Here is a 111,203-nt window from a genome sequence, read left to right as displayed (position 1 = left end):
TGGACGAGCGGCTGCCGGCCGCCCTGGTCGCGGCCGAGGCCGAACTCGCGGGCCGGTTGCGGCAGGTGGTCCTGGGTCCGGTGCTGGCCCTGCCGGCGGCGGAGCGTCTGGTGCTGCTGACCACCCTGGGAACCTGGCTGGCCTGCCACGGCTCGACGACGCACGCCGCCCAGCGGCTGTACTGCCACCGCAACACCGTCTCCAACCGGCTGCGCCGCCTGGAGCACCTCACCGGCCGCACCCTCTCCGACCCCGCGCACGTGGTGGAGCTGGCGCTGGCCCACACCGCGGTCGTCCAGCAGCGGGCTAGTGCTCCGCAGCCGCCCCGGAGGCCGCCACAGGCTCCCCCGGTTCCCCGGACCGCGCCGACTCCAGCAGGTACGGCACGTCGATCACCGCGACTCCCGGGGTGAACAGCAGCCTCGCCTTCAGCCTGAACGCGTTCTGGTTGTGCAGGGGCTGCTCCCACCAGTGGCCCACCACGTACTCAGGGATGACCACCGACAGCATGTCCGTGCCTTCGGCGGCCGCCTGCTCCTGCACGTACGCGAGCACCGGCCCGACCACCTCGCGGTACGGGGAGTGCAGCACCTTCAGCGCGACCCCCGGGTCGTGCTCCGCCCAGGCCTCGCGCAGCCGCTCCGCGTCCTCCTCGTCGGCGGCGACCGAGAGGGCGGTCAGCGTGTCCGGCCGCAGGCCCTGCGCGTAGCCGAGGGCCTTGAGGGTGGGCGCGTGGACGGAGGCGACGAGGACGACGACGTGGTGGCGGGAGGGTTTGCGCGGTTTGACCCCGGGCGCGACGGCCACCTGCCGGGAGACGGCGTCATAGTGCCGGCGGACGCCCTTCATGCTGAGGAACAGCAGCGGCATCGCGATCACGACCAGCCAGGCGCCGTGCGTGAACTTGGTGATCAGGACGATGACCAGCACCACGGAGGTCATGATCGCGCCCACGGCGTTGATGGCGCGCCTGCGGTGGATGTGGATCCGCTCGGCGGCCGGGGTGTCGGGCGAGTCGAGTTCCTGCTTCCAGTGCCGGACCATGCCCGCCTGGGAGAGGGTGAAGGAGACGAAGACGCCGATGATGTAGAGCTGGATGAGGCGGGTCAGCTCCGCGTCGAAGGCGACGATGAGGGCGATGGCGGCGAGCGCCAGCAGGACGACGCCGTTGGAGTAGACGAGCCGGTCGCCGCGGTTGAAGAGCTGGCGCGGCGCGAACCGGTCCTTGGCCAGGATCGAGGCGAGCATCGGGAAGCCGTTGAAGGCGGTGTTCGCGGCGAGCACGAGCACGCTCGCGGTGACGGCCTGGAGCAGGTAGAAGAGGAAGTGCCAGCTGCCGAAGGTGGCGCGGCCGATCTGCGCGAGGGCGGTGGAGGTCGGCGTACCGGGGGCCAGGCCCAGCTCGGTCGGGCTCGCGGCCACGTGCACCTCGTAGACCATGGCGAGGATGGTGATCCCGCTGAACATGGTGACCGCCAGCACCCCCATCACGGCCAGTGTGGTCGCCGCGTTCGTGCTCTTGGGCTTCTCGAAGGCGGGTACGCCGTTGCTGATGGCCTCGACGCCGGTCAGCGCCGTACAGCCGGAGGCGAAGGCGCGCAGCGCGAGCAGCACCAGCGCGAGGCCGGTGTAGGTGCCGACCGCGGTGATCGGCAGGTCGGCGGACTCGGCGCGGATGGAGTCCCCGGTCGCCATGCGGACGGCGGCGACGGCGAACATCAGGTAGATGACGAGGACGAAGCCGTAGGTCGGGATGGCGAAGAGCCGCCCCGACTCCCGTACGCCGCGCAGGTTCACCAGGGTGAGCAGCACCACGAACCCCACCGACAGGCCGACTTCGTGGTCCGTGAGGGCGGGGATGGCGGAGGTGATGGCGGCGACGCCGGAGACCACGGAGACGGCGACGGTCATGACGTAGTCGACGAGCAGTGCGCTCGCGGCGGTCAGCGCGGCGCTCTCGCCGAGGTTCTTGGAGCTGACGATGTACGCGCCGCCGCCGCCGGGATAGGCGTGGCAGGTCTGCCGGTACGAGGCGACGACCACCACCAGCAGTAAGACGATGGCGGCGGCCGCGTACCAGGCGAGGTGCAGGAGCGCGACGCCGCCGAGGGCCAGGATCAGCAGGATCTCCTCGGTGGCGTAGGCCACGGAGGAGAGCGGGTCGCTGCAGAAGATCGGGAGCGCGAGCCGTTTGGGCAACAGGGTCTCGCCCAGCCGCGCGGTGTCGAGCGGTTCACCGACCAGCACGCGTTTCAGATTGATACGCCTCATTCAGGCATGATCGTCCATTTTGTCCCAAATCCACGGCCTATGCCGTCGGTGTCACTCCGCCGAGTTCCTCGGCCCGGTGGGGCCGGCCACAGGTCGTGGCGGGCGCGGCTCAGCCGCTTGCGGGTACCCGGCACCGAACTGCCGAGGGCGGGGGCGGCCGGGTCCGTCCGGCTTCCCCCGCGCCCAGCGCCAGGGCCGGCGGTACGGCGGCGCACGGGGGAAGTACCGGGAACCGGCCGCCGTGCCCACGCGCCGCCGCTACGCCCCCCGACCGCGGCTCACATCTTGGCGGCGGCGCTGCGGATGGCCTCACGGATGCGGAAGTAGGTCCCGCAGCGGCAGATGTTGGCGATGGCGTCGATGTCCGCGTCGGTGGGCTCGCTGGTCCGCTTGAGCAGGGCGACGGCGGCCATGATCTGGCCGGGCTGGCAGAAACCGCACTGGGAGACGTCCTGTTCGAGCCAGGCTTCCTGCACGGGGTGCAGATCGTCCCCGTTCGCCAGCCCCTCGATGGTGGTCACCGCCTTCCCGGCGCACGCGGAGACGGGCACCACGCAGGGCCGGACGTCCGTGCCGTCGAGGTGGCTGGTGCAGGCTTTGCAGACGTCCACCCCGCAGCCGTACTTGGGGCCGGTGACGCCCAGCATGTCGCGGAGCACCCACAGCAGGGGCAGGTTGTCGGGCGCGTCCACGGTGACGCTCTGCCCGTTGACGGTGAAGGTGTGCGAGGGCACGGCGTACTCCAGCGGTTAGCGCGGGTAGGGGGTGAAGTCGACGTCGAAGTCGAGGGGGAAGCTGCGCGGCTTGGAGCCGGTGGCGCGGGCCCAGGCGTTGGCGATGGCGCCCACGGCGGCGGGGAGCCCCAGTTCGCCCGCGCCGCCCGGCTCGGTGCCGGTCGCCGGGAGCACGAAGACCTTGACCTCGCGCGGGGTGTCCCGCTGCTTCGCCCAGTGGAACTGGCTGTAACTGCCCTCCAGCGGCAGCCCCTTGTCCAGGTGCAGCCCGGCCCGCAGGGTGGTGGAGATGGCGTCGGTGAGGCCGCCGATCATCTGGGCCTCCAGTCCGCGCGGGTTGACGGGCAGGCCGACGTCCACCGCGATGACCGCCTTGGTGACGCGGACGTGCTCCGGGTCGCGGGTGTCGATCTCGACCAGGCAGGCGGTGCGGGACTTGTACTCCTCGTGGAAGGCGATGCCCTGTGCGCAGCCGGCGGGCAGGGTCCGCCCCCACTCCCCCTCCGTGGCCACCTTGTCGAGCACCGCCCGCTGGGCGTCGGTCTTCAGGAAGGCCCGCCGGAAGGCGTACGGGTCCTTGCCGGTCCGCGCCGCGAGCTCGTCGACCACGATCTCCTCGGCGCCCCGGGTGTTGGCGGAGTACACGGAGCGCCAGGAGCCGGTGGGGATGCCGGTCGGCACCTCGGAGAGCAGCTGGGTGGTGAGCCCGAAGTTGTACGGGGACTTGATGGTGGTGAGGAACAGCGTCTGGGCGAGGGTGGCGTTGCCGATGCCGAGCGGCAGACTCGCCGCGGTGGCGGTGATGATCTCGCCGAGCCCGTGCCGGAAGTCGGTCTCGGCGGCGGCGACCCGGTGCTCGAAGCTCAGTACCTCGCCGAGCGCGTAGGTGGCGCGGATCTTGTGGTGGGTGGCGGGGCGCATCCGGCCGTGCCGGGTGTCGTCCACGCGGGTCCACATCAGCCGGACCGGGCGTCGGCAGGCCTTGGAGACGCGGGCGGCCTCCAGGGCGGCGTCGAAGAAGAGCCGCCGCCCGAAGGAGCCGCCGGCCTGGACCACGTGCACGGTGACCTTGTCGAGCGGCAGCCCGAGGTCGGCGGCGATGGTCTCCCGGGCCACGATCGGGGACTTGAGCCCGGACCAGATCTCGGCGCGGTCCTCGCGTACGTCGGCGACCGCCGAGTTGGTCTCCATCGGGGCGTGGCTGACGAAGGCGAAGTCGAACTCGGCGTCCACGTACGGGGTGAGCAGCGGCGGCACCAGCAGCGGCGGGGTCGCGGCGCGCAGCTTCGTACGGATCTCGGCGTCGGAGAGCCGGTCCGCGGGGCCGGGGCCCCAGGTGACCTGGAGGGCCGCCTTCGCGTCGAGGGCCTGGCCGAAGGTCTCGGCGACGACGGCGACCCCGGTCGGGATGGTGACCACGTGCAGGACGCCGGGCAGGGCGCGGACGGCGGCGAGGTTCTCGACGGAGCGGACGCTGCCGCCGAGCGAGGGCGGGCGGCGCACCACGCAGGGCTTGGCTCCGGGGACGTCGAGGTCGAGGGTGTAGCGCTGGGCGCCGGTGACCATGGCGCGGGCGTCGATCCTGCTGGTCGGCTTGCCGACGAGGGCGTGCTTCGCCGGCTGTTTGGGGGTGGCGCCGAGGACGACGAGCGCCGGGTCGGCGGCGGCCGCGGCGAGGGAGCCGTAGTCCGCGGTGCGGCCGTCGGGGGCGCGGACGGCTCCACCGGCGGTGGTCAGGGCGCCCGCCGAGAGGCCCCAGCGACGGGCGGCGGCCGCGACCAGACGGGCCCGGGCGGTGGCGGCGGTCTGCCGGACCGGCCCGTAGAGGGAGCGTATGGAGTTGGAGGAGCCGGTGAGCTGGTTGAACAGCAACTCGGGTCGGGCGTCGTCGAGTTCCACGCGTATGCGGTCGAGCGGAGCGTCCAGCTCCTCCGCGACGAGCATCGCGACGGCCGTGGTGAGGCCCTGGCCGACCTCCTCGCGGGGCAGCCGGAAGCGGATGGTGCCGTCGGCCTCGACGGCGAGCGCGAGCAGGGCGGAGGTGGGCGCGCCCGCCAGGATGAACAGGTCGCCCAGGTCCACCAGGTCGGCGATGGCGGGCAGGGTCGGGATCGCGGCGTGGGCGGGCTGGGGGGCGAGGGCGTCGGCTCCGGCCCGGGTGACGAGGGCGAGGGTCGGCGCCGCGACGAGGTAGGTGAGGAAGGAGCGGCGGCTCTGCCCGGTCATGTCTGTGTGTCCCCACCCTGCGCGGGCCCGACGGCGCGGACCTCCCCCAACCAGTTACCGACACGTAGGGTAGCGATCGGCGAGGCCTCTTGGAAGGCGGCGGCGGAGTCCTTCGATCGGGGGACTTCGGGGCCGTCGTGTTGATCCGGTTCTCACGCAAGTGGAAGGGGACACACGTCTCGTACACCTCGGCCGTACGACCGAGCGCCCGCCACCCCGGGGCTGGTTTCCGGCCGCGGGTGCGCATGGCTCGCGGGGGGCGCCAGGAGGTTTTTCACCACCCAGCGCGGCAACGGGTGTGCGGGCGTGTCGGCAGGCCTGGCCGGAAGTATTCGCACGGCCGGGGAGGGCCGGAAGGCCTTTGACATATGCCCGGAGCAAGGACGCTGCGGATGTTGCCAAACGCCTTACAGGCCCTCGCTGCCTGTGCAACAGTCGTTACCGGTCCTTCCTTCAGACTTGGCCGTGCCGCGCCTGTATCGGAGTTCTCATGCCGTCCCACCTGTTCGCGGACCGTCCCGCGCAGCCGCCCGAGCCGGGGTCGGTGGACGCGCTGATCTCTCAGACCCGCCGACTGCGGGGAGACGTGGACGCGGTCCGCCGCGACACCGTCGTGGACGACGACGACGCCCAGGGCCGCTGGCAGCGCGCACTGTGCGATCTCGCCGTCCACCACCTCGACGACCTGGGCGAGCACCTCGACCAGCTCAAGGAGGGCCTGCCGCCGGCGCCGGAGACGCTCGAACTCCCGCAGGCCGCACCCGAGACCGGCGCCGAGGCACAGCAGACGCGGGTCGGCAGCGCCGAGTGGAACCTGCTGACCGACGAGGTCAGCTGGTCCGACGAGCTCTTCCAGATCTTCGGGCGCTCCCCGGAGGCGGGCGCGCTTCCCCTCGACGAACTGGGGTCGACCCTCTTCTCCGAGGACCAGCCGCTGCTGACCGCGATGGTCACCGCGTGTCTGGTGGACGGCAAGCCGATTGACGGCGAGTTCCGCATCGTCCGGGCCGACGGCCGGGTCCGGACGCTGCACATGAGGGGCGAGCCGGTACTCGACTCCGACGGCTGCACGGCCTCCATGTGGGCCGTACTGCGGGACGTGAGTGAGCTGCGCCGGAGCCAGCGGGCGGTGCGCGAGTCCCGTGACTCGCTGCAGCGCCGGCGGGAGATCGCGCAGACCGAGCGCCGGCTTGCGGTCGAGCTGCAGGAAGCCGTGCTCCCCCCGTGGCGCGGCTCCCTGCGGTTCCCGCACGACAGCAGCGGCGCGCTGGACGTGGCCGCGCACTACCTGCCCTCCGCGACCAGCGCGCTGATCGGCGGGGACTGGTACGACGCGCTCCGCCTCCCCGACGGACAGTCGATGCTGACGGTCGGTGACCTGACGGGCCACGGGGTGACCGCCACCTCCGGGATGGCGATGATGCTCGGCGCCCTGCGCGGGATGGCGATGGCCGGCATCGAGCCCGGCCCGCTGATGGGCTGGCTCAACCAGCTGCTGGAGACCTCCGTGCAGCCGGCCCTGGGGTCGGCTGTTTGCTGTCGCTACGATCCCGCGCGCCGGATCCTGTCCTGGGCGCAGGCGGGCCATCCGGCCCCGCTCCTCTTCCGCCGCGGGACCGGCAGGTCGCTGCTGCCTCCGGAGGGGGTCCTGTTGGGGGCGACCTCCGGGGCGACGTACGGACAGGCCGAAGAACGGCTCGAGGTGGGCGACGTACTCGTGCTGCACACGGACGGACTGACCCCGCGCAGCATCGAGTTCAGCCGGGCGGACGGGACCGAGCGGCTGCTGGCGCTCGCCCCGCGGTTCTCGGCGGCGCGATCGGCACAGGAGTGCGTGCGCCTGGTGATCGGGGAGTTCGGCGAGGGAGAGCGCGAGGACGACGCCTGCGTGCTGGTGGCCCGGATCGGCGCGTAGGACCCGGCCCGCGGCTGCTACTGCCGCTGCCGCTGCCGCCGTACGGTACTTCGGGGCCGCGCCGGAAGGCGCGGCCTTGCTCGTCTCCGTGCGGTTGCCGATGCGGATCCGTACGAGCCGGCCCCTATACGGGGCGCGGCGCCGCCGGGCCGGTCGGGAGGACCACCTCGATCTCCTCGCGCAGGTCCTCGATGCGCGCGCAGCCCGCGTACTGGCCGGTGAGCCGGTACATCTCGCGCAGCCGGTCCCATGTCCGGTGCGAGGAGGTCTCGTTCATCGACACCAGGGCGAGTCGGGCGTAGCGGTCGGCCTGCTCGGGATCGTCGGCGATGAAGCAGGCGGACGCCATCGAGATGTAGTCGAAGATCTGCGAGCGCTGGTGCCCGTTCGCGCGCAGCCTCAGGGCCTCCTTCGCGTGCCGCTGGGCGATCGGCGCGGCCGAGGGGTCGTGGTCGGCGAGGGTACGGAAAGCCAGCGCCTGCATGCCGTGCAGGTCGGCCTCGTCGAAGTGCTGCATCCAGGACGGCGGCGGCACGTCCCCCTTGTCCGACACGAACAGGTCCTCGGCCTCCCCCAGGGTCCGGCGCATGGCCTGGCCCTTGCCCAGCGCGGCCTGCGCCCAGGCCTCGATGGTGTGCAGCATGGCGCGGGTCCGGGGCAGGGTCTGCTCGCCGGAGCCGGACCTCGCCAGCTTCATCAGGTCCAGGGCCTCGTGCGGCTTGCCCAGGTGGACCATCTGGCGGGCGGCCCGGGACAGCGCCTCCCCGGCGCGCGGCCGGTCGCCGCCCTCGCGGGCCGCGTGCGCCGCGATGACGAAGTACTTCTGCGCCGTCGGCTCCAGGCCGACGTCGTGGGACATCCAGCCGGCCAGTACCGCGAGGTTGGCCGCCACTCCCCACAGCCTGCGCTGAAGGTGGTCGGGGTGGTGGTACGCCAGCATGCCGCCGACCTCGTTGAGCTGCCCGACCACGGCTTTGCGCTGGAGTCCGCCGCCTCTGGAGGCGTCCCAGGCGCGGAAGACCTCAACGGAGTGTTCCAGCGCCTCGATCTCCTGGGAGCCGATCGGCGCGGCCTCGTACCGGTCGTAGGCGGCGGGGTCGGCATGGAAGGAATCGCCGAAGTGCCGGGCCTCGCCGGCGGGGGTGGGGTCGGTGTGGAGCCAGTCGTACATGGCATTGCTGAGGGCTGAGCCGGCGGTGAGCGCGGCGCCCGCGCCCATCAGACCGCGACGGTTGAGCATGAGGTCCATTCCCGTGAATTCGGTGAGGACCGCGGCTGTGCGTTCGGGCGCCCAGGGCATTCCGTCGGGGTTCTCCTTCGCCCCGTCCGTCTGCCGTTTCGAGGTGCGCCGCTGCCGTACGAACCCGAGGTCCTCGATGGTCACGACACGACCGAGCCGCTCGGTGAACAGTGCTGCCAGTACCGTGGGCACCGGTTCGCGCGGGGTCTCCCCCATGTCGATCCAGCGCCGCACCCGCGAGGTGTCGGTGGCCAGCTGGTGGTGGCCCATGGCGGCCGCCTGCCGGTTGACCATCCTCGCCAGTTCGCCCTTCGACCAGCCGGCCAGGCCGAACAAGTCGTTCAGACGGGTGTTTGGCCCTTTGCTCACGTCAAGCCCCCAGGTTCTCGGCTGAGTTGACAGTAGCCCCCCGTCAGATGCCGAGCGACTATTCGCCAGGGTTCGCCAGGGTCCGCTCGATGGTCCGCCACCCACGGCCGGGTGTCAGGTAGGAATGCGCCTCCCCGACCCGGTCACCGACGGAACTCCCCAGGGTGAAGCACGGGATCCGGCGGGGCGGCGTACGCAACTCGTCGGCGCACGAAGGGATACGTAAAGCCATGTACGCAGCAACGACCTCCGTGTCCGCCCCGGTCCGGCCGCACCGCACGCTCCAGGCGGGCGGCGGCGCCTACCTCGAACCCGGCCGACCGGCGGCAGCGGCGCCGGGCGCCGTCCGGGCGCGGCGGATGCCGGGTACCGGAACGCAGCCGCCCAGCGGAAGAATCGACCTGTCGGGGCCGCAGGGTGCGCAGTTGCGCACCGCGCTCGCCTCGGTGCAGCGGATCTGTCCGGAGTTCGCGCCCGTCCAGGTGCTGCGGCGCAGCGGCCGCTCGGTACTGCTCGTGGGAACGACCGGGCGGATGACCGCCGTCGCGAAGGTTTTACTGGACCACTCGCCCGAGTGGTGCGAGCGGTACCGGCACGAAATAGCTGCGTACCGGGCGTTCGTCCGGCACCGCCCGCCGGTCCGGGTGCCGCGGCTGATCGCCGCCGACCCCGAGAACTGCACGCTGGTGGTCGAGCGGATGGCGGGCCGGGTCGCGGCGCTGCAGCGGCACCCCGTGGAGGCCCCGCCGCGGGCCGATCTGCGGGCGGCGCTGGGCGCGGTGCGCCAGGTGAACGGCTGGCGGCCGGCCGAGGAGCTGTTCGGGCGGCCGCTGAACTACGGTCGGCGGATCGCCCGGGACTACGAGCTGGGGCTGCTGACCGACCGGGACCTCGGTGACCTGCAGAAGCTGCTGCACGGCGTGAAGCTGTCCGGCACCCCGTGGCAGTTCAACCACGGCGACGCGCTGCTGTCGAACCTGTTGCTGTCCCCGGCGGGGCCGGTGATGCTCGACTGGGAGCACGCAGGGTGGTACCTGCCGGGCTACGACCTGGCCACCCTGTGGACGGTACTGGGCGATGCCCCGGCCGCCCGTGCGCAGATCAGCCGCCTGGCCCAGGCGGCCGGGCCGGCCGCACGGGACGCCTTCCTGGTCAACCTGATGCTGGTCCTGACCCGGGAGATCCGGATGTCCGAGACGGCGGTGCAGCGCTCGATGCTGGCGACCCCCCCGGCCCAGCCGCTGCCGGCGGGCGCGCTGTCCTGCGGTGAGGAGCAGCGGCTGCTGCTGCGCCGCCTGCACGACGACGCGGGCATGGCCCGTAGGGCGGTACGCGCGGCGGTGGGCACGCGCTGACTCCGGCGGGCGAAATCCCGTGGTTCCCGCACCTGGTGCGTGGGCCACGGGATTTCTTGCGTCGGGGCCGGGGCGACGGACGCGTTCACAACCGGTGCGCATGCCTTGACTTCACATGATCCCCCGAACACCTTTTCTGACTTGGCATCAGAACACCGGCCATCCCCTCCCTCCCACTCCGCTGGAGCCTGCCCATGACCGCGAGCCCCGCCTCCACTGCCGGATCCGCCCCGCACCCCGACGGCGACGACCTCAGCGAACTCCCCTCCCGGCGGACGGTCCTCGCCGGGGCGGGGGCCGGGGTGCTGGCGGCCACCGTGCTGCCGTCCGCCGTCGCGCGCGCCGCCGACGGAGCCCCGCTCGGCGAGTACGACGTCGTCGTGGTGGGCTCCGGGGCCTCCGGGATGACCGCCGCGCTCACCGCCGCCAAGCGGGGCCTGAGCGTGCTCGTGGTCGAGAAGGCCCCGACCTTCGGCGGATCGGCCGCCCGCTCGGGCGCCGGGATCTGGCTGCCGAACAACTCGGTGATCCTGGCCGCGGGGGTGCCCGACACCCCCGCGAAGGCGGCGACGTACCTCTCGGCCGTCGTGGGCCCCGGCGTACCGGCGGACCGGCAGGCGGCCTTCCTCGCCAACGGGCCGCGGATGCTGGACTTCGTGATGGCCAGCAGCCCACTGCGGTTCCGGTTCATGGACGGGTACAGCGACTACTACCCGAACCTGCCCGGCGGGCTGCCGGGCGGCCGGTCCATCGAGCCGGACCAGATCGACGGCAACATCCTCGGCGCCGAACTCGCGCGCCTGAACCCGGCGTACATGCCGGTGCCGGCCGGGATGGTGGTGTTCAGCCAGGACTACAAGTGGCTCAACCTCGCGGCCGTCAACGCCAAGGGGCTCGCGGTGTCCACCGAATGCCTGGCCCGCGGCGCCCAGGCCGCGCTGTGCGGGCAGAAGCCGCTGACGATGGGCCAGGCCCTGGCGGCGGGGCTGCGCGCCGGGCTGATGCGGGCCGGGGTTCCGGTGTGGCTGAACAGCCCGCTCGTGGACCTGGTCCAGGAGGGCGGCGCGGTCACGGGCGTCGTGGTGGAGAAGCAGGGCGTACGGGGCGTCGTAAGGGCCCGCAAGGGCGTCGTCATCGGTTCGGGCGGCTTCGAGCACAACGCGGAGATGCGGGCCCAGTACCAGCAGCAGCCGATCGGCACCCAGTGGTCGGTGGGCGCGAAGGAGAACACGGGCGACGGCATCCGGGCGGGCCAACGCGCGGGTGCGGCACTGGCGTTGATGGAGGACGCGTGGTGGGGCCCGTCGATCCCGCTGCCCGGCGAGCCGTACTTCTGCCTGGCCGAACGGACCCTGCCGGGCGGTCTGATCGTCAACGGGGCGGGCGCGCGGTTCGTCAACGAGGCCGCCCCGTACAGCGATGTGGTGCACGTGATGTACGAGAAGGACCGGGGCTCGGCCGGCTCGCACATCCCGGCCTGGCTGATCGTGGATCAGAACTACCGCAACAAGTACCTGTTCAAGGACATCCTGCCGACGATCGTCTTCCCCGACTCGTGGTACGAGGCGGGCGCGGCGAAGAAGGCGTGGACCTGGGACGCGCTTGCGGCCCAGATCGGGGTGCCGGCGGGTGCCTTGCGGGCGACGCTGGGCCGGTTCAACGCGCAGGCGTGGAACGGCACCGACCCCGACTTCCACCGGGGCGACACGGCGTACGACCACTACTACACGGACCCCGGGGTGGCGCCGAACTCGTGCCTGGCCCCGATCTGGGCGCCGCCGTTCTACGCGTTCAAGATCGTGCCGGGTGACCTGGGCACGAAGGGCGGCATCGTGACGGACGCGCGGGCCCGGGCGCTGCGGCCCGACGGCTCGGTGATCCGCGGCCTGTGGGCGGCGGGCAACGCGAGCGCGGCGGTGATGGGCCACAGCTACGCGGGGGCCGGATCGACGATCGGCCCCGCGATGACGTTCGGCTACGTGGCGGCGAACGACATCGCGGACGCGTGACGTCCCGGGAGTGAGGCTCAGCCCTGCTGGAAGAGCTCGGCGGGCAGCGGCTTCAGCAGCGCGTACAGGTCATCGGTGATCGGCCGGTCCCAGCTGGCGATGGTGACGAGCACGTTGTCGCTGCGGTCGAACTGGACGCAGGAGATCCGGGACTCGGACAGCTTGATCTTCCGGACGATGAGGAGGTTGTCGCCCTGCATGACGGGGCAGTCCTCGCCGCCGGTGACCTCGACGTCCTCGTCGTTCTCGAGGGCGTCGAGGAGCTGGGCCACCTCGAAGGGCACCTGGCCCTCGGAGAGGTCGCGGGCCGGGGAGCCCTCGGGGAGGTTGCCGATGATCATCGCGGGGCCGCGTCCGCCGAACAGGTCGTAGCGGAGGAAGACACCCTGGCAGCTGCCGTCGGGCGCGGGCAGCAGCCCGGCCCCGAGATTGCCCGGCCAGTCCCCCGGGTCCATGGCCAGGACGTCGAAGTCCGGGCCGGCGGGTGTGGCGGCGCGGTGGCGGCGGAGGAAGGACATGCCGCCATGGTACGTGGCCCCCCGCCATTCCCGGCCCCTGACCCCTCGCAACCGGCCGGTGGGCATGCGGCTAGACGGGCGGGTCGAGGGCGAACCAGTGGGGCAGGAGGACACGTCGCCCCGGACCCTCGGGGCCGCCGGCGGGATGCGGTGCCGGAGGAAGAGGCACAGGTCCGAGGCGGTGCCCGCGGCCTTCACGGACCTCGGGGAGGCCGGACGGGGGGTCCACGCGCGCCGCGCCGGGGCCATGACCTCGAAGGTCTGTGGCGCGGCGTCGGTCGCGACCACCGGGTGGACCGTTCCGGGTCGCCGGTCACCGACTGGGCGTCCCCGCGGTGCACCGCCGCGACTGGGTGTCCCAGCGGTGCTCCGCCAGCTCGATCAGCTGCATCCGCAGCCAGAGACCGGAGGGTCCGCTCCGCACATCGGCCAGGCCGCCCTGCGCGGGGTCGGCCGGGGGCCCGTACAGGAAGTGGTCCGTCGGGCCCGGGGCCTCGGTCAGCCGCCCCCGCAGGACGTGGGACGGGTAGCGGTACGCCGCCCAGGTGCGCGCCGAGGTCGCCGACCGACCACCCCGGGCAGGACGGCACGAGCGGCGCCGGCCCGCCCGCGGCTTCGGCCACCGCCCGCTGGATCGCCTTCTCGACCGCCACCGTGCCGGTCCGGAAGCGGGCGAGCCGCGCGATGTGGTCCATACGGGTCAGCCTGCCCCGGCTCGCTGCGGTGGATCACCTTGAGCTACGGGCGAACGCCTCCAGCGCCTCGGGGAGGCCGGTGCGGTCCGTGCCGAGTTTGCGGCAGATCGAGGACAGCTCCGGGCCGGACACCGCCGGGTCGCCGTCGGCCGCCTGCCGCGCCAGGCCGGCCTCCTGCGCCGTGAGGCCGTCCTGCCAGGTGCTCCCGCACGGTACGCCGCCGCCCAGCGAGAGCAGGGTGTCCACCGCGCTGCGCTCCAGGCCGTCGGCCCCGCAGTCGCGCGCCGTCACCGCCGCCCGGGTGAGCAGTTCCGTGTCGCCCAGCTCGGTGCCCAGCGCGGCCAGGGCGACCGCGAGCTCGTACCCCGCGGGTGAGGCGGAGAGCAGGGACACCGCCTCCGTCAGCAGCGCCACCCGGTCTCGTGGGGGCGCGACCTCCGCCGCGACCCGTAGCGCCTGGCCGATGCCCGAGGGGGCGCCGAAGGCGCGCGCCCGCCGGACCGCGTCGTCGGCCAGGGCGCGCGCCCGCGCCGGGTCGTCGGCCGCCAGCGCCCGCGCCAGGTGCAGCTGCCACGGGCACCAGGACGGGTTCTGGATGCCCCGCCGGGTCAACCGGCGGTCCACCGAGTCGAGTTCGGTCATGGCGGCCCTCTTCTGTCCGCGTGCCAGGAGCAGTTCGGCGTACACGGTCTGCGAGTCGGGGAAGACGACGGCCGCCGGGAAGGGTTCCTCGTACTCGTGCTCCTCCGCCAGTTCCCACGCCTCGTCCACCCGGCCCCGCGCCAGCAGGGTGGTGACCAGGATCGCTATGGCGTACCAGTGCACCGGTGTACGCCGGCCGACGCGCTCGGCGAGCCGCAGGCCCGCCCGGGCCAGTTCCTCGGCCTCCGCCAGGCGCCCGCGCCGGTAGCGGATGTACGCGCGCAGGCTGTACGCGAAGGACAGGTGCGCCCCGCGCCAGCCCTGCCGCTCGAACTCGGCGGTGCCCGCCTCGAACAGCTCCTCGGCCCGGCCGGGCCGGTCGGCGTACATGTGCACCATCGCGGTCAGTACGGGGACTTCGAAGCCCCGGTCCTCGTACGCCCAGCTGAACTCGGCGGCGAGTGCCCGGCGGGCGTGGTGCAGGACCACGTCCACCGGCTCCCCGCGCAGGCAGGCGTCCCAGGCGCGCAGCCCGATGACGTACCGCTCGGTCAGGTCGCGCCCGGTCAGCCGGTCGGCGAGTCTGGCCAGCCGGCGCGAGCGCGCCGGGGAGTCGGGCTCGGCGGCGTTGAAGGCGTCCCACATGAACTGTTCGGACTGGAGCCGCAGTCGGGCACGTACGTCGTGGGTGTGCGGGATCTCGCGGGCGAGCGATTCCGAGGCCTCGGCGAGGCGGTCGCTGTGCGCGAGCACCTGCGCGAGGCGGATCACGATGCCCTGGCGCAGGGCGGGGTCGTCGAAGGGTTCGGCGAGCGCGGCCCGCAGGTGGTTCACGGTGTTGGCGGGCTCGGTGAGCAGGGAGGCGCAGCCGAGCTCGTACAGCAGGGCGGCGCGTTCATCGAAGTCCGGTGGTTCGCGCAGGGCGCGGGCGAGTTGGCGGCGGGCGGCCTCGGGGGCGCCGGCGCGCAGGTTCTCGGCGGCGGCCTCGCGCAGGGTCCGTACGACCCAGGGGTCGCTTTCGGGGTGGGTCTCCAGCAGGTGCCGGGCGGCCGCACAGGGGCCGAGTCCTGCGTCGATGACGGCCGCGGCGGCGTTTCCGTGCAGGGCGACCCGCAGGGCGTCGGGGATGGCCCGGTGGATGCCGGTGGCGATCAGCGGGTGTACGAACTCCAGGCCTTCCTGGGTCTGTTCACCCGATCCGGACAGGATGCGGGCGTCGCGCAGCCGTCCGGTGGCGACGACCGCCTCCTCGGTGCCGAGCCCGGCGACCCGGGCGGCGAGGTCCTGCGGGATGGCGGTGCCGAGGACGGCGCAGGCCCAGGCGAAGCGGACGGTGGAGGGGCCCAGGCTGTGCAGGCGGGCGACGAGCCCGCTGCCGCGCTGAGCGGCGGCGAGGTCGCGCAGCAGGGGGGCGCTGGCCGAGGTGGGTGCGAGCCCCTTGTCCCGTACCTTCGCGGTGAGTTCGACGGCTTCGAAGGGGTTGCCGGTGGTGACGGCCCAGGCCTCCCGGCAGAAGGCGGCGTCGGCGTGCCCGCCGACGGCCTCGCGGACCAGGGTGCAGACGGCGTCCTCGGTGAGCGGCGCCAGGGTCAGCGGGCGGTGTCCGGCGCGGCCGGGCAGCGTACGGAAGGCCTCGGCGTGCGCGGGCAGTTCGTCGGGGCGGTAGGCGACCACGAGGAGCAACGGGAGGTGTTCGGCGCGCGGGGCGAAGGCGGCGAGCCAGCCGAGGGATTCGGGGTCGGCCCAGTGGGCGTCGTCGAGGACGAGGGCGACGGGGGCGCGCTGCACGATGAGGTGGGTCAGGACCCAGTCGAGTCCGTCGCGCAAGCCCTGGGGGTCGGGCGGGGGGCCCTGTTCGGGGGCGCACAGGCCGAGGGCGGGGCCGACGATGGAGTACCAGCTGCCGAGGACGGCGCGCAGTTCCTCGTCGGGGGCGCCGGCCAGTTGGGGCTGGATGAGCTGGCGGGCGACGTGGAAGGGCTGGTTCTGCTCCTGTTCGCCGCCGCGGGCCGCGAGGACGGTGCAGGCCTTGGCGTGGGAGCGGCGGCGGACTTCGGCGAGGAGGGTGGTCTTGCCGAGTCCGGCCGGCCCGGAGAAGGCCAGCAGGGCTCCGTCGGCGTCGGGGCCGGTGAGCAGTTCCAGGGCCTCGTCGACGGTGGCGAGTTCCGTCTCGCGTTCCAACATCGCGCGCCGTATGCGGGTCCGGCGGTCCGTCATGGCTGGTACCCCCCAGGCCGGTTCGGGGGATCAGCGTACGCCCGCGCACGGCGCCCGGCAGCCCGCTGCGGGAAAGAATCCGATCTTCTTCTCCCGGGTGCCGCGGTACCGGTAGGGGCGCGCGCGGCGCGGGTACGGGGCTGCGCGCGGCGCGGGGCTTGCCCTGCCGCTGCACTGCTTCGTGGCCGGCTCGGTGGCGGCGCTCGCGGCGGCGCTGGGCGAGCCCTGGCGCTGGTGGTGGTCCTGGGTACGACGGCCGACGGCTGGGGCCCGGTGGAGCCGGTGTGGACGTTGGTCATCGCGGCGCGGTGGCCGCTGCTGGTGGAACGGCTGCGGCCGCACCCGGCAGCCCCGGCTCAGCCGTCCTCGTAGAGCCGCCGGTGCCACCAGGCGTACGGGTTGCCCCTCCAGTCCGTCCGGTGCGCGGCCGGCGGATCCGGGTCGGGAAGGGTGCGGCGGCGGAACTCCGCGTCCAGCCGGGCCAGTACGCGGCCCAGGGCGACCCGGGCCCCCGGCGGCAGGGCCCGGTAGGCGTCGGCCAGCTCGTCGCGGACCACGGCCACGTCGTCGCGCGCGCAGCCGGGGCAGGCCGGGCACTCCGAGGCTGCCGGTCGAAGCCGGTCGCCGGGGCGGTCCAGGAAGGCCCGGTACGACACCAGCAGGATCAGGAGGTCGGCCGCGTCCGGGCAGGTCAGCGCCCAGTGGGCTTCCGCGCTCGCGGCGGGCGGGAGCCGGTCCAGCGGGGGCAGCTCGCGCGCCCAGGCGGGCGCGCGGCGCCCCCCGTACGTCCCTCGTTCGGCGCGCAGGGCGCCGGGCCGGCTACGCGGCATCGCCCTTTCGGCGGATGATCGTCATGCGGGCCATTGTGACGGGGCGGCTCCCGGACCGCAACGGCTTTCCCGGTACGGCCACGGACCGCGCGGCCCCGCCGCCCCGCCACTCCGCCGCGGGATCGGCGCGGCCACGGCACTAGGTCAGGTCGAACTCCCCGCCCCGCGCGTTCAGGACGAACTTGTGCCACTCGTCCGGCGCGAAGATCAGCGAAGGGCTTTCGGGGCGCTCGCTGTTGCGCATCGCGATGAACCCCTCGACGAAGGCGATCTGGACGTCGCCCCCTCCCCGGCTGGTGGACTGCCAGTCCGCCTCGCTGAGATCGAGATCCGGCTTGCCCCAGCCGGCCAGGGCCTGCGAAGTCATGCTCTCGGCCACGTGCGTGCTCCTCCCGGTACGTCGTCCCGGGGCAAGGTTAACCATCGCAAGGGGTGCCGCACAGGCCACGGTGAGTCACTCGTGGTCGGTTCGGCACCCTTGCGCGGAGGCGGACTTCCGGTCGGGAGGCGGCTTCGCCCGCTCAGGAAGCCGGTTGCTCCGCGCCCACCAGCCACATCGAGAAGAACTGCGCACCGCCGCCGTACGCGTGTCCCATGGCCCGGCGGGCGTCCGGCACCTGGTGCTCGCCGGCCTGGCCCCGGACCTGGAGCGCCGCCTCCGCGAACCGGATCATGCCGGAGGCGCCGATCGGGTTGGTGGACAGGACTCCGCCCGACGGGTTCACCGGGAGGTCCCCGTCGAGTTCGGTGACCCCGGCCTCGGTGAGTTTCCAGCCCTCGCCCTCCTCCGCGAAGCCGAGGTTCTCCAGCCACATGGGCTCGTACCAGGAGAACGGGACGTACATCTCGACCGCGTCGATCTCGCGGCGCGGGTCGGTGATCCCCGCCTGCCGGTAGACGTCGGCCGCGCAGTCCTTGCCGGCCTGCGGGGACACGAAGTCCTTGCCCGCGAACAGCGTCGGCTCGCTGCGCATCGCCCCGCCGTGCACCCAGGCCGGCGGTTTCGGCGAACGGGCCGCGCCCGCCCGGTCGGTGAGGATCATCGCGCACGCGCCGTCGGAGGACGGGCAGGTCTCGGAGTACCTGATCGGGTCCCACAGCATCGGCGAGGCCTGGACCTTCTCCAGGGTGATGTCGTGCTCGTGCAGGTGCGCGTAGGGGTTCTTCAGCGCGTTGCGGCGGTCCTTGTAGGCCACGAGCGAGCCGACCGTGTCGGGCGCGCCGGTACGCCGCATGTACGCCCGTACGTGCGGGGCGAAGAAGCCTCCCGCGCCCGCCAGCAGCGGCTGCTGGAAGGGGACGGGAAGCGACAGGCCCCACATCGCGTTGGATTCGGACTGCTTCTCGAACGCGAGGGTGAGGACCGTACGGTGGACGCGCGCCGCCACCAGGTTGGAGGCGACGAGCGTCGTGGATCCGCCGACCGAACCGGCCGTGTGGACACGGAGCATGGGCTTGCCGACCGCGCCGAGGGCGTCCGCCAGGTACAGCTCCGGCATCATCACGCCCTCGAAGAAGTCGGGGGCCTTGCCGATGACGACCGCGTCGATGTCCGCCCAGGTCAGCTCGGCGTCCGCGAGGGCGCGCGAGGCGGCCTCGCGGACCAGTCCGGCGATGGAGACGTCGTGCCGGGCGGCGACGTGCTTGGTCTGGCCGATCCCGACGATCGCGACCGGCTCCTTGCCCGACGTGCTCATACGGGGTCCCCTTCCAGGACGGCGACCAGGTTCTGCTGGAGGCAGGGGCCGGAGGTGGCGTGCGCGACGGCCCGGTGGGACTCGCCGCGGTGGATCCGGGCGGCCGCCTCACCGATCCGGATCAGGCCCGCGGCCATGACCGGATTGGCGGCGAGGGCACCGCCCGAGGGGTTGACGGCCACGTCCTCGCCGAGCCCGAGGGCCTTGCGGAGCACGACCTCCTGGGAGGAGAACGGTGCGTGCAGTTCCGCCGTGTCCACCGGTGCTTCGAACACCCCGGCCTGCTCGGCGGCGATCCGGGTGGACGGGGAGTCGGTGAGGTCGCGCAGACCCAGGCCGTGCGCCTCGATGCGGTGGTCGATTCCGGTGATCCAGGCGGGCCGTTCGCACAGCCGCCGCGCCACGTCGCCCGCGGCGAGGATCACGGCGGCCACGCCGTCGCCGATGGGCGGGCAGTCCCCGGTGCGCAGTGGCCGGACCTGGTAGCCGCCCTGCGGGACGGCGCCGCTGAGCTGGGCGTGCGGGTTGGCCTCGGCGGCGGCCCGGCTGCGCGCGCCGATGGCGGCGAGGGCGGGCTCGTCGGTCTCCCCCGCGTCGATGAGGGCCTGCGCCTGGAGGGCGGCGAGGGCCACCGCGTCGGGCCAGAGCGGGGCGAGGTAGTACGGGTCGAGCTGCCGGGTCAGCACGTCCCGTACCGATCCGGGCGAGGACTTCCCGTACGAGTAGACGAGCGCGGTGTCGGCCTCGCCGGTCTGGATCTTGACCCAGGCCTCGTAGAGGGCCCAGGCGCCGTCCATCTCGACGTGGGACTCGGAGATCGGCGGCCAGGCGCCGACCCCGTCGAGGGCCATGGTGAAGGAGAAGGCCCGGCCGGCCAGGTAGTCGCTGGAGCCCGAGCAGGTGAAGCCGATCTCGGTGGCCTTCAGGCCGGTCCGCGCCAGCACCTGGTGCAGGACGGGCATGACCATCTCGACTTCGCTGAGCTCGTCGGTGCGGCGCAGGTGGTCGCTCTGCGCGAACGCGACGACGGCCACCTCGCGTGCGTGCCTGCTCGTCCTGGGCATCAGATGAGCTCCTTGTACGCGTCGTAGTCCGCGTCCGGTTCGCCGGTGGGGCGGTAGTGGTCGGGGTAGCGGCCGCCTTCGCTCCACACGGGCTCGACGCGCAGGCCCATGCGGACCTGGTCGTACGGGATGCCCCCGATCCGGCCGTGGAGGGCGAGGCCGGCGCCGTCGAGGGCGATGTGGGCGTAGACGTACGGCACCTCGATGTCGAGGTTGCGTGCCTTGATGTTGACGATGCAGTAGGTGGTGACGGTGCCGGCCGGGCCGACCTCGACGTGGTCGGTGGTGGCGACCCCGCAGGTGGGGCAGGCGCCGCGCGGGGGGACGTACACCTTGTGACAGGAGGGGCAGCGCTCGCCGACGGTCTTGCGCTCGGAGAGGGCGTTGATGTACGCGGTCTGGGCGCGGCCGGGGCTGTACGTGTAGTCGAGGCGGGCCTCGGCGACGATGCCGGTGACGGGGTCGGCGAAGGCGCCGTCGTGCGGGGCGGCCGCCCCGGCGGCTGGGCCCTCGTACGGCTCGAAGCAGGCGATGTCGGTGATCGCGCCGGACCGGTCCGCGGCCCAGCGGATCCGCACGCGCATGCCGGTGCGCACGGCGTCGGGGCCGGGGGCGTCGAGGGCGTGCAGGAGAGCGGTGTCGGCGCCGTCGAGCTTGACCAGCGCCCAGGCGAAGGGGGTGTCCAGGGGCTGGTTCGGGCGGGGAGCGTCGTTCCAGGCCCAGGTGGTGACGGTCCCGGTCGCTCCGACCTCGACGAGCTCGCGGATCTCCTCGGCGGTGACGGGGTCGTACTCGACGGGCGGAACCATCACCGCTCCGTCGCAGGTCCGCACCCCGAGGACGACGCGCTCGCGCAACCCGGTGAGGAAGGCGGACTGAACCGGTCCGAGCGACCGGGTGAAGGGGAACTCGACGACGAGCGGCGCACGAAGCACCTCGGGCGGCGACGCGGCGGTCATGGGCGACTCTCCGATGGTTGGGAACGGCACGTTTCAACGCGGGGCCACGTTCAGGGCATATGCAGCCCCGCCGGCGTTTGAGGCGCGGGGTCCGGGGCGGAGCCCCGGCGGCGGCGCCGGGCCGGCTACTCCCGGCGGTACACCGCGGGCCGCTTCTCCGCGAAGGCGCGCGCGCCTTCCTTGGCGTCGGCGGTGTCGAAGACCGGCCAGCCCCGCAGCAGCTCCGCCGCAAGCCCCTCCGTCTCCGTCAGCTCCGCGGCCTCGTACACCGAGGCCTTGACGGCCTCCACCGCCAACGGCCCGCACGCGTTGACCCGTTCCGCGATCTCCAGCGCCGCCTCCAGGGCGGTCCCGTCCGGCACCACCCGCCCCACGAGACCGATCCGCGCCGCCTCCTCGGCCGTGTACGGCCGCCCGGTCAGCAGCATCTCCAGCGCGTGCGTGCGCGGGACCTGCCGCGGCAGCCGCACCGTGGAGCCGCCGATGGGGAACAGGCCCCGCTTGACCTCGAAGAGACCGAAGGTCGCCCCCGCGGCCGCGACCCGGATGTCCGTGCCCTGCAGGATCTCCGTCCCGCCGGCCACGCAGTACCCCTCCACCGCCGCGATCACCGGCTTGCGCGGCCGGTGGTGGCGGAGCATCGCCTTCCAGTGCAGGTCGGGGTCGGCCTTGAGCCGGTCCCGGTACTGATCGCCCGCCATGCCCTTGCCGGCCAGCGCCTTCAGGTCCATGCCGGCGCAGAAGTCGCCGCCCGCGCCGGTCAGGACCACCGAGCGGATCTCGTCGTCGGCGTCCGCCTCCAGCCACCCGTCGTACAGCCCCACCAGCAGCGGCAGCGAGAGCGCGTTCTTCGCCTCGGGCCTGTTCATGGTGAGCACCAGCGTCGCGCCGTGGCGTTCCACGGTCAGGTGTTCCGTCCCACCCATTGCCGTCCTCCCGTCTCAAGACCTAGAACAGGTTGCAGTAGGTGCGGGTGCAGTTCAATAGTTTCCTGACACCCAGTCAGATTTATTGGACGGCGCCCTTCCCACTTGGGATCGGCGGCGCTCTAATGACCGCCGAGCAGAGCAGCCATGGGCTCAGCCATGGGAGCTTCCAGGGTCAGGAGGACCGGTGGAGTACAACCTTGCCGACCTGTTCGAGTCGGTCGTGGACGTGGTTCCGGACCGCGAGGCCCTCGTGTACGTGGACCACCCCGGGACCGGCGCCGAGCACCGCCTCACGTACGCGGAGCTGGACGCGGCGGCGAACCGCGTCGCGCACCACCTGCTCGACAGCGGACTGAAGGCCGGCGAGCACCTGGGCCTGCACCTCTACAACGGCATCGAGTACCTGCAGACGGTGCTGGCCTGCCTGAAGGCCCGCCTGGTGCCGGTGAACGTGAACTACCGGTACGTGGAGGAGGAGCTGGTCTACCTCTACAACGACGCCGACCTCGCGGCGCTGGTCTTCGAGGGCGAGTTCACGGAGCGGGTGGCGGCCGCGCTGCCGCAGACGACGGGGCTGCGGCACCTGATCCGGGTCGGCTCCGCCCCCGAGGGCGCGCCGGAGCCCTCGGTCGCACCGATCGCGTACGCCGACGCGGAGGCGGCCGGATCGCCGGAGCGGGGCTTCACGCCCCGTTCGCCCGACGACCTGTTCATCATCTACACCGGCGGTACGACCGGCATGCCCAAGGGCGTGATGTGGCGGGCCGAGGACCTGTTCTTCGCGGGCCTCTTCGGCGGCGAACCGTCGGGCGAGCCGGTCAAGCGGCCCGAGGAGCTGGCCGAGCGGGTCGCGGCGCGCGGCGCCGGGCTCACCTTCTTCCCGGCTCCCCCGCTGATGCACGGCACGTCCACGCTGACCTCGTTCATCGCCTTCAACTACGGCCAGCGGGTGGTCATCCACCGCAAGTACGCGCCGGAAGAGGTGCTGCGCACGATCGAGAAGGAGAAGGTGTCGAGCGTGTCGCTGGTCGGCGACGCGATGCTGCGCCCGCTCATCGACGCCCTGAACGGCCCGCTCAAGGGGACGGACCTGTCGTCCCTGTTCAGCGTCTCCTCGTCCGGGGCGATCATGTCGGAGACCGTACGGGCCGAGTTCCAGCGGCTCGTGCCGCATGTGATGCTCCTGAACAACTTCGGGTCCTCCGAGTCCGGATCCAACGGCCGGGCGACCAACGACTCCGGCCCGGAGAAGGGCTTCCGTCTGGAGGTCAACGACCGTACGCAGGTGGTCGACCCGGTGACGCACGAGCCGGTGCCGGTGGGCGAACCGGGACGGCTCGCGCAGCGCGGCCACGTCCCGCTCGGCTACTACAACGACCCGGCCAAGACCGCCGAGACCTTCTTCCAGAAGGGCACGGAGCGCTGGGTACTGCTCGGCGACATGGCGACCGTGGACGATCAGGGCATCGTCACGGTGCTGGGGCGCGGCTCGCAGTGCATCAACACGGGCGGCGAGAAGGTGTATCCGGAGGAGGTCGAGCAGGCACTGAAGTCCCACCCGGACGTGTACGACGCCCTGGTGGCCGGGGTCCCCGACGCGACCTGGGGCAACCACGTGGCCGCGGTGGTCCAGATCCGGGCGGGCGCGCCGGAACCGACCCTGGACGACATCCAGACCCACTGCCGCACCAAGCTGGCGGGCTACAAGATCCCGCGTCAGCTGGTCATCGCCCCCGCCATCCAACGCTCCCCGAGCGGAAAGGCGGACTACCGCTGGGCGAAGACGGTGGCTGCTGAGGCGGAGGCGGACGCGAGCCGCTGACCCCGCCGCGGGCGCGGCAGATCCAGCCTCGCCGGCGTTCGAGGCGCGGGGTCTGGGACGGAGCCCCCCCGAGGAGGATCGACCGATCACTCGTTCGAGTCATTGATTTGCCCGCCGGGGTCCGGCAATCTACCGAATGATCGGTCGGTTTCCTGAGTGGGGTGACGGCATGAGTGCGTACGCGGATGTCCAGGACGACGGCGAGCGGCTGAGCGCCGACGAGCTGGCCGCCCTCCAGTTGGCCCGGCTGCGCGCGACCCTGCGCCGCGCGTACGAGCACGTGCCCTTCTACCGGCACGCCTTCGACAAGGCCGGCCTGCACCCCGACGACTGCCGCTCCCTTGCCGATCTCGCCCTGTTCCCCTTCACGGCCAAGGCGGATCTGCGCGACCAGTACCCCTTCGGGATGTTCGCCGTGCCCCGCTCCGAGGTGCGGCGCGTCCACGCCTCCAGCGGCACCACCGGCCGGCCGACCGTCGTCGGGTACTCCGAGGCCGATCTGTCCGTGTGGGCCGATGTCGTCGCCCGGTCGATCCGCGCCGCCGGCGGCAGACCGGGCCAGATCGTGCACATCGCCTACGGGTACGGCCTGTTCACCGGCGGCTTGGGCGCGCACTACGGCGCGGAGCGCCTCGGCTGTACGGTCGTGCCCGCGTCGGGCGGGATGACCGACCGCCAGGTCCGGCTGATCCAGGACTTCCGGCCGGAAGTGATCATGGTGACCCCCTCCTACATGCTGACCCTGCTGGACGAGATGGAACGCCAGGGCATCGACCCCCGCTCCACGTCCCTGCGTACGGGGATCTTCGGCGCGGAGCCGTGGACCGAGGCGATGCGCCGGGAGATCGAGGAGCGGCTCGGCATCGACGCGGTGGACATCTACGGCCTGTCCGAGGTCATGGGCCCCGGCGTGGCGCAGGAATTCGCCGCGACCAAGGACGGGCTGCACATCTGGGAGGACCACTTCCTGCCCGAGGTGGTGGATCCGCTGACCGGCGCGGTGCTGCCGGAGGGCGAGCCCGGGGAGCTGGTGTTCACCTCGCTGACCAAGGAGGCCATGCCCGTCATCCGCTACCGCACCCGCGATCTGACCCGGCTGCTGCCCGGCACGGCCCGGCCGGCCTTCCGCCGGATGGAGAAGATCACGGGCCGCAGCGACGACATGATCATCCTGCGGGGGGTGAACCTCCATCCGACGCAGATCGAGGAAGTGCTCCTGCGGACCCCTGGGCTGGCTCCGCACTTCCAGCTGCGGCTGACCCGGGAAGGCCGGATGGACGCCCTGACCGTACGGGTGGAGGCGCGCCGGGAATGCGACGCGGACCGCCGGGAGGCCGCGGCGGCCGCCGTGGTGCGGGCGGTCAAGGAGGGGATCGGGGTGTCCGTCCGGGTGGAGGTGGTGGATCCGGAGACCTTGGAGCGCTCCGTGGGCAAGATCAAGCGGCTGGTGGACCTCCGGGCGAGCTGAAACCACCCCTTCGGGCCCACTTCGGTGCGCCTCCCGGGAGCCGGCGGGCCCGTCCGGGTAGGTGATGGGGCGTGACCTCGATCATCCGGCGCATCCACGACCGGCTCCAGGGCTCCCCCGCCGGGCTGGCCTGGAGCCGTGGCCGGGAGATGGAGCTGATGCACCGGGCGATGGGCTTCGCGGCCCTCGGCTTCCTCACCCTGGTGCCGCTGCTGGTGGTCGTGGCGGCCGCCGCGCCCGGCAGTGGTTCGGGCTTCGGCCGGTGGCTCGGGCAGGCGCTCGGGGTGACGCACTCCTCGCGGGAGCGCGTCGAGGTGCTGTTCGGCGCCGCCGATCTCGCCCTCGAACGGACCACGGCCTTCGGCCTGGCCGCCCTGGCCGTCTTCGGGCTGACCTTCGGCTCCGCCGTGCAGACCGGGTACGAGAAGGTGTGGGACCTCCCGACGGCCCGCTGGCACACCATGTGGCGGCACGTCATCTGGCTCGCCCTGCTGGTCTGCTACCTCGCGCTGCTCGTGATCATCCCCTCCCCGTCGGACGACGCGACCGGCACGGTGCTGGGCACCACCGGCGACGTCATCGGCACCTGCCTGTTCTTCTGGAGCTCCCAGCGCCTGCTCCTCGGCGGCCGGGTCCGCTGGCGCGCCCTGCTCCCGGGGGCGGCCGCCACCAGCGTCGGTCTGCTGGGCCTGCGGATCTTCTCGCAGCTGGTGTTCTCGCCCCTGATCGCCTCCAACGCCGTGACCTACGGCCCCTTCGGCACCCTCCTGGTGGTCCAGTCCTGGCTGGTCGGAGTCGGCTTCGTGGTCTACGGCGGGGCACTGGTCGGCCGGCTGGTGCACGAATCCCTCACCCTGCGGCGCCTCCACCACAGCGGACTCGTCCCCACCGACGACTCCGGTTCTCATGATCCGAGACCGGGCTGACCGAGCGGGACGGCACGCGGCAGGATGATCACGTACGGACCCGCAAGACCCGTCACGCACAGGGGGATTGATGACTTCGCAGGACACGGCGAACCGGACCGCCGACACCGGACGGGTCTGGCTGATCACCGGCGCCTCCTCCGGCTTCGGCCGGACGCTGACCGAGGCCGCGCTCGCGGCAGGTGACACCGTCGCCGCGGCGGCCCGCCGCCCCGCCTCGCTCGGCGACCTGGCCGCCGCGCACCCGGACCGGCTGCTGCCGCTCGCCGTCGACGTCACGGACACGGCCCGCGCCGAGGCCGTCATCGCCGAGGTCGTGGGCCGCTTCGGCCGGATCGACGTGCTCGTCAACAACGCCGGGCGGGGTCTGATCGGCGCCGTCGAGGAGACCTCCGACGCCGAACTCCGGGACCTGATGGAACTGCACTTCTTCGGCCCCGCCGCGCTCACCCGCGCCGCGCTGCCGTACATGCGGGCGCGCGGGACCGGCGCCGTGGTGCAGATGAGCAGCATGGGCGGGCGGCTCTCCTTCCCGGGCGTCGGGGCGTACTCGGCGACCAAGTTCGCCCTGGAAGGCCTGACCGAGGCACTCGCCGGCGAGGTCGCCGCCTTCGGCATCAAGGCCCTGATCGTCGAGCCGGGCTCGTTCCGGACGGGCTTCGCGGGCGGGGCCGCGCTCCGGCAGACCGCCACCGTCCTGCCGGCCTACGAGGACACCGTCGGCGCGGTGCGCACGGGCCTCCCGGACAGCGACGGCCGGCAGCCCGGCGACCCGGTCAAGGCGGCCGCCGCGATCCTCGCCGCGCTGGACGCCGAGCACACCCCGCTGAGGCTCGCGCTCGGCAATGACGCCCTCGACGCGATCCTCACCCACGCGAACGCCGCCCGCGCTGAGGCCCGTGCCTGGGAATGCGTCAGCCGGGGCACCGACTTCGACGCCTGAGGCCCCGGCGCGGCCGCGAAGCGGAACCCCGGGATACCGAACGGGATGTTGACAGATCCTCGGGTCGCCTGCGTGAGTGTGAGGGCACGGACGAACCACCTGCCTCGCGGGCAACCAGCCCCGTCCGCAGGCCACTTGGGAGGCATGTTGCAACTCCGCACCCGCCCGGCCCTCCGTCGCGCCGCCCTCACCGGGGCCGTGCTGCTCGCCGCCACCGCCGCGATACCGCAGGCCGAGGCCGCTGCCGCCGGGGACCACGGCCCGTCCGGCGGCGGCCTGTCCGCCGTCATCCGCTACACCGAGAACGGCATCCCGCACATCCTGGCCCAGGACTACGCCCACCTCGGCTTCGGTACCGGCTGGGCCCAGGCCGCCGACCAGGTCTGCGTGCTCGCCGACGGGTTCCTGACCGTCTCCGGCGAGCGCTCGCGCTGGTTCGGCCCCGACTCGGCGCCCGACGGCTCGCTGTCCTCCGCCACCCGCAACCTCTCCAGCGACCTGTACTTCAAGGGCGTCCGCGAGTCCGGCGCCGTCGAAAACCTCCTGGCCACCCCGGCCCCGTCCGGCCCGAGCCGGGACCTCAAGGAGCTGATGCGCGGCTGGGCGGCCGGCTACAACGCCTGGCTCGCCCAGAACAAGATCACCGATCCGGCCTGCAAGGGCGCCAAGTGGGTCCGCCCGGTCACCGCCACCGACGTGGCCGCCCGCGGGTTCGCCGTCTCGGTGCTCGGCGGCCAGGGCCGCGGCATCGACGGCATCACGGCGGCCCGGCCGCCGGGCAGCGCGGCCCTCGCCCCGGGCGGCCAGGACATCGACCCCGCCGCGGCGGCCGAAGCGGCCCGGGAGTTCTTCGACACCACCCGCTACGACATGGGCTCCAACGCGGTGGCCTTCGCCGGCTCCACGACCGCGAACGGGAGCGGTCTGCTGCTCGGGAACCCGCACTACCCCTGGCAGGGCGGCCGCCGGTTCTGGCAGTCGCAGCAGACCATACCCGGCGAACTGAACGTCTCGGGCGGCTCCCTGCTGGGCACCGCCGTGGTGAACATAGGCTTCAACGAGAAGGTCGCCTGGAGCCACACGGTCGCCACCGGCACCCCCGTCAACCTGCACCAGCTCACCCTCGACCCGGCCGACCCGACCGCCTACCTGGTGGACGGCAAGCCCGAGCGGATGACCGAGCGGAAGGTCAGCGTCCAGGTCGCGGGCGGCGCGCCCGTCGTCCGCAGCCAGTGGTGGACCCGCTACGGGCCCGTGGTCACGGGCCTCGGCCCGGGCCTGCCGCTTCCCTGGACCGCGGGCACGGCGTACGCGCTGAACGATCCCAACGCGCTGAACCTGCGCGGCTCCGACACCGCCCTCGCCATGGGCAGGGCCCGCTCGGTCGCCGGTGTCCAGGACGCGCTCAGGCGCACTCAGGGGCTGCCCTGGGTCAACACGGTCGCCGCGGACTCGGCCGGCGGCACCCTCTTCACCCAGTCCCAGGTGCTCCCCCGGATCACGGACGAACTCGCCGCCCGCTGCTCGACCCCGCTCGGCAGGGCGACGTACCCCGCCTCGGGGCTCGCCGTCCTGGACGGTTCGCGCGGCGACTGCGCGCCGGGCTCGGACCCGGACGCCGTACAGCCGGGCGTCTTCGGCCCGGGGAAGGCGCCGACCCTGCGGGACGCCCCGTACGCCGAGAACTCCAACGACAGCGCCTGGCTGGCCAACGCCGACCGGCCGCTGACCGGCTACGAGCGGATCTGGGGCAATGTCGACGCCCCGCGCTCGCTGCGCACCAGGGGCGCGGTCGAGGACGTGGCGGCGATGGCCGCCAAGGGCGGACTGACCGTGGCCGACCTGCAGGAGCAGCAGTACGCGAACCGGGTCCCGGCCGGTGACCTGGCGGCGGCCGACGCGGCCAAGGCCTGCGCGGCCCTGCCCGGCGGCACGGCGACGGCGAGCGACGGCAGCACGGTGGACGTCTCGGCGGCCTGCGGGGTACTGGCCGGCTGGGACCGTACGGCCGACAGCGCCAGCCGCGGGGCCCTGCTCTTCGACCGCTTCTGGCGCCGGCTGACCTCGACCACCGCGGCCAAGGACCTGTGGCTCGTGCCGTTCTCGGCGGCGGATCCGGTACGGACTCCCCGTACGCTCAACCAGGCGGCGCCCGGGATCGGGCGGGCGCTCGCGGACACGGCCCTGGAGTTCGCGGCGGCCGGGATCGCGCCGGACGCGCCGCTCGGCGAGCACCAGTTCGTGGTGCGCGGCGGGCAGCGGCTGCCGGTGGGCGGCGGGACGGAGGCCCTGGGGGTCTGGAACAAGATCGAGGCCCCGTGGAACGCGGCGGCCGGCGGCTACCCGGAGGTCGTGCACGGCTCCAGCCACATCCAGGCGGTCGGCTGGGACGGCGGGCGCTGCCCGGTGGCGCGCACGCTGCTGACGTACGGCCAGTCCTCGAACCCGGGCTCGCCGTACTACGCGGACCAGACCCGGCTCTTCTCGCAGGAGCGCTGGGTCACGGCGCGGTTCTGCGAACGGGACATCCTCACCTCGCCGGGGCTGAAGGTGGTCTGGCCGCGCGAGCGGCGCTGACCTGGACCCGGGCCCCCCGTCGCGAGCCGCGGCGGGGGCTCAGGGGCTCACCGCCAGGAAGAGGTACGCGGCCAGCAGGACGATGTGCACACCGCCCTGGAGCAGGGTGGCGCGGCCGGGCACGATGGTGAGGGCGCTGACCACCACGGTCAGCGCGAGCAGCACCATGTGGATCGGGCCGAGACCCAGCAGCAGCGGGCCGGAGAGCCAGATCGAGGCCAGAGCGATGGCCGGGATGGTCAGGCCGATGCTCGCGATGGCGGAGCCGTAGGCCAGGTTGAGGCTGGTCTGGACGCGGTCGCGGCGGGCCGCGCGGACGGCGGCGAGGGTTTCGGGGGCCAGGACGAGCAGGGCGATGATCACTCCGACGACGGCGTTGGGCAGGCCCGCGTTGGCGACTCCGCGCTCGATGGTCGGGGAGACGGCCTTGGCGTTGCCGACGACCGCGACCAGAGCGACCAGCAGCAGGCCGAGACTGATCAGGGCGGCCTTGGCGGTGGGCGGCGCGGCGTGGTCGTCCTCCTCGCCCGCGGCGGCGGCCGCCGCGGCTTTGGCGGCCTCCTCGCGGCGCCGCGAGGTGTCCACGGGCAGGAAGTAGTCCCGGTGGCGCACGGTCTGGACGGCGATGAACAGCCCGTAGAGGGCGATCGAGGCGCCCGCCGCGAAGGCGAGTTGGGCGGTGGAGAACTCCGGGCCGGGCTTCGTGGTGGTGAAGGTGGGCAGCACGAGGCTGAGTACGGCGAGGGTCGCGACGGTGGCGAGGGCCGCACCGGAACCCTCGGCGTTGAAGACGGCGACGCGGTTGCGCAGCGCCCCGACGAGCAGGGACAGGCCGACGATGCCGTTGCAGGTGATCATCACGGCGGCGAAGACGGTGTCCCGGGCGAGCGAGGCGGTCTTGTCGCCGCCGTCGGCCATCAGGGTGACGATGAGGGCCACTTCGATGACGGTGACGGCGACGGCGAGGACGAGGGAGCCGAAGGGTTCGCCGACCCGGTGCGCGACGACCTCGGCGTGGTGCACGGCCGCCAGGACCGCCCCCGCGAGGCAGAGGGCCACCAGGCCCACCGCGAAGGAGGGCAGGTCGCGTCCCCAGCTGAAGGCGAGCGCGACGAGCGCCACCACGGGGACCACGAGGGTCCAGTCGGTCAGGGGGGATCTGCGCGTTGCCGTACTCATATGAGCAAAGTTGCCAGAACTGTCCCGGATGTGCGGCACGCGCCGCGCATCCGGGGCTCTGACGTGGCACTTATCACTAAATTTCCGGGCGTGGCGGGCACCTCACATCGCGCGCTCGCGGCCCTCCCAGTACGGGTCGCGCAGCCTGCGCTTGTACAGCTTGCCGTTGGGGTCGCGCGGCATCGTCTCGATGAAGTCCACCGTCTTGGGCCGCTTGTAGCCGGCGAGCTGGCGCTCGCAGTGGTGGAGGATCTCCGCGGCCAGCGCGTCACCGGCCTCGAAGCCCTCCGCGGGCTCGATGACCGCCTTGACCTCCTCGCCCCAGGAGGCATGCGGGATGCCGAAGGCGGCGGCGTCCGCGACGGCCGGATGGGTGAGCAGGGCCGACTCGATCTCGGCCGGATAGATGTTGACCCCGCCCGAAATGATCATGTCGATCTTGCGGTCGCGCAGGAAGAGGTAGCCCTCCTCGTCCAGCAGCCCGAGGTCGCCGACGGTGAAGAAGTCGCCGATGCGGTTCTTCTTCGTCTTGCCCTCGTCCTTGTGGTAGCTGAAGCCGCCGGTGTTCATCTTGATGTAGACGGTGCCGAGTACGCCGGCGGGCAGCCGGTTGCCGTCGTCGTCGAAGACGGCCAGTTCGCTGATCGGCCAGGCCCTGCCGACCGTTCCCGGCTTCTTCAGCCAGTCCTCGGCCGTCGCGAAGGCCCCACCGCCCTCGCTCGCGGCGTAGTACTCCTCCACGCACCGGCCCCACCAGTCGATCATCGCCCGCTTGACGTGGTCGGGGCAGGGCGCGGCGCCGTGGATGGCGTGCCGCATGGAGGAGACGTCGTACGCGTCCTTGGTCTCCTGCGGGAGCGCGAGCAGCCGGTGGAACTGTGTCGGCACCATGTGGGTGTGCGTGCACGCGTGAGTGTCGATCAGGCGCAGCATCTCCTGCGGGGTCCACTTGTCCATCAGCACCAGCGGGTGGCCGATGTGCAGGGCGGCGCCCGCGAACTGCAGGACGGCCGTGTGGTAGAGCGGCGAGCAGACCAGGTGGACGTTGTCGTCGAAGGGGCGGATGCCGAAGATGCCGAGGAAGCCGCCGAGGTACGTCTCCTCGGGGAGCTTGCCGGGCAGCGGACGGCGGATGCCGCGCGGCCGGCCGGTGGTGCCGGAGGTGTAGTTCATGACCCAGCCGAGGGTGCGGCCCTCGGGGACGGCCGCGGGCTGCCCGTCGAGGAGTTCGCCGTACGCGCGGAAGCCCGCGACGGCTCCGACGGCGTAGCGGTGGCTCGCGGGCAGGCCCGCCTCGTCGGCCGCGGCGGCAGCGGCGTCGGCGAACCGCTCGTGGGCGATGAGGACCTTGGCACCCGAGTCGGACACGATCCAGGCGATCTCGGGGCCCACGAGGTGGTGGTTGACCGGGACGAGGTAGAAGCCGGCCTGGGCGGCGGCGAGGTAGGCGGTCAAGAACTCGACGCCGTTGGGGAGGACGACGGCGCAGACGTCGCCCTTCTCCAGACCGGCGGCGCGCAGGCCGTGGACGAGCCGGTTGACGTCGGCGTGCAGCCGCCCGGCGGACCACTCCTCACCCTCGGGGGTGACGAGGACGGTCCGTTCCGGGTCGGCGGCGGCCTGCGCCCAGAATCCATTGGTTTGCGTGTCGGACATGCTGCTCCCGCCTCTCAGGCTCGGCCGGCGATGCGGTTGATGCGGTCGATGGCGCGCTCGAAGCCGCCGGTGAGGTCGTCGAAGACGGCCTGGACGCTGCGTTCGGAGTTCATCCGGCCGACGATCTGGCCGACGGGCGTGCCGAGCAGCGGCTGGACCTCGTACTTCTGGATCCGGGAGACGGCCTCGGCGACGAGCAGCCCTTGCAGCGGCATGGGGAGCGCGCCGGGGCCCTCCGGGTCGTCCCAGGCGTCGGTCCACTCGGTGCGCAGCTGGCGGGCGGGCTTGCCGGTGAGGGCGCGGGAGCGGACGGTGTCGCCGGAGCCGGCCGCGAGGAGCTTCCCGGTGAGGGCCCGGGAGTGCAGGTCGGCCTCGGTGGTGGTGAGCCAGAGCGAGCCGAGCCAGGCGCCCTGGGCGCCGAGGGCGAGGCCCGCGGCGATCTGCTCGCCGCTGCCGATGCCGCCGGCGGCGAGGACGGGGAGCGGGGCGACGGCCTCGACGATCTCGGGGACCAGGACCATGGTGGCGATGTCGCCGGTGTGGCCGCCGGCCTCGTAGCCCTGGGCGACGACGATGTCGATGCCCGCCTCGGCATGGCGGCGGGCGTGCTTGGCGCTGCCGGCGAGGGCGGCGACGAGGACGCCGTGGTCGTGGGCGCGCGCGATGACGTCGGCGGGCGGGGAACCGAGGGCGTTCGCCAGGAGTTTGATGGGGTAGTCGAAGGCGACGTCGAGCTGGTTGCGGGCGACCTGCTCCATCCAGCCGGTGATGCGCCAGCCGGAAGCCTCGCCCTCGGCCAGCTCGGGCACGTGGTGCTTGGCGAGGGTGTCGCGGACGAAGTCGCGGTGGCCGGCCGGGATCATGGCCTCGATGTCGGCCTCGCTGATCCCGTCGACGGCCTTCTTGGCGGGCATGACGACGTCAAGGCCGTAGGGCTTGCCGTCGGTGTTGTCCTGCATCCAGTCGAGGTCGCGCTTGAGGTCGTCGGGGGCGGTGTAGCGCACCGCGCCGAGTACGCCGAAGCCGCCCGCGCGGGTGATGGCAGCGGCGACCGCCGGGAAGGGCGTGAAGCCGAAGATGGCGTGCTCGACTCCCAGTTTCTTGCTCAGCTCCGTCTCCATGGGCGGCAGGATGCCGCAGCCCGGCATCCGAGGGAAGAGATTTTCTGATGCAGTGTCAGATTCTTTACGGGCCGGTCGGTGCGGGGGTTGTCCGACGGGCGGGCAGATAGCTACTAACGTGCGGCAAATCCAGCCCCGCCGGCGATGGGGGCGCGGGGTCCGGGGCGGAGCCCCGGGAAACGGCGCCGCGGGCTGACTCGGACAGCGGACAGGAGGGCCGGACATGACAGCAGGTACGGGGGCGGACGGAACGGCGGGCAAGGCGGCGGGCAAGCTGGTGGCGAGCGAGGCGGCGGGCGAGGGACCGGCGGACGCGACCGCGCCCGGGGCAGCCGCCGGCGGCGGGCTGAGCCGGCGGCGCCTCGGCGCGCGGCTGCTCGCGCTCGGCGGGGTACTCGTCCTGCACGCCGCGCTCCCCGGCAGCGCCGGGGCCGCCGGCAATCCGGCCGAGCGGCGCGCACTCCAGGGACTGCGGCTGCGCTACGGCTCCGCACGCCAGGCCGGGCTGCTGGAGAAGCACCTGGAGGGGGTGGCGGACGAGGCGCGGCGGTTCCTCGGCCCCTCCCCCGAACACCCCTACTACGCGGGCGCCGTGGTCCTCGCCGGCCGGGGCCGGACGGTGGCCCTGCACCGTGCCATGGGCGACGCCGTCCGGTACGCGGACTACGACGGGCGCACCGACCGGGTCCGGGAGTTCCCGGCGGCCGAGCGGATCGCGATGGCCGAGGACACCGTCTTCGACCTGGCCTCGCTGACCAAGCTGTTCACCTCCCTGCTCGCCGTACAGCAGATGGAGCGGGGCCGCCTGGAGCTGGAGGCTCCGGTGTGCCGGTATCTGGCGGAGTTCGTAGGGGGCGGCAAGGAGGTCGTCACGGTCCGGCAGCTGCTCACGCACACCTCGGGGCTGCGCTCGTGGGCGCCCTTCTACCAGGAGTCCACCCGCGAGGGGCAGCTGCGGCTGCTGTGGTCGGTGAGGCCGCAGGAGACTCCCGGGACCGTGTACCGGTACTCGGACCTCAACCTCATCGCGCTCCAGCTGCTCTTGGAACGGATCACCGGCCGCACTTTGGATGCCCTGCTCCACGACGAGATCACCGCTCCACTCGGGATGCACCGCACTCGTTACAACCCACCGCTCTCCTGGCGCCGCGTCATCGCCGCCACCGAGGTGCAGCGACCGCCCTGGTCCGGCCTGGACCGCGGGCTGGTCTGGGGCGAGGTCCACGACGAGAACGCCCACGCCCTGGGCGGGGTCGCCGGCCACGCCGGCATCTTCGGCACCGCCTGGGACCTGGCCGTCCTCGCCCGCACCCTCCTCGACGGCGGCGCCTACGCCGGCAGGCGCATCCTGCGCCCCGCCTCCGTCGAGCTGCTCTTCACCGACTACAACACCGCCTTCCCCGGCGATGACCACGGCCTCGGCTTCGAGCTCTACCAGCACTGGTACATGGGCGCGATGGCCACCCCGCACTCCGCCGGCCACACCGGCTTCACCGGCACCTCCCTCGTCCTGGACCCCTCCACCGACTCCTTCCTGATCCTGCTCGGCAACTCCGTACACCCCGTGCGGACCTGGCGGGCCGGCAGCGCACCCCGCGTCGCGGTCGGCAACCGCTTCGCCCGCGCCGTCCCGGTCCGTACGAGGCACGGCGGCCCGGCCTGGTACTCGGGCATGGAGACCGGCGGCCACGGCACCCTCACCCTGCCCCCGCTGACCCCGGCCGGTGCCGCGGCCCGGCTGCGCTGCGCGGTGTGGTGGGACACCGTGCCCGGCGACGGCGCCCTCCACCTGGAGGCCTCGCCCGACGGGGAAACCTGGCAGCCGCTGCCGTTCAGCACCGTGCGCACCATCGGCGGGACCGCCGAACAGTGGCCGCTCGGCTCCGCGTCCGGCTGGTCGGGGCGCATCTGGCACCGCCTCGAAGCCCCGCTCGCCGACTGGGCCGGCCGCGAGGTCCGGCTGCGCTTGCGGCACGCCGCGAAGGGACGCTACGTGGGGCGGGGGATCTACGTGGACGTCGTCCGCGTGGCGGAGCCGTCCCGCCTCCTGTTCGCCGACGACCGCCCGGCCGACGCCGCCCGCATCGAGGCCACGGGCTGGACCCGCTCGAACGACTAGGACTCGTCCGGTCGGTCATGTGACTACTCCGCCCGTCCGGCCCGGGCTTCGCGACGCCGCATCTCCTCCTGCACTGTCGGCCGCATGCTGGGGGTGCGGACGATGGTGGAGTCGCGGATGCCGGGCCCGGAGGGCGTGCTCTTCGGGCACGACAGCACCGTTCGTCGCGCTGCGCGCGACCACAGGCCGTGAACCGGAGCCGGGGCCGGGCTGCAGGAGCCGGGGCCGGGCTGCACATAAGCAGTCTGCGCAGGCGTGATCGGCCGTAGCATCCGGCTATGACGGGAGTTGGGGCGGATGCTTATCTACTGGTCTGGATGTACGAGCGCGGTACGCAGGGAACCGGAGGTCTGGCTGGTCCGGAGGATTTCCCCGAGGAGTGGAAACGCGGTAACCGCTTCAGACTCCGTGCCGACCTGAACGACCTGGTCCGCCGAGGTCAGCTGGAACGGACCTTTGTATTCCGCAGGGGTAACCTGTATCGCCTCACGCATGCCGGCGAGCTGGAAGCACAGCGGCTCCTGCACCTGCGACGTGACCCCGAAGGGCGCCAACAGCACGCCCGCAACGGCCTGATAGCCGCGGCCTCCCGCGCTTCCTACAGTCCCACCATCGGTCTCGAAGCGTTCCTCGCGATGCCGCAATCTCACGTCTACGGCGACCCCCTGACCCTCGACGAGGTGCGCGTAGCGGCGGCCTATCTGGTGGAACGGGGCTTGGCCACCCTTCACGAAGGGAACATCCAGTATCCGCTCAAAGCTCTCCTGACGCTGACTGGAATAGGAATCCAATGCGCCGAGAGCCCACTCCTCGTGAAGGACTTCCTCATGCAGAACGGCCATCTCCCGACCTACTACACCAATATTCACGGCGGTGGCAACATCCAAGTCGGCTCGGAAAACACCCAGAACAACAACTTGGGCTTCGACCCCTCTCAGTTCGTCGCCTTCGCCCGCCAGGTCCTCGCAGCCGCACCGCGGGTAGACATCACGGATGAACTCAGGGACCGGATCGTCCGCGACGCCTCCCATCTCGAAGAGGAGAGCACCAGGCCCGCCCCTGAACCGAGCCGCGTACGCCGGGCCCTGGACGGGCTGATGGAGACCCTCGTACGGCACTCCACGGACGGCGTCGCGCAACTCCTGTACGACACCGGCCGCAACCTCCTTACGTGATCTCCCCCATCGGGTCCAGGGGGGTCTGGGAACGGGCCGGTCCGGTGCCAGGACTTGTCCGGTCGATCACGTGCGGGCACCCGCCGTAACCTCCGCGGCCTGGACCTGCTGGAGCAGGAGCTCCCAGGTCCCGTCCGCAGACCACAGCCGCTGCCGTTCATAGACGGTCTTCGAGGGCCCGGACCGTTCGGGCAGGTCACGCCGCTGCACCCCTGCCCCCAACCGGTGCAAGGCCGCCCGGACGGCATAAAAAGGTGTCCTCCGGTGTTGTCGATCGTTGTTGAGGTTCGTTTACCGTTCAACACCGAAGGCAGGTGCGGCGCTATGACCACCGACATCGACTGGGACCAACCGATCGACCCCAAGCCCGGCTGGACGCTCGACCACGTCAAGCTGTACGTCAGTTCGGGCGGGACCGAGGGGCAGTACTGGAACAACACCCAGACCCTGCTGCTCACCACCATCGGCCGCAAGTCCGGTCGGCCGGTGCGCACTCCACTCATCTACGGCGAGGACGACGGCCGCTACCTCATCGTCGCGTCCAAGGGCGGCGACCCGGCGCACCCGCTCTGGTACAAGAACCTGACCGAGCACCCCGAGGTCCGCATCCAGGTCGGCCCCGCGGTGCTCCAGGGCACCGCGCGTACCGCGACCTCCGAGGAACGGGCCGCGTTCTGGCCGCAGATGGTCAAGCACTGGCCCGCGTACGACGAGTACCAGACCAAGACCGACCGCGAGATCCCGATCGTGGTGATCGAGCCCGCCGCATGAGCCCGGTCGACGGGGTCGGCGGGATCGGCACGGCCAGCGGGGTCAGCGCCCCAGCACCGCCATCGCCGCGTTGTGCCCGGGGACCCCGCTGACGCCACCGCCGCGCACCGCACCCGCTCCGCACAGCAGGACGTTGCGGTGCGCGGTCTCCACGCCCCACCGGCCCGTACCCTGGTCCGCGTAGGGCCACGACAGGTCCCGGTGGAAGATGTGGCCGCCGGGCAGGCGCAGCTCGCGCTCCAGGTCGAGCGGGGTCTTGGCCTCGATGCAGGGGCGGCCGTCGGCGTCGAAGGCCAGGCAGTCGGTGATCGGTTCGGCCAGGTGCGCGTCGAGCTGGGCGAGGGTCGCGGTCAGCAGCACCTCCCTCGCCCCCTGGTTGTCGCGTCCGAACAGCCGGGCCGGTGTGTGCAGCCCGAAGAGCGTGAGCGTCTGGTAGCCCCGCTCCGCCAGCTCGGGGCCGAGGATCGTGGGGTCCGTCAGCGAGTGGCAGTAGATCTCCGAGGGCGGTACCGAGGGGAGTTCGCCGGTGGCGGCCTCCGCGTACGCCCGCGCGAGCTGCTCGTACCCTTCCGCGATGTGGAAGGTCCCGCCGAAGGCCTCGCGCGGGTCCACGGCCGCGTCCCGCAGCCGGGGCAGCCTGCGCAGCAGCATGTTGACCTTCAGCTGGGCCCCCTCGGCCGCGGGCTGCGACGGCTCCTCCCCGAGGAGTTCGGACAGCGCCCGCGGAGAGGCGTTGACCAGCACCGTGCGCCCGGCCACGCGCCCCTCCCCCGTCGCCGTTCGGAAGGTCACCTCGGCCGGCGCGGTGCCGTCCGTGTCGATGCGCAGCACCTCGTGCCCGGTGGCGATTTCCGCCCCGGCGGCCCGCGCGGCCGCCGCCAGGGCGTCCGTCAGCGCGCCCATGCCGCCGACGGGGACGTTCCAGTCCCCCGTCCCGCCACCGATGACGTGGTAGAGGAAGCAGCGGTTCTGTGCGAGCGAGGGGTCGTGCGCGTCCGCGAAGGTGCCGATCAGCCCGTCGGTGAGGACGACGCCCCGGACGAGGTCGTCGGCGAAGGTGCGCTCCACCGCCTGCCCCAGCGGCTCCTCGAACAGCATCCGCCAGGCCGCCTCGTCGTCGACCCGGTCCCGTAGCTCCTGCCGGGTGGGCAGCGGCTCGGTCAGCGTGGGGAAGATCCGCTGCGCCACCCGGCCGGTCGTCCCGTAGAACTCGCGCCAGTTCTCGTACTCACGGTCCGAGCCGGTCAGACGGGCGAAGGACGCGCGGGTGCGCGCGTCGTCACCGCCGACGAACAGCCCGTCGGGCCGCCCGCCGCGCTCCACGGGGGTGTACGAGGAGACCGTGCGCGCCCGTACGGCGAACTGGAGCCCGAGGTCGCGCACGATCTTCGCCGGGAGCAGCGAGACCAGGTAGGAGTAGCGCGAGAGCCGGGCGTCGACGCCCGCGAAGGGGCGGGTGGAGACCGCGGCCCCGCCGGTGTGCCCGAGCCGTTCGAGCACCAGGACCGAGCGGCCCGCCCGGGCCAGGTAGGCGGCGGCCACGAGGCCGTTGTGTCCGCCGCCCACGATCACGTCGTCGTACACGTCCTGTCCGAAGCCCCGCGAGGTCGTCATGGCTCTTGGTAACACACCTGTCCCAGCCGCTCCAGGCAGTACGCCTCGTCGGCGTGGGCCAGCGCCGTGTCGGGGTGCTCGTCGCCGAGGGCCCGCTCGCGGATGCCGGACAGCTCCCGGTAGACCGGCAGTGCTTCCTCCCAGCGGCCCAGGCGGCCGAGGCCGACGGCGAGTTCGCGGCGGCTGGCCAGCGTGTCGGGGTGTTCGGCGCCGAGCACCTTGGCGCGCGCCGCGCCGACCTGCCGGGCCTCGGCCACCGCCTCCTCCCAGCGCTCCAGCCGGCCCAGGTTGACGCCGAGCACGTGCCGGGCGCGCAGCGTCTCCGGGTCGGCGGCCCCGTAGGCCCGGGTGCGGTCGCGCACCAGGGCCCCGAACAGGTCCAGGGCCTGGGCGGCGTGCCCGGTGCGGCCCAGCGCGATGCCGACCTCGTACCGCGCGGCCAGGGTGTCGGGGTGGTCGCGGCCGAGCACCCGCGCGCGTACGGCGGCGACGTGCCGGAATCCTTCGAGGGCTTCGTCCCAGCGCTCCAGGCGGCCGAGCGCGTACGCGACCTCGTACCGGGTCAGCAGGGTGTCCGCGTGCTCCGCGCCCAGGACGGCCGCCCGGTCGGCGGCGACCTCGGCGGCGGTGCGGTGCGCCTCGGTGAACCGGCCGAGGGCGCCGAGCGCGCAGGCCACGTTGTGCCGGCAGCGCAGCGTGTCGGGGTGGCGCGGGCCCGCGGTGCGCTCCCGGGCGGCGAGCACCGCGCGGTAGGTCTCGTACGCCTCCTGGTGGCGGCCGAGCCTGGCCGTCTCGTACGCCGCCTCCTGGCGCGCGGCGAGGGTCTCGGCATGGTCCGGGCCGAGTTCCCGGGCGCGCCCCTCGGCCACGGACGCGTACACGGCCAGCGCCTCCTCGGCACGGCCGGCGCGGCTGAGGGCGAAGGCGCGGGTGTGGTCGGCGGCGAGCGCGGCCGCGCCGGTCGGGCCGGAGCCGGACGCCGTGGGGGCGGGGGCGGCGGCGCGCCGGGCCGGGACCCCGTACGCGGCGGTCAGGCGCGGGTCCTCGGCGGCGGCGGGCTGCGCGACGCGCCGCTCGCCGCTCGGCCGGACCGCGGTCCAGGAACCGGTGAGCACGGCCCACTCCCCGCTCGCGCGGCGGGCGTCGATCCCGGCCTTGCGCCCGGCGGTCATCCCGCGGGCCCACTCGGGCAGCGGTGCCTGGGCGCCGGGCAGCCCGCCGGGGCCGAGCCGGGCCTCGATGAGCCGGCGGTGCAGGTGGCGGGCGTCGCCGGGGCGGTCCTCGGGGCACTTGGCGAGGAGCTCCAGGACCATTTCGTCGAAGTAGCCGGGCAGCTCCGGGCGGTGCTCGCGCGGCGGCACGGGGGCGGTGTCGCGGTGCCCGACCAGCACGGACCAGGAATCACCGAGGTCGAAGGGCGGGGCGCCGGTGGCGATCTCGTACAGGACGCAGCCGAGGGAGTAGAGGTCGCTGCGGTGGTCGACCTCGCCGCCCGCGATCTGCTCCGGCGACATGTAGTGCGGGGTGCCCATGGCCATGCCGCCGCCGGTGAGTTTGGCGGTGAAGCCGATGTCGTGGGCGAGCCGGGCGATGCCGAAGTCGCAGATCTTCACCGTGCCGTCGGTGAGCCGCATGATGTTGGCGGGCTTCAGGTCGCGGTGGACCACGCCCTGGTCGTGGGTGTAGCCGAGGGCCGCGGCCATCTGCTCGGCGATGTCGACGACCACGTCCACGGGGAGCGGGCGGGTCTCGTTGTCCTCCAGGAGCTGGCTGAGGTTGCGGCCTTCGAGGAGCTCCATGACGAGGTAGAGGGGGCCGCCGGCGGCGCTGTCGTCGCCGAAGTCGTGGACGACGGTGACACCGCGGTGCTGGAGGGAGGCGGCGACGCGGGCCTCGCGGCGGAAGCGTTCGCGCAGCACCTGGGTGAAGTGGGCGTCCTGATCGTGCCCGCCGGGCTTGAGGCATTTGACGGCGACCTGGCGGCCGAGCGACTCGTCCCGGGCCCGCCACACCTCGCCCATGCCGCCGCGACCGATCAGATCGAGCGACCGGTACCGGCCCTGGATCAGTCTGGACTCCGCCATGTCTTGAAGCCGCCCCCGTGTGTCGTGCTAAGCCCTCCCCGGCCGGTCCAGTATGGCCGCTGATGTACGCAGTGTGTACGGCGAGGGGCGACTGCCGGGGCCCATGCGACGCATCGCTTTCAAGATGTGACCTGGAGGCAGCTGCCAGCGCAGACCTGCGGGAATGGCGCGCAGCAGGTGTCCGGTGAGGCGCAGGCGCCGGGTGATGCTGCGCGGGGCCGGTGCGGGTCGCCCGTACAGCTGGTGCGCGTAGGCCGGGAGTGAACCGTAGGCGAGGTCGGCTACGGGGCGCCACAGCAGGTTTCGGCCAGGGACGAGGAGGGCATGGGTGGGCGGGCTGCGCAGGAAGTCGTCCACGGTGGCGGCGTCGGCGCCAGCGGCGAGCAGGGGGCGGACCTCGGCGAAGTAGGCGGCGAGCTGCGCGGTGTCGGCGGGCACGTCGGCCGGGTCGAGGCCGACGAGTCGGGCGTTGGTCCGGTTCTCGTCCACGTAGCGGTCCGCCTGGGCGGGGGTGAGGGGGACCCCGGAGCGGCGCAGGACGTGCAGGAAGCTGTCGATCTGGGCGCAGTGGATCCAGAGCAGCAGGTCGGGGTCGTCGACGGGGAAGCGCTCGCCGGTGGCGGGGTCGGTCGCGGTCAGCATCCGGTGGATCTTGCGGACGCGGGCGCCGGCGCGTTCGGCGGCGTCGGTGGTGCCGTAGGTGATGGTGCCGACGAAGTCGGCGGTGCGCATGAGCCGGCCCCAGGCGTCGGTCTTGAAGTCGCTGTTCTCGATGACCCCGCGGACGGCGCGGGGGTGCAGGGCCTGGAGGTAGAGCGCGCGGACTCCGGCGATCCACATCATCGGGTCGCCGTGACACTGCCAGGTGACGGACGCGGGACCGTAGAGCCCGGGGTCGGGCGCGGCGGAGCGCCCGGGTTCGCTCTCTCGCGTCGGCTTCGTCCCGTTCATGGTCCCCCTGCTTCCCAGATGTCCGAGGCCGGTTCCGGCCAGTCCACCGCGTAGTACTTCAGGCGCTCGTCCTCTCCCACCAGTCTCATCCCGGCCGCCGCCATCACGCGCTGCGAGGCGGTGTTGCCGTGGTCCGTGTCCCCCTGGACGCGGGTGATCCCGTAGCCGCGGGCGAGGAGCAGCAGGGCGCGCAGCGCCTCCGTGGCATAGCCGCGACCCCGCACCCCCGGGACCAGGCCGTATCCGACGGTGAGCGTGCCGTCCTGGTCCGGGGGGCTGTGGAAGCCCAGGCCGCCGATGGCCCGGCCGTCGTCGCGGCGGCGGATCTCGTACGCCCCGAACGGCGCCGGGTCGCCGTGCGCGGCGCAGGTCTCGAGGTGGCGCAGGGCCCCGGCGGTGTCGGCCCGGGTGGGGTAGCCGGCGGCCCAGCCGCGGTTCGCGCCCGGCTCGCCTCGCGTCAGGGCTGCCGCTTCGCGGGCGCTCATCGGGTGGAGGACGAGCCGGGCGGTGACGAGGTCTTCCATAGGGCTGGAGTATCCCCGGATATGGGAGCCGCATACATCGGTCCGGTCTACTGCGGCTCGTGGGTCGTCGGCGGTTGCACCTGGGCCCCGCACGCGTCCCCCACCCTGTCTCCCCCCTGTCTCCCTCACCCCGTCCCTCACCCTCGAACAGGAATCAGGAACCACAACCATGGCGAACTTCAGCGTCGTTCCCGGCGCGGCGGTGTCCGAGATCCTCAGCGACTCGCACAAGGACATCCTGCGCATCGTCGCCGAGACCTACGTGGCCCACGAGCAGGGGCAGTCGGTGAACCCCGACAGCTACTTCCTGCGCTTTCCCGACAAGCCCAACGCGCGGGTGATCGCGCTGCCCTCCTACCTCGGCGGCAGCGTGGACACGATCGGCATGAAGTGGATCGCCAGCTTCCCCGACAACGTCCGGCACGGCCTGCCGCGCGCCTCGGCCACCCTGCTGCTGAACGACTACGCCACCGGCTACCCGCTGGCATGCCTGGAAGCGGCGAGCATCAGCGCCGCCCGCACGGCGGCCTCCGCGGCCGTCGCGGCCGCCGAACTGCTCGCCTCCGAGGGTCCCGTACGGGTCTCCTTCATCGGGGCCGGTGTCATCGCCCGCACCGTCCTCGACTACCTGGCCGCCCACGGCGTCCGGATCTCGGAGGTCCTGGTCCACGACCTGGACGCCACCAGCGCCGGACACCTCGGCGCGCACGCCACCGCGCGCCTCGGGGTCCCCGTCACCTCCGGAAGCCTGGACGAGGCGCTCAGCAGGGACCTGGTCGTCTTCGCCACGACGGCCGCCACGCCCTACGTGAGCGGCGACACCCCGCTGCGCGCCGGGCAGTTGCTCCTCAACGTCTCCCTGCGGGACCTGTCTCCCGAGCTGCTGCTGAAGACGAACAACGTGGTGGACGACATCGACCACTGCCTCAAGGCGCAGACCTCGCCCCACCTGGCCGAACAGCTCACCGGTGGACGGGACTTCATCAACGGGACGCTGGGCGCCCTGCTCCAGGGCGAGGTCACCCTGGACCCGGCCCGGGCGACCGTCTTCTCCCCCTTCGGCCTCGGCGTCCTCGACCTGGCCGTGGGTCACCACGTCCTGGGTGAGGCCCGCCGGCGCGGCACCGCCGTCGACATCCCCGACTTCATCGGGGAGACCACGCGCTGGTAGCCGGCGCGGGAGCGACCCCGTCCGCGACCCCGCTCGCGGCCCCGCCCACCCGACCGGACCGGGCACAGGATGTCGGGTCCGGCACAGTGGGCCCTTCCTAATGTGACTGTTCGAAAGGGAAGGAGACCGGGGTGCTGGAGCGGCTGAACCAGGCCATGGACCACATCGAGTGCCACCTCGACCAGCGGATCGAGGTGTCCGACCTGGCGCGGATCGCGGTGACGTCGGAGTACCACCTGCGGCGGCTGTTCTCGGCGCTCGCGGGTGTGCCGCTGTCGGAGTACGTCCGGCGCAGGCGGCTGACGGTCGCGGGCGCCGAGGTGCTGGCCGGGGAGCGGACGCTGCTGGAGATCGCGGTGCGGTACGGCTACTCCTCGGGGGAGGCGTTCGCGCGGGCTTTCCGCGCGGTGCACGGCGTCGGTCCCGGCGAGGTCAGGCGGGTCGGCGCGAGTCTGCAGTCCCAGCCCCGGATGTCCTTCCGCCTCATCGTCGAAGGGAGCAGCAGCATGCGGTACAGGGTCGTGGAGAAGGAGGAGTTCCGTGTGGTCGGCAGGAAAGCGCGCGTCCCCCTCGTACACGAGGGCGTGAACCCGGCCATCGCCGCCTTCATCCGGGGGATCGACAAGGACACACTGGGGCGCATCCACAGCCTGTCCGACCAGGAGCCGCAGGGCATCGTCTCGGTCAGTGACGATCTGGACGACAGCCGCGCCGAGGGGACCGAACTCGACTACTACCACGGCGTGGTGACGGGCGCCGCCGTGCCGCAGGACATGGACGCGCTCCAGGTCCCGGCCGGGACGTGGGCCGTGTTCGAGAACTCCGGCCCGTTCCCGCAGACCCTCCAGCACCTGTGGCGGGACGTGTTCACGCAGTGGTTCCCGTCCAACCCGTACAGGAGTCGTCCGGGACCCGAGATCCTGCGGATCCGGCTGTCGCAGGACGCGGCCGAGGCCGAGGCGGAGCTGTGGATCCCGGTCGAACGGACCGCGCTCTGACCTGCGCCGCAGTCAGGCATTTCCTGCCGCGATGACCTCGTGCACGAGTGCCACCAGGTGGGGGAGGGCCGGGTGCCCCGGGCCCTCCCGCCAGGCGAGGAGCACGGGTACGGTCGGCGCGTCCGCGAGCGGGCGGTAGACCAGCGACGGGTGCATGTGGTTGCTCGGGGTGGCCGATGTGGAGATCCCGACGGCGCGGCCCGCGGCGATGGCGATGAGCCACTCGTCCGTGTTGGTCACCTCGATGGTCGCGACGGGCCGGATCGCCGGCGGCCACAGGTCGAGCGTCGTGGTGCCGGAGACGGTGTTGACTGCGATCGGGTGGGGGGTCAGGTCCGCCAGGGTCACCCGTGGGAGGGCGGCCAGGGGGCTGTCCGCCGGCATGACCACCACCCGCTGCTCCGACAGCAGCGGCTCCGTGCGCAGTCCCGCCGAATTGACCGCGCCGCGCAGCACGGCCACGTCGACCTGGCCCTGCGTGAGGCCGGCCGTACGGTCGTCGATGCGGAGCAGCTCCAGCGGAATGCCGGGGTGCGTCTCGTCCCAGCGGCGCAGCAGGGGCACGGTGTGGTCGCCGAGCGCCGCCCAGGTGTGGCCCAGCCGCAGCGGCCAGCTGCGCAGTCCTGCGGGGTCGAGGGCGGTTTCGACGGCGGCGAGGGCGACGCGGGCCTTGTCGCGGAAGGTCTGCCCCTCGGCGGTCAGCTCGAGGTGGTGCGTGGAGCGGTCGACGAGCCGGGCGCCGAGGTGGTCCTCGAGTTGGCGCAGGGTGCGCGAGAGCGCGGGCTGGCTCAGGTGGAGGCGGGCCGCGGCGCGGGTGACGTTGCCCTCGTCGGCGATGGCCAGGAAGGCACGCAGGTGCCGCAGCTCGATGGTCATGTGTCTGGAGCATAACCGTGGCGGACTCGGCATTTCACGCGACGCGGCCGGGTTCCTAGCGTGGAGGGCATGACATCCACGGTGCACGAATCCCCCGCGGCGACGGCCGCGCCCGTCGTCCTGCGCCACGCCGCCGGGGGCGGCACCCTCGGCGGCGTCGGCCTGGTGCTGGCCGGGGCGGTGTCCGGCCAGTTCGGGTCGGCCTTCGCCGCACTGCTGTTCCCCCGGGCCGGGGCGCTCGGCACGGTCGCCCTGCGGGTGACCTTCGCCGCGGTGCTGCTGCTGATCGTCGCCCGGCCCCGGCTGCGCGGGTACTCGCGGGCCGACTGGGCGGTGGCCGGGGGGTTCGGCCTGGCGCTGGGCGGCATGAACATCCTCTTCTACCAGGCGATCGACCGCATCCCGCTGGGCGCGGCGGTCACCCTCGAGGTGCTGGGGCCACTGCTGCTGTCGGTCGCCGCCGCGCGCCGCGCCGCCAGCCTGCTGTGGGCGGGGCTCGCGCTGGCCGGCGTGTACCTGCTGGGCCTCGACGGCTTCGGCCGGCTCGACATCGCGGGCGCGGGCTTCGCGCTGGGCGCGGGTGCGATGTGGGCGGCGTACATCGTGCTGGGCGCCCGTGCGGGCGCCCGCTTCCCGAGGCTGGACGGTCTGGCCGTCGCCATGGCCGTCGCCGCGCTGGTCAGCCTCCCGCTGGGCATCGGGACGGCCGGCGGGGCGCTGCTGGAACCGGGGGTACTCGCGCTGGGCCTGGCGATCGCGGTGATGAGTTCGGGCGTGCCCTACGCCCTGGAGCTGCTGGCGCTGCGCCGGCTTCCCGCGGCGACGTTCGCGGTGCTGACCTGCCTGGCGCCCGCCTTCGCCGCGCTGGCGGGCTACCTGGTGCTGGACCAGGAGCTGTCCCTGGCGCAGGGCGGGGCGATCGCCCTGGTGGCCACGGCTTGCGCGGGCGCGGTGTGGACGGGCAGGCGCTGAGGTCCCCGAAAGCGACCGGCGCGGCCGCGCGGCGCCCGGGACGGTGGTGGACTCCGCCCTGTGCCGCTGAACCACGCCGGTCGGTCACCGGGCTACCGGGCTACCGGGCTACCGGGCTACCGGGCTACCGGGCTACCGGTCCATGGAGAGCCGGACGAGTTCGGCGAAGGATCCGCCGGCGGCGACCAGTTCCTCGTACGTCCCCTGCTCGGCGATCCGGCCTCCGTCCAGGACGATGATGCGGTCGGCGAGCCGGCAGTTCTCCATGCGGTGCGTGACGATCACGGTGATCCGCTCCGCCTTCATGTCCCGCAGGCCGGAGAAGACCATGTGCTCGCCCCGCGGGTCCATCGCGGAGGTCGGCTCGTCCATGACGAGCAGCGCCGGGCGGCGGTGGAAGGCCCTGCCGCAGGCGAGGCGTTGCCACTGCCCGCCGGAGGGTTCGTGTCCGCCCCAGAGGGACCGGGCCAGGAGCGTGTCCAGACCGTCCGGGAACTCCTGGACCGCCTCCTTCATGCCGACCGCGTGCAGGGCGTCCCAGACGGCTTCCTCGCCGCGCGGGTCGGGCTGGCCGAGGGTGACGTTCTCGCGGGCGGAGAAGGGCCAGTGCCCGTACGACTGGGTGACGAGACCGACGTGTGTCCAGGCGGTTCGCTGGTCGGCGTCGGAGGTCGGTACCCCGTCCCAGGTCACGGTGCCGGCCGTCGGGGTGGTGAGCGCGGTCAGGAGCCGGATGAAGGTGGACTTGCCGGCGCCGTTCTCTCCGACGAGGGCGACGACCTCGCCGCGGTTCAAAGTGAGGTCGACCGGTCCGAGCGCGGGGGTCTGCTTGCCCGGGTAGGTGTAGGCGGCCCCTTCGAGCCGGATCTTCCCGGGCGCCTCCATGGCCAGCGGGCCGCGGGCTCCGGACTGCTCGGCGGCCTGCGCGATGAAGGTGGCGTAGTCGCCGAGGTAGAGGGCGTGCTGGAACATCGCGGCGCCGAAGACGACCAGGCCGGACAGGGCTGCGGTGGAGGTCCGCATGGCGACGATGGCGGTGCCGGCGGCGCCGACGGCCATGTACCCGCCGGCCACGAGTCCGCCCAGGGACAACCACGTCAGGATGACGAACAGGCCCGAGGCACCCGCGGCGATCAGGTGGGCGATCAGGTAGCGCGGGGCCGAACCGACCATCCTGGAATCGATGCGCTCGCAGACGGCGGCGTACCAGTGGTGGGCGTACGGCCGCATGCTGTTGCCGCGGAGCTCGTCCGCGAGCTTGGGCGTGGTGAGGTGCCAGCGCATCATGTGGCGGATGTTGCGGGACGCGATGGTCTCGTTGTGGAGCGTGTAGTCGAGACGGGCGGCGTACACGGAGCCCAGGCCGCGCGGAATCACCGACAGCAGCAGGAGCGGCAGCAGGACCGGGTGGACCACCGACAGCACGGAGGCGACGGCGATCATGTCGATGAGTCCGCCGGTGAAGCCGAGGGCGTCCTGGAGGAGCATCGAGGACCGCGCGGATCCGGTCTCGGCGGCTTCGGAGCGCTCGGTGAAGTCGGGGGCGTCGTAGGACGCGAGCTCCACGTCCATGTGGGCGTCGACCATGGCGAGGTCGGCGATGGTCGACATGCCCGGGGTGAGGCGGCGGGCCGCGCTCCCGGAGGCGATGGAGGCCAGTGCGCCGAGAGCGGTCATGGCGGCCGCTAGCCCCAGTGGCAGGGCGGCGGCCGCGATGCGCTGGTCGACGGTGCCGCCGGTGAGCAGCGGGCCCATGGCCGCGGAGACCGCGGTGAGGGCGGCGGCCGTACAGATCCCGCCCCCGATCTGGGCGCCGACGAGCCAGATGAAGGCCGTACGGTTCACCGCCCACGCGAGGCGGCCGGTCTGCGCCAGCGCGGACGGCACGCGGCGGGCCATCTGCGCCAGGGAAAGCCGCTCCATGGCCTCGCTGTGCTGGCCCCACTTGAAGGTGAATTCGGGCGGGGCGGGAGGTACGGCGAAATCCGGATCCGTGGCCTGCGCCGGGACCTGCCTCGCGACTTGCGCCGGGACCTGCCTCGCGACTTGCGCCGGGACCTGCCTCGGGACCCGCACCGGGACCTGCTTCTCGGCCGGCCTGCCGGCCTGCTTCTCGGACATGATGGCGCTCCTTCAACTCGCGGGCGGCGAACCCAGGTTCACCGGCGCCGGCGGCCATGACGAGGAAGCCCAGCCCCTGGCAGGGGAAGGGCGGACGCGGGGTTCGGGAACTGGAAGCAGTGAGTAGACAGCAGCCCGCAGGGCGGAGCAGCCGGATCTGGCCGACCTGCCGGCGCCGGCGGCCCCGGCCTCCCGGCTGATCGTGTCGGGCCCCGGCCGGGCTGCCGGGATCCGAGGGCGGGGAGGTTGGCCTGAATCAATCGGAGGAAGGGTTCAGCGGTCAGAAACCGCTTGCGGAGCCGTGTCGCCTACGGGCCACCCGTCGGCGAAAGCGGTGTCAGGCGACCCCGGAAAGGGCACACTGTGCCTACCGTTCTGCTTGCGAGTCGTCGTACGCACCGGAACGCCGTGCCGTGAAGCCGCCACCCGGGGGGAGACCAAGGCGTGCGTTCCGCTGCCGAGTTGTCCGGTACCGCCGTCACCGCATCCATCGACCTCGCGATCGGCTGCCTGCGCCAGAACTTCCGTACGGCGCCGGGCGCGGCCGGCTGGTACCACTACCTCGACGATCCGAACCCCGGCATCACCGCCTCCGCCGTGGGCCTGTTCACCTTCGGCCTGGCCGGCGGGCGCTTCGAGCGCGCCCCCGAGGTGGTGGGCTACCTCACCGCCCAGCAGCGCCTCTCCCCCGACGGCGGCAGCGGCGGCTGGCCGGTCCGTACGACCAACGGCTTCCCCATAGGCGAGGCCACGGCCTGGGTGGTACGGGCGCTCAGCAGGCCGGGAGCCACCCTGCTCGCCGGGGATTCCCTGCGCCTGGGCGTCGAATGGCTGCGGGCCAACCAGAACGTCGACTTCGGCTGGGGCTCGTACCTCGGCCAGCCCTCCCGCGTCTTCCACACCGCGCTCAACATGCTCGCCCTCCACGAGTCCGGTGCGGGCGGCGAGGCCCTGGCCAACGGGCAGCGCTGGCTGATCGACGTACAGAACGCGCAGACGCCGGGCTGGGGCCCGCTGCCCGGGGCGCAGCCGACGGTGGTGCACACGAGCGTGGCGCTGATGGCACTCGCGCGGATCCCGGGGGCGCTGAGCACCAACACCATGCGCCAGACGGCGGAATGGCTGCTGGAGCGGATCGAGCCCGGCGTGCACGTCGAGCGCAGCACGACGGTGGAGGAGTACGACGTACCGTTCACGGACGGTGGCGCTCCCGCCGTCTTCCAGAACTCACTGCCGCACTTCGCGGGTCCGCTCGCGCTGTCCGCGATCTTCTCCACCGGGGTGGTGGACCCGCTTCAGCCCAAGCTCTTCCAGGCGGTCTCCGGCATCATCGACACCCAACTGGAGGGCGGGCACTGGGAATTGCCCCGCAGCCCGATGCGGCCGTCGGTGTGGGCGCTGTGGCCGTTCGTCTCGGCGCTGTCGGCGGCCCGCGCGGCGGTCCTGTCCACTCCCCGGAGCAAGGCGTCCCTGCTCTACCCGGGGTGCGCGATCGTGCAGAGCGAGGACCAGGCGCAGGACCTGACGCGCAGACTGCTGATCCAGAACGCACTGTTCGACTGGCTGCGGAGCAAGTGGCTCGCCCTGGTGCTCTGGGCGGTCGCCCTCGTCACCACCGGCATCCCGATCGCCCTGCTGGTGACGGGGCGGTTCTCGATGAACGACTTCCTGACCGCGCTGATCCTGCCGGCGCTGCTGATGGTGCTCCAGTACGTGTGGGAGCGGCGGCCGGCGGCCCGTGCGGGGACGGGGGGCTCGGGGTGACCGCACCCGAGTACACCGCGACCCGGGCCGGCGTCCGCCGGGCACCGCGACCGGTCATCCTGCCGCCGCCCGAGCAGTGCGAGATGTGCGAGGAGGTCCGGCTGTCCGGATCCTTCGCCACCGGCGCCCACGGCGACGACACCACCACCGCGGCGGCGCCGGGACGCCCGCGCGGCTCCGGCTTCTCGCGGCTCGTCGCCCGAACCCGGGCCGTCGACGTACTGTCCGGGCTCGGCTCCCTGCTGCCGGGCTACGTACTGGTCGTGCCCCGGCGGCACACGACGAGCCTCGGCGACCTGTCCCCGGCCGACCTGGCCGAGGCGTTCTCCGTCGGCTGGCGTTTCGCCGAGCGTATCGAGCGCGAATTCGGGCGTCCGGTGGTACTGGTGGAACACGGATCATCAGGAGCCGCGGCGGCGGCCGCGGGTCCGCCCCCGGCCGGGGCCGCGGTCCGACATCGCACCGGAGGGTCATGCATCACACATTCACACCTCCACATCTTCCCGCTTTCGGATGCTGCCCATTCACCGCTCTTCGCTGCCCCCGGAAGTCGGAAAATCTCCGGGCTGTCGGACCTGATTGACACCGCACACCGTAAGAAGAACTACTACTTCTGCACATGGAAACGCGACGAGGGGTACCTGTTGTCCGATCCCGATCTGCCCTCCCAGTACGCACGGCGCGTCTGGGCGGGGACCTTGGACGCGCCCGACCTGTGGGACTGGGCCGCCTTCCCCTTCCTCGCCAACTGCCACGACACGACCGACCGGCTGCGTGACCCGTACGAGTCGGACACCGACCGCCAGATGCGCGAAACGCTCCTCGCCTACGGAGTGGCCGCCCGTACCTACGCGGCCCGCACCCGGCAGTTCACCGACGGCTCGACCCTGCCCCACGAGATCGCCGATCTGGCACGCACCACCAGCGGAGTCGTCCTCGACGCCGGCGCCGGCGCCGGACGCGACGCGCTGTGCTTCGCCGCCAACGGCCGCCGGGTCATCGCCCTCGACGCCTGCCTGCCGCTGCTCACGATGACCCCCGAGGAACCGGAGGTCCAGCGGGTCACCGGTGACGTGCGCTCCCTGCCGCTGTCGAACGCGTCGGTGGGCGCGGTGTGGTGCTCGGCCGTCCTGCTGCACCTGCCGCCGGCCGAGTTGCTACGGGCCCTGCGGGAGTTCCACCGGGTGCTGGAGAGCCGGGGCGCCGTACAGGTCTCCGTCAAGGAAGGCGACGGGCAAGCCTCCCTGGCCATGGGGGGCGAGAACCCCTTCCGCCGCCACTTCTTCTACTACCGGCACGGCGACCTGATCCCGCTCGCCCGCGCGGCGGGCTTCGACGTACAGCAGAGCTGGACCGAGGAGGAACCGGACTCCTCCGACGACGTGCAGCGCTGGATCAAGCTCAGGCTCCGCAGGACGACGTGACCGACGCGCACGCCGAGGGCCCCCGCAGCCCCCACCTCCATCTGCACCTCGAACCGGAGGAGCGCAAGCGGCGCGAACTCGGTCTGGCGTTACGGGACTTCGGCTCGCGCGACCGTTTCTTCGAGGCGCACCGCACGGACCGGGCCGACCGCTCCCGGATCCAGCCGGGCGACCTGCGCCGTTTCCTCCGCGACGTGCACGGCGAACAGCGGCGGCAGGGTGCGGACTACGTCGAGCTCAGGCTCTCGCCGCGCCGCTTCCTGCTCGACGGGATGACCTGGCAGGACTTCACGGACACCGCGCAGCACGTCCTGGGGCCGCTGCGCGACCCCGTCGTCTCGGCGGTCCTGCTGGTCAACCGCGACAGTACGGCCGGGTTCATCGGCGAGGTCACCGACCGCGTCGGCTCCCTTCCCCCGGTGTTCGTGGGCCTCGACATCGCGGGGGACGAGCTCACCCACCCGGACGTACGTCCCTTCGTGCCCCTCGCCCGTGCCGCGGCCGACGCGGGCCTGGGCTGTACGGTCCACGCGGGCGAGTTCGGGCCCGCCGAGCACATCTGGCGCGCCCTGGACCAGCTCGGCGCCCGCCGCATCGGCCACGGCCTGTCCTGCGCCACCAGCCCCGCGCTGCTGCGCCGGATGGCACGGGACTCCGTCCTGACCGAGGTCTCCCTGACCTCGAACCTGGCCCTGGGCGCGGTATCGGCCCCCCACGCCCACCCGCTCCCGGCCCTGCTGGCGGCCGGAGTCCCGGTCGCCTTCAACGCCGACGTCCCGCTCCACACGGGCCGCACCCTCGATCAGGAGTTGGCCCTGGCCGCCACCGTGCTCCACACCACCCCGGCGGAGATCCAGGCCCTGCAGTCCCGGGCCTGCGCCTTCCGCTTCCACCGCCCCGTGCCTCGTTCACCAGAGGCCGCGGATCCTCACCGGCAGGGCGCGGACCGGATCCCGGGCCTCCGCAGGGAGCCGCCGCAGTAGGTCTTCGCCCACGACGCCGTCACGCCGCCAGAGCCACGGGTATGTACCGCAGCACACAACTGACCAGCCAACGCCCCGTACTCATGCCGCTTCCCCCACCTCGCGCAGTTCGGTGTGCGGATCCTACGGAACGTCGGCGGTTCGGGGAGCTCCGCATCTTCACGTCCCCGTCGCCCCCTCCGGCCGCTCCGCCCGTACGTCCCGTGGCCACGGTCCGCGGCCACGTGGTTCGCCTCGGGCCGACCGGCATCGGCGGGCCGGCGAAGAGTCCTCGGACCGCAGGACGCAGGACGCCATCCGCCCTGGCCCTGGATCGGAAAATCACGGGCCGGACGCGGTCGGGTGTGTCAGGGTGGCGGGTCGACGGCTCGGACCGTCGCCGAGCACCGGTCCATGGGAGCGTCCGTGACAGCACCGCGCCTGGTCCCGTTGGTGGAGCAGTTCGACTTCGCGTGCGAGCGGCTCGTCGGCCGCATGGCGGGGCCGGTGATGGACAGCGGCGACGGTTGCGAGACCGCCGTCGGCGCCATGAGCGATGAGGAGTACCTCTGGGAGCCGGTGCCGGACTGCTGGTCGGTCCGGCGGCGGGCGGACGGACCGGGGCCGCGGGCGACCCTCCTGGCGGGCGCCGGGGACTGGGGGCGTGACGCCGCGTCCTACCCGCACCCCTGGCCGCCGCCCTTCACGACGCTCGCGTGGCGCCTGAGCCACCTCGGCGAGATGCTGGCGCTGCGCGCCGACCACACGGCGGGCGGGCACGCGCTGACCCGCGACGACCACTCCGTGAGTGGCGATGCCGCCGGGGCCGTGGCGGCCTTCGAGGAGGGCGCCGCGGCTTGGCGGAAGGCGCTGCTGGGCATCGACGACGCCGCGCTCGACACCGTCGGGTACTGCACCTATCCCCACGGCAGCGACCCGGAGGAGCCCTTCATCGACATCGTGTGGTGGGTCAACCAGGAAGTCCTGCACCACGGAGCGGAGATCGCCCTGCTGCGCGACCTGTACCGCGCCCGCCGGGCGTGAGCGGTTTGTGACGCGCTTGGTGATGTCGATCCGGGATCCGGCTGCGCACTCGCGTCACGAGCGGTGCGAAATCTCCGTTTGGGTGCGGCGCTCCCCGGAGGCGCCCAGCGCGAGGCAGGCAGCCACGACCGAGAGTGAGGCCAGGGCTGCGAAGAGGTGGGGATGGCCGCCGAGCGGGCCCGCGAGGGCGGCTCCGGCCCAGGGGGCCAATGCTCCCGCGATGTGGGCCGGGGCGCCGAGAAGCCCGGAGAGACGGCCGTAGTGGGTGGTGCCCCAGCGGTCGGTGACTGCTGTGGCCTGGAGCAGGGTCAGGTTGCCGCGTACGACACCTGCCAGGACCGCGAGGGCGATCAGCAGCGGCATCGGGCCGGGCACCAGGGCGAGCGCCGCTGTCGTTGCACCGCCCAGGGCGAGCAGGATGACCGTGCGGGTGGTGGTCGAGGTGCGGGTGGACAGGCTGGAGTAGAGGGTTCGGCCGAGGGTTTGGCCTGCGCCGCCGAGTCCGAGAGCCCAGGCGGCGGTTGTCGCGCTGGCGCCGCGTTCGGTGAGGAGTGGGATCAGGCCCATGACGACGGCGTACATGGCGAAGCCGGAGAGAGTGAAGGCGACGGCCAGGAAGAGGAAGGGGCGGCGGCGGGCGACCGGGGTGCGGCCGGCTGAGGGTGAGGAGGGCGGGGCCGGGGGCCATGGGGCGCGCAGGGCGAAGGCGTGGGCGGGGATGGTGACGGCGGCGAGGATCACGGCGAGGACGACGTAGGTGGCTCGCCAGCTGAGGTGTTCGGCCAGGGTCGCGGTCAGCGGAGCGAAGACCGTGGACGCCAGCCCGCCGGCGAGGGTGACGATCGTCAGGGCCCGGATCCGGTCGGGGCCCCACCAGCGTGTGAGGGCGGCGAAGGCCGGCGGGTAGAAGGTGGCGGACATGGCGATGCCCGCGAGGATCCACCCGCAGGTGAAGACGGGCAGGTTCGGGGCGGCTGCGATCAGCAGGATGGCCAGAGTGCCGATCACGGATCCGGTGGTCATCACGGCGCGTGGGCCCCTGCGGTCGAGTATCCGGCCGATGGGGATACCTGCGACGGCCGAGACGATGAGCGCCAGGGAGAATGCGCCCGTCGCAGCGTTGGCGGACCACCCGGTGTCGGCCGTCAGGCGTGGGAGCAGGACTGGGAAGGCGTAGTAGACGATGCCCCAGCTCGTGATCTGCGTCGCGCAGAGCGCTGGGAGGACGGCGCGCGGCCGCGACTGGACCCCCGTCCCGGTCGCGGCCACGTCGGCCTGGGTGTCGGTCACCTCGGTCAGCAGCCGCCGGAGGAGGCGGGGGCGCCGATGGTGAGGGTGGCCGGGGCGGCGCAGCAGCCGCCACTGGTCTCCTCGGCTGCGGCGGGCTGGTCGAAGAGGCCCGCGCCGCCACACACTCCGGTCTCGGGGAGGGTGAGTTCGACGCGCTCTGCGGCTTCCTGGTCGCCGGCGAGGTGGGCGGCGATGGAGCGGACCTGCTCGTATCCGGTCATGGCGAGGAAGGTCGGGGCGCGGCCGTAGGACTTCATGCCGACGAGGTAGACGTCCTTCTCCGGGTGGGACAGCTCGTTGACACCGTGCGGGTAGACGGTGCCGCAGGAGTGCTGGTTGGGGTCGATCAGCGGCGCCAGCTCCACCGGGGCCTGGAGGCGCCCATCCAGGCCGAGGCGGAGCTCGTCGAGGAAGGTGAGGTCGGGGCGCAGGCCGGTGAGGACGATGACCTCGTCGACGGGGTCCAGGCGGCGGCCGTCCTCACCCACGAGGACCAGGCGACCGTCCGTGTCACGCTCGACGCGGTCGGTGCGGAAGCCGGTGACGGCGTCCGCGTAGCCTCCGTCGACGGCTGCCTTGGCGGCGAGGCCGAGGGCGCCGCGGGCGGGGAGCTGGTCGGCTGCGCCGCCGCCGAAGGTGGAGCCGGAGATGCCGCGACGGAGGATCCACAGCGCGTGGGTGCTCTGCTCGTCCTTCGCGAGGTCGGCGAGGTAGGCGAGGGCGGTGAAGGCCGAGGCTCCTGAGCCGATGACGGCAGTGCGCTCGCCCGCGTACCGGGCTCGGACGGCAGGGTTCTTCAGGTCGGGGACGCGGTACGAGATCCGGTCGGACGCAACCTTCTCGCCGAGTGCGGCCAGTCCGCTGCCGCCGGCCGGGCTGGGGGTGGACCAGGTACCGGAGGCGTCGATCACGGCGCGGGCGAAGATCCGCTCCTCGCGGCCGCCGGGACCAGTGAAGTGGATGAGGAAGGGCTGGGTCTCACGGTCGGCATCGACGATGCGGTCACGGCCGGCCCGGGAGACGCCGGTGACGGTCGCGTTGTAGCGGACACGCTCGCCGAGTGCGTCGGCCAGGGGCTGGAGGTAGAGCTCGGCCCAGTCGCCACCGGACGGGTAGGTGGCACCGTCCGGCTTGACCCAGCCGGTAGGGGCGAGGAGCTTCTCGGCCGCAGGGTCGACGACCTCGGACCAGGGGGAGAAGAGGCGTACATGCGACCAGTCACGCACTGCGGACGCGGCGGCCGGTCCGGCCTCCAGGACCAGGGGCTCGATGTCCCGCTCGACGAGGCGGGCAGCCGCGGCGAGTCCGATCGGGCCGGCGCCGATCACGACGACGGGCAGGGCTTCGGTGGATGCGTTCACGGCGGGCTCCCCAGTTGATTCGACGTCTGTCGATGTATTGACGCCTCCAGAGTGGACCCTGGATCGACGTTCGTCAACATAGACATCCGTCGAAATTTCTCGGATGATGGGGGCATGACTACGAAGGTGTTGCCGCTGCTGGAGCCGGAGGCCGTGGCGGTGTGCTGCCCGCCCCTGTCTGAGCGCCCGCTGACGGCCGAGGAGGCCGAGCGGACCGCCGTCATGTTCAAGGCCCTGGGCGACCCGGTCCGCCTGAGGCTGTTCTCGCTGGTCGCCTCACATGAGGGCGGCGAGGCATGCGTGTGCGACATCTCCGACGTGGGCGTCTCCCAGCCGACGGTCTCCCATCACCTGAAGAAGCTGCGGGAGGCCGGGCTGCTCTCCTCCGAACGGCGCGGCACCTGGGTGTACTACCGGGTCGAGCCGTCGGTGCTGGCCGCCATGGGCCAGCTCCTGGTCCGTGCGGCCGCCGCATGAGCATCACCATCGCGCCGCTGGCCGAAGTGCACGCGGATGAGGTCTTGGCGATCTACCAGGCGGGGATCGACGAGGGCGACGCCACCTTCGAGACCACCGCCCCCACCTGGAAGGCGTTCGAGGCGGCCAAGCTGCCGGAGCACCGCTTCGCCGCCGTCGGCCATGAGGGGAAGGTCCTGGGCTGGGTGGCCGCGAGCACGGTCTCGGACCGGTGCGCGTACGCGGGTGTGGTCGAGCATTCCGTCTACGTCCACCCTGCTGCCCGTGGGCGGGGCGTCGCCCAGGCGCTGCTCCGATCCCTGATCGGGTCCACGGAATCGGCGGGGATCTGGACGATCCAGTCCGGCGTTTTCCCCGAGAACCGTGCGAGCCTCGCCCTCCACCAGCGGGTCGGCTTCCGGGTCATCGGCACCCGCGAGCGCATCGGCCGCCACCACGGCGTGTGGCGCGACGTGGTCCTGCTGGAGCGCCGCAGCGCCGCCGTCACCTGACGTTTCCCGTCTGCCAGTCAGTACGGGCGCGGGGACATGACGTGCTGCTCGCCGTCAGGCAGGTGCAGGATGCAGCGCGGAACGCCGGGCCCCGCTGCCGTCCTGACCTCGGCCGGAGTCGGCGGGTCGGTGGGCAGCTCAATGGGGAGGACGACGGGCCGGTCGTGGGCAGTCGTCTCGTGGGCGACCTCCTTGCCATCCACGAGGACGTCCACGACGGGGTTTCGGCCAGTCTCGACAGTGACGCTTACCGAGTGGCCCGCGTGGTCGATGTGGAAGTGGTGGCGCATGTGTGGACGGCCTTTCGGCAGGCCCCCCGGACAGCCTTGCGCTTCCAGGGTAGGCGCGCCAGCAGGGTCGCGCCGTGGAGCCTTGTCGCGCCCAACGGAATCTCTTACCGCGGTCAGGACAGCCGAGACGCGATCTCGCGGGCGGCGTCGCGGGCGGGGCGGCCGACGCCGATGAGGGTGGCAGAGGCGGGGCCGGTCCAGTCTCCGTGGCCGAGCAAGTGCAGGCGGGGCTCATCGACGGCGCGGGTTCCGGCCGTCGCGATGTGGCCGCGCGCCCCGCGCAGACGCAGCGACGCGAAGTGGGCGAGGGCGGGGCGGAACCCTGTGCACCAAATGACCGCGTCGGCTTGCGACGTGGTGCCGTCGGCCCATTCCACGCCCGTGGTGGTGAGGCGGGTGAACATCGGTTTGGCGTGCAGGAGTCCGGCGTCGCGGGCGGCACGGACCCGTAGGAACGGGCCGTCGCGGTGCACGCTCTCGACCCAGCCCCCGTGCTGGACGGGCAATTCGTACCGCTTCTCGTAGTCGGCGAGGTATTCGACGACGTGAGCCGCGTCCGGGTAGACCTCCCCGGCCTGGACGGGCATGAGACGGCCGGGCAGCGAGGAGCATGCGGCAGGCGAGAACAGACGCGGGGAAGACCACGTGTGCTGCCATGCCCCGCCCGGTGTCGCCTGGGCGTCGAGGATGACGTGCTCGACGCCCAGGCGGCGCAGGTGGTAGCCGGCGGCGAGCCCGGACTGGCCGCCGCCGATCACCACCACATCCGTGCGCTGCGTCATGCCGCGGGCTGACCCTGCTCCGTCTTGCCGCGCATGAAGATGACCGACACCAGGGCCAGGCCCACCACGGCACCCATCAGCTGCACGCCGACGAAGGCGGGCACGGAGGCGGGGGCGATGCCCGCGAAGGTGTCGGTGAAGGCGCGGCCGATGGTGACGGCCGGGTTGGCGAACGAGGTGGAGGAGGTGAACCAGTAGGCGGCGCCGATGTACGAGGCGACGGCGGCCGGCGCAAAGCGGAGCCGGTCGGTCTTGGCCAGGCCGAAGATCAGCAGGATCAGGCCCGCGGTGGCGACGACCTCGCCGAGGAGGAGGTTCCCGGCGGAGCGGTCGTGGGTGGACCACTTCACCAGCGGCTCGCCGAACATCGCGTCCGCCAGGATCGCCCCGGCGATCGCGCCCGCGATCTGGGAAGGTACGTAGACGGCGAGCTCACGCGCATCGACTCCCGCGCCGCCGCGGCGGGCGGACCACCACTCGGCGAGCGTGACGGCCGGGTTGAAGTGGGCGCCGGAGACCGGTCCGAGGAGCGCGATGAGCACGCCGAGCCCGAAGACGGTGGCGGTGGAGTTGGCCAGCAGCTGCAGGCCCACGTCCTGCGTCAGCTCGGTGGCCTGGATGCCGGAGCCGACCACGACGGCGACGAGGGCGGCGGTACCGACCAGCTCGGCGGCGGCGCGGGCGATCAGGGGGGTGCGGGGCGGGGTCGCGCCGGGTGCGGACTGGGGCGCGTCGGCGGCTATGACGGTGTCCGCTGCGGGGGCGGTGCCGACGGGCTCGGTGGCGGTCAAGGCGGGTTCTCCTCGGGCAGGTGAGGCAAAGCGCGGAAGGCTATGGGCAGGACCGCTTGAGGTTCGCTTCGGCGGTGGCTCGCGCGGTGTGGGCGAGGTCGGCGAACTGACCGGCGAGGGCTTCGATGACTTCCGGGCGCAGGCGGTAATAGATGAACCTCCCGCATGGCTCCGTATCCACGACCCCTGCCTCGCGAAGCACCTTCATGTGGTTGGAGAGGTTCGTCTGCTTGGCACCCGTCTCCTCCACGAGGTGGGTGGTGCAGAGCGTCTCCTTGGCGAGGAGGGTCACGATCCGGAGCCTGAGCGGGTCGGCCAGAACCCGGATCAGATCAGTGTCGACTGACGTCATCATGGGCTGATACTGTCACATCAGCTGGGACTGACACCAGCCCGAGCTGACCTCCGATGCGTACCCAAAGCCGCTGACCGAAGAGGTCGTCCAGGCAGCCGACATAGTGATCACGATGGGCTGCGGCGACGCCTGCCCCGTCGTGCCCAGCCGCCGCTACCTCGACTGGCCCGTCGCTGACCCCGACGGGGCGCCGATCGCCGTCGTCCGCGACATCCGCGACATCCGCGACATCCGCGACGAGATCGACGCCCACGTCAGCGAGCTGCTCGTGCAGCTCGCACTGTAGAGCCCCCACATCCCCACCAGCAGTCGCCTCACCCCAAGGAAGAACAGATGTCCTCCGCTCCCGCCGCCTCCGTCCTGTTCGTCTGCATCCACAACGCGGGCCGCTCCCAGATGGCGGCCGGGTTCCTGCGCCACCTCGCGGGTGACCGCGTCGAGGTCCGCTCCGCCGGTTCCGTGCCCGGCGAGCAGATCAACCCCTCGGCCGTCGCCGCCATGGCCGAGCTGGGCATCGACATCTCCGACCAGAAGCCCAAGGTCCTCACCCCCGAAGCCGCGCAGGCGTCCGACTACATCATCACGATGGGCTGCGGCGACGCCTGCCCGTACTTCCCCGGCAAGACCTACCTCGACTGGCAGCTGGAGGACCCGGCCGGTCAGGGCGTCGAGGCCGTCCGCCCCATCCGCGACGAGATCAAGGGCCTCATCGAGGGCTTGATCGCCGAGATCGACGCCAAGAAGCAGGCCTGACCGCGATGGCTATCGCGACTGTCGACGAAGGCATACGCAACGTCATCGTCATCGGCTCGGGCCCCGCCGGGTACACCGCATCCCTCTACACCGCCCGCGCCGACTGCAGCCGGCCGTCGTCGACGGCGCGATCTTCATCGGCGGCTCGCTGACGACGACCACCGAGGTCGAGAACTTCCCCGGCTTCCCCGAGGGCGTCGGCGGCCCGGTCCTGAACACGGCGAGAAGATCAAAATCGTCAAGCTGAACATCGACGAGAACCCGGAGACGGCCGCCGCGTACGGCGTCATGTCCATCCCGGCAATGAACGTCTTCGTCGGCGGCAGGGTCGCCAAGTTCTCCGCTAGCCCCGGTCAGGGACCTGTTCAGAGGGCTGGATCGTGGCCTGTGGAGCGTCGCCAGTCCCGGTAGGCGGCGACGGCGGTGGGGAGCGTGGGGAAGATGCGTTCGGGGCTGATCTTCGCTGTCAGCCCGTAGGCGTCGAGGGGACGGCGCAGGTCCTGCTTGACGCGGGCGAGTGCGAACACGATGTCTCGTTGGGCGAGTTCGAAGCGCAGGGCCTCGACGGCGTCGAGGGCCGTGATGTCGACCTCGACGTTGGCTTCGGTGTTCAGGACGAACCAGTGCACCGGTTCGTCCTGGGCCGCGACCGATGCCAGCGCCCGGCGGCGGAAGTCCTCGGCGTTGGCGAAGAACAGCGGCGAGTCGTAACGGTAGATGAGGAGGCCGGGAATGGTGCGGGCGCTCGGATAGTCGTCGATGTCGTGCATGCCGGCCAGGCCCGGGACGATTCCCTCGACGGCATCGTGGGGTCGGGCGACCCTCGTGAGGAGTTCCGCGACGGAAAGCGCCACGGCGAGGAGCACGCCGTACAGGATGCCGAGGGCGAGGACACCGAGACCACAGCCGAGGGCGAGCAGGAACTCGCGGCGGCGGAAGGCTGCCAGCCTGCGGAACTCGCCCACCTCGATCAGGCGTACGGCGGCGTAGACGACGATGGCGCCGAGGGCGGCGGAGGGGGTATGGGTGAGTAGGGGGCCGAGGAAGAGCAAGACAGCGGACACGCAGGCGGCGCCGACCAGTGAGTATGCCTGGGTACGCGCTCCCGAGGAGTCCGCGAGGGCGGTGCGGCTGGCACTGCTGCTGACCGGGAAGCCGTGCAGGACACCGGCGCCGAGGTTCGCCGCGCCGAGGGCGAGCAGCTCGCGGTTGGCGTCCAGGTGGTGTGGGTCGTCGTGCCGGGCGAACGCGCGTGCGGTCAGGACAACGTCGGTGTAGCCGACCAGCAGAACGCCGAGAGCCGGCAGGACCAGGTCGGCGAGGTCAGCGAGCCGGGGCAGGGCGAAACCCGGCAAGCCGGTCGGAACCGTGCCGATGACGTCGATCCCCCCTCCCGCGTCCAGTGTGAAGACCGCCACCACCGCCGTGGCGAGAACGAGGACGAGGAGTGGTCCGGGCAGAGTGCGCCACAGCAGAGGCAGGGTGAACAGCAGGAGCAGGCAGCCCGCGGCCATCACGGTCGTGGGCCACTGCAGGTCGCCGATGTGGCGGAGGAACGAGAAGAGCTGGGGAAAGAACCCCGATCCGCTGCCGCTGGTCCCGGTGAGGCGGGGCAGCTGATCCACGATCATGATGAACGCGACACCGGCCAGGTAGCCGACGAGCACGGGCCTGGAAAGAAGGTCGGCCAGGAAGCCGAGCCGGACGGCCCATGCGACCAGACAGAGCAGGCCGACGACGAGCGCCAGGGCAGCGGCGAGCGCCGCGTAGCGCGTGGGATCGCCGGCTGCGAGCGGCCCCACGGCCGCAGCGGTCATGAGGGCGGTGGTCGACTCCGGTCCGACGGACAGGAGGCGCGAGGTGCCGCTCAGGGCGTAGAGGACCATGGCCGGCAGGACGGCCCACAGGCCGACGACCGGAGGCAGGCCGGCCACACCCGCGTAAGCCATGACCTGAGGCACCAGGTAGGCGGCGACCGTGATCCCGGCCAGGACGTCGCCCCGTAGCCAGTTTCTCCGGTAGCCACGGAAGGCGGGCGGGATCGCTGTGATCCGTCCGTGCTTCGGCATGGCACCTCCGGGACTCCGCGCGAGCCTGTGCCTCACCATCGTGCCGGGCTGAGGGCTGCAAGGAGGTGAAGCGCGCGCGTGGGCCGACCGCTACGGGCTGCTCTCACGCAGACGGAAACCGGTGACCAGGTCGGGCCTGATCCGGATGGCGCCCGATGCGGTGCCCTCGACCCACGGCTGCAGGAGGTGCGCGTAGCGCTCGATCTCGCTGGGGATGGTGACGGCCGTGGCGTAGCCGGTGGCGACCACGCTCCACCCCAGGCGTTCGCCCTGATCGATGGCGTCGGCTTCGTACGCGACGACCACGCCCGCATCCCCCTGGGCCGCGAGCAAGGCTGCCAGCGTCGAGCCGTCCTGGACCTGGACGATGATGTCGCCGGCGTCGAGACGGTGGTTGACCGGGCGCACGGCGGGCAGCGCGTGACGGGTGAACACGATCCGGCCCAGTTCGACGGTGCCCAGCAGCCGCAGCGCCTCGTCAGCGCCGAGCTCTTCCATCAGCCGTCCCGACATGCTGACGGCAGGCGAAGTGGTGGTCGCACCGGCCGGGTCGCTCTTCATCGTGGGCATCCTTGGTCGAGCGGGCGGGACGCCAGGGCCCTTGCCCGCTGACGGCTTCTCAAAGGGGCGTGGGCCCAGGGGCATGGCTTCGCAGCACCGCGAGCCGCCGGCCGTATTCCTCGTCGTCGATGTCGCCTCTGGCGAATCGCTCCGCGAGAAGCCTCTCGGCCCCCTGGTCGGAGGCTGGGTACGGCGCGGCTGCCGTGTGCCCGTCCGCACCGTCTCGCCTGAGGGCGCGGACCACGAGGGCGGCCGCCGCGACGATCAGGGTCCAGACGATCAGCGTGGTGAGGGACATGGCGAACCATCCCCAGGCCCCCATGCCATGGTCATTCCAGTACATCGCGCACCTGCCGGTTGGACGGGGTCGACGGCCGCGAGCCAGCCATCTGCTGCCAGGATCTCTGGCTGCACCGAGCCCTGGCATGGGCCGGTCGGCCCACAGACGGGACCACAGGGCCCATGCCCGGGACCGCCGGGAACACCAAGACTGAAGGCGGACTCGAACAGGAGGCCGTTCATGAGCACCCCTTCACCCACCCGTATCTCTGAGGCGCTGGCCGCCGACTGCCGTTCCCGGTTGATGGAGCTGGCCCGAGAGGTCAACTTCGACGAGGGGACCCGGCTCTTTCGCTCCTGGCGTCTGGGCGCCGAGGCGATGACGCCCCTCCGCGCGTACGAGTTCGACGCGGCGCGCGTACGGACGCTGATGGACGCCGACACCGCCTTCGGCTCTGCCCTGGGCCACTGGGTCGGGCAGGTCCTCGCCAACCGGCTGCAGGCCGCCCGCGTGCGCCTTCTCGACCTGTACGCGCCCTACGGCAGCGGCAGCTTCCTCTGATCGTCCGTACGCCGAAGGAGCCGGTCATGCCCGCATCCCGCTACACCGTCAGTGACGTCATGACCAACACCGCCGTCGCCATCGGCCGCGAGGCGTCCTACAAGGAGATCGTCGAGCTGATGCACCAGTGGAAGGTCAGCGCGGTCCCCGTCCTGGAAGGCGAGGGCCGGGTCGTCGGCGTGGTCTCCGAGGCGGACCTGCTGCCGAAGGAGGAGTTCCGGCGTACGGACCCCGCGCTGCCCGAGCAGCTGGAGGAAGCGTCGAAGGCCGGCGCGGTGCTGGCCGAGGAGCTCATGTCGAGCCCGGCGATCACCGTGCACCCCGACGCGCCCGTCGCCGAAGCTGCCAGGATCATGGCGCGCAGGCACGTCAAGCGCCTGCCCGTGGTGAACGCGGTCGGCATGCTGGAGGGTGTGGTCAGCCGCAGCGACCTCCTCAAGGTGTTCCTGCGGCCCGACGAGGAGCTCGGGGAGGAGATCCGCCAGAGCGTGCTCACCGAGCTGACACCCGGCGTGACCTTGGACTTCGCCGTACAGGACGGGGTCGTCACTCTGCGCGGCCCGCTGCGGGACCGGGCCTTGGTTCCCCTGCTCACACGGGCGATCCGCGCGGTCGAGGGCGTCGTGGACGTCCGGATGGAGCTGGAAAACACCATCGCTGCCTAGCGCGCCCCGCCGGCCACGGGTGCATTGTGCGTCTTCCTGAGACAATTCGGATGGAAACGCACAGCACACGGACCGAGCCAGGGGCGATCATGTCCGACGATCCGAACGTCTCCCCGGAGGCGCCGGTCAAGGTGTTCCTCCTCGATGACCACGAGGTGGTCCGGCGCGGGCTGCGAGACCTCCTGGACGCAGAGCCGGACATCACGGTCGTGGGCGAAGCCGGCACGGCCGAGCAGGCGCTCGCCCGCGGGCCGGCGCTCCGTCCGGACGTCGCCGTACTCGACGTGCGGCTGCCCGACGGCGACGGCATCACTGTCTGCCGCGAGCTGCGCTCGCGGATGCCGGGCCTGGCCTGCCTGATGCTGACGTCGTTCGACGACGAGGACGCCCTGCTGGACGCGATCATGGCAGGCGCCGCCGGCTACGTCCTGAAGCAGATCAAGGGCTCCGACCTGGTCTCGGCCGTGCGCACGGTCGCCACCGGCCAGTCCATGCTGGACCCCGCGACCACCGCCCGCCTGATGCACTCCCTGCGCGACCCGGAAACCGCGAAGGCACCGGAGGACGCCCGCCTGGCAGCCCTGTCCGAACGGGAGCGGGCCGTCCTGGAGCTCATCGGCGAGGGCCTCACCAACCGGCAGATCGCCAAGCGGCTCTACCTGTCCGAGAAGACGGTCAAGAACCACATCTCCCGGCTGCTGGGCAAGCTCGGAGTGGAGCGGCGGGTTCAGGCGGCCGTGATCGCCGCCCAGGTGCACGAGCACGCCGCCGGGACGGCGAAGAAGTCGTAGGGACGTCTGGTGACGATCACCGCGTCGGCGGGACCAGAGGTACCTGCCACTCCAGGCGAGTACCACGCTCCCCGTCTCCTAGCGCCGCAATCCCCATCTGGCCGCTGAGCCTTTCGGCACGCTCCGCCAGGTTCCGCAGTCCGCCGCGCCGACCGCCTACGGGCAAGCCGACCCCGTTGTCGGTCACCGTGATGGTCAGCTTCCCGTTGGCCGCGGCGATCGAGACCTCCGCCCGCGTGGCCTCGGCATGGCGGGCGACGTTGGTGAGAGCTTCCCCCACCACGGCGAGGACCTCGTCGGCGACGGTCGACGATACGTCGGTGTCGATCAGCCCTTCCATCCGCAGGGCAGGGGCGAAGCCGAGGACTGCAGCCGCCTCGTCCAGGGCCTGGACGGCGCGGGAGCGCAGCTTGGATGCCTCACCGGGGGCGTCGTGCTCGCGGAGTCCGAAGATGGTCGATCGGATGATCTTGATGGTGGTGTCCAGGTCGTCCACGGCGCGCGCGAGGCGTTCGGACGCCTCGGGGTGGTCGACGAAGCGCTGGGCGCTCTGGAGGGTCATGCCCGTGGCGAAGAGCCGCTGGATGGCGAGGTCGTGCAGGTCGCGGGCGATGCGGTCGTGATCCTCCAGCAGGCTCATCTGCTCGGCGTCTCGGCGCCGGTCGGCAAGCTCCAGTGCGAGGGCGGCCTGGCCGGCGAACCCCGGCAGCGCGGCGATCTCCGCGAGGGCGAACACGGGGCGACCGTGCCGCCGGGCGAGCATCAGGACGCCACTGAGCTTTTCCTTGGTGCCGACGGTGACGGCCACGGCCGGGCCGAAGCCGGTCCACCTCTCGGGTTGGACGGTGACGCGCTCGTCGGTCGCCACGTCGGGGACCGCGACGAGGCCGTCGCGGGCCAGCGCGGCCTCGGCGAGAGTGCCCTGGGTGCTGGGCAGGACGATCCCACGGTGCGCCTCCGCCCCCTCCCCGAGGGCGAGGGAGCCTCGCAGTTCACCGGCGGAGCCGAGCAGGTAGAAGACGCCCATGTCAGCGCCGGTGATGTCCTTGGCCCGCTCCAGCATGCCCTCGAGGACCTCGTCCTCGGGCGCTCCGGAGAGCAGGGCGCTGGTGATGTCCGAGCTGGCCTCCAGCCAGCGCTCGCGCAGCCGGACCCCCTCGAAGAGCCGCGCGTTCTCGATGGCGATGCCGGCCGCGACGGCGAGGGTGGACAGGACCGCTTCGTCCTCGGCGTCAAACTCGACTCCGCCGCGCTTCTCGGTGAGATAGAGGTTGCCGAAGACCTCCTCGCGGACCCGGATCGGGACACCGAGGAAGGAGTGCATCGGCGGGTGGTGGTCGGGGAACCCGTACGAGGCCGGGTGCTCGGACAGTTCCGACAGCCGCAACGGTTCGGGGTGGCGGATCAGCTCGCCGAGGATGCCGTGGCCGGAGGGCAGGTCTCCGATCTGTGCGCGAAGTCCGTCGCTGATGCCGACGGGAAGGAACTCGGCCAGCTTCCTGTCGTTCCCGATGACCCCGAGGGCTCCGTATTCGGCGTCCACGAGCACCACGGCGGCCTCGACGATGCCACGCAGCACCTGCGGCAGGTCGAGTTCCCGGCCCACGGACATGACGGCCTCGAGCAGACCGTTCAGCCGGTCCCGGGTGCCCCTGACCTCGTCGATCCGCGCCTGCAGCTCATCCAGCAGTTCGTCCAGCCGCAGTCGGGGAACACCGCTCCGGGTGGGCTGCCCGCCTGCGCTCATGCCCGCCTCCGGCTGGTAGCGATGGCGAGATGGCCATCGCTTCCACGGTATCTCCGGCCAAAGGGCCCGGCCTTCCCACTCAGCGGGCCATTGCCCCGTACGGCCGCTCCTCGTTCCGCGGCGTACCGGTTTCGTCGTGCAGGTGTCGTACGGCGGGGTGTCGTCCTCATGGTGCAGGGCAACGACTGCTGCCGCGCTGGCGAGCCCTGTGCCGGCCCAGCCCACCGGCTGGGTGTCCAGCAGCGACTGCAGAGCGGGAGCGGCGTCCGGGTGGTCACCGATCGCGAGGGTCAGGAGTGCGGCACCGAACAGCACCGTGATCAGCGGAGCACGCAGCTGCGCCAGCACCCGACGGTGGAGGGGGCATGGGTCGCGGAGGTGCCACCTCGTTGCGCCCGTACCGGGCCGGTCGGCGTGCGGCTTCGGCCTGCGTCAGCCCCGCCGGGGCCGGGGAGCCGACAGGCGTGTCGATCGCGCGGCTGGTCATGGCGGACTCACTCGGTGGGGACGGTGATCACCGGGCAGTGCGCACGGTGCAGGAGGCCGTGGACGACGGATCCGATCCGCATGCCGGTGTAGCCGCCGCGGCCGCGGCGGCCCACGACGACGGCCAGGGCGTGCTCGGCGGCCCCGGCCAGTTCCTCGACGGGGTGGCCGGTGAGGACCTCGTGCGTCACGTGCACGTCCGGGTACTTCTCGGACAGGCCGGCGGTGGCCTCGGAGAGCAGGGTGCGCTGGGCGTGCAGCGCCACCTCTTCGTCGTCGGGCATGACGAGCGGCGGCTGCCACACGCAGACGGCCCGCAGTGCCGCCCCCCGAAGGTCGGCCTCGTCGAAGGCGAAGTCCAGCGCGGCAGTGGCGGACGCGCTGCCGTCGATGCCGGCGACGACGTAGGGCGGCTGCTGGCTGATGTGCTCGGCGTCGCCCACGACGACGACCGGGCCATGGGCCTGGGCGGTGATGGGGACCACGAGCGAGCCGGCGCTGAAGAACTCGGCGGTGCGGCTCAGGTGCCGGGAGCCGAGGACGATCATGCGGGCTTCTCGCGCCGCGCCGCCCAGGACGGGGACGGGGAAGCCGCCGAGCAGATCACCGCTGACGCTCACCTCGGGGTGGCGGTCACGCACCCAGTTGCACGCTTGTTCGAGTCTGTCGGATCCGGCCTGCCGCAGGGCCGTCCGGCCGGGGGTGTCATCGACGTGATGGGTGCCGTGCTGGGGCGGTACCGCGAGCACCAGACGCAGCGGGAGCCTGCGCCGTTGTGCCTCGTCGGCGGCCCAGGCCAGGGAAAGGTGCCAGTCCCTCTCCGGGTCGATGCCCACGACGATGTCACGGCGTCCTGCCGGGTGGCTGGTCATGACCGGCTCCCGAAGTCGCTGCCGGTCCGGGGGATGAGGAGGATGGGGCAGTGGGCGTGGTGCAGCAGGCTGTGTGTGGCCTTGCCCAGGTTGGGGACGAGTCCGAGGGGCCCCGGGACCCGGCGGCCGCCCATGACGAGCAGGTCGGCATGTCGGGACGCCTCGACCAGGACGCCGGCCACGGAGATGCTCTTCTCCGCATCGGCCTGCACCTCCAGGTCGGGGAACTCGCCGCGGATCGCGTCCGTGACGGCCCGCAAGCTCTCTGCGTGCCCGCCGGCGATCTCGTCGACGCCGTCGAGCATGCTGACCACCTCGCCGACGGACTGGAGCACGTTCCACACGTGCAGCAGCCGCAGGGAGGCCTTGTGCAGCTCGGCTTCCCGGGCGGCGTACCGGGCGATCAGGAGGTCGTGTTCGTCGCGGACCGCTGCGAGGACGGTGCCGGTCTCCTCGGTCCCGTCGATGCCTCGGACGACGATGAGGGGGGTCATGGCGATGGCCGCGGTTCCCAGCCCGACCGAGCCGAGCATGAGGGAGTTGAACCCGCCCAGGCCACGGTTGCCCACCACGACCGTGCCGTGCAGTCCGCCGGCCCGGTGCAGGCTGTCGACGGCGCCCGCGCGGCTGAATTCGGTGGTCACGTTCAACCCGGGGTACTCGGCCGACACGGCCTTCGCCGTGTCGTCCAGAAGCGCCCGGCCGCTGACGCGGACCCGTTCGATGGTCTCCGCCGACAGGTACAAGGCCCTGCCGTCGGTGTCGGCGCCGTAGACGATGTGCAGGGGACGGTCACGGCGTACGGCCTCCTTGGCCGCCCACAGGGCAGCTACGCGCGCCGACTCCGAGCCGTCCACACCGACGGTGACCGAGCTGGTGTCCGGGGTGCGGAATGTGCTTTCCACGATTCCTCCCAACCGAGAAGCCGATGAGGGACACCACTCACGCTGGCACCGTCGGCGCTTCTGGAAGAGGGCCGCCCGGGACCGACGACGGGACCAAAGGTCCCCATCGTCGCGGCCCGGCACTCCGGGCCCTTGCGGGCCCCTGGACTGGACCGTTCGGCCCTCGATCAGCGGCAATCGCGGGCGGATGGTGGGGGGCACACCCCCACACGGGACATCAGCCTCGCGTGAAACGGCGGAGCAGGAGGGCCTCATGAAGCGCATCAAGGTGGCGGACCTGATGACCGACGAGGTCGTCTCCGTGGCTCCGGGCACCGGCTTCAAGGATGTCGCGAAGCTCCTCGCCCAGTACGACATCTCCGGAGTCCCTGTCCTGGATGACGAGGACCGCGTCGTGGGCGTCGTCTCGCAGACGGACCTGCTGGCCCACACGGTGTCGGGCCCTCATCCCTCTGAGCAGAGTGGCACAGCGGCTGGGCCTCCTACTGCGGGCGAGGTCATGTCCGCGCCCGCGGTCACCGTCCATGCCGAAGAGACAGTGGCTGACGCCGCCCGGCTGATGACCCGCCGGGGTATCGAACGCCTCCCCGTCGTGGACGTGGAGGACCGGCTGGTCGGCATCGCCACCCGCCGGGACCTGCTTCGCATGTTTCTGCGTCCGGACTCCGAGATACGCCGGCGTGTCAGCGACGAGGTCCTCACGGAGGTGCTCGGTGTGCCGGCCGGTGACGTCGACGTCCACGTGGTGGATGGCATCGTCACCCTGGACGGCCATACGGAGCGCCGGAGTCAGCTCCCTGCACTTCTCAGCCTCGTCGAACAACTGGACGGGGTCGTCGCCGTGGCATCGCACGTCACTGCCCGCACCGACGACACGACCACCACTCATGCCGACCACGCCCGGCACACGATGCCGTGGTGATGAGCGCCGGACTGCACGAAAGGAACCGCAGGCATGAAGAACCACGTGACCGTCGGCGTCGACGGCTCCCCGGAGAGCCGGGCAGCAGCACGCTGGGCCGCGCACGAGGCCGTCCTGCGGCAGGTACCGCTACGGCTCGTGCACGCCGTTGACTGGCCCCTGGACCCGGTGTTCCCGGGCTTGGGCCGCCAGGACGTGGACCGCTGGGCGGACCAGGCCCTGGCCGAAGCCGCGCAGGAGCTGCACGGGCGCCACCCGCGCCTGGAGATCACGACCCGCTGCCTGACCGCACGGCCGGCCGCCGCCCTCGCGGCCGAGGCCGCCGACGCCGGGCTGCTGGTCCTGGGATCGCGCGGTCTGGGTGGCCTGGTCGGTTTCATCGTCGGCTCGGTGGCGATGTCGACCGTGGTCGCGACCGACACCCCGGTCGTCCTCGTTCGCGTCGCCGACGACCCGGACGGCCCGGGCACCGGCTCCGGCGCCGAGATCGTCGTAGGCGTCGACATCCACGAAGCGTGCGACCGGGTGCTCACCTTCGCCTTCGAAGAGGCGGCCCGGCGCGACTGCACATTGCGGGCCGTGCACGGCTGGAAGATGCCGCCCGCCTACAGCTACGTCCCCTTCTTCGACCCGGACAACGAAAGGGACATCGGCACGAGCGTCACACATATGGTGGACGACATGCTGCTGCCATGGCGGCACAAGTTCCCCAACGTAAACGTCAGCCACAACGTGTTCATGGGATCCGCGGGCGAGCATCTCGTCCGGGCCTCGCAAGGAGCGGGACTCGTCGTCGTGGGACGCCATGTGCGCCGCTCCCCCCTCGGCGCGCACCTGGGCGCGGTCGCCCACTCGGTCCTGCACCACGCAGCGGCTCCCGTGGCCGTCATCGCCCACGACTGAAGGAGCGGTACCTGTGGCCGGACCGCCTCAAAGCCCCGGACGGCCCTACCCACGGACCAGTCGCCCTTCACACCATCACGAGTACCGGCCGCCCCATCGAGGAGGAAGACCATGAAGCACCTGCGTACCGTCAATGACGTCATGACACACGCCGTGATCTCCATCGACCGGGCAACCGCGTTCAAGGACATCGTGGAAGCACTGCGGATGTGGAACGTCAGCGCGCTCCCCGTCCGTGCCCAGGACGGACAGGTGGTCGGCGTCGTCTCCGAAGCCGACGTGCTGCTCAAGCCCCAGAGCCCCGACACAGCTCACGACACCACCGCCGAGCAGCTGATGACCCGCCCGGCCACGACCGTCACGAAGGACGCCACCATCCCCACCGCGGCGCGGTTGATGGCCCGCGGGCACCTCAAGCGCCTTCCCGTGGTCGACGGCGACGGCCGCCTCGTCGGCGTCGTCAGCCGCGGCGACCTGCTCAAGGTCTTCCTGCGCCCGGACGAGGACATCGGCGCCGAGATCCGCGAACTGATCATGTACCAGCTGATCCCGCACGGTTACGCCGAAGTGCGCGTCCACGTCGCCAACGGCATCGCCTACCTCGACGGATCGCTGCCGGACCCCGCGATGGAAGACGTCGTCGTACGCGCTGCCGGCACCGTACCGGGCGTCATCGACGTCAAGGCGGATTTCACCGTCCCCGTCTCGGCATGAGGGCACGACCGCCATGAGGCACCGCAGCGTCGCGGACCTGATGACGCGCACCGCCGTCACCGTCCGGCGCACGACCGCTTTCAAGGAGATCGCCCTGCTCCTGAAGGAGTTCGACATCACCGCCATGCCCGTGATCGACGAAACCGGGCACCCGGTCGGCGTCGTCTCCGAAGCCGACCTTCTCCGCCGGCGGCCCGCCGGTGGTGCGGCAACAGCCGAGGAGCTGATGACGAGCCCGGCTGTCACAGCCCGACCCGAGTGGAGCGTGGTCCGCGCGGCCCGGGTCATGCAGCGGCACCAGATCAAGCGGCTGCCGGTCGTCGACGAGGAAGGCCGCGTTGTCGGCATCCTCAGCCGCAGCGATCTGATCCAGCTCTTCCTCCGCCGCGACCATGCAATACAGGAAGAGATCCTCGAAGACGTCCTCACCCGGACACTCCACCTCGCTCCTTCGGCCGTCACCGTCGAGGTCGACGACGGCCTGGTGACGCTCAGCGGCACCGTGCCGCAGCCCGGACTGCTGCCCGTGGTGGTGCGTCTCTGCCAGAGCGTCGACGGGGTCGTCGATGTCGACAACAGACTCACCTGCGCCGAGGCCGAACGGAGCTGAGCGGGCAATGAGGGCCGATCGGCCCCGGGTTGGGCCGCTCGGTCCTTCCCCGAGGCCCCGCAAGCGGAAGAGCCTGAAAGCAGGGCCATCCGACCCAGGAGGAACACCATGTCGAACCGGATCACGGTAGGTCTGGACGCATCGGGCGCCGACAGCGCCGCAGCCGACTGGGCCGCCAACGAAGCCGAACTGCGCGGCGCGACGCTGGAACTCGTCCACGCAGAGGACTGGGTTTCAGCGAGGAGCCGGTGCCGACCGTAGTGCTGGACGGTCTGTGGGCCGCGGCCCACGTGGAGGGCTGCCGGCTCACGGTCCCGGACACCTGGCACATCGACACCGTGCTCGGGCTGGTACGGGACGCAGAACACCGCGAGGAGATCGATCCGCTCGCCCAGGCGGAGACCACGGCCTGGACCTCCCCCACGCACAGCGCTACAGGTACACGTCGCGACGGCATTCCCGCCGCCGTATTCGGCCCCAAGGCTTCCGGTCCTTCTGCAAGCCACCGCTGACGGCCTTGCCACCTCGATGACGTCCCATCCCCTGGAATGGCCGGAGCTGCGGTGGACGCTGCGCGACCCGGTCGCCGCCATGGGACACGTGCAGATGGTCTTCCGCCTCGGCTGCGGCCCCGCAGGCCCCGACACGCCCCGCCGTCCGTTGACCGAGGTCCTGGAAATCCGGGAGTAGAAGCCGGCGGAACACGCGAGATGCTCAAGGGCGACTCCGCTCAGGGCGCGAGGTCTCGGCGCTGGAGCAGCAGATGAGCCAGCAGGATGCCCAGCACTCCCGTTCCGACAAGAATCCCGAGCTGGGGCCAGAGCACGCCGCCTTCGGCCAGGGCGTCACCCGGGGCGTAGTAATGGAACGGGCTGAGGAACCTCAGCGAGGTTGCAGGCGACCAGGCCAGAGCGATGAAGTTGACGGCGAACCCCACGGCCCCGATCGCGATGGTCGCGCCGACCACCTGGGCCCGCCGCCGCCCTGCAGCCGACACGGCCATCGCCGGCCCGATCAGGCACAGAGCGAAGCCGAGACCCATGACCCCGGCGGCGAACACCCCGCCGAGCGGCACCGCACGGTGGATGTCCGGTGACAGCGCCACCCCCACCGCGACCGTGAGGGTCGCTGCCACGTTCAGGGCCAGCGCCGCGAGCACCAGTGCGGCGGTCCGCTCGGCCAGCAGCCGGGTACGGCTGACGGGACGCACCATGACCAGTTCCACCGTCCCGGATTCCACGTCCGCCGCCACGGCGGCCGCGGCCAGCGAACCGATCGCGGTGAGCTGCATGGCGATCCAGAACGGGTGGGTGAGACCGGCACCCAGCAGACCGGGGTAGCTGGCGATCGACACGTCGCCGCTGGACCCGCTGAACGCCCGGTAGGCCGAGGGCGGTCCCTTCCCGCCCGCGGAGAAGAGCTGCTCGGGAGGAATCGCGTGGGCGACCACCACGATGAGCGCCTCGAACACGACCATCCCGACGAGCAGGGCGGCCAGCATCCGGCGCCGCCGGTACAGGGCCAGCCACAACAGCGGCCACCGCCGTCTCACGGCTCCTCCCGCACGGAGCCGTCGCGGTACAGGTCCATGAAGGCCTCGTCCAGCCCGGCCTCCTCCACCGTGACGTCGGCCACCGGCAGGCCGAGCAGGGTACGCAGGGCGCCCACCACCTCGACCGGCGGTACGAGCAGCTCCACCCGGTCCCCCTGCCAGCGCGGGTCCCAGCGCTCCGCGTCGCCCAGTGGCCGTACCCCCTGCCCGTCCGCGAAGGACAGCCTGATCCGCCTGGCACGGGCCTCGCGCAGGCCGGCCACGCTCTGGACCGTCACCAGCTGCCCGTCCCGGATGATCGCCACCCGCCCGCACGTGCGCTGCACCTCCGGCAGGATGTGGCTGGAGAGCAGGACCGTACGTCCGGCGGCGGCCGCCTCGTCCAGCAGCGCGAAGAAGGTCTCCTGAACCAACGGGTCAAGTCCCTCGGTCGGTTCGTCGAGCACCACCAGGTGCGGATCGTGCTGCATCGCCTGCACCAGCCCGAGCTTCTGTTTCATGCCCCGCGAGTACGCCCCGACGGGGCGGGCGAGGATCGCGGGCGTCAGCCCCAGCCGGTCGCACAGCTCGCCGCGGCGGGGCACCAGAGCTCCCTGCAACGCCGACAGCAGATCGAGCGTTTCCGCTCCGGAGAGTTCCGGGTACAGGCGCAGTTCACCCGGCAGGTACCCCAGCTGTGGGGCCACCCGGCGGTGATCTGCGATCGGGTCCAGCCCGAGTACTCTCACGCGTCCCTCGGTCGGCCGGAGCAGCCCGGTCAGGCACCGCAGCGTGGTCGTCTTTCCCGCGCCGTTCGGCCCGAGGAAGCCGAACACCTCTCCTGGTCGCACGGTGAGACTCAGGCGGTCGACTCCCATCACCGGCCCGTACCTCTTGGTCAGTCCGGTCAGCTCGATCGCCGGCCCGTCACTCATGGGTCCAGTCTGAGCCTGCTGCTGGAGACCTGCCCGCTTACCCAAGGTCGTAGGCCATGAGGGGGGCGTGCTGCGGTGCGGTCCCTGCTGCTGCCATGTCGGTGTAGGCGGTGCGCTTGAGCTGCATCGCCAGGTCCTCGAGCGCCCGGGCGGCCGCGAGTTCGTCGCCGATCTCGGGCACGTCCTTGTCCGTGGGGTTGCAGCGCGCGGTGCCGTGGCCCGTGAGGCGGGTGGTTCCGGTGTCGAGTTCGACGCGGACCTTGGTCGCGTGTTCTTCCTCGAAGAGGTAGAGGTGGGTCTTCCATTCGGTCGTGTGCGACATGGTGTTCCTCCGGTGGGTCAGGAGTGGTGGTGGCGGCGTCGGGCCCGGCGTCGGACCTCGTCGCTTGCCCAGACCAGCGATGGGAAGGCCGAGATGAGGAGGACGACGTCCAGCGGGAGGGCGGCCGTGCCGGAGAGGTTCTGGAGCGGCGGCGCGTACACGAGCGCTGCGGTGAAGACGAGTTCGAAGCTCGCTTGGTGCTCATGGCGGGTGCTCCTTGATTCCGTGGTGCGGGGCTGATGTCGGTCCTCGCCGTAGTGCCGCTCCTCGGCGGCGGCCCCGTGCTGCTTGACGGCGGCGAAGCTGTCAGGGGCGACGGAGACCGAGTCGATCCCGGCACGGACGAGGAAGGCGGCGTACGCCGGGTCGTCGCCGGGCCCGCACAGGCCTACGGGGCGTCCCAAGGACCTGGACCGGGGATCTCGGCCATCACGTCGAGGACCTTGTCGGCCTCTTCCAGGGTGCGACAGAACAGGATCATGACCGATGACGTTGGTCAGGCCATCTCGCCGCGCACCCGGCGAAGGGCTTGGCATTCGAGGGCGAAGCCCTCCCGGTAGCCCTCGCTGTAAGGCCGCCACCCGTGGTCACGGCCGACGCTGTGCGCGCCGGCCTCAGGAGGCCCCGTCGACGCCTGAAGCCGCGGCCCACTGCCCATACGCCAAGCGCGCCCGAGGCGAGATCACGCCGCCCGGACGATGGTGATCGGGCACGGCGCATGGAGCGCCGCCTGCTGGCTCACCGAACCGAGCAGGGCTCGGCTGAAGCCGCCGCGACCGCGGCTGCCCACGACCAGCATGTCCGCACCCTCTGCCGCATCCACCAGGACATCGACCGGATTGCCGCGCACCAGGCGCTGGTGCACGGAGGAGGCACCGTCCTCACCGAGGACCGTGCGGACCTCCTCGACCAGACGTCGCTCGGCCTCCTCCTGATCGAACGTGGCGTCGACCGCCGGAGCCGACCACGACGCGGCACCGGGCAGGTCCCACGCCGCGACCGCCTCCACTCGCCCGCTCACCAGCCCTGCGTACCGGACCGCCCAGCGCAGCGCGGCCTGGGACGAGGGCGATCCGTCGACACCCACCACGATCCGCGGAGCCTCATGCTGCCTGTCCATTCCGTTCACCCTTCCAAACGGCTGATACATCCACAGTGTGCGCTTCGCGAACGCGCCGCCACGCGGGCATCCGGTGGCTGCCGTGTCAGCCCTCATGGAGGCGGAACCAGCGCTCCTGGCCTGCGGAAATACGTTCGCGCCGGTCGCCGGGCAGGACAAGGGGCACCGGGCCCAAGAGCGACGAGCCGTGGCAGGTGCGCCGCAGGTAGTGGTCCACCGTCCTGCGCCAGAGGTCGGCTTCGAGGCGGCGCCCGAGCCGAAGGAACAGTTGTTCGAGTTCCGTGGGGCGGAAGAGGTAGCCGAGCATGAGGGTGTCGGCCTGCTTGGACGCCTGGTAGCGGTTGGGTGTGTCGCCTTCGGCTTCCAGGATGCGGTCCAGGCGCCGGATGTCGTGGTAGCGGGCACGGTAGCCGTCCCAGTCGAGCTCGGCGAGGTCCCCGTAGCCGTGGAACTGGCTGATCACGTCACGATGGAACGGCACGTACAGGCGGTGGGAGACGCGTTCCGGGCGGGAGGTCGATGTGACGGGCACTGAGGAAGGCGCGTACGCCGTCCAGGCGGGCCTTTGCCGTCGACCAGGTCCCGGTATTCGCGGACGGCGTCGAACGGGCGCGGTCGCGCACCGGAGTGCGAAGGTTGCCACTCGGGGAGGCAGCCGTCGAAGGTCTCCTTCCAGGCGGCCGCGTGGCGGTCCGCCGTGGCGAGGAGCGCTCCATCGGTGTCGAAGACGACCGCGCGTAGTTCTTTCATGAGTCGTGCACCACGCGACGGCCGGTGATCCGGGCGGGAGTGAGCTTCATCCAGTGGGTGCGCGGGCCGCCGGCCCAGGGCTGGGAGCGGGCCGTGGTGTTGAGGTGGCGAAGTTCGTGCGGGTCCGTGACGGCTGCCAGTTCACCGACGGCCAGCACGCTCCAACCAGTGGCCGTGACGTCATCGATGTTGTCGATCTCGAAGGCGACCTCGGTACCTGCCGCTCTGGCCGTGACGGCTTCCACGGATGTGCGGAAGGCGATGTCGGTTCCTGCTACGAAGTAGTTCACGGGGAGGACGGCCGGGCCTTCGGGAGTGAAGATGGCGATGCGGCCCACGCCGTGCGTGTTCAGCAGCCGTCGGCACTCGGTCTCGTCCAGCGGTACGAGCGCACTGTCGCGCCGGGCGGTGGCGCGGCCCGCGACGCGGTGGGCGCTGGCGCCGGTCAGGTCGTCGACGGTGAGGCCGAGGGCGTCGGCCACCCGGACGAGGGTGCCGATGGCAGGACTGGCGGCGTGCTCCTCGAGGTAGGCGATGTACGTGCCGTCGGCGCCGCACTGCCGGCCAAGTTCGTCACGGCTCAGGCCAAGGGCTTCACGGCGGGCCGCCAGACGGCGGCCCAGGTCGGTGCGTCCGGTCATCTCGCCGGACGGCTCCGGGTGGGTGCTCGGCGTGCTCTTCACAGCAGTCACTGCTCCTGGGTCGGTACGGCGACCGTGTCGTGCTGCGGTCCGCCGAGCACGACCTTGAGGGCTCCGGTTTCACCGGCGCGGGAGAAGACGTCGTACGCCTCTTCCATCTGGTCCAACTCGAAGCGGTGGGTGACCATCGCGGTGCCGGGGAGGCGACCGGCGGCCATCATGCGCAGCAGCATGGGGGTGGAGTGGGTGTCGACGAGGCCGGTGGTAATGGTGACGTCCTTGATCCAGAGGTCTTCGAGGTGGAGGACTGCGGGCTTGCCGTGGACGCCGATGTTGGCGACCCGGCCACCCGGGCGGACCATGCGGGTGCACATCTCGAACGCCTCGGGCACACCGACGGCCTCGATGACCACGTCCGCGCCAAGCCCGTCGGTGAGGTCCTCCACGAGCCGTTCGGGCTCTTCGTCCGCGCTCACGGTGGCGTCGGCGCCGAGGTCGCGCGCGGCAGCGAGCCGGGACGCGGCGAGATCGACGGCGATGATCCGCCCGGGGCTGTAGAGCTGTGCTGTGGCGATTGCGGCCAGGCCGATGGGTCCGGCACCGACGACGACGACCGTGTCACCTGGGCGCACGTTGCCGTTGAGCACGCCGACCTCGTAGGAGGTCGGGAAGATGTCGGCGAGAAGTACCGCGTCGTGGCTGGCCAAGGCGCTGGGGAGCGGGTAGACGGAGAGGTCGGCGAAGGGGACGCGTACGTATTCGGCCTGCGTGCCGTCGATCGTGTGGCCCAGGACCCAGCCCCCGCCTCCACGGCACTGGCCGTAGTGCCCTTCACGGCAGAAGCGGCAGCGGCCGCACGCGGAGATGCAGGAGATCAGGACGCGGTCACCGGGGCGGACGCTGCGGACGTCGCCGCCCGTCTCGACGACGGTCCCGACGGCCTCGTGTCCGAGGATCCGTCCGGGTGTCACTTCGGGGACGTCGCCCTTGATGATGTGCAGATCGGTGCCGCAGATCGTGACGGCGTCGACCCGGACGATCGCGTCGGCGGCGTCCTTGACGGAGGGGTCCGGGACGTCCTGCCAGGAGGTCTGTCCGGGCCCGTGGAAGACGAGTGCCTTCATGGCGCGGCCTTCTCTCTGTGTGCTGTGCGGGAGGGGGTCACCGTCAGGCTGTGCCTGTGTCCCTTCCTCCCGCTTGGGCCGGTCGGCCCCTACCCGGGACCGGTCGGTACCCAGCGGACAGGGCGTTCCGGTGCGATGGTGGAGACCGGCATCCGTTCCAAAAGGAGGGCAGCTGCCGTGTCCCGGTCAGCCCCGTCTCCTGCTTCCGCCCGCCCGGCCCTGCTGAGGTTCCTCGGCGGAGTGCGGACGGTCACCGGCAGCAAGTTCCTGGTCGAGAGCGACCACGCCCGGATCCTCGTCGACTGCGGACTCTTCCAGGGTGTCGCGGACCTGCGCCGTCGCAACTGGGACAAGCTGCCCTGTGATGCCTCGGACATCCACGCCGTCGTCGTCACCCACGCCCACCTGGACCACTGCGGCTACCTGCCGCGCCTGGTCCGACACGGCTTCCGCGGCCCGGTCCTGACCAGCGCCGCCACCGCACGTCTCGCCGAGATCGTGCTCCGCGACAGCGCCCGCCTCCAGATGGGTCCGACCGCGGAGCCGTGGCGGACGACAGCGCCAAAGCGGTCCAAGCCGAAATCGTCGATGCGATCGCCTCGCGAGACCGAGTCATCGACCCTGCCCCGGCCGTCCATGATCTGGTTGCGGACCTTGATGACTCCGGCGTCGTCGAGGCAGCGGGTTGCGGATTCCCACGGACAGTACGCATGATGACTAGGCTGGCTGCGGCACGATTCCTTTCGTTGACGTCGAGGCCGGTGGTTGACTCGACGGTGTCGCACCAGTCAGCCCGCTCGGCCAACTAACGTTGTGAGTCACACGGTTTCAGCGGCGGACCCGGGGCATGCCGAGGCCGATCCACGAGATGATCTCCCGCTGGATCTCGTTGTTGCCGCCGCCGAAGGTGAAGATGACGGCGCTGCGGTAGCCGCGCTCCAGTTCGCCGTGCAGGACCGCGCCGGCGGAGCCGTCCTTGAGGGCCCCGGCCGCGCCGACCACCTCCATCAGCCAGGCGTACGCGTCCCGGCGCGCCTCGGAGCCGTACACCTTGACCGCGGAGGCGTCCTGGGGGGTGAGGGTGCCGCCCTGGACGGCATTGACCATCTGCCAGTTGAGCAGCTTCATGGCGTCGAGCCGGGCGTGGGTGCGGGCGAGGCGGCCGCGGACCCAGGAGAGGTCGATGACGCGCCGCCCGTCGGCGAGCTTGGTCTCGGCGGCCCACCGCTGGACGTCGTGCAGGGCGCGGATGGCCATGGTGCCGTGGGCCGCGAGGGTGACGCGCTCGTGGTTGAGCTGGTTGGTGATCAGGCGCCAGCCCTTGTTCTCCTGGCCGACCCTGCGGTTCGCGGGGACGCGGATGTTCTCGTAGTAGCTGGCCGTCGTGTCGTGCGAGGCGAGGGTGTTGATGAGGGTGCAGGAGTAGCCGGGGTCGCTGGTCGGCACGAGCAGCATCGTGATGCCCTTGTGCGCGGGTGCGTCCGGGTCGGTGCGGACGGCGAGCCAGACCCAGTCGGCGGTGTCGCCGTTGGTGGTCCAGATCTTCTGTCCGTTGACGACGTAGGTGCCGCTCTCCTCGTCGCCCTCGCGCACCGCCTTGCACTTGAGCGCGGCGAGGTCGGTGCCCGCGTCGGGCTCGCTGTAGCCGATGGCGAAGTCGATCTCCCCGGCGAGGATCTTGGGGAGGAAGTACGCCTTCTGCTCGTCGGTGCCGAACTGCATGATGGTCGGCCCGACGGTGTTGAGCGCCATCAGCGGCAGCGGTACGACGGCCTGCGCGGCCTCGTCGAAGAAGATGAACTGGTCCATGGGCGACATCCCGCGCCCGCCGTACTCCTTCGGCCAGCCGACGCCGAGCCAGCCGTCGGCGCCGAGCCGGCGGATGGTCTCCCGGTAGAACCGCTTCTGCGCGGCCGGGCCCTCGTACCGGGCGTAGACGTCCCGCGGCACCAGCTCGGCGAAGTAGGCACGCAGCTCGGTGCGCAACTGCTGCTGCCCAGGCGTGTATTCGAGGTGCACGGCCCCTCCGGAAGTCTCGCGGTCCAGCCGGTCGCTGTGGTGACGGAGGGCAGACTAGAACCTGTTACAAGAATCCGGAAGGGTCGGCGGCCGAACGGACCGTCAGTTCAGCGCGGTGATCATCGCCGCGGCCGTGGCCGCCATCGCCGCGCGGGCAGCCGTCAGGTACGGCCGCGGATCGGCCAGGGTGAGGTGCTCGCGGATGGCTTCGGTCATGGCCACGTTCAACGCGGTGCCGATGTTGACCTTGCGGATGCCGCCCGCGACGGCCGCCGCGAGCTCCGCGTCCGGCAGGCCCGAGGAGCCGTGCAGCACCAGCGGCGCGTCCACGGTCTTGGCCAGCCGCGCGAGCAGCGCGTGGTCCAGGGCGGCGGTGCGGCTGGTCATCGCGTGGCTGCTGCCGATCGCCACGGCGAGGGCGTCGACCCCGGAGTCGGTGACGAACCGCCGCGCCTCGTCCGGCTCGGTACGGGCGCCGGGCGCGTGCGGGTCGAGCGGCGCGGCCCCGTTCTTCCCGCCCACCTCGCCCAACTCGGCCTCGATCCACAGCCCGTTGGCGTGCGCCCAGTCCGCGGCGGAGCGGGTGGCCTCCAGGTTCTCGGCGTACGGGAGGTGCGCGGCGTCGTACATCACCGAGCCGAAGCCGGCGTCCACGGCCTGCCTCAGCAGTTCGGAGCTCTTGACGTGGTCCAGGTGCAGCCCGACCGGCACCCCGGCGGCCTCGGCGCAGGCGACGGCCGCCCGGGAGATGGGCAGCAGCTGCCCGCTCCTGAACTTCACGGCGTTCTCGCTGAGCTGGAGGATGACGGGCAGCCCGACCGACTCGGCGCCCGCGATCACGGCCTCGGCGTGCTCCAGCGTGATGATGTTGAAGGCGGCGACGGCCCGCCCCTCGGCGGCGGCCTCCAGGACGAGGTCACCCGCACTGACGAGGCTCATCGGACCGCCTCCTCACCGGAGTTGAGGATCACCGAGCGGGTGAGGTTGCGCGGCGCGTCCGGGTCCAGCCCCTGGTGGGCGGCGACGGCGATGGCCAGCCGGTGGACCCGTACCAGCTCGGCCAGGGGGTCGAGGCGGCCCGCCACCCACTGGGCCCCCGTACCGCGCACCTGCTCGGCGAGCCCCTCGGGGGCCTCACCGAGGGACCAGGTCGCCGTCCCGGGGGCGGAGACGCTGATCGGCCCGTGCCGGTACTCCATCGCCGGATAGGACTCGGCCCAGGACAGCGCGGCCTCGCGCATCTTCAGCGCGGCCTCGTTCGCGAGGCCCACGCTCCAGCCCCGCCCGAGGAAGGTGAACTGCCCGCGGGTCTCCAGCCCTTCGGGCAGCGGTTCCGCCAGCGCCGTCCTCGCGTCGGCGACGACGGCCGCACCGTGCAGGCCGAGGTGCGCGCGCAGCAGGGTCAGGGCGGTGGTGGCGAAGCGGGTCTGGACGACGGACTGCTCGTCGGCGAAGTCCAGGACGACGAGCTCGTCCGCGAGGGTCATCACCGGGGTCGCGGGGTCGCCGATGACGGCGGTGGTGGGCACGCCCGCGTCCCGCAGGCCGGCCAGCAGGTCCAGCACCTCGGTGGTCGTGCCCGAGCGGGTCAGGGCAACGACCCGGTCGTAGCGCCGGTGCCGGGGGAACTCGGAGGCGGGGAAGGCGTCGGTCTCTCCCTGGCCGGACTCCTCCCGCAGCACGGCGGCCGCCTGGGCCATGTAGTACGAGGTCCCGCACCCGACGATCGCGGTACGCTCCCCCGGCTGCGGCAGCACCGCCCGCCGGGCCGGGGCCAGTTCGGCGGCCCGTTCCCAGCATTCGGGCTGTGTGCCCAACTCGTACGCGACATGGCTCATGGCGGCTCCCTAGCGCGGTGGGTGCGTCGTGCGTGCGTTCTGCGTGCGTATTCCTGCAAGATAGCGGGCAGTTTCGCGCAACTTCAAGCATCCACGGCGTCATCGTCTGAGTTAATCTCGGTGAGGGACACGCAGAACCGGTCACGCAGTGACCGGCAGAAGACCGAAGGGGGCGGCCCGATGACCCGCAAGGAGCGCTGGCAGACACTGCTGGACCTGCTGGTGGAACGGGGCGAGCTGGAGGTGGAGCCGACCGCCGAGACCCTCGGCGTGTCCGCGGCGACCATCCGCCGCGACCTCGACCAGCTCGCCGAACAGCAACTGCTGGTCCGCACCCGCGGCGGAGCGGTGCTGCACGGCGTCTCGTACGAACTCCCCCTGCGCTACCGCACCTCCCGCCGGGCCGCCGAGAAGCGGCGGATCAGCGAGGCGGTGGCGGCCCTGGTGACCCCGGGCGAGGTGATCGGGCTGACCGGCGGCACCACGACCACGGAGGTGGCCCGCGCCCTGGCCGCCCGGGCGGACCTCAGCACCGGCTCCCCCGCCCTGACGGTGGTGACGAACGCCCTCAACATCGCGGGCGAGCTGGTGATCAGACCGCAGTTCAAGATCGTGCTGACCGGCGGTGTGGCCCGGCCCCAGTCCTACGAGCTGACCGGTCCGCTCGCCCAGGAGGTGCTCGGCCAGCTCACCGTGGACACCTCGGTCATCGGCGTGGACGCCTTCGACCCGGTCGACGGGGCCGCCACCCGCCACGAGGACGAGGCGGCGATGAACCGCCTGCTGTGCGAGCGGGCCCGCAGGGTGGTGATCGCGGCCGACTCCAGCAAGCTCGGCGTACGCGCCTTCGCCCGGATCTGCGCGACCTCGGCGGTGGACGTCCTGGTGACCGACACCGGCCTGTCGGCGGAGGTGGCCGAGGCCTTCGAGCAGGCCGGCGTGGAGGTCCTGCGGGTCTGAGGAACCGGCTCGGCCGCGGCCGGCGGCGTCAGTACGTCGGGAGCCGGTCCGCCTCGCGCGCCAGCGCCGCGAGCACCGGGGCGATCAGCGGATGCGACTCGGCGCCGCGCCGGGTGGCCGCGAAGACCCGCCGGGTCGCCGCCGGGCCGGTCACCGGCCTGGCCAGGGCCTCCTTGAGGTCCATACCGCGCAGCGCCGAGCGGGGCACGAGAGCGACCCCGGCGCCCGCGCCGACGAGCGCCACGACGGCCCGGAAATCATCGGAGGAGTGCACCAACCGGGGCTTGAACCCCGCCAGTTCGCAGGCCAGCAGCATCACGTCGTGGCACGGGTTGCCCGGGTACTGCGCCACCCAGTCCGCGTCCGCGAGGTCCGCCAGCTCGATGGCGGGCAGACCGGCCAGCGGGTGGTTCACGGGCAGCACCGCGTCGAAGGGTTCCGCGTACAGCGGGAGCACCGACAGCCGGCCGTCGTCCGCGCCCGGCGCGCCCCGGTACTCCACCGCCAGCGCGAGGTCCGCCTCCCCGTCCAGCAGCAGCGGCAGGCTCTGGTCGCCCTCCGCGTCCCGTACGCGCAGCCGGATCCCGGGGTGGTCGTGGGCGAGCCGGGCGATCGCGGGTGCCAGCACCTCCGCGATGCCGGTGGCGAAGGCGGCCACCGTGACCTCGCCCGCCGAGCCGCCCGCGTAGGCGGCGAGCTCGGCCTCGGCGCGCTCCAGCTGGGCCAGTACCTCGTGGGTGTGGCCGAGGAGGATCTCCCCGGCCGCGGTGAGCCGGACACCGCGGCCGCTGCGGGTCAACAGCACGTGCCCCGTCTCCTGTTCCAGCGCGGCGAGCTGCTGGGAGACGGCGGACGGGGTCAGGTACAGGGCTGCGGCCGCGGCGGTCACCGTACGGTGATCCGCCACGGCCCGCAGGATGCGCAGCCGGCGGGGGTCGATCACACCCCCATGATGTCAGCCCCGAGCAGCTCAGAGAGCCGCGCGGGCGTCCACGAACGCGGCCACCGCGCGCTCCACGTCCGCCGTGGAGTGGGCCGCGGAGAGCTGTACGCGGATCCGGGCCGCGCCCATCGGCACCACCGGGTAGGAGAAGCCGATCACGTAGACGCCGCGCTCCAGCAGCAGCTCGGCCATCTTGGCCGCCTCCGCCGCGTCGCCGATCATCACGGGGGCGATGGCGTGGTCGCCGGGCAGGATCTCGAAGCCGGCCTCGGTCATCTTCGTACGGAAGAGCGAGGTGTTGGCGGCGAGCTGCTCGCGCAGGTTGCCGGCCGACTCCAGCAGGTCGAGGACCTTCAGCGAGGCGGCCGCGATCACCGGGGCGAGGGAGTTCGAGAAGAGGTACGGGCGCGAGCGCTGGCGCAGCAGCTCCACGATCTCGGTGCGCGCCGCGACGTAGCCGCCGGAGGCGCCGCCCAGGGCCTTGCCGAGGGTGCCGGTGATGATGTCGACGCGGTCCATGACGCCGTGCAGTTCGGGGGTGCCGCGGCCGCCGGGGCCTACGAAGCCGACGGCGTGCGAGTCGTCGACCATGACCATGGCGTCGTAGCGCTCGGCCAGGTCGCAGATCTCGGCGAGCGGGGCGACGTAGCCGTCCATGGAGAACACGCCGTCGGTGACGATCAGCTTGCGGCGGGCGCCGCCCTCGGTGGCCTCCTTGAGCCGGGTCTCCAGCTCCGCCATGTCGCGGTTGGCGTAGCGGAAGCGGCGGGCCTTGGAGAGACGGATGCCGTCGATGATCGAGGCGTGGTTGAGGGCGTCGGAGATCACCGCGTCCTCGGCGCCGAGCAGGGTCTCGAAGACTCCGCCGTTGGCGTCGAAGCAGGAGGAGTAGAGGATCGTGTCCTCCTGGCCGAGGAAGGCCGACAGCCGCGCCTCCAGCTCCTTGTGCACCTCCTGCGTGCCGCAGATGAAGCGGACCGAGGCCATGCCGTAGCCCCAGCGGTCCAGGGCGTCCTTCGCGGCCGCGACGACCTCGGGGTGGTCGGCGAGGCCGAGGTAATTGTTGGCGCAGAAGTTGAGGACCTCGCCGGGGGCGCCGCCCGCGGTGACGGCGACGGCGGCGTTCTGCGGGGTGCCGATGACGCGCTCGGGCTTGTGCAGGCCGGCGGCGCGGATCTCGTCGAGGGTGGTACGGAGGTCCTCGCGGACGGTCTCGAACATGTGCGGTTCTCCTTGTGCGGTGGGCCGTCCGGCGGGGCGGAGGTGGTCGGGAGGGGGCCGGGCCCCGCGGAGGGGGGAGGGTCTGCGGGGCCCGGCCGGAGGGAGATGGTCTGTGGGGTCGGGCGGCGGGTTACGCCGTCCAGTCCAGGATGATCTTGCCGCTGCGGGCGGTCGACGCCTCGTCGAAGGCGGCCTCGAAGTCGCGGTGCGAGTAGCGGCCGGTGATGACCGGGCTGAGGTCGAGCCCGCCCTCCAGGAGCACCGTCATCGCGTACCAGGTCTCGAACATCTCGCGGCCGTAGATGCCCTTGATGGTGATCATCGAGGTGACGACCTTCGCCCAGTCGACGGGGAACTCCTGCGCCGGCAGGCCCAGCATCGCGATCCGGCCGCCGTGCGTCATGTTGTCGATCATGTCGCGCATGGCCTCGGCGCGGCCGGACATCTCCAGGCCGATGTCGAAGCCCTCGCGCAGCCCCAGCTGCGCCTGCGCCTCGGCGATCGAGGACTCGGCGACGTTCACCGCCAGCGTGGCGCCCGCCTTGCGGGCGATCTCCAGCCGCTCGGGGCTGACGTCGGTGATGACGACGTTGCGCGCCCCCGCGTGCCTGGCCACGGCCGCCGCCATGATCCCGATCGGCCCCGCGCCGGTGATCAGCACGTCCTCGTTGACGAGCGGGAAGGACAGCGCGGTGTGCACGGCGTTGCCGAACGGGTCGAAGATCGCCGCGACGTCCAGGTCGACGGCGGTCCGGTGCACCCAGACGTTCTGCGCGGGCAGGACGACGTACTCGGCGAAGGCGCCGTCGCGCCCGACGCCGAGCCCGACCGTGCTGCGGCACAGGTGGCGGCGGCCGGCCAGGCAGTTGCGGCACGTCCCGCACACCAGGTGGCCCTCGCCGCTGACCAGCGCGCCGACCTCGATGCCGCGCACGTCCGCGCCGAGCGCCGCCACCTCGCCGACGAACTCGTGGCCGAGCACGAGCGGGGTCTTGACCGCGCCCTGCGCCCAGCCGTCCCAGGCGCGGATGTGCAGGTCCGTTCCGCAGATGCCGGTGCGCAGCACCTTGATCAGCACATCGCCGGCGCCGTACTCGGGCTCGGGGACGTCCATGAGCCACAGGCCGGGCTCTGCCTTGTGCTTGACGAGTGCCTTCATGGGGGTGGCTCCAGGCATGCGGAAGGGAGCACCGCGGGCGCGACGGCCCCGGTGACGTGCGGACGGTCACCAATCTGCCGACCCGGAGGTGATCAGTCCATCGAGGATTTCTTAAGCGGGTCCACAGGCCAGCTTCACGCCTATGCTCCTCAGGTGACGGACAGGCGCCCGGGGCAGGGGCCTGGGCCGGAACTGGGGAGGTGGGGGCGTGCCGAGTCTGCGCAGCAGAGCGCTGTCGGTCGCGCTGATCGCGGCGGGTCGGCGAAGACGGCTCGCGAGCGCCGAAGCGGTGAGGACCCGGGTGGCCGAAGCGGCCCGCCGGCCGGCGTCCCACCTGCCACCGCGCTCGCTGGGCCGGGTCGCGGAGGTCTCGCGGACCTTCGTCGGGGCCTGGCCCGTGTACGACGCCTCGCCGCGCGGCGCCGAGCCGACGGCCCAGGTGCTGTACGTGCACGGCGGCGGCTACATCAACGAGCTGGTCCGGCCGCACTGGTCGATGGTCCGGACCCTGGTGACCGAGGCCGGCGCACGGGTCGTCGTACCGGCGTACATACTGGCCCCGCGCGGGACCGCCGACCGGACGGTCCCCGTCGCGGCCGACCTGCTGAGCGGGCTGATCGCGAGCGGCGGCGCGGGCGGCACGGTGCTCATCGGGGACTCCGCGGGAGCCGGGCTCGCCCTGGCCGCGGCCCAGCGGCTGCGCGACCGCACGGGGGCGCAACCCTCCCGGATCATCCTGATCTCGCCGTGGCTGGACGTGACCATGAGCCATCCCGACCAGGCGGCGATCGAGGCGGCCGACCCGATGCTGGCCCGGCCGGGGCTGCGCGAGGCCGGGCGGCTCTACGCCGGGAACCTGGCCGCCGACGACCCCCGGGTGAGCCCGCTGCACGGGTCCTTCGCCGGCCTGGCCCCGCTGACGGTGTTCGCGGGCAGCCGGGACGTCCTGGTCACCGACAGCCGTGAGCTGCTGCGCCGGGCGCGCGCGGCCGGGGCCGAGGTGGAGTTCCACGAGGAGCCGGGGCTCCCGCACGTGTACCCGCTGCTGCCCGTCCCGGAGGGCCGGGCAGCACGCGAGCGCATCGTGGAGCTGGTCCGCGCCACGGCGGACGCCTGAGGGCCGGTCGCGTCAGGCCACGCAGTTCATCAACGAGCTGACCGGCGCGCTGCGGTAGCGCGCCCAGTACGGCTCGTCGCGGATCTCGCAGGCCGGCGGGGTGCGGGTGGGCTGCCAGGCGACCGTCGCGAAGCCTGCGTCGACGGCGGCCTCCGCGAAGTCGGCGTGGGCCCATTCGCGGCACTCGAACGCCACCGGCGGGTCGGTCTCCAGCCGGGCCCGGAGCAGCGGCGCGTCCCCGCCCGGGGTGCGCTCGACGATGCGGATCCCGTACGGGGACCAGTCCACGTGCGGGAAGGCGCCCGGGTTCGGCACGATCGCCAGCAGCCGCGCGCCGGGGCGGAGGTTGGCGCGGACGGCCCGGAACATCGCGTGCAGGGCGACCCGGTCGTGCGCCTGGTTGAACAGGTACACGGCGGTGGCCAGGTCGAACGGCCCGAGCTGGGGCATCCCGGCCGCGTCGGCCACGTGGTACTCGACGGCCCCGGCCTCCCCCGTCTCCCCCGTCTCGTGCGCCCGCGCCCGCCTGATCCGTTCGGGGCAGCTGTCGACGCCCACGGTCCGGCGGGCGCCGCCGCTGGCCAGCAGCCGTGCGGTGGAGCCGTGTCCGCAGGCCACGTCGAGGGTGTCGAGGCCGCGTACCCCGCCGAGGGCGTCCAGGGCGGTACGGAGCATGAAGGCGTCGGCCACCGAGAAGGCCGCCGGGGGCGCTGACGTGTCGTACTGCTGTCGCATGCTCGAAAGCCTGCCCGTCGGCGGTGCCGGGAGGTGGCCCGGGCGCCCGACCGTCCCCCGGACGAGGGAGGCGTTCGGGTCAGTCCCTACGGCGGACGGGGCGTACGGGGCGTACGGGGCTCAGCGCGACCGGCGCCGGCCGCGCGGGGCGCGCCGGGCCGGCCCGCTTCAGCCCAGTGCGGCGAGATCCGCGAGCAGCGGGGCCGCGCCGTCCTCGCGGGCCAGTTCCGCCGCGACGCGCCGCGCGCGGGTGCGCAGCGCCGGTTCGGTGACGGCCGCCCGGACCGCCGTGGCGAGCCGGTCGACGGTCAGCCGCTGGTAGCGCAGCGCCCCCGGGGCCACGCCGAGCGCCGTCAGCCGCGCGGCCCAGAAGTGCTGGTCGAGCTGGACGGGTACGGGTACGGCCGGCACCCCGGCCCGCAGTCCGGCCGCGGTGGTGCCGGCGCCCGCGTGGTGGATGACGGCGGCGGTGCGCGGGAAGAGCCAGTCGTGCGGGACCTCGCCGACGGTGATGAGGTCGTCCCCCTCGGCACGGAGCCCGCTCCAGCCGGACTGCACGATCCCCCGGACCCCGGCCTTGCGCAGGGCGGCGGCGACGAGTCCGCCGAGCCGTTCGGCGTCCGCCCCGGAGCCGGCGACGAAACTGCCGAAGCCCGCGAAGACGGGCGGCGGACCGGCGGCGAGGAAGTCCAGCAGCCGCGGCTCGGGCCGCCAGCCGGGCGGCCGCTCGGGCCACCAGTACCCGCCGACCCGGTGCCCGGGCGGCCAGTCGGCGGGGCGCGGGACGACGTACGGGCTGAAGCCGTGGTGGACGGTCCGGGCCGGCGAGAGTGCGGGGCCCGTCCGCCTGGCCGGCAGGCCCAGTTCGCGGCGGAGGGCGGCCGCGGACGGGGCGAACATCAGGTCCATGCCGGTCAGCACCGCGCGGGCGGCGAGCCGGTTCCCGTACGGGCCGAAGGACCGGGTCCCGGCGACGGGCGGCGCGAAGGCGCGGGTGGGGGCGAGGGGTTGGAGGTGGGCGCCGATGCAGGGCATGCCGTACGCCTCGGCGAGCGGGACGCACAGCGGCTCGGCGAGGGGGGAGGCGAGCAGGACGTCGGTTCCCGCGCGCACCGCGTCGGCCATTCCGGCCGCCAGCGGGGGTATGAACCTGCGGAACATCCGCACGGCCCGCACCACCTCGGCGGGGCCGCCCCCAGCCCGGGCCAGGCCCTGGCCGGCCGGGGAGGCGAGCTCGGCGCGCGGGTCCAGCGGCAGCAGGCGGAAACCCAGCCCCTGGGCGGTGACGGCGGCCTCGAAACGGGCGTGGGTGGCGAGGGACACCTCGTGCCCCGCGGCGCCGAGGCGCCGCCCGAGCCCGGTGTACGGGGCGACGTCGCCCCACGAGCCGGCGGTGACGATGAGTACGCGCATGCTCCCAGGGTGTCAGGGCCGGGAGCCGACCGGGTCCAGGGCATTCGGGCAGAGTGGGTGCGGGTCCCCGGCGCGGGGCGCATCCTGAGGGTGTGACGGCGAGAGCGGACAGTGGCGGCCCCGCCGCAGACGCCATGGCCCGGGTGCTCGCGCGGGCCACCGTCGATGCGGTGCAGGCGGTCGGCGGGTACGCCGGTGGGGTCTACCTGCGCTCCGGCACCCCCGGGCTGCTGCGGATGGCGGTGTTGACGGGGCTGCCCGGGCCGCTGTTCCGGCCCTGGTGGCGGATGCACGTCAACCGCCCGTACCCGGTCGCGGAGGCGTACCGCTCCGGGCAGTCCGTGCACCTGCCCGACGCCGAGACGTCCATGCAGCGGTTCCCTCAGCTGATGGCCGGGCTGCCCTTCCCCTTCGCGTCTCTGTACGAGCCGGTGAACGCCGGGCCGGAGCGGTTCGGGGTGCTGCTGGTGCTGTGCGAGGCGACCCCCGGGATCCCGGTCGGCGCCGCGGTCCGGGAGCGGATGCGCGCGGCCGCGCACGACCTGGCCCGCGCGCTGGCCGCCCTCGGCGCGGACGGGGTGCCGGTGTTCTGGGACGGCGACCCGGTGAGCGCGCCGGCGCCCGCTGCGGCCGCGGGTGCCCGCCAGGCGGTGGACCGGCTGGCGCAGGCCGTCGTTTCCGTGGACCGGCAGGGCAGGATCGGCTTCGTCAACAGCGCCGCGCAGCGGCTCCTCGGAAGCGGCCCGGCCGAACTGCGCGGGCAGGTGCTGTGGGAGGCGCTGCCCTGGCTCGGGCATCCGGCGTACGAGGACCACTTCCGGGCCGTGTTCTTGGCGTCGGAGCCGGTGCACTTCCCGGCGCGGCGCGGCGGGCCGGCGTCCGGGGACTGGCTGTCGGTGGGCCTGTATCCCGCGCCGGACGGGGTCACCGTCACCGTGGGCGCGTCCGAACAGCGCGCCTACGCACCCGAGTCGGTGGCCCGACCGGGCGCCGGGTCCGGCTCGCCGGGCCTCGGTTCACCCGCCGACCGGGCCTCGGCCCTCTACCGTCCGGTGGCGCTCGCCATCGCGCTGACCGAGGCCGTGACGGCCCGCCAGGTGTCGGCCGTGGTCACCGACGAACTACTGCCCGCTTTCGGTGGGCGCCAGTTGGCGATCTACCTGCTCAACGAGCGGCATCTGCACCTGGCTTGGGAGACAGGGTTTCCCCAGGGGTTCCTGAGTCGCTTCGACGGGGTGGCGCTCGACGTGCGGCTGCCGGGCGTGGAGACCCTCACCTCGGGCCGGCCGATGTTCTTCGAGTCGATGGAACACCTGGCCGCCGCCTATCCGGGGATTCCGCTGGACGCCGACGTCGGGGCCCGCGCCTTCCTGCCTCTGATCGCCTCCGGCCGGCCGGTGGGCTCGTGCATCCTCGGCTTCGACTCCCCGCGCGGGTTCAGCCCGGAGGAGCGCACGGCGCTGACCGCACTGGCCGGCCTGATCGCGCAGGCCCTGGAGCGGGCTCAGCGCTACGACAACGAGGCGGCGCTGGCCCGCGGCCTGCAGGCGGCGCTGCTTCCGCACCGGTTGCCGGTGCTCGACCACGTGGTGACGGTCGGCCGGTACCTGCCGGGCACAGTGGGCATGGAGGTGGGCGGCGACTGGTACGACGTACTCGACGCGGGCGGCGGGCGCCTCGCCCTGGTCATCGGGGACGTCCAGGGCCACGGGGTGGCGGCCGCGGCCACCATGGGCCAACTGCGCAGCGCCGTACGGGCCTTCGCACTGAGCGGCAACACACCGGAAGAGGTGATGCGGGGTACCAACCGGCTGCTGATCGACCTGGACCCCGGGCAGTTCGCCAGCTGCTGTTACGTACTGCTCGACCCGGTGACGGGCCGCGCCCGCGCCGTGCGGGCGGGGCACCCCCAGCCGCTGCTGCGCCACCCCGACGGCCGGACCGAGGTGCTGGACCTGACCGGCGGGGTGGTGCTCGGCATCGACCTCGAAGCCACGTACCCCGTCACCGAGTTGACGCTGCCGTCCGGGGCGGTGCTCCTCCTGTACACCGACGGGCTGGTGGAGACGCCGGGGGTCGACATCGACGAGGGGGTGGAACGGCTGCGGGCCACGCTGGCCGCAGCCAGCCCGGCCCCGCTGACGGAGACCGCCGACCGGCTGGTCAGCGAGGCGCGGAACACCGCGGACCGGCCGGACGACATCGCCCTGCTGCTCGCCACCCGTACGGACGCCGTGCGCGGGGAGGACGCGTAGCGGCGGGCGTACGCGTCACCGGCGACCAGCGCGTCGGCTACCGCGAGCGCCGGCCGGAGGCCTACGGCAGGTCGCCCTTGAGCAGCAGCGCGTCCAGCGGTTCGGAGAGCCCCTGCGGGGCGAGCGCCGAACGGCTCGGCGGCGGAGCACAGTGCCTGGTCGCGGAAGGCAGCGAGGGCCGCGTCGATCGGGTGCGGCACCGGGTGGCCGTCCGCGTCCTGGCGCTGGCATCCGCCGCACTTACCCGCAGTAACGAGGCGTGTGCGGCGGAACGTCCCGGCCGGGGCTCGTATCGGCAAAGCGGAGGAAAATTCGCGAGCCGCCCGCTGCGGTTCCCGCACCCGCGGATTCCACAGCGTTTACGCGGTCTTAACGCCCCGGACGTGCGCCGAGCGGGTCACGGACGATGGAATCCGCAGGTGAACAGCTATTGACCTGCGGATCCCGTGGGGCTTCCATGACGGCCCGGGAGCCATGGAAAAACTTGCTCACCACCGCCTCGGAGGCGATACCGCTCCCGCGCTCATTCACCGCACCGGCCGATCGGAACCCCGCACGATGACTGACACGATCAGCGCCCCTCAGGCCCTCGCCCCCGCCACAGGGCCCATCCCGCAGAAGCTCAAGCGCTCCATCGGCGTGGTCGGCGGAACACTGCTGACGCTCTCCTGCGTGACGCCCGCCTCGACGCTCTTCGTCGTCGTGCCCGACCTGTTCTCCAGCCTCGGCACGTGGACCGCCCTGACCATCGCCATCGGCTCGCTGCTCTGCATCGGCGTCGCGTTCTGCTACTCGGAGCTCGGCACCCTCATCCCCAGCGCCGGCGGCGAGTACGCGATGGTCTCCACCATGGCCGGCCGCCTCGCCGGGTGGCTGGTCTTCGTGCTCTCCCTGCTGGTCGTGATGATCGTTCCGCCCGTGATCGCCATGGGCACCGCGGACTACCTCTCCCCCCTGGTCGACATACCGGCCCCGGTGGCCGGCGGCGCCGTGATGCTGCTCGCCACCCTCGCCGGTCTCCTCGACCTGCGGGCCAACGCGTGGATCACCGGCATCTTCCTCGTCCTGGAGGTCGTGGCCGCCGCGCTCGTCGCCGTACTCGGCTTCGCCCACAGCGAGCGGGGCGCCGACGCCCTGGTGCACGGCACGGTGGCCGCCGAGGGCGGCGGCACCTCCACCGTCACCGCGATGATGGTCGTCTCCGGGCTCGCCATCGCCCTGTTCATCACCCAGGGGTTCTCGACGGCCGTCTACCTCTCCGAGGAGCTGGAGAAGCCGCGGCGCAACGTCCCGCGGACCGTGCTCGCCACCCTCGCCATCTCCACCGCCGTCATCCTGGTCCCGGTCATCGCCATCACCATGGGCGCCCCGGACCTGGAGGCCCTGACCGCGGGCGACCTCGGCTCCATGGTCACCGCCTGGTCGAACTCCGCCGTCGGCACCTTCGTCAGCCTCTGCGTCGCGCTCGCCATCGTCAACGCGGGCATCGTCATGGTCATCCAGAACTCCCGGGTGCTCTTCGCCTCCGCCCGCGACAAGGCCTGGCCCGCGCCCGTCAACCAGGCGCTGTCCCGGCTGGGCCGCTTCGGCTCCCCGTGGGTGGCCACGCTGCTGGTCGGCGTCCCGGGCGCGGCGATGTGCTTCGTCAACCTCGACACGCTGTACGGGGTCACCGGTGTCTCGGTGACCGGCATGTACCTGCTCGTCGCCGTGGCCACGCTGTTCAGCCGCCGCGGTGCGCACCGCGAGGCGAACGCCTGGCGGATGCCGCTGTGGCCGGCGGTGCCGGTGGTGCTGATCCTCGTGCTGACGTACATCCTGGTCCAGCAGGAGACCCGGTACCTGCTGTGGACGGGCGGCATCACCGCCGTCGCCACGCTCTACTGGGCGCTGTACCTGCGGCCGCGCAAGGACACCCGCTGGCTGGTCAGCATTCCGGAGGACGGCGAGAACGCCGAGAACGCCGAGAACGCGGAGAACGCCGCAGGCGTGGCAGGCGTCGAGCCCGCGCCCGCCGTCGCGTAGCAACCGATCGCGAGGGGCCGGCGCCGGGGGTTCCCGGCGCCGGCCGCTCGGTCGCTTCAGGCCCCGATGCGGATGACGACCTTGCCGAAGGGGCCGTCCTGCGCGTAGCCGCGATAGGCCTCGGGCGCGTCCTCGAAGGGGAGCACGCGGTCGATCAGGGGGCGCAGTCCGTGCGCCGAGACCGCCCGGTTCATCTCCTCGAAGGTGGTCCGGCTGCCGACGAAGACGCGCCGGATCGTCGCGAGGCTCGATGCGTACGCGGCGTTCGAGATCTCGATCCCGGATCCGTCGGGGCCGCCGGTGATCAGCAGCGCGATCTGCGCGTGGAGGGCGCCGGCCCGTACCGACTGCTCGATGGTCAGGGGGCCGCCCGTCTCGACCACCAGGTCCGCGCCGGCGCCCCCGGTCACCTCCCGGACGGCGGCGCCCCACGCGGGGGTGCGTACGTAGTCGATGACGGCGTCGGCCCCCAGTGCTTTCAGCCGGTCCCCCTTGGCCGCGCTGGAGGTCGTCGACACGACCCGGCAGCCCAGCAGTTTCGCGAACTGCACGGCGAACAGCGCCACAGGGCCGGTGCCGAGGGTGAGCACGGTGTGGCCCGGCAGCAGGGGTTCACCGCCGGTCAGCGCGTTCCAGGCGGTGACCGCGGCGCAGGGCAGCGTGGCCGCCTCCTCCCAGGTCAGATGGTCCGGGACCCGTACCGCCCACTGCTCGTCCAGCACGGCGTACTCCGCGAGCATCCCGTCGAGGGTGCAGCCGGGCTGGTCGACGAGCTCCGGGGTGATGCGGCCGTCGAGCCAGCGCGGGAAGTACGCGCACGAGACGCGGTCGCCCACCTGGACGCGGGTCACCGCCCGGCCCACCGCGACCACTTCGCCCGCGCCGTCGCTGAGCGGGACCACTCCGGGCCGGGCGGGCAGCGGGTAGCGCTCGTACAGGATCATCAGGTCGCGCTTGTTGAGGGAGGCGGCCTTGACCCTGACCACGATCGACGTCGGGTCGGCCGGCCGCGGCCGCGGGGCGCCGTCGTCGCGCAGCACGATCCCCTCGGTGCCGCCGAATGCCTCCAGGTGGTACGCACGCATGCGATCCTCCGCCTCCCCGTTTGCGCTTCCAGGACCCTCGTTCGACACCGCCGATGCTCCGGGGCCGGGACACGCGCGGCAATTCCCTGCGGGGAATCGCGGACTCCGCCGGCCGGCGGCTAGAAAGGCCCCATGGCCACCACCACCGCAGCCGCCGCCACGCCGCCCGTCGGGCCCTCCGCCTTCGCCCGCGAGATGCGCCGGCGGCGGTCGCTGCGCCGGATGAGCCAGTTGGAGCTGGCCACGTCGGCCGGGACCACCCAGCGCCACCTCAGCTTCATCGAGAGCGGCCGCTCGACACCCGGCCGGGCCATGGTGGTGCGGCTCGCCGAATCCCTGGGGCTGACCCTGCGGGAGCGCAATTCCCTTCTATTGAGCGCTGGTTACGCGCCCATGTACGCGGAGTCGGCGCGGGACGCCGACTCCATCGAGCCCGCCATGACGGCCCTGCGATCCATCTTGACCGGGCATCTGCCCTACCCGGCGGTGGTGGCCGGGCCGCGCGGCGAACTCGTCCTGGCGAACGCCGCGTTCGACGTGCTCACCGAGGGCGCGGCCGCGCATCTGCTCGCGCCACCGGTGAACGTACTGCGCCTCGCCCTGCATCCGCAGGGCATGGGGCCGCGCGTGGTGAACCTGGCGGCGTGGGGGCGGCACATCACAGAGGGCCTGCGCGGGCGGGCGCTGGCCCACCCGGATCCGGAACTGGACGATCTGATCGTGGAGTTGAGCGGCTACCTGCCGGCGGCCGCACCGGCCGGGGACGGGCACCTCGGCTTCGCCGTACCGCTGCGGCTGCGCACCGCGGACGGTGAGCTCCGGCTGCTGACCACCCTGACCTCCTTCGCGACGGCGGTCGACGTCACGCTGGCCGAGCTGCACCTGGAGGCCTTCCTGCCGGCCGACGCGGCGACCTGCGAGCTGCTGCGGCGCCGCGAGGAGGCCCGGAAGCCGGCCGCCGGGCGGTGATGGCGAACGGTCAGCCGGCGCCGCCCAGGGTGAGGGCGGTGTTCACCAGGCCGACGTGACTGAACGCCTGGGGGAAGTTGCCGAGTTGGCGTCCGGCGATGGGGTCGTACTCCTCGGCGAGCAGTCCCACGTCGTTGCGTACGGCCAGCAGCCGCTCGAAGAGGACCCGGGCCTCCTTCTCGCGGCCGGTCATGTGCAGGGCGTCGGCCAGCCAGAACGAGCAGGCGAGGAAGGCCCCTTCGTCGCCGGGCAGACCGTCCACCGACGGGCCCTCGGTGCTGTAGCGGCGCACCAGGCCGCCGCCGCCGAGCTCCGCGCGGACCGCGTCGACCGTGCCGATCACCCGGGGGTCCTCGGGCGGCAGGAAGCCGACCCGCGGGATCAGCAGGGTCGCCGCGTCCAGCTCGCGGGAGCCGTAGTACTGGGTGAAGGTGTTCCGCTCGGGGTCGTAACCCTTCTCGCACACGTCACGGTGCACCTCGTCCCTTATGGCCCGCCAGCGCTCCACGTCGCCGGCCATCGAGGGGTCGCGCTCCAGGCTCCGCACGGCCCGGTCGGCCGCGACCCAGGCCATCACCTTGGAGTGGGTGAAGTGGCGGCGCGGGCCGCGCACTTCCCACAGCCCCTCGTCGGGCCGGCGCCAGTTGCGCTCCAGGAAGTCGAGCAGCGCGAGCTGGATCTGCCAGGCGTGCTTCTCGGAGGGCAGGCCGGAGGTCCGGGCCAGGTACAGCGAGTCGATGACCTCCCCGTACACGTCGAGCTGGAGCTGGTCCACGGCCGCGTTGCCGATGCGGACCGGGGCGGAGGAGGCGTAGCCGCGCAGCCAGGGCAGGTCGGTCTCGGGGATCCGCCGCTCGCCCGCGATGCCGTACATGATCTGCAGGTCGGCGGGGTCGCCCGCGACGGCGCGCAGCAGCCAGGCCCGCCAGGCGCGGGCCTCGTCGAGGTAGCCGGTGGCGAGGAGCGAGCCGAGGGTCAGGGTGGAGTCGCGCAGCCAGCAGTAGCGGTAGTCCCAGTTGCGGACGCCGCCGAGCTCCTCGGGGAGGGAGGTGGTGGAGGCGGCGACGATGCCGCCGGTGGGTTCGTAGGTGAGGGCCTTGAGGGTGATCAGGGAGCGGGTCACCGCCTCCTTGTAGGGGCCCTCGTAGCGGCACTGGTCGGCCCATTCCCGCCAGCCGTCGAGGCTCTGCCCCAAGGCTTCGTACGGATCCACGGGCTCGGGGCGGGGATCGTACGAGGGGTGCCAGGTCAGGACGAAGGCGACGCGCTCACCGGCGGCGACGGTGAACTCGGAGCGGGTGCTGTTGTCCTCGCCCCAGGTCCGCACGGGCGGTTCGCTGCGGAACCACGCGGAGTCGGGTCCGGCGACGGCGACGCGGTCGCCGTCGCAGCGGCGGACCCAGGGGACGACGTTCCCGTAGTCGAAGCGCAGGCGCAGGACGCTGCGTACGGTGGCCTCGCCCGAGATCCCCTCGACGATCCGCATCACGTCCGGCGCGGTGTGGCGTTGGGGCATGAAGTCGATGACCTTGAAGGCTGCTCCGTCGCGGGTCTCCCAGTACGACTCCAGGACGAGCGAGCCGTCGACGTAGGCGCGTCGGGTGCAGCGCTCGCCGTCCGCCGCGTCGGCCGGGGCGATGCGCCAGTGGCCGTTCTCCTCGTCACCGAGGAGCGCGGCGAAGCAGGCCGCCGAGTCGAAGCGCGGCAGGCACAGCCAGTCGATGGACCCGTCGCGGCCGACGAGCCCGCTCGTCATCAGGTCGCCGATGAGTGCGTAGTCTTCGATGGGTTGTGTCATTTGTGCGCTGTTCCCCCGAACACCCGGGGTCAATCAGGCGGGACCCCGGACACCACCCCCTTGCTCAGTTCCGTACGAGGAGCAGCCCGCCCGCGAGGACCGCGGCGAGGAGGAGGGCGAGCGCGCCGTATGCCAGGCGGTGTGCGCGCAGTACGGGCAGGAAGCGGTCGGCGGCGTACCGGCCGGGGCCGGTGAGCGCGAGGGCCGCGGCGCCGACGGTCAGCAGCAGCTCGTACTCGATGCCCTTCGGGGCGAAGAACGCCCCGGTGCCGTGCACGGCGATGGCGTTGATCATGGTGCCGACGACGGCCGCCCCGGCGAGCGGGGTGAGCAGTCCGACGGCGAGGCCGAGGCCGCCGAGGGTCTCGGTCAGGCCGGCGATGACGGCCATGGCGTCGCCGGCGGGGTAGCCGCTGGCGGTGAAGAACTGGCCGGTGCCGCTGATGCCGCCGCCGCCGAACCAGCCGAAGAGCTTCTGGCTGCCGTGGGCGGCCATGGTCAGGCCGAGGACGAGGCGCAGGAGCAGCAGGCCGACGTCGTGGCCGGGGGTGGAGAGGGAGGGGGCGGAGGCGGTGGTACCGGATACGGCCGGTGCGGCGGCCTGCGACTTCGTCGAGGAGACGGAGGGGCTGGTCATGGGGGATTCCTTCCGGTCGGACGGTTCGGTGCGTGGGGTGGGTCGGACAGGTTGTTCAAATTCGAACCGCCGGGTCGACCTTAACCACTGATTCAAATTGGAACAACCCGTGTAGGCTGGACGCATGGCTGAAACGAGATGGCTCAACGATCGCGAGATGCGGGCCTGGAGCGGCTTCCTGGCCGCGTCCGCCCTGGTGAACCGCCACCTCGACCAGCAGCTCAAGGACGATTCCGGACTCTCGCACCCGCAGTACGAGATCCTCGTACGGCTCGCCGCGGCCCCGGACGGCGAGCTCCGGATGACGGAACTCGCCAATGGCCTGATCAACTCCAAGAGCGGGCTGACCTACCAGGTCACCCAGATGGAGAAGGCCGGACTGGTCCGGCGGCGCAGCTGCCCTTCCGACGTCCGCGGGGTCTTCGCCGTCCTGACCGGAACCGGCCGCGCCCGCCTGGAGGAGGCCGCGCCCGGACATGTGGCCACGGTGCGCGAGGTCCTCGTCGACGTACTCACCGCCGAACAGCTCGACGCGCTCGCCGACGGGCTGGGCGAGGTGAGCCGCCGGCTGCGCGCCCAGGGCGCCTGACCGGTTACGGGCCCCGGAGCGGGTATAGAGGTGACATGGACGCAACGTTCTGGCTGACCGTCGCCGTGGTCGTCGCCCTCGGGCTGGCCGCGGCCGCGGCCGTGCTGCTCGTACGGGTCTTCGCGGCGCGGCGGCTGCTGCTCGACTCGGGGATCCCGCTGCGGGACAAGGCACTGTTCTGGATCGCCGTGGTCTACACCGTCTCGCCGGTGGACCTGATCCCGGACCCGGTGTACCTGGACGACATCGGGGTGCTGCTGCTGGCGCTGCGCTCGCTGCACGCGGCCGCCTCGGCGGGCCGCCCGCTCGCGCAGGCAGCGGCGAGCCCGCCGCACCTCACCGCACGCCGCGCGGGCGGAACTGAACGCTGACGCGGGGACCGACGGCGCGGGCCGACTTGGGGACCGCGTGCTCCATCGTGCGCTGACAGGAGCCGCCCATCACCACGAGGTCGCCGTGCCCCAGGGGCAGCCGGAGCAGGGTGGGGCCGCCGTCGCGGGGGCGGAACGCCAGGTCGCGCGGGTCGCCGACGGAGACGATCGCGACCATCGTGTCCTCGGTCGAGGAGCGGCCGGTGCGGTCGCCGTGCCAGGCGACGCTGTCCCGGCCGTCGCGGTAGAGGCAGAGTCCGGCGGTGACGAAGGGCTCGGCGAGCTCGGCGGCGTAGTGCCGGGTCAGCGTCTCCCGGGCCTCCGTGAGCACGGGGTGCGGCAGGGGCTCGCCCTCCCCGTAGAAGGCGAGCAGCCGCGGTACGTCGACCTCCCGCTCGTACATCTGCCGCCGCTCGGCCCGCCACGGGACGTCGGCGGCCAGCCGCTCGAACAGCGCGTCCGCCCCGGACAGCCAACCGGGCAGGTGATCGACCCAGGCCCCGGCCCCGAACCCCAGAACCGTGCGCCGCAGACCCGACAGCGGCCCGAGCCGGATCTCGTCGGTCTGGTCGAAGAGGGAGCCCTGGAGTGCGCGCATGACATCAGGATACGCCGACATCCGAACACCTGCTCGAATATCTTGGGGTGCTCGTCCACCGGCGGCCGACTGCGTCGACTCGGGGAAAAGTACCTGGCGGGTCGCGGGCGAGAGCGTTACGATCACCGCGATGACCACTCATTCTCTTCACAGATCGGGGGTCCCATCCGCGCAAGGTGAGTGCTGATGCTCACTCACATCGCGCATGGGGATTCCCGCTTTTCCTTCTGGCTGCGCGTGCGCGAGTTCGCCGTGCCGCCGTCCATGATCGAGACCGCGACCGCACGCCGTACTGCCGGGGACTGGGCAGGGGCGTGTGCCGCCGCAGGCATCGACGTCGATTTCAATCTGCGTTCCGTGGCGCGCACCCACGGCCAGGGGTTCGCCGCCCGGGTCCGGGCCGATCTCCGCCATCTGGCACCCGACCTGCTGCGCTGGCACATGCCGCGCATCGCTCCCGACGGACTGCTGCGCCCCGGTCTGACCGTGTCCCTGGCTCGGTACGACGCCGCCGGGCGTGACGGCGCGAGTCCGGTACACCTCGTGGCCCGAACCGTCCCCGCCTGGGCGGACGCCGGTCAGCGGATCAGTCTCGCGCTGTGGGACGGGTCCGGCCCCGGGGCCGTCCGCTCCCTCCATCCGCACCTGCGTCCCAGCCCGCGGTTCCGCCTCGACCTGCACCGTCACCTCTGGGACGCGCGCAGGGCCGGTGAACTGCGCGTCCGATCCGGGGCAGATCGGGTGTCCGGCGACGGACCGGCCCTGCCGGAAGGGCAGTTGCTCCCACAGGGAGACCGCTGCGCCGTGGGCCGGTGGGCGGACGAGGCGGGGATACTGCTCCGCGCCGAAGGGCGGGCCGGCGGCGCCGTCACCGTGCGGATCGGGGCCCGACACCGGCTGGTACTGGACCTGGAGCCGGACGGGGATGCCCCGACCGGCGTACGGACCTGGGCGGGGCCCGCCGATGAGGGTGCACCCGTGCTGCCCGACGCCGCGACGTGGGTGCCGCCCGACCTGGAACTGCTGCGCACCGGAGCCATCGAGGCCGACCGGCTGCACCCGTTGGTCGCCTCGGCACTCGTACCGGATCACGCGCAGGCCGGACCGCCCCGGGCTCCGGACCGGGCCGGGCAGCCGCGCGTCGTGGAGTGCAGGGGAGCCCGGCACCGGATCGGCCTGGTCGACGGGGTGCTGGCGCCCTTGGACCACCACCCGGACGAGATCCGCCGCGAGGAGCTGCTGGTCGCGCTGACCGGCACTCCGCTCCCCTGCCTCCAGGCCATCGACGAGGCCCACAGGCGCCCGGACTGCCTCACCGGCGTCCGCGAACGCCTGGACCACGGCGACACCGCCGGTGCGCTCGCCGTCGTGGAAGGCCTGCTCGGCCCCGGCGCACTGCTGCGCGCCGGCGATCTGCGCGACGAGCTGGAGGCGGCCGCGCAACAGCGGATCACCTACGGGTTGTTCCGCGCAGGCCTGTCCGGACCCGCACCCGGCCGTATCCGTCCGGGCCCCAGCCGTCCCCGGCACCACCGATCGCATCCGCGCACCACGACGGCCCGCTGAGCCGACTGCCTGGCCTGACCGGCCCGACCCGGCCCGGCCCATCCGGCCTGACCGCGTCCGGCCCGGGGACCGTCGTCCCCGCCACCACCGTGAACCACGAACCCCAAAGGTGATCGAACATGCCCACGCCCATGCCCATGCCTGCGTCCACGCCCGTGCCCGCGTACGCGTCCCAGCTCGACGTCGCCGGCGAGTTGCTGACCCTGCTGCGCGACTCCACCACCGAACCCCGCCCCGACGTACAACTGGAGGCCCTGACCCTGGCCGTGGCCGCCGACCTGCCCGTGCTGCTGTGGGGTGAGCCGGGCATCGGCAAGACCGCGGCCCTGACGCAGCTCGCCGCGTCCCTGGACCTGCCGCTGACCACCGTGATCGCCAGCGTGCACGAGCCGTCCGACTTCTCCGGCCTGCCCATCGTCGGAGACGACCCCGCGGTCCAGGGCGTTCCGATGGCCCCGCCGGACTGGGCCGTGCGACTCGTACGGGCCGGCCGCGGCCTGCTGTTCCTCGACGAGCTGTCCACCGCGCCGCCGGCCGTGCAAGCCGCCCTGCTCCGCCTCGTGCTGGAGCGGCGGATCGGGTCCCTGCAACTGCCGCCCGAGGTCCGGATCGTGGCCGCCGCCAATCCGCGGTCCTCCGCGGCCGACGGCTGGGAGCTGAGCCCGCCGCTGGCCAACCGCTTCGTGCACCTCCAGTGGATCCACGACCACGAGGTCGTGGTGCGAGGGCTCGGCGGGACCTGGCCCAGGGCGACCCTGCCGCGGCTCGACCCCGAGATGCTGCCGCAGGCCGTTGCCTTCGCCCGTCGCGCGGTGTGCGGGCTCCTCGCCGCGCGGCCCAAGCTCGTACACCAACTGCCCGGCAGCGAAGCCCGCCGGGGCGGCCCCTGGCCGTCGCCCCGCAGCTGGGAGATGGCCCTGCGCCTGATCGCCTTCGCGACCGCGGCCGGATCCTCCAGGGACGTACTGTCCCTGCTGGTCAGGGGCGCCGTGGGGGACGGTCCCGGACTGGAGCTGCTGGCCGGCCTGGACCGGATGGACCTCCCCGATCCCGAGTCGCTGCTCGCCGACCCCGCCGGAGCCGAACTGCCCGAGCGCGGAGATCTGCGCCAGGCCGTGCTCGACGGGGTGGTGGCGGCGGTGCGCACGCGCCCGGACAAGTACCGCTGGGACGCGGCCTGGGCGGTGCTGGCCCGGGCCCTGGAGACCGGAGCCCCGGACCTGGTGGTCGTCCCCGCGACCACGCTCGCGGCGCTGCGCCGCGAGGACTGGGACGTACCGGCGTCGATCGGCCGGCTCGCCGGAGCGGTGTCCCTGTCCCGGCGGGCCGACGCCGCGGCGGCCCGTACCGCGGTCGGCGCGAAGGCCGCACGATGACCGCCGCCGCACCGGGGACGCTGGACCTCGACAAGCTCTTCGCCGCCCGGCTGTACGCGGTACGGGTCCGGCCCTACCTGGCGACGGCCCTGTTCGCCCTGCACGCCGTGGAGTCACGGCGCGTGCCGACGATGGCCGTCGACCGGCACTGGCGGTGCTACGTCTCGCCGTCGTTCGTGGACCGCACGCCCGTGGAGGAACTGGCCGGGGTGTGGGTCCACGAGGTGTCGCACCTGCTGCGCGACCACCACGGACGCGGCGACCGGGTCGCGCGGGAGCGCGGGCTGAGCGGCCCGGCGCAGCGGCTGCGGATGAACATCGCGGCGGACCTCGAGATCAACGACGACACGTTCGGTGACGGGCTCGTCCTGCCCGAAGGCGCCGTCCGGCCCGCGTCCTTGGGGCTTCGCGACGGCGAGCTGATGGAGGACTACCTGCGCCAGTTCGGCCTCGGGCCGAGTACGCAGCACCTGGCCTGGCTGGACTGCGGCAGCGGCGCCGACGGACTGGAACGGGAGTGGGACCTGGGAGCGGACGGCGCGCACGGCCTCAGCGAACAGGAACGGGACGCGGTGCGCTTCCGGGTGGCGCAGGGCATCACCGCCCGTCCGGGCGACGCGCCCAAGGGGTGGAAACGATGGGCGGAGGAGGCCTTCCACCCGCCGCAGCCCTGGCGGGAGTTGCTGGGAGCGGCGCTGCGTGCGGCGGCCTCCGGCCCGGGGGCGGGCCAGGACTACACGTACGGCCGGCCCTCCCGGCGCTCGGCCGGGCTGCCCGGCATCGTGCTGCCGAGCCTGCGGCGCAGGCCGCCCCGGGTCTCGGTGATCATCGACACCTCGGCGTCGGTCAGCGACGCCGAACTGGGCAGCGCTCTCCTCGAGGTCGCCGCGATCTCCCGGGCCGTGGGCGGCCGCCGCGACCTGATCACGGTGGTGCCGTGCGACGCGGCGGCCCGCATCGTGCACCCGCTGTGCCGCGGCGAGGGCATCCCGCTGATGGGCGGCGGGGGTACGGACCTGCGTACGGGCTTCGCCAAGGCGCTCCGATCGGGGCCCCGGCCGGACGTCATCGTGGTCCTGACCGACGGCCAGACCCCCTGGCCGGGTGCGCCACCGCCGTGCCGGACGGTGGTGGGCCTGTTCCCCCGGGGCCGGGCCGGCGGGTCGTGGGACGAGGACGACCCCGACTACGTACCGGACTCGCCGCCCGAGTGGGCCCGGGTGGTCGACATCGGATCCTGACCTTCTGCCCGGGGAACCGACCCCGTGTTCGACCCGGTCCTGCCTGGAGCTACCTTCGTAGCCATCACCAGAGGTCGGCCGGGGGAGACAGGCAGATGGACGAGCGGCTCGAAGCCGAGGGCGAGGTGGCGGTCGCCCGCCTGGCCGTCGACAGCGGGGACCTGCGGCATGCCGCGAAGCACCTCGGCAACGCGCTGACCGCCGATCCCGGCTGCCCCGACGCCTACGAGGCCCTGGGCGAACTCGCCGCGACCGTGGGCGGGCCCGCCGCCGCCCTGGAACTGTTCCCCGCCGACGAGCCCTACATCGGCTCGGTCGCCTGCGTCGCCCAGCTCCACGCGGCCGCCGGGCAGTGGGAGCCGGCCCTGTCCGCGCTGGCCGCGGTGATCGGCGCCGAGCCCGAGCGCCCCTGGGCGCACGTCGCCTGGCTGGCCGACCCCGGGCTGCCCGGCCGGCTCTCGCCCGACGCCGTCACCCAGGCCGTCGCCGGTCTCTCGCGCGACCTGCCCGACCCGCTGCCGCCGCAGCTCCGTGACGGCGTCCGGCCGTTCTACGCGCTGGTCAGAGCCGCCGTCGCCGCCCACCCCGGGCACACCCTGCTGCACGCGATGGCCTCCACGCTGGCCCGCCGCTTCGGCGACGTGTCCGACGCCGTCGCCTGGGCCGAGCGCGCCCGACAGCTCGAGCCCGGCCACTGGCAGGCCGTCATCCTCGGCACGGCGCTGCTCGCCGCCGGACGCCATGAGGATGCCCTGGCCGTGTGGGAGGCGGAGATCGCCCGCGACCCCTCGGACCTGGACCTGTACGTGGACGTCGCCGAGCTGTACGGGAAGACCGGCCGCCCCGCCGAGGGCCTGGCCCGGCTCGACCGCGCCCTGGCCGCGGAACCCGACCATCCCAAGGCCGCCCCGGCCGCACTCGCCCTGCGCCACGCCGTCGACGGCGGTACGAGGCACCTGCTGGCCCTCTCCGACCACCTGCGCGCCCACCCCGACCACGGCTACGCGGCGCACCTGCTGGGCGAGCTCTGCGCGGACCAGCCGTGGCTCGGACACGTGCACCGCGCGTTCGAGGCGAGCGTGAACGCGCTGCACCAGATGCTCGCCGCCCCCGAGAGCGCCCGCGACCACGAGATCGAGCTGCTCGGCTCCGCCCTGGAGGCGCCCAGTACGCGCCTTGCCGTGCGCATGGGCTTCCCGCGCTCGAAGCTCGACTACCAGTCCGTGCACGCGCCCGACCCCCGGCTCGCGCAGTACCGGGTCGACACGGCCCTGTGGCGGTTCGAGGGCCCTGACGGCCTCGAGGGCCGTCCGGCCGTCGCCCCGCCGACGCCGCGGGCCGCGGAACTCGTGCGCCAGGTCGCCGCGTTGAGCTGGTCGGCGCCGAATGCCGCGTACGACCACGCCGTACGGCTCGCCGGCCTGTCCGCCGAGGACCTGCTGGCCGTGTGCGTCCACCCGCCGCTGCCCCGGGAGGACGAGCAGGGGGCGTACCTGCTGGGCCGGCAGCCCGAGATGTGGGTACGGGCCGTACAGACCTTCGCCTGCCTCGGTCTGGCCCACCACCGCGCGGACGAGCCCTGGCAGGACTCCCGGCGCAGGGCCCTGCTCCTGGACCTGCTCTACGGCCCCGAGGACTGGACCAACGAGGCCGCGGGCTTCGCCCTCCTCGCCACCGCCTGGGCCGACCCCACGAGCCGCGAGGACATCGGAGCCCGCCTGGTCGACCGCATGATGGCGGTGGGCAAGGCCTGGCAGGACCGCGACGCGACGATCCTCGCCTCGCTCTGCCACCTCGTCCTGGCCTGCCCGTGGCTCCAGGAGACCTTCCTCGACCTGGCCACGAAGATGCTGGCCGCGGCCACGGAGTACCACGCGCAGCCCGCGCCGGACGAAGCCGAACGCCGAGCGGAGATCACGTCCGCCCTGGCCGCCCGCCACACACCCCAGCCCCCGAAGCCCCGCTCCCTCCTGACCCGCCTCTTCGGCCGCTCCCGCTGAACCCCGGGGCGCGAGGCCTGGTTGTAGCGGGGGGCGGGGGTCGCTACGCTCGCGGCGGAAAGCGGCTTCTGTGTGCGTTCGCCGAGCTCGAGGAGGCGGGGACGGATGGCTTCCGGGGTCACTCTTGCCGTCGTTGGTGCCGGGGATCGCGGGGCCTGGCACGCCCGTTGGGCTCTCGCGCATCCGCAGCGGGCCCGCGTCGTCGCGGTGGCCGAGCCGCGGAAGGTCCGGCGGGAGCGGTTGGCGGCCGAACACGGGCTGGACGCCGGGGCGGTGGTGGACGACTGGCGGGTGCTGGCGGCCCGGGGCCGCGTCGCGGACGCGGTGCTCATCTGCACGCTGGACCGTGAACACCTCGAGCCTGTCCTGGCGTTCGCCGCGCTCGGCTACCACATCATGCTCGAGAAGCCGATGGCGCTGACCGAGGACGAGTGCCGGCGCATCGTGGCCGCCGTGGAGGATGCCGGGGTGATCCTCGCCGTCGGCCACGTCCTGCGCTACACCCCTTACACGCAGGCCCTGAAGCGCGTCGTCGACTCCGGCCGGATCGGCGAAGTCGTCAGCGTGCAGCACCTGGAGCCGGTCGGCTTCTGGCACCAGGCCCACTCGTTCGTACGCGGCAACTGGCGTCGCGAGGACCAGGCGACCACGATGCTGATGGCGAAGTCCTGCCACGACCTGGACTGGTTGCAGTACGTGCTGGGCCGGCCGCCCGTGCGCGTCTCCAGCTTCGGGCGCCTCTCGCACTTCCGGCCGGAGAACAAGCCGGCGGGCGCCGCCGACCGGTGCCTGGACTGCGCGGTGGAGACCAGTTGCCCCTATTCCGCCCGGCGTGATTACGGCGACCGGCTGGCCGGGGGACGGCACGGCTGGCCGCTCAGCGTGGTGGTCGACGAGTTCACCCCGCAGGCCCTGGAGACCGCGCTGCGCGAAGGCCCGTACGGACGCTGCGTGTACGCCTGCGACAACGACGTGGTCGACCACCAGGTGGTGGCCATGGAGTTCGGCTCGGGAGCCACCGCCACCTTCACCATGACCGCCTTCACCGAACAGGCGGACCGCCAGACCCGCATCTTCGGCACGCGCGGCGAGCTGCGAGGGGACGGCGCACGGCTCCGCGTCTACGACTTCCTGACCCGTACCGAGGAGGCCGTCGGCCTCGGTACGGAAGGCGCGATGGACGCCGCCGGGGGCCACGGGGGCGGGGACACGGGCCTGATGGACGCGTTCGTCGACGCCGTCGCCACCGGCGACCCCGGACTGGTGAAATCCGGGCCCCGCGAATCCCTCGCCAGCCATCTGACAGTGCTGGCCGCCGAGCGCGCCCGGCGGGACAACACCGTGGAGACCGTCGGTCCGGCCGCGGGGTGGTCCCCACCGATGCCGCCTGCTCCTACGTGCTGAGGTCCGGCGCCACCACCACCGCGATCGCCGCGCGGGCCGCCGACACCGGTCCGGGGAAGCGGAGCCGGCGAGGCGTCGCTCAGGCCGTGCGGTTCAGGTCCTCGCGGCGGACCTGGTGCGCGAAGGGCAGGCCGGCGGCGTAGCGTGCGATCTCCTCGATCGCGGAGCCGGCCATCCGGTGGAGTTCGTTGCCGAGGGAGCCGGCGATGTGCGGCGTGAGCAGCACGTTGGGCAGGTCGTAGAGGGGGGAGTCGGCCGGCAGGATCTCCGGATCGGTGACGTCGATGACCGCGTGCAGCCGGCCGGAGGCCAACTCGTCGGTGACCGCGGCCCCGTCGACCAGCGAGCCGCGCGCCGTGTTGATCAGCGTGGCGCCGTCGCGCATCAGCGCGAGGCGCCGGCGGTCGATCATCGCCCGCGTCTCGGGCAGCGCCGGTGCGTGCAGGCTGACCACGTCGGAGATCCGGCAGAGTTCGTCGAGACCGACCCTGCGGGCGGCGAGAGTTGCGGACTGATCCTCACTCAGATATGGGTCATAAACGACGAGTTCGAGATCGTGGGGCGCAGCAGTTCGATCACCCGGCGTCCGATCCGGGAGGCCCCGACGATGCCCACGATCCGGCGGTAGTTGCCCGCGTGCCCGTACCGCTGATGCCAGTCGTGGTGACGGCCGCGGACGCTGCGGTACTCCTCGCGCAGCTGCATCACGCACTTGTTGGCGAGGAGGACCATGGCGACGGTGTACTCGGCCACGGGTACGGAGTTGGCCGGCGCGGCGGAGGAGACGGTGATGCCGCGGTCCCAACAGGCTTCGGTGACCAAGTGTTTGACGGAACCGGCAGCGTGCACGACGGCTTTGAGGCGGGGCGCGGCCGCGAGCGCGCGAGCGTCCACGGCCGGTGCTCCCCAGAAGGTGAGCAGCACCTCGGCCTGCGCCAGCGCCGCCGCCGCCTCGGGTCGGGCGAAGTCGTCGGCGACGAGCTCCATGTCGAGTTCGGCGACCTCGTGGAGCCGACGGATGCTCGCGTCGTCCAGCAGGCGGGGAAGAAGCTCGGGGTCCATCGCGAGCAGGGCTCGCGGGCGACGCACAGGCATCTGGGGCTCCTTGCGGCTGGGTGAAGCCGCGCTGACCCTATGAAGCCAGCTTACGATCGTCAAGATCCATCAACCATAAAGCTCCATTCCTTCAAAAGGATCGAATGTGTGGACCGGGCTCCGGAAATCCTGGAAGAGCCGCCACCGAACCGTTCCGGCCGACCACTGCGCGCCCTGACGGTTGGCCCGGACGACCCGGAAGCGGATCACCATCGAGGCGTTGCGGGGCGGGCACGGCCGGGTGAACCCGCTTTCCCGGCGGAGCCCTCCGGCTAGCCTGAGTTGATGCTGGAACGAGGCTGCCGATCTCTCCACGGACGTTCGGGCCACTCCCGGGACGAGGCGCGCCCCGGTGAGAGGTGAGCGCACCGTCGTGTTCCTCACGATGTCGCGGGCGGCGTATCAATCGGTACGCGGGCGGTTGACGCAGGTGCGTGAGCAGTGGCATCGAGAAGGCCCGCTTTCGAGGTGGGCAGCCTGCCGGGCACGCCGTGGCGGATCGCGGTCACGCACCAGCAACTGCGCCGCCGAGGCTCCGTGCGGCATGAGCCTTCGGGGGTTGGGCATACCCATGACCCTCGAGGGGCATGCGCCGCAGAGCCGTGGCCCGTCTGCCGTCCGGATCCGTGCCCGTGGCCGGCTGCTCAAGAGCCGGTGACGGGGGTTTACCGATCCGCTGTGCAGCTCGGTCGGGAAGAGCGCCGGCCGAAGTGTCCGGTTGCCATGCGGGCCGGACGGCAGCACGTGGTGCCCTTGATACGGGCCCTTCGTACGGAGGAGCGCCGGCCGCGCGATGGCGGGGGGTGCCACCGCGCGGCTCGGACTCGCTCGGGAAGCCGCGCCGCTCACCGCCGCGGACTCCCGTGATGACGCTTATGGCCAGTCTCCGTCGGCCCAAACGGTCGAAGCGCACTTTTTCTCGGAGCGAGCCGCCGGTCCCACAGGCAGGGGGGTGAAGCCTCGGGCCCCTGGGCAGGTGCGCCGACGACGGAGGTTCCTCCGCGCCCGGAGCCACTGGCGCGCAGGGGCCACGGTTTCGATCGAAGGAGTTGTTCCGCATGACGGAGAACGTGTGGGCCTACCGCGCCGGCGTCGACTACCTGGCCGCCGACCTGACCGGTTACGGGGTCGAGGCGCTCGACGGCAGCATCGGCAAGGTCGACAAGCACTCCGATGACGTCACGGACGCCTATCTGGTCGTCGACACCGGCGTGTGGATCCTCGGCAAGGAGGTCCTGCTTCCGGCCGGTCTGGTGACCCGCGTCGACCACGCGGCGGAAAAGATCTACGTGGACCGCACGAAGGACCAGGTCAAGGCCGCTCCGGAGTTCCATCGGGACGAGCACCTCGGGAACGCGGACCACCGCGAGGCCCTGAGCACGCACTACCTCTCCGGCATGCCGTTCGGAGTCCCGCCCGCCTGACCGGTCGCCCGGCGCGGTCTCGTATCGCAGCGCACGTTTGCGGGCCGCGATCCGGGTCAGACGCGCAGAGCAAGGCAGTTCCCGTACCCCCAGGGAGTGATCCGCTGTGTCGCAGGAAGAAAAGGGTAAGGCCAAGGCCGAGCAGGCCAAGGGCAAGCTCAAGGAGACCGCCGGCCGCCTGGTGGGTAACGAGCGGCTGACGGCTGAAGGCCGTACCGAAGCCGCGACGGGCGATGCCCGCCAGGCCAAGGAGAAGATCAAGGACGTCTTCAAGCGGTGACCTGACCGCACCGCGGAGTGTGCCTCGGTCCCGGCCCCCTGAGGGGTCCGGGAC

General features: G+C 72.5%; 102 protein-coding genes and 5 pseudogenes (1 of these 107 running past the window's edge). 51 read left to right on the top strand and 56 right to left on the bottom strand.

Going from position 1 to position 111,203, the window contains the following annotated elements:
* Positions 1 to 413, top strand: partial view of a PucR family transcriptional regulator gene (locus tag ACFWB8_RS07380; protein WP_385223524.1) — the 3' end only. The gene continues 853 nt to the left of window position 1, outside the view; the window shows 413 of its 1,266 coding nt (coding positions 854–1,266); its start codon lies beyond the left edge, outside the window; it ends in the stop codon at positions 411 to 413.
* On the opposite strand, the gene ACFWB8_RS07375 is transcribed toward ACFWB8_RS07380, so the two are convergent.
* From ACFWB8_RS07375 to ACFWB8_RS07365, 3 genes are all read right to left on the bottom strand, one after another.
* Positions 307 to 2,271 (bottom strand): APC family permease, encoded by a 1,965-nt coding sequence (locus ACFWB8_RS07375; RefSeq protein ID WP_385223523.1) that lies wholly within the window; start codon positions 2,269 to 2,271, stop codon positions 307 to 309. The two genes, ACFWB8_RS07380 and ACFWB8_RS07375, sit on opposite strands and share 107 nt — an antisense overlap.
* Before the next feature lie 278 nt (positions 2,272 to 2,549).
* Entirely contained in the window at positions 2,550 to 3,005 is a 456-nt protein-coding gene (locus ACFWB8_RS07370; protein ID WP_385223522.1) for a (2Fe-2S)-binding protein, read from the bottom strand.
* 15 nt (positions 3,006 to 3,020) lie between these two features.
* Positions 3,021 to 5,231 carry a molybdopterin cofactor-binding domain-containing protein gene (locus ACFWB8_RS07365; RefSeq protein ID WP_385223521.1) on the bottom strand — a complete coding sequence of 737 codons (2,211 nt, stop codon included), beginning with the start codon at positions 5,229 to 5,231 and terminating at the stop codon, positions 3,021 to 3,023.
* 490 nt (positions 5,232 to 5,721) lie between these two features.
* On the opposite strand from ACFWB8_RS07365, the gene ACFWB8_RS07360 reads away from it, so the two are divergent.
* The gene (locus ACFWB8_RS07360) at positions 5,722 to 7,146 is read left to right on the top strand and encodes a PP2C family protein-serine/threonine phosphatase (protein WP_385223520.1); all 1,425 of its coding nucleotides are present in this window, start codon (positions 5,722 to 5,724) and stop codon (positions 7,144 to 7,146) included.
* Between the two features lie 124 nt (positions 7,147 to 7,270).
* On the opposite strand, the gene ACFWB8_RS07355 is transcribed toward ACFWB8_RS07360, so the two are convergent.
* A complete protein-coding gene (locus ACFWB8_RS07355; protein ID WP_385223519.1) occupies positions 7,271 to 8,755 on the bottom strand; it encodes a hypothetical protein in 1,485 nt (494 codons plus the stop codon).
* 230 nt (positions 8,756 to 8,985) lie between these two features.
* Between ACFWB8_RS07355 and ACFWB8_RS07350 the strand changes: the two genes are divergently transcribed.
* Positions 8,986 to 10,110 (top strand): aminoglycoside phosphotransferase family protein, encoded by a 1,125-nt coding sequence (locus ACFWB8_RS07350; RefSeq protein ID WP_385223518.1) that lies wholly within the window; start codon positions 8,986 to 8,988, stop codon positions 10,108 to 10,110.
* A 194-nt stretch (positions 10,111 to 10,304) separates the two neighbouring features.
* Complete coding sequence (kstD, locus tag ACFWB8_RS07345; protein WP_385223517.1) at positions 10,305 to 12,119, top strand: 3-oxosteroid 1-dehydrogenase; 1,815 nt, start codon at positions 10,305 to 10,307, stop codon at positions 12,117 to 12,119.
* 17 nt (positions 12,120 to 12,136) lie between these two features.
* Here kstD and ACFWB8_RS07340 read toward each other — a convergent pair whose 3' ends face one another.
* Together ACFWB8_RS07340 and ACFWB8_RS07335 are read right to left on the bottom strand one after the other, a co-directional pair.
* Entirely contained in the window at positions 12,137 to 12,637 is a 501-nt protein-coding gene (locus ACFWB8_RS07340) for a hypothetical protein (RefSeq protein ID WP_385223516.1), read from the bottom strand.
* Positions 12,638 to 13,365: 728 nt separating this feature from the next.
* The gene (locus ACFWB8_RS07335; RefSeq protein WP_385223515.1) at positions 13,366 to 16,158 is read right to left on the bottom strand and encodes an ATP-binding protein; all 2,793 of its coding nucleotides are present in this window, start codon (positions 16,156 to 16,158) and stop codon (positions 13,366 to 13,368) included.
* Between the two features lie 267 nt (positions 16,159 to 16,425).
* Between ACFWB8_RS07335 and ACFWB8_RS07330 the strand changes: the two genes are divergently transcribed.
* Complete coding sequence (locus ACFWB8_RS07330; RefSeq protein WP_385223514.1) at positions 16,426 to 16,563, top strand: hypothetical protein; 138 nt, start codon at positions 16,426 to 16,428, stop codon at positions 16,561 to 16,563.
* Here ACFWB8_RS07330 and ACFWB8_RS07325 read toward each other — a convergent pair.
* The 6 genes from ACFWB8_RS07325 to ACFWB8_RS07300 form a co-directional block, all read right to left on the bottom strand.
* Positions 16,548 to 17,021, bottom strand: coding sequence for a hypothetical protein (locus ACFWB8_RS07325; protein WP_385223513.1), 474 nt, complete (start codon positions 17,019 to 17,021; stop codon positions 16,548 to 16,550). The genes ACFWB8_RS07330 and ACFWB8_RS07325 overlap by 16 nt on opposite strands.
* Positions 17,022 to 17,160: 139 nt before the next feature.
* Positions 17,161 to 17,388, bottom strand: coding sequence for a DUF397 domain-containing protein (locus ACFWB8_RS07320; RefSeq protein ID WP_385223551.1), 228 nt, complete (start codon positions 17,386 to 17,388; stop codon positions 17,161 to 17,163).
* A gap of 154 nt (positions 17,389 to 17,542) precedes the next feature.
* Positions 17,543 to 18,718, bottom strand: coding sequence for a thiolase domain-containing protein (locus ACFWB8_RS07315; protein WP_385223512.1), 1,176 nt, complete (start codon positions 18,716 to 18,718; stop codon positions 17,543 to 17,545).
* Complete coding sequence (locus ACFWB8_RS07310; RefSeq protein ID WP_385223511.1) at positions 18,715 to 19,782, bottom strand: thiolase domain-containing protein; 1,068 nt, start codon at positions 19,780 to 19,782, stop codon at positions 18,715 to 18,717. Before ACFWB8_RS07310 ends, ACFWB8_RS07315 begins: the two co-directional genes overlap by 4 nt.
* Positions 19,782 to 20,741 (bottom strand): Zn-ribbon domain-containing OB-fold protein, encoded by a 960-nt coding sequence (locus ACFWB8_RS07305; RefSeq protein ID WP_385223510.1) that lies wholly within the window; start codon positions 20,739 to 20,741, stop codon positions 19,782 to 19,784. Before ACFWB8_RS07305 ends, ACFWB8_RS07310 begins: the two co-directional genes overlap by 1 nt.
* A gap of 125 nt (positions 20,742 to 20,866) precedes the next feature.
* Positions 20,867 to 21,667, bottom strand: a complete 801-nt coding sequence (locus ACFWB8_RS07300; protein WP_385223509.1) for a crotonase/enoyl-CoA hydratase family protein — start codon at positions 21,665 to 21,667, stop codon at positions 20,867 to 20,869.
* Between the two features lie 187 nt (positions 21,668 to 21,854).
* On the opposite strand from ACFWB8_RS07300, the gene ACFWB8_RS07295 reads away from it, so the two are divergent.
* The 5 genes from ACFWB8_RS07295 (at position 21,855) to ACFWB8_RS07275 (ending at position 29,406) form a co-directional block, all read left to right on the top strand.
* On the top strand, positions 21,855 to 23,492 hold the full coding sequence (locus ACFWB8_RS07295) for an acyl-CoA synthetase (RefSeq protein ID WP_385223508.1): 1,638 nt from the start codon (positions 21,855 to 21,857) through the stop codon (positions 23,490 to 23,492).
* Positions 23,493 to 23,661: 169 nt separating this feature from the next.
* Positions 23,662 to 24,960 (top strand): phenylacetate--CoA ligase PaaK, encoded by a 1,299-nt coding sequence (gene paaK, locus ACFWB8_RS07290; protein ID WP_385223507.1) that lies wholly within the window; start codon positions 23,662 to 23,664, stop codon positions 24,958 to 24,960.
* 71 nt (positions 24,961 to 25,031) lie between these two features.
* Positions 25,032 to 25,886, top strand: coding sequence for a YhjD/YihY/BrkB family envelope integrity protein (locus tag ACFWB8_RS07285; RefSeq protein ID WP_385223506.1), 855 nt, complete (start codon positions 25,032 to 25,034; stop codon positions 25,884 to 25,886).
* A gap of 70 nt (positions 25,887 to 25,956) precedes the next feature.
* Entirely contained in the window at positions 25,957 to 26,829 is an 873-nt protein-coding gene (locus ACFWB8_RS07280) for an oxidoreductase (RefSeq protein WP_385223505.1), read from the top strand.
* Between the two features lie 144 nt (positions 26,830 to 26,973).
* Entirely contained in the window at positions 26,974 to 29,406 is a 2,433-nt protein-coding gene (locus tag ACFWB8_RS07275; protein ID WP_385223504.1) for a penicillin acylase family protein, read from the top strand.
* Between the two features lie 39 nt (positions 29,407 to 29,445).
* Here ACFWB8_RS07275 and ACFWB8_RS07270 read toward each other — a convergent pair whose 3' ends face one another.
* The 3 genes from ACFWB8_RS07270 to ACFWB8_RS07260 form a co-directional block, all read right to left on the bottom strand.
* Positions 29,446 to 30,585 (bottom strand): calcium:proton antiporter, encoded by a 1,140-nt coding sequence (locus ACFWB8_RS07270; RefSeq protein WP_385223503.1) that lies wholly within the window; start codon positions 30,583 to 30,585, stop codon positions 29,446 to 29,448.
* A gap of 102 nt (positions 30,586 to 30,687) precedes the next feature.
* Entirely contained in the window at positions 30,688 to 32,241 is a 1,554-nt protein-coding gene (locus tag ACFWB8_RS07265; RefSeq protein ID WP_385223502.1) for an acyl-CoA synthetase, read from the bottom strand.
* Between the two features lie 14 nt (positions 32,242 to 32,255).
* On the bottom strand, positions 32,256 to 33,362 hold the full coding sequence (locus tag ACFWB8_RS07260; RefSeq protein WP_385223501.1) for an NAD(P)H-dependent flavin oxidoreductase: 1,107 nt from the start codon (positions 33,360 to 33,362) through the stop codon (positions 32,256 to 32,258).
* Between the two features lie 223 nt (positions 33,363 to 33,585).
* Here ACFWB8_RS07260 and ACFWB8_RS07255 point away from each other — a divergent pair, with 223 nt between their 5' ends.
* Both ACFWB8_RS07255 and ACFWB8_RS07250 read left to right on the top strand, forming a co-directional pair.
* The gene (locus tag ACFWB8_RS07255) at positions 33,586 to 35,481 is read left to right on the top strand and encodes a serine hydrolase (protein WP_385223500.1); all 1,896 of its coding nucleotides are present in this window, start codon (positions 33,586 to 33,588) and stop codon (positions 35,479 to 35,481) included.
* Positions 35,482 to 35,759: 278 nt separating this feature from the next.
* The gene (locus ACFWB8_RS07250; RefSeq protein ID WP_385223499.1) at positions 35,760 to 36,656 is read left to right on the top strand and encodes a hypothetical protein; all 897 of its coding nucleotides are present in this window, start codon (positions 35,760 to 35,762) and stop codon (positions 36,654 to 36,656) included.
* A 66-nt stretch (positions 36,657 to 36,722) separates the two neighbouring features.
* On the opposite strand, the pseudogene ACFWB8_RS07245 reads toward ACFWB8_RS07250, so the two are convergent.
* Positions 36,723 to 36,893: pseudogene (locus ACFWB8_RS07245) on the bottom strand (transposase); the annotation flags it as partial.
* A gap of 87 nt (positions 36,894 to 36,980) precedes the next feature.
* On the opposite strand from ACFWB8_RS07245, the gene ACFWB8_RS07240 reads away from it, so the two are divergent.
* A complete protein-coding gene (locus ACFWB8_RS07240; RefSeq protein WP_385223498.1) occupies positions 36,981 to 37,427 on the top strand; it encodes a nitroreductase family deazaflavin-dependent oxidoreductase in 447 nt (148 codons plus the stop codon).
* A gap of 42 nt (positions 37,428 to 37,469) precedes the next feature.
* Here ACFWB8_RS07240 and ACFWB8_RS07235 read toward each other — a convergent pair whose 3' ends face one another.
* The 4 genes from ACFWB8_RS07235 to ACFWB8_RS07220 are packed head-to-tail and all read right to left on the bottom strand — an operon-like array spanning position 37,470 to position 42,600.
* Positions 37,470 to 39,041, bottom strand: coding sequence for a phytoene desaturase family protein (locus ACFWB8_RS07235; protein WP_385223497.1), 1,572 nt, complete (start codon positions 39,039 to 39,041; stop codon positions 37,470 to 37,472).
* Complete coding sequence (locus ACFWB8_RS07230; protein WP_385223496.1) at positions 39,038 to 41,125, bottom strand: tetratricopeptide repeat protein; 2,088 nt, start codon at positions 41,123 to 41,125, stop codon at positions 39,038 to 39,040. Before ACFWB8_RS07230 ends, ACFWB8_RS07235 begins: the two co-directional genes overlap by 4 nt.
* 27 nt (positions 41,126 to 41,152) lie before the next feature.
* Positions 41,153 to 42,076 (bottom strand): oxygenase MpaB family protein, encoded by a 924-nt coding sequence (locus ACFWB8_RS07225; RefSeq protein WP_385223495.1) that lies wholly within the window; start codon positions 42,074 to 42,076, stop codon positions 41,153 to 41,155.
* Entirely contained in the window at positions 42,073 to 42,600 is a 528-nt protein-coding gene (locus ACFWB8_RS07220; protein ID WP_385223494.1) for a GNAT family N-acetyltransferase, read from the bottom strand. The genes ACFWB8_RS07225 and ACFWB8_RS07220 overlap by 4 nt, the downstream gene beginning before the upstream one ends.
* Before the next feature lie 169 nt (positions 42,601 to 42,769).
* Between ACFWB8_RS07220 and sbnB the strand changes: the two genes are divergently transcribed.
* Together sbnB and ACFWB8_RS07210 are read left to right on the top strand one after the other, a co-directional pair.
* Positions 42,770 to 43,771 (top strand): 2,3-diaminopropionate biosynthesis protein SbnB, encoded by a 1,002-nt coding sequence (gene sbnB, locus ACFWB8_RS07215; protein WP_385223493.1) that lies wholly within the window; start codon positions 42,770 to 42,772, stop codon positions 43,769 to 43,771.
* A gap of 131 nt (positions 43,772 to 43,902) precedes the next feature.
* A complete protein-coding gene (locus ACFWB8_RS07210; protein ID WP_385223492.1) occupies positions 43,903 to 44,769 on the top strand; it encodes a GyrI-like domain-containing protein in 867 nt (288 codons plus the stop codon).
* Between the two features lie 12 nt (positions 44,770 to 44,781).
* Here ACFWB8_RS07210 and ACFWB8_RS07205 read toward each other — a convergent pair whose 3' ends face one another.
* Positions 44,782 to 45,645 carry a LysR family transcriptional regulator gene (locus tag ACFWB8_RS07205; protein ID WP_385223491.1) on the bottom strand — a complete coding sequence of 288 codons (864 nt, stop codon included), beginning with the start codon at positions 45,643 to 45,645 and terminating at the stop codon, positions 44,782 to 44,784.
* Positions 45,646 to 45,714: 69 nt separating this feature from the next.
* Here ACFWB8_RS07205 and ACFWB8_RS07200 point away from each other — a divergent pair, with 69 nt between their 5' ends.
* Positions 45,715 to 46,617, top strand: coding sequence for a DMT family transporter (locus tag ACFWB8_RS07200; protein ID WP_385223490.1), 903 nt, complete (start codon positions 45,715 to 45,717; stop codon positions 46,615 to 46,617).
* Positions 46,618 to 46,749: 132 nt separating this feature from the next.
* Here ACFWB8_RS07200 and ACFWB8_RS07195 read toward each other — a convergent pair whose 3' ends face one another.
* Positions 46,750 to 48,738 carry an ATP-binding cassette domain-containing protein gene (locus tag ACFWB8_RS07195; protein WP_385223489.1) on the bottom strand — a complete coding sequence of 663 codons (1,989 nt, stop codon included), beginning with the start codon at positions 48,736 to 48,738 and terminating at the stop codon, positions 46,750 to 46,752.
* A gap of 444 nt (positions 48,739 to 49,182) precedes the next feature.
* Here ACFWB8_RS07195 and ACFWB8_RS07190 point away from each other — a divergent pair, with 444 nt between their 5' ends.
* The 4 genes from ACFWB8_RS07190 to ACFWB8_RS07175 all read left to right on the top strand — a co-directional run bounded on the left by ACFWB8_RS07190 (position 49,183) and on the right by ACFWB8_RS07175 (position 53,932).
* The gene (locus ACFWB8_RS07190) at positions 49,183 to 50,502 is read left to right on the top strand and encodes a prenyltransferase/squalene oxidase repeat-containing protein (RefSeq protein WP_385223488.1); all 1,320 of its coding nucleotides are present in this window, start codon (positions 49,183 to 49,185) and stop codon (positions 50,500 to 50,502) included.
* Positions 50,499 to 51,926 (top strand): methyltransferase domain-containing protein, encoded by a 1,428-nt coding sequence (locus ACFWB8_RS07185; RefSeq protein ID WP_385223487.1) that lies wholly within the window; start codon positions 50,499 to 50,501, stop codon positions 51,924 to 51,926. The genes ACFWB8_RS07190 and ACFWB8_RS07185 overlap by 4 nt, the downstream gene beginning before the upstream one ends.
* On the top strand, positions 51,923 to 52,909 hold the full coding sequence (locus tag ACFWB8_RS07180; RefSeq protein ID WP_385223486.1) for a hypothetical protein: 987 nt from the start codon (positions 51,923 to 51,925) through the stop codon (positions 52,907 to 52,909). Before ACFWB8_RS07185 ends, ACFWB8_RS07180 begins: the two co-directional genes overlap by 4 nt.
* A 405-nt stretch (positions 52,910 to 53,314) precedes the next feature.
* A complete protein-coding gene (locus ACFWB8_RS07175) occupies positions 53,315 to 53,932 on the top strand; it encodes a DinB family protein (protein WP_385223485.1) in 618 nt (205 codons plus the stop codon).
* A 54-nt stretch (positions 53,933 to 53,986) separates the two neighbouring features.
* Here the strand turns inward: ACFWB8_RS07175 and ACFWB8_RS07170 are convergent, their stop codons facing one another.
* The gene (locus ACFWB8_RS07170) at positions 53,987 to 55,222 is read right to left on the bottom strand and encodes an MFS transporter (protein ID WP_385223484.1); all 1,236 of its coding nucleotides are present in this window, start codon (positions 55,220 to 55,222) and stop codon (positions 53,987 to 53,989) included.
* Between the two features lie 5 nt (positions 55,223 to 55,227).
* A complete protein-coding gene (locus tag ACFWB8_RS07165; protein ID WP_385223483.1) occupies positions 55,228 to 56,583 on the bottom strand; it encodes an NAD(P)-binding domain-containing protein in 1,356 nt (451 codons plus the stop codon).
* A 114-nt stretch (positions 56,584 to 56,697) separates the two neighbouring features.
* On the opposite strand from ACFWB8_RS07165, the gene ACFWB8_RS07160 reads away from it, so the two are divergent.
* Entirely contained in the window at positions 56,698 to 57,060 is a 363-nt protein-coding gene (locus ACFWB8_RS07160) for an ArsR/SmtB family transcription factor (RefSeq protein ID WP_385223482.1), read from the top strand.
* Positions 57,057 to 57,551, top strand: a complete 495-nt coding sequence (locus tag ACFWB8_RS07155; RefSeq protein ID WP_385223481.1) for a GNAT family N-acetyltransferase — start codon at positions 57,057 to 57,059, stop codon at positions 57,549 to 57,551. The genes ACFWB8_RS07160 and ACFWB8_RS07155 overlap by 4 nt, the downstream gene beginning before the upstream one ends.
* 17 nt (positions 57,552 to 57,568) lie before the next feature.
* Here the strand turns inward: ACFWB8_RS07155 and ACFWB8_RS07150 are convergent, their stop codons facing one another.
* From ACFWB8_RS07150 to ACFWB8_RS07135, 4 genes are all read right to left on the bottom strand, one after another.
* On the bottom strand, positions 57,569 to 57,754 hold the full coding sequence (locus tag ACFWB8_RS07150; RefSeq protein ID WP_385223480.1) for a hypothetical protein: 186 nt from the start codon (positions 57,752 to 57,754) through the stop codon (positions 57,569 to 57,571).
* A gap of 200 nt (positions 57,755 to 57,954) precedes the next feature.
* A complete protein-coding gene (locus tag ACFWB8_RS07145) occupies positions 57,955 to 58,623 on the bottom strand; it encodes an FAD-dependent oxidoreductase (protein ID WP_385223479.1) in 669 nt (222 codons plus the stop codon).
* A complete protein-coding gene (locus tag ACFWB8_RS07140; protein ID WP_385223478.1) occupies positions 58,620 to 59,414 on the bottom strand; it encodes an aquaporin in 795 nt (264 codons plus the stop codon). Before ACFWB8_RS07140 ends, ACFWB8_RS07145 begins: the two co-directional genes overlap by 4 nt.
* Positions 59,415 to 59,454: 40 nt before the next feature.
* Positions 59,455 to 59,769 (bottom strand): ArsR/SmtB family transcription factor, encoded by a 315-nt coding sequence (locus ACFWB8_RS07135; protein ID WP_385223477.1) that lies wholly within the window; start codon positions 59,767 to 59,769, stop codon positions 59,455 to 59,457.
* 112 nt (positions 59,770 to 59,881) lie between these two features.
* Here ACFWB8_RS07135 and ACFWB8_RS07130 point away from each other — a divergent pair, with 112 nt between their 5' ends.
* The 4 genes and pseudogenes from ACFWB8_RS07130 to ACFWB8_RS07115 form a co-directional block, all read left to right on the top strand.
* Positions 59,882 to 60,055 carry a hypothetical protein gene (locus ACFWB8_RS07130; protein ID WP_385223476.1) on the top strand — a complete coding sequence of 58 codons (174 nt, stop codon included), beginning with the start codon at positions 59,882 to 59,884 and terminating at the stop codon, positions 60,053 to 60,055.
* Positions 60,056 to 60,102: 47 nt separating this feature from the next.
* On the top strand, positions 60,103 to 60,522 hold the full coding sequence (locus ACFWB8_RS07125) for an arsenate reductase ArsC (protein ID WP_112449157.1): 420 nt from the start codon (positions 60,103 to 60,105) through the stop codon (positions 60,520 to 60,522).
* A gap of 5 nt (positions 60,523 to 60,527) precedes the next feature.
* Positions 60,528 to 60,760, top strand: a pseudogene (locus tag ACFWB8_RS07120) (FAD-dependent oxidoreductase); the annotation flags it as partial.
* A pseudogene (locus tag ACFWB8_RS07115) lies at positions 60,736 to 60,858 on the top strand (thioredoxin family protein); the annotation flags it as partial. The pseudogenes ACFWB8_RS07120 and ACFWB8_RS07115, both read left to right, overlap by 25 nt.
* A gap of 29 nt (positions 60,859 to 60,887) precedes the next feature.
* On the opposite strand, the gene ACFWB8_RS07110 reads toward ACFWB8_RS07115, so the two are convergent.
* The 3 genes from ACFWB8_RS07110 to ACFWB8_RS07100 form a co-directional block, all read right to left on the bottom strand.
* On the bottom strand, positions 60,888 to 62,591 hold the full coding sequence (locus tag ACFWB8_RS07110) for a SulP family inorganic anion transporter (RefSeq protein ID WP_385223475.1): 1,704 nt from the start codon (positions 62,589 to 62,591) through the stop codon (positions 60,888 to 60,890).
* 90 nt (positions 62,592 to 62,681) lie between these two features.
* Entirely contained in the window at positions 62,682 to 63,152 is a 471-nt protein-coding gene (locus ACFWB8_RS07105; protein WP_385223474.1) for a pyridoxamine 5'-phosphate oxidase family protein, read from the bottom strand.
* Positions 63,153 to 63,210: 58 nt separating this feature from the next.
* A complete protein-coding gene (locus ACFWB8_RS07100; protein ID WP_385223473.1) occupies positions 63,211 to 63,450 on the bottom strand; it encodes an SHOCT domain-containing protein in 240 nt (79 codons plus the stop codon).
* Between the two features lie 222 nt (positions 63,451 to 63,672).
* On the opposite strand from ACFWB8_RS07100, the gene ACFWB8_RS07095 reads away from it, so the two are divergent.
* The 3 genes from ACFWB8_RS07095 to ACFWB8_RS07085 all read left to right on the top strand — a co-directional run bounded on the left by ACFWB8_RS07095 (position 63,673) and on the right by ACFWB8_RS07085 (position 65,449).
* Positions 63,673 to 63,993 carry a hypothetical protein gene (locus tag ACFWB8_RS07095; RefSeq protein WP_385223472.1) on the top strand — a complete coding sequence of 107 codons (321 nt, stop codon included), beginning with the start codon at positions 63,673 to 63,675 and terminating at the stop codon, positions 63,991 to 63,993.
* Positions 63,994 to 64,019: 26 nt separating this feature from the next.
* Positions 64,020 to 64,658 carry a CBS domain-containing protein gene (locus ACFWB8_RS07090; protein ID WP_385223471.1) on the top strand — a complete coding sequence of 213 codons (639 nt, stop codon included), beginning with the start codon at positions 64,020 to 64,022 and terminating at the stop codon, positions 64,656 to 64,658.
* Between the two features lie 89 nt (positions 64,659 to 64,747).
* A complete protein-coding gene (locus ACFWB8_RS07085; RefSeq protein WP_385223470.1) occupies positions 64,748 to 65,449 on the top strand; it encodes a response regulator in 702 nt (233 codons plus the stop codon).
* Between the two features lie 16 nt (positions 65,450 to 65,465).
* Here ACFWB8_RS07085 and ACFWB8_RS07080 read toward each other — a convergent pair whose 3' ends face one another.
* From ACFWB8_RS07080 to ACFWB8_RS07065, 4 genes are all read right to left on the bottom strand, one after another.
* Positions 65,466 to 67,196 (bottom strand): GAF domain-containing protein, encoded by a 1,731-nt coding sequence (locus ACFWB8_RS07080; protein WP_385223469.1) that lies wholly within the window; start codon positions 67,194 to 67,196, stop codon positions 65,466 to 65,468.
* Positions 67,197 to 67,470: 274 nt separating this feature from the next.
* Complete coding sequence (locus tag ACFWB8_RS07075; protein ID WP_385223468.1) at positions 67,471 to 67,683, bottom strand: cation-transporting P-type ATPase; 213 nt, start codon at positions 67,681 to 67,683, stop codon at positions 67,471 to 67,473.
* A gap of 7 nt (positions 67,684 to 67,690) precedes the next feature.
* Complete coding sequence (locus tag ACFWB8_RS07070; RefSeq protein ID WP_385223467.1) at positions 67,691 to 68,554, bottom strand: universal stress protein; 864 nt, start codon at positions 68,552 to 68,554, stop codon at positions 67,691 to 67,693.
* Positions 68,551 to 69,459, bottom strand: coding sequence for a universal stress protein (locus tag ACFWB8_RS07065; protein ID WP_385223466.1), 909 nt, complete (start codon positions 69,457 to 69,459; stop codon positions 68,551 to 68,553). Before ACFWB8_RS07065 ends, ACFWB8_RS07070 begins: the two co-directional genes overlap by 4 nt.
* 253 nt (positions 69,460 to 69,712) lie before the next feature.
* Here ACFWB8_RS07065 and ACFWB8_RS07060 point away from each other — a divergent pair, with 253 nt between their 5' ends.
* The 7 genes from ACFWB8_RS07060 to ACFWB8_RS07030 all read left to right on the top strand — a co-directional run bounded on the left by ACFWB8_RS07060 (position 69,713) and on the right by ACFWB8_RS07030 (position 73,298).
* The gene (locus ACFWB8_RS07060; protein WP_385223465.1) at positions 69,713 to 70,381 is read left to right on the top strand and encodes a CBS domain-containing protein; all 669 of its coding nucleotides are present in this window, start codon (positions 69,713 to 69,715) and stop codon (positions 70,379 to 70,381) included.
* 33 nt (positions 70,382 to 70,414) lie between these two features.
* On the top strand, positions 70,415 to 71,284 hold the full coding sequence (locus ACFWB8_RS07055) for a universal stress protein (RefSeq protein WP_385223464.1): 870 nt from the start codon (positions 70,415 to 70,417) through the stop codon (positions 71,282 to 71,284).
* A gap of 111 nt (positions 71,285 to 71,395) precedes the next feature.
* Entirely contained in the window at positions 71,396 to 71,998 is a 603-nt protein-coding gene (locus ACFWB8_RS07050) for a CBS domain-containing protein (protein WP_385223463.1), read from the top strand.
* A gap of 13 nt (positions 71,999 to 72,011) precedes the next feature.
* Complete coding sequence (locus tag ACFWB8_RS07045; RefSeq protein WP_385223462.1) at positions 72,012 to 72,608, top strand: CBS domain-containing protein; 597 nt, start codon at positions 72,012 to 72,014, stop codon at positions 72,606 to 72,608.
* Positions 72,609 to 72,716: 108 nt separating this feature from the next.
* Positions 72,717 to 72,869 (top strand): universal stress protein, encoded by a 153-nt coding sequence (locus ACFWB8_RS07040; protein ID WP_385223461.1) that lies wholly within the window; start codon positions 72,717 to 72,719, stop codon positions 72,867 to 72,869.
* Positions 72,857 to 73,120: a hypothetical protein gene (locus ACFWB8_RS07035; RefSeq protein ID WP_385223460.1), complete on the top strand. Its 264-nt coding sequence runs from the start codon at positions 72,857 to 72,859 to the stop codon at positions 73,118 to 73,120. The genes ACFWB8_RS07040 and ACFWB8_RS07035 overlap by 13 nt, the downstream gene beginning before the upstream one ends.
* A 16-nt stretch (positions 73,121 to 73,136) precedes the next feature.
* Entirely contained in the window at positions 73,137 to 73,298 is a 162-nt protein-coding gene (locus tag ACFWB8_RS07030; RefSeq protein WP_385223459.1) for a hypothetical protein, read from the top strand.
* Positions 73,299 to 73,338: 40 nt separating this feature from the next.
* Here ACFWB8_RS07030 and ACFWB8_RS07025 read toward each other — a convergent pair whose 3' ends face one another.
* The 8 genes and pseudogenes from ACFWB8_RS07025 to ACFWB8_RS06990 all read right to left on the bottom strand — a co-directional run bounded on the left by ACFWB8_RS07025 (position 73,339) and on the right by ACFWB8_RS06990 (position 79,031).
* Positions 73,339 to 74,160: an ABC transporter permease subunit gene (locus ACFWB8_RS07025; RefSeq protein WP_385223458.1), complete on the bottom strand. Its 822-nt coding sequence runs from the start codon at positions 74,158 to 74,160 to the stop codon at positions 73,339 to 73,341.
* Entirely contained in the window at positions 74,157 to 75,074 is a 918-nt protein-coding gene (locus ACFWB8_RS07020) for an ABC transporter ATP-binding protein (RefSeq protein ID WP_385223457.1), read from the bottom strand. The genes ACFWB8_RS07025 and ACFWB8_RS07020 overlap by 4 nt, the downstream gene beginning before the upstream one ends.
* A 37-nt stretch (positions 75,075 to 75,111) precedes the next feature.
* Positions 75,112 to 75,396: a DUF1876 domain-containing protein gene (locus ACFWB8_RS07015; RefSeq protein WP_385223456.1), complete on the bottom strand. Its 285-nt coding sequence runs from the start codon at positions 75,394 to 75,396 to the stop codon at positions 75,112 to 75,114.
* A gap of 17 nt (positions 75,397 to 75,413) precedes the next feature.
* Positions 75,414 to 75,800: a hypothetical protein gene (locus tag ACFWB8_RS07010; protein ID WP_385223455.1), complete on the bottom strand. Its 387-nt coding sequence runs from the start codon at positions 75,798 to 75,800 to the stop codon at positions 75,414 to 75,416.
* Between the two features lie 278 nt (positions 75,801 to 76,078).
* Positions 76,079 to 76,516, bottom strand: a complete 438-nt coding sequence (locus tag ACFWB8_RS07005; protein ID WP_385223454.1) for a universal stress protein — start codon at positions 76,514 to 76,516, stop codon at positions 76,079 to 76,081.
* Between the two features lie 85 nt (positions 76,517 to 76,601).
* Positions 76,602 to 77,021: pseudogene (locus tag ACFWB8_RS07000) on the bottom strand (hypothetical protein); the annotation flags it as partial.
* Between the two features lie 241 nt (positions 77,022 to 77,262).
* A complete protein-coding gene (locus ACFWB8_RS06995) occupies positions 77,263 to 77,949 on the bottom strand; it encodes a helix-turn-helix domain-containing protein (protein WP_385223453.1) in 687 nt (228 codons plus the stop codon).
* A gap of 5 nt (positions 77,950 to 77,954) precedes the next feature.
* Positions 77,955 to 79,031 carry a zinc-dependent alcohol dehydrogenase family protein gene (locus ACFWB8_RS06990; protein ID WP_385223452.1) on the bottom strand — a complete coding sequence of 359 codons (1,077 nt, stop codon included), beginning with the start codon at positions 79,029 to 79,031 and terminating at the stop codon, positions 77,955 to 77,957.
* A 177-nt stretch (positions 79,032 to 79,208) separates the two neighbouring features.
* Between ACFWB8_RS06990 and ACFWB8_RS06985 the strand changes: the two genes are divergently transcribed.
* A complete protein-coding gene (locus ACFWB8_RS06985) occupies positions 79,209 to 79,745 on the top strand; it encodes an MBL fold metallo-hydrolase (protein WP_385223451.1) in 537 nt (178 codons plus the stop codon).
* Between the two features lie 114 nt (positions 79,746 to 79,859).
* Here ACFWB8_RS06985 and ACFWB8_RS06980 read toward each other — a convergent pair whose 3' ends face one another.
* The 3 genes from ACFWB8_RS06980 to ACFWB8_RS06970 all read right to left on the bottom strand — a co-directional run bounded on the left by ACFWB8_RS06980 (position 79,860) and on the right by ACFWB8_RS06970 (position 82,888).
* A complete protein-coding gene (locus tag ACFWB8_RS06980; RefSeq protein ID WP_385223450.1) occupies positions 79,860 to 81,050 on the bottom strand; it encodes an acyl-CoA dehydrogenase family protein in 1,191 nt (396 codons plus the stop codon).
* Positions 81,051 to 81,152: 102 nt separating this feature from the next.
* Positions 81,153 to 81,989, bottom strand: a complete 837-nt coding sequence (locus ACFWB8_RS06975; protein WP_385223449.1) for a ketose-bisphosphate aldolase — start codon at positions 81,987 to 81,989, stop codon at positions 81,153 to 81,155.
* Positions 81,986 to 82,888: an SIS domain-containing protein gene (locus ACFWB8_RS06970; RefSeq protein WP_385223448.1), complete on the bottom strand. Its 903-nt coding sequence runs from the start codon at positions 82,886 to 82,888 to the stop codon at positions 81,986 to 81,988. The genes ACFWB8_RS06975 and ACFWB8_RS06970 overlap by 4 nt, the downstream gene beginning before the upstream one ends.
* Positions 82,889 to 83,068: 180 nt before the next feature.
* Between ACFWB8_RS06970 and ACFWB8_RS06965 the strand changes: the two genes are divergently transcribed.
* Positions 83,069 to 83,848 (top strand): DeoR/GlpR family DNA-binding transcription regulator, encoded by a 780-nt coding sequence (locus ACFWB8_RS06965; protein WP_385223447.1) that lies wholly within the window; start codon positions 83,069 to 83,071, stop codon positions 83,846 to 83,848.
* A 28-nt stretch (positions 83,849 to 83,876) separates the two neighbouring features.
* Here the strand turns inward: ACFWB8_RS06965 and ACFWB8_RS06960 are convergent, their stop codons facing one another.
* The 3 genes from ACFWB8_RS06960 to tdh form a co-directional block, all read right to left on the bottom strand.
* Positions 83,877 to 84,791 carry a LysR substrate-binding domain-containing protein gene (locus ACFWB8_RS06960; protein WP_385223446.1) on the bottom strand — a complete coding sequence of 305 codons (915 nt, stop codon included), beginning with the start codon at positions 84,789 to 84,791 and terminating at the stop codon, positions 83,877 to 83,879.
* 27 nt (positions 84,792 to 84,818) lie between these two features.
* Positions 84,819 to 86,012, bottom strand: a complete 1,194-nt coding sequence (locus ACFWB8_RS06955) for a glycine C-acetyltransferase (protein WP_385223445.1) — start codon at positions 86,010 to 86,012, stop codon at positions 84,819 to 84,821.
* Between the two features lie 130 nt (positions 86,013 to 86,142).
* On the bottom strand, positions 86,143 to 87,171 hold the full coding sequence (gene tdh, locus ACFWB8_RS06950) for an L-threonine 3-dehydrogenase (RefSeq protein WP_385223444.1): 1,029 nt from the start codon (positions 87,169 to 87,171) through the stop codon (positions 86,143 to 86,145).
* Positions 87,172 to 87,379: 208 nt separating this feature from the next.
* Here tdh and ACFWB8_RS06945 point away from each other — a divergent pair, with 208 nt between their 5' ends.
* Entirely contained in the window at positions 87,380 to 88,288 is a 909-nt protein-coding gene (locus tag ACFWB8_RS06945; protein WP_385223443.1) for an alpha/beta hydrolase fold domain-containing protein, read from the top strand.
* Positions 88,289 to 88,300: 12 nt separating this feature from the next.
* Here ACFWB8_RS06945 and ACFWB8_RS06940 read toward each other — a convergent pair whose 3' ends face one another.
* Complete coding sequence (locus ACFWB8_RS06940) at positions 88,301 to 89,023, bottom strand: class I SAM-dependent methyltransferase (RefSeq protein ID WP_385223442.1); 723 nt, start codon at positions 89,021 to 89,023, stop codon at positions 88,301 to 88,303.
* Between the two features lie 168 nt (positions 89,024 to 89,191).
* A complete protein-coding gene (locus ACFWB8_RS06935; RefSeq protein WP_385223441.1) occupies positions 89,192 to 90,436 on the bottom strand; it encodes a glycosyltransferase in 1,245 nt (414 codons plus the stop codon).
* Positions 90,437 to 90,570: 134 nt separating this feature from the next.
* Here ACFWB8_RS06935 and ACFWB8_RS06930 point away from each other — a divergent pair, with 134 nt between their 5' ends.
* On the top strand, positions 90,571 to 92,691 hold the full coding sequence (locus tag ACFWB8_RS06930) for a SpoIIE family protein phosphatase (protein WP_385223550.1): 2,121 nt from the start codon (positions 90,571 to 90,573) through the stop codon (positions 92,689 to 92,691).
* A 558-nt stretch (positions 92,692 to 93,249) separates the two neighbouring features.
* Positions 93,250 to 94,716 carry an APC family permease gene (locus tag ACFWB8_RS06925; protein WP_385223440.1) on the top strand — a complete coding sequence of 489 codons (1,467 nt, stop codon included), beginning with the start codon at positions 93,250 to 93,252 and terminating at the stop codon, positions 94,714 to 94,716.
* Positions 94,717 to 94,772: 56 nt separating this feature from the next.
* Here the strand turns inward: ACFWB8_RS06925 and ACFWB8_RS06920 are convergent, their stop codons facing one another.
* Entirely contained in the window at positions 94,773 to 95,801 is a 1,029-nt protein-coding gene (locus ACFWB8_RS06920; RefSeq protein WP_385223439.1) for an NAD(P)-dependent alcohol dehydrogenase, read from the bottom strand.
* A gap of 132 nt (positions 95,802 to 95,933) precedes the next feature.
* Here ACFWB8_RS06920 and ACFWB8_RS06915 point away from each other — a divergent pair, with 132 nt between their 5' ends.
* A complete protein-coding gene (locus ACFWB8_RS06915; RefSeq protein ID WP_385223438.1) occupies positions 95,934 to 96,770 on the top strand; it encodes a helix-turn-helix domain-containing protein in 837 nt (278 codons plus the stop codon).
* Positions 96,771 to 96,780: 10 nt separating this feature from the next.
* Here the strand turns inward: ACFWB8_RS06915 and ACFWB8_RS06910 are convergent, their stop codons facing one another.
* Together ACFWB8_RS06910 and ACFWB8_RS06905 are read right to left on the bottom strand one after the other, a co-directional pair.
* Positions 96,781 to 98,568, bottom strand: a complete 1,788-nt coding sequence (locus tag ACFWB8_RS06910) for a glycoside hydrolase family 15 protein (protein WP_385223437.1) — start codon at positions 98,566 to 98,568, stop codon at positions 96,781 to 96,783.
* A gap of 64 nt (positions 98,569 to 98,632) precedes the next feature.
* Positions 98,633 to 99,205, bottom strand: coding sequence for a DoxX family protein (locus ACFWB8_RS06905; protein WP_385223436.1), 573 nt, complete (start codon positions 99,203 to 99,205; stop codon positions 98,633 to 98,635).
* Positions 99,206 to 99,329: 124 nt separating this feature from the next.
* On the opposite strand from ACFWB8_RS06905, the gene ACFWB8_RS06900 reads away from it, so the two are divergent.
* Positions 99,330 to 99,794, top strand: a complete 465-nt coding sequence (locus ACFWB8_RS06900) for a MarR family winged helix-turn-helix transcriptional regulator (protein WP_385223435.1) — start codon at positions 99,330 to 99,332, stop codon at positions 99,792 to 99,794.
* Positions 99,795 to 99,829: 35 nt separating this feature from the next.
* Positions 99,830 to 100,165, top strand: coding sequence for a YkvA family protein (locus tag ACFWB8_RS06895; protein ID WP_385223434.1), 336 nt, complete (start codon positions 99,830 to 99,832; stop codon positions 100,163 to 100,165).
* On the opposite strand, the gene ACFWB8_RS06890 is transcribed toward ACFWB8_RS06895, so the two are convergent.
* On the bottom strand, positions 100,131 to 100,763 hold the full coding sequence (locus ACFWB8_RS06890; protein ID WP_385223433.1) for an alpha-ketoglutarate-dependent dioxygenase AlkB: 633 nt from the start codon (positions 100,761 to 100,763) through the stop codon (positions 100,131 to 100,133). The genes ACFWB8_RS06895 and ACFWB8_RS06890 overlap by 35 nt on opposite strands.
* Positions 100,764 to 100,949: 186 nt before the next feature.
* On the opposite strand from ACFWB8_RS06890, the gene ACFWB8_RS06885 reads away from it, so the two are divergent.
* The 5 genes from ACFWB8_RS06885 (at position 100,950) to ACFWB8_RS06865 (ending at position 108,350) form a co-directional block, all read left to right on the top strand.
* Positions 100,950 to 102,329 carry a hypothetical protein gene (locus ACFWB8_RS06885; RefSeq protein WP_385223432.1) on the top strand — a complete coding sequence of 460 codons (1,380 nt, stop codon included), beginning with the start codon at positions 100,950 to 100,952 and terminating at the stop codon, positions 102,327 to 102,329.
* A gap of 119 nt (positions 102,330 to 102,448) precedes the next feature.
* The gene (locus tag ACFWB8_RS06880) at positions 102,449 to 103,705 is read left to right on the top strand and encodes an AAA family ATPase (RefSeq protein ID WP_385223431.1); all 1,257 of its coding nucleotides are present in this window, start codon (positions 102,449 to 102,451) and stop codon (positions 103,703 to 103,705) included.
* A complete protein-coding gene (locus ACFWB8_RS06875) occupies positions 103,702 to 104,946 on the top strand; it encodes a VWA-like domain-containing protein (protein WP_385223430.1) in 1,245 nt (414 codons plus the stop codon). The genes ACFWB8_RS06880 and ACFWB8_RS06875 overlap by 4 nt, the downstream gene beginning before the upstream one ends.
* Before the next feature lie 95 nt (positions 104,947 to 105,041).
* Positions 105,042 to 106,946 carry a tetratricopeptide repeat protein gene (locus ACFWB8_RS06870; protein ID WP_385223429.1) on the top strand — a complete coding sequence of 635 codons (1,905 nt, stop codon included), beginning with the start codon at positions 105,042 to 105,044 and terminating at the stop codon, positions 106,944 to 106,946.
* Positions 106,947 to 107,051: 105 nt separating this feature from the next.
* Positions 107,052 to 108,350 carry a Gfo/Idh/MocA family protein gene (locus tag ACFWB8_RS06865; protein WP_385223428.1) on the top strand — a complete coding sequence of 433 codons (1,299 nt, stop codon included), beginning with the start codon at positions 107,052 to 107,054 and terminating at the stop codon, positions 108,348 to 108,350.
* Positions 108,351 to 108,429: 79 nt separating this feature from the next.
* Here ACFWB8_RS06865 and ACFWB8_RS06860 read toward each other — a convergent pair.
* A pseudogene (locus ACFWB8_RS06860) lies at positions 108,430 to 109,412 on the bottom strand (hydroxyacid dehydrogenase).
* Between the two features lie 1,091 nt (positions 109,413 to 110,503).
* Here ACFWB8_RS06860 and ACFWB8_RS06855 point away from each other — a divergent pair.
* Positions 110,504 to 110,869 (top strand): PRC-barrel domain containing protein, encoded by a 366-nt coding sequence (locus tag ACFWB8_RS06855; RefSeq protein WP_385223427.1) that lies wholly within the window; start codon positions 110,504 to 110,506, stop codon positions 110,867 to 110,869.
* 106 nt (positions 110,870 to 110,975) lie between these two features.
* Positions 110,976 to 111,149 carry a CsbD family protein gene (locus ACFWB8_RS06850; protein ID WP_385223426.1) on the top strand — a complete coding sequence of 58 codons (174 nt, stop codon included), beginning with the start codon at positions 110,976 to 110,978 and terminating at the stop codon, positions 111,147 to 111,149.
* Positions 111,150 to 111,203 lie beyond the last annotated feature (54 nt).

It is taken from the genome of Streptomyces sp. NPDC060031 (genome assembly GCF_042736805.1).
Classification (GTDB): domain Bacteria; phylum Actinomycetota; class Actinomycetes; order Streptomycetales; family Streptomycetaceae; genus Streptomyces.
The sequence above is the reverse complement of the archived record's forward strand: the minus strand, read 5'-3'. Positions and strand labels throughout refer to the sequence as shown.

Bases quoted from the DNA above. Each gene is read 5' to 3' on its own strand.
- ACFWB8_RS07230 (WP_385223496.1), bottom strand. From the start codon at position 41,125: ATGGCGGAGTCCAGACTGATCCAGGGCCGGTACCGGTCGCTCGATCTG.
- kstD (WP_385223517.1), top strand. From the start codon at position 10,305: ATGACCGCGAGCCCCGCCTCCACTGCCGGATCCGCCCCGCACCCCGAC.
- ACFWB8_RS07220 (WP_385223494.1), bottom strand. From the start codon at position 42,600: ATGGAAGACCTCGTCACCGCCCGGCTCGTCCTCCACCCGATGAGCGCC.
- ACFWB8_RS07195 (WP_385223489.1), bottom strand. From the start codon at position 48,738: ATGTCCGAGAAGCAGGCCGGCAGGCCGGCCGAGAAGCAGGTCCCGGTG.
- ACFWB8_RS06930 (WP_385223550.1), top strand. From the start codon at position 90,571: ATGGCCCGGGTGCTCGCGCGGGCCACCGTCGATGCGGTGCAGGCGGTC.
- ACFWB8_RS07335 (WP_385223515.1), bottom strand. From the start codon at position 16,158: ATGTTGGAACGCGAGACGGAACTCGCCACCGTCGACGAGGCCCTGGAA.
- ACFWB8_RS07360 (WP_385223520.1), top strand. From the start codon at position 5,722: ATGCCGTCCCACCTGTTCGCGGACCGTCCCGCGCAGCCGCCCGAGCCG.
- ACFWB8_RS07200 (WP_385223490.1), top strand. From the start codon at position 45,715: ATGACATCCACGGTGCACGAATCCCCCGCGGCGACGGCCGCGCCCGTC.
- ACFWB8_RS06865 (WP_385223428.1), top strand. From the start codon at position 107,052: ATGGCTTCCGGGGTCACTCTTGCCGTCGTTGGTGCCGGGGATCGCGGG.
- ACFWB8_RS06870 (WP_385223429.1), top strand. From the start codon at position 105,042: ATGGACGAGCGGCTCGAAGCCGAGGGCGAGGTGGCGGTCGCCCGCCTG.
- ACFWB8_RS07075 (WP_385223468.1), bottom strand. From the start codon at position 67,683: ATGACCAGCCGCGCGATCGACACGCCTGTCGGCTCCCCGGCCCCGGCG.
- ACFWB8_RS07325 (WP_385223513.1), bottom strand. From the start codon at position 17,021: ATGCCGCGTAGCCGGCCCGGCGCCCTGCGCGCCGAACGAGGGACGTAC.
- ACFWB8_RS06915 (WP_385223438.1), top strand. From the start codon at position 95,934: ATGGCCACCACCACCGCAGCCGCCGCCACGCCGCCCGTCGGGCCCTCC.
- ACFWB8_RS07055 (WP_385223464.1), top strand. From the start codon at position 70,415: ATGAAGAACCACGTGACCGTCGGCGTCGACGGCTCCCCGGAGAGCCGG.
- ACFWB8_RS07100 (WP_385223473.1), bottom strand. From the start codon at position 63,450: ATGTCCCTCACCACGCTGATCGTCTGGACCCTGATCGTCGCGGCGGCC.
- ACFWB8_RS06975 (WP_385223449.1), bottom strand. From the start codon at position 81,989: ATGAGCCTCGTCAGTGCGGGTGACCTCGTCCTGGAGGCCGCCGCCGAG.
- ACFWB8_RS06910 (WP_385223437.1), bottom strand. From the start codon at position 98,568: ATGACACAACCCATCGAAGACTACGCACTCATCGGCGACCTGATGACG.
- ACFWB8_RS07125 (WP_112449157.1), top strand. From the start codon at position 60,103: ATGTCCTCCGCTCCCGCCGCCTCCGTCCTGTTCGTCTGCATCCACAAC.
- ACFWB8_RS07040 (WP_385223461.1), top strand. From the start codon at position 72,717: ATGTCGAACCGGATCACGGTAGGTCTGGACGCATCGGGCGCCGACAGC.
- ACFWB8_RS06955 (WP_385223445.1), bottom strand. From the start codon at position 86,012: ATGTTCGAGACCGTCCGCGAGGACCTCCGTACCACCCTCGACGAGATC.
- ACFWB8_RS06880 (WP_385223431.1), top strand. From the start codon at position 102,449: ATGCCCACGCCCATGCCCATGCCTGCGTCCACGCCCGTGCCCGCGTAC.
- ACFWB8_RS07050 (WP_385223463.1), top strand. From the start codon at position 71,396: ATGAAGCACCTGCGTACCGTCAATGACGTCATGACACACGCCGTGATC.
- ACFWB8_RS06895 (WP_385223434.1), top strand. From the start codon at position 99,830: ATGGACGCAACGTTCTGGCTGACCGTCGCCGTGGTCGTCGCCCTCGGG.
- ACFWB8_RS07240 (WP_385223498.1), top strand. From the start codon at position 36,981: ATGACCACCGACATCGACTGGGACCAACCGATCGACCCCAAGCCCGGC.
- ACFWB8_RS06920 (WP_385223439.1), bottom strand. From the start codon at position 95,801: ATGCGTGCGTACCACCTGGAGGCATTCGGCGGCACCGAGGGGATCGTG.
- ACFWB8_RS07235 (WP_385223497.1), bottom strand. From the start codon at position 39,041: ATGACGACCTCGCGGGGCTTCGGACAGGACGTGTACGACGACGTGATC.
- ACFWB8_RS07320 (WP_385223551.1), bottom strand. From the start codon at position 17,388: ATGACTTCGCAGGCCCTGGCCGGCTGGGGCAAGCCGGATCTCGATCTC.
- ACFWB8_RS07090 (WP_385223471.1), top strand. From the start codon at position 64,020: ATGCCCGCATCCCGCTACACCGTCAGTGACGTCATGACCAACACCGCC.
- ACFWB8_RS07205 (WP_385223491.1), bottom strand. From the start codon at position 45,645: ATGACCATCGAGCTGCGGCACCTGCGTGCCTTCCTGGCCATCGCCGAC.
- ACFWB8_RS07270 (WP_385223503.1), bottom strand. From the start codon at position 30,585: ATGAGTACGGCAACGCGCAGATCCCCCCTGACCGACTGGACCCTCGTG.
- paaK (WP_385223507.1), top strand. From the start codon at position 23,662: ATGAGTGCGTACGCGGATGTCCAGGACGACGGCGAGCGGCTGAGCGCC.
- ACFWB8_RS06935 (WP_385223441.1), bottom strand. From the start codon at position 90,436: ATGCGCGTACTCATCGTCACCGCCGGCTCGTGGGGCGACGTCGCCCCG.
- tdh (WP_385223444.1), bottom strand. From the start codon at position 87,171: ATGAAGGCACTCGTCAAGCACAAGGCAGAGCCCGGCCTGTGGCTCATG.
- ACFWB8_RS07030 (WP_385223459.1), top strand. From the start codon at position 73,137: ATGACGTCCCATCCCCTGGAATGGCCGGAGCTGCGGTGGACGCTGCGC.
- ACFWB8_RS06970 (WP_385223448.1), bottom strand. From the start codon at position 82,888: ATGAGCCATGTCGCGTACGAGTTGGGCACACAGCCCGAATGCTGGGAA.
- ACFWB8_RS07020 (WP_385223457.1), bottom strand. From the start codon at position 75,074: ATGAGTGACGGGCCGGCGATCGAGCTGACCGGACTGACCAAGAGGTAC.
- ACFWB8_RS06990 (WP_385223452.1), bottom strand. From the start codon at position 79,031: ATGAAGGCACTCGTCTTCCACGGGCCCGGACAGACCTCCTGGCAGGAC.
- ACFWB8_RS07260 (WP_385223501.1), bottom strand. From the start codon at position 33,362: ATGGAGACGGAGCTGAGCAAGAAACTGGGAGTCGAGCACGCCATCTTC.
- ACFWB8_RS07015 (WP_385223456.1), bottom strand. From the start codon at position 75,396: ATGTCGCACACGACCGAATGGAAGACCCACCTCTACCTCTTCGAGGAA.
- ACFWB8_RS07070 (WP_385223467.1), bottom strand. From the start codon at position 68,554: ATGACCAGCCACCCGGCAGGACGCCGTGACATCGTCGTGGGCATCGAC.
- ACFWB8_RS07315 (WP_385223512.1), bottom strand. From the start codon at position 18,718: ATGAGCACGTCGGGCAAGGAGCCGGTCGCGATCGTCGGGATCGGCCAG.
- ACFWB8_RS07060 (WP_385223465.1), top strand. From the start codon at position 69,713: ATGAAGCGCATCAAGGTGGCGGACCTGATGACCGACGAGGTCGTCTCC.
- ACFWB8_RS07365 (WP_385223521.1), bottom strand. From the start codon at position 5,231: ATGACCGGGCAGAGCCGCCGCTCCTTCCTCACCTACCTCGTCGCGGCG.
- ACFWB8_RS07275 (WP_385223504.1), top strand. From the start codon at position 26,974: ATGTTGCAACTCCGCACCCGCCCGGCCCTCCGTCGCGCCGCCCTCACC.
- ACFWB8_RS07250 (WP_385223499.1), top strand. From the start codon at position 35,760: ATGACGGGAGTTGGGGCGGATGCTTATCTACTGGTCTGGATGTACGAG.
- ACFWB8_RS06890 (WP_385223433.1), bottom strand. From the start codon at position 100,763: ATGCGCGCACTCCAGGGCTCCCTCTTCGACCAGACCGACGAGATCCGG.
- ACFWB8_RS06940 (WP_385223442.1), bottom strand. From the start codon at position 89,023: ATGCGACAGCAGTACGACACGTCAGCGCCCCCGGCGGCCTTCTCGGTG.
- ACFWB8_RS07130 (WP_385223476.1), top strand. From the start codon at position 59,882: ATGGGCTGCGGCGACGCCTGCCCCGTCGTGCCCAGCCGCCGCTACCTC.
- ACFWB8_RS07280 (WP_385223505.1), top strand. From the start codon at position 25,957: ATGACTTCGCAGGACACGGCGAACCGGACCGCCGACACCGGACGGGTC.
- ACFWB8_RS07155 (WP_385223481.1), top strand. From the start codon at position 57,057: ATGAGCATCACCATCGCGCCGCTGGCCGAAGTGCACGCGGATGAGGTC.
- ACFWB8_RS07005 (WP_385223454.1), bottom strand. From the start codon at position 76,516: ATGGACAGGCAGCATGAGGCTCCGCGGATCGTGGTGGGTGTCGACGGA.
- ACFWB8_RS07350 (WP_385223518.1), top strand. From the start codon at position 8,986: ATGTACGCAGCAACGACCTCCGTGTCCGCCCCGGTCCGGCCGCACCGC.
- ACFWB8_RS07045 (WP_385223462.1), top strand. From the start codon at position 72,012: ATGAGGCACCGCAGCGTCGCGGACCTGATGACGCGCACCGCCGTCACC.
- ACFWB8_RS07095 (WP_385223472.1), top strand. From the start codon at position 63,673: ATGAGCACCCCTTCACCCACCCGTATCTCTGAGGCGCTGGCCGCCGAC.
- ACFWB8_RS06875 (WP_385223430.1), top strand. From the start codon at position 103,702: ATGACCGCCGCCGCACCGGGGACGCTGGACCTCGACAAGCTCTTCGCC.
- ACFWB8_RS07265 (WP_385223502.1), bottom strand. From the start codon at position 32,241: ATGTCCGACACGCAAACCAATGGATTCTGGGCGCAGGCCGCCGCCGAC.
- ACFWB8_RS07375 (WP_385223523.1), bottom strand. From the start codon at position 2,271: ATGAGGCGTATCAATCTGAAACGCGTGCTGGTCGGTGAACCGCTCGAC.
- ACFWB8_RS07160 (WP_385223482.1), top strand. From the start codon at position 56,698: ATGACTACGAAGGTGTTGCCGCTGCTGGAGCCGGAGGCCGTGGCGGTG.
- ACFWB8_RS06855 (WP_385223427.1), top strand. From the start codon at position 110,504: ATGACGGAGAACGTGTGGGCCTACCGCGCCGGCGTCGACTACCTGGCC.
- ACFWB8_RS07105 (WP_385223474.1), bottom strand. From the start codon at position 63,152: ATGAAGAGCGACCCGGCCGGTGCGACCACCACTTCGCCTGCCGTCAGC.
- ACFWB8_RS07080 (WP_385223469.1), bottom strand. From the start codon at position 67,196: ATGAGCGCAGGCGGGCAGCCCACCCGGAGCGGTGTTCCCCGACTGCGG.
- ACFWB8_RS07135 (WP_385223477.1), bottom strand. From the start codon at position 59,769: ATGATGACGTCAGTCGACACTGATCTGATCCGGGTTCTGGCCGACCCG.
- sbnB (WP_385223493.1), top strand. From the start codon at position 42,770: ATGGCGAACTTCAGCGTCGTTCCCGGCGCGGCGGTGTCCGAGATCCTC.
- ACFWB8_RS07145 (WP_385223479.1), bottom strand. From the start codon at position 58,623: ATGACGCAGCGCACGGATGTGGTGGTGATCGGCGGCGGCCAGTCCGGG.
- ACFWB8_RS07340 (WP_385223516.1), bottom strand. From the start codon at position 12,637: ATGTCCTTCCTCCGCCGCCACCGCGCCGCCACACCCGCCGGCCCGGAC.
- ACFWB8_RS07225 (WP_385223495.1), bottom strand. From the start codon at position 42,076: ATGAACGGGACGAAGCCGACGCGAGAGAGCGAACCCGGGCGCTCCGCC.
- ACFWB8_RS07310 (WP_385223511.1), bottom strand. From the start codon at position 19,782: ATGCCCAGGACGAGCAGGCACGCACGCGAGGTGGCCGTCGTCGCGTTC.
- ACFWB8_RS07085 (WP_385223470.1), top strand. From the start codon at position 64,748: ATGTCCGACGATCCGAACGTCTCCCCGGAGGCGCCGGTCAAGGTGTTC.
- ACFWB8_RS07255 (WP_385223500.1), top strand. From the start codon at position 33,586: ATGACAGCAGGTACGGGGGCGGACGGAACGGCGGGCAAGGCGGCGGGC.
- ACFWB8_RS06900 (WP_385223435.1), top strand. From the start codon at position 99,330: ATGGCTGAAACGAGATGGCTCAACGATCGCGAGATGCGGGCCTGGAGC.
- ACFWB8_RS06885 (WP_385223432.1), top strand. From the start codon at position 100,950: ATGCTCACTCACATCGCGCATGGGGATTCCCGCTTTTCCTTCTGGCTG.
- ACFWB8_RS06905 (WP_385223436.1), bottom strand. From the start codon at position 99,205: ATGACCAGCCCCTCCGTCTCCTCGACGAAGTCGCAGGCCGCCGCACCG.
- ACFWB8_RS06965 (WP_385223447.1), top strand. From the start codon at position 83,069: ATGACCCGCAAGGAGCGCTGGCAGACACTGCTGGACCTGCTGGTGGAA.
- ACFWB8_RS07305 (WP_385223510.1), bottom strand. From the start codon at position 20,741: ATGACCGCCGCGTCGCCGCCCGAGGTGCTTCGTGCGCCGCTCGTCGTC.
- ACFWB8_RS07110 (WP_385223475.1), bottom strand. From the start codon at position 62,591: ATGCCGAAGCACGGACGGATCACAGCGATCCCGCCCGCCTTCCGTGGC.
- ACFWB8_RS06925 (WP_385223440.1), top strand. From the start codon at position 93,250: ATGACTGACACGATCAGCGCCCCTCAGGCCCTCGCCCCCGCCACAGGG.
- ACFWB8_RS07300 (WP_385223509.1), bottom strand. From the start codon at position 21,667: ATGGGTGGGACGGAACACCTGACCGTGGAACGCCACGGCGCGACGCTG.